Source organism: Caballeronia glathei (genome assembly GCF_000698595.1).
GTDB classification, from domain to species: Bacteria; Pseudomonadota; Gammaproteobacteria; order Burkholderiales; family Burkholderiaceae; genus Caballeronia; species Caballeronia glathei.
The window spans coordinates 1-112,812 of record NZ_JFHC01000003.1 but is presented as its reverse complement, the minus strand read 5'-3'; the positions used below and the strand labels follow the sequence as shown (position 1 = coordinate 112,812).

109 protein-coding genes and 1 pseudogene (1 of these 110 only partly in view) are annotated in these 112,812 nt (G+C 65.2%); 51 read left to right on the top strand and 59 right to left on the bottom strand.

From position 1 onward, the window contains the following. Positions 1–504: the 5' portion of a hypothetical protein gene (locus BG61_RS03680; protein ID WP_035941576.1), read on the bottom strand. The gene continues 342 nt to the left of window position 1, outside the view; only the first 504 of its 846 coding nucleotides appear in the window; it begins with the start codon at positions 502–504; the stop codon falls past the left edge of the window. 294 nt (positions 505–798) lie between these two features. Between BG61_RS03680 and BG61_RS03675 the strand changes: the two genes are divergently transcribed. The 4 genes from BG61_RS03675 (at position 799) to BG61_RS03660 (ending at position 5,083) form a co-directional block, all read left to right on the top strand. Beyond that, positions 799–2,784: an alkaline phosphatase family protein gene (locus BG61_RS03675; protein WP_051672242.1), complete on the top strand. Its 1,986-nt coding sequence runs from the start codon at positions 799–801 to the stop codon at positions 2,782–2,784. A gap of 117 nt (positions 2,785–2,901) precedes the next feature. Then, entirely contained in the window at positions 2,902–4,155 is a 1,254-nt protein-coding gene (locus tag BG61_RS03670; protein WP_035935093.1) for a cytochrome-c peroxidase, read from the top strand. 47 nt (positions 4,156–4,202) lie between these two features. Continuing rightward, complete coding sequence (locus tag BG61_RS03665; protein ID WP_035935442.1) at positions 4,203–4,805, top strand: hypothetical protein; 603 nt, start codon at positions 4,203–4,205, stop codon at positions 4,803–4,805. Positions 4,806–4,894: 89 nt separating this feature from the next. After that, positions 4,895–5,083: a hypothetical protein gene (locus BG61_RS03660; protein WP_129572195.1), complete on the top strand. Its 189-nt coding sequence runs from the start codon at positions 4,895–4,897 to the stop codon at positions 5,081–5,083. A gap of 6 nt (positions 5,084–5,089) precedes the next feature. Here BG61_RS03660 and glcC read toward each other — a convergent pair whose 3' ends face one another. After that, entirely contained in the window at positions 5,090–5,857 is a 768-nt protein-coding gene (glcC, locus tag BG61_RS03655; protein ID WP_035935090.1) for a transcriptional regulator GlcC, read from the bottom strand. Between the two features lie 234 nt (positions 5,858–6,091). Between glcC and glcD the strand changes: the two genes are divergently transcribed. From glcD to glcF, 3 genes are read left to right on the top strand one after another with little or no spacing between them, the layout of a single operon-like run. Then, positions 6,092–7,591: a glycolate oxidase subunit GlcD gene (gene glcD, locus BG61_RS03650; RefSeq protein ID WP_035935087.1), complete on the top strand. Its 1,500-nt coding sequence runs from the start codon at positions 6,092–6,094 to the stop codon at positions 7,589–7,591. Continuing rightward, positions 7,591–8,658, top strand: a complete 1,068-nt coding sequence (glcE, locus tag BG61_RS03645; protein ID WP_035935083.1) for a glycolate oxidase subunit GlcE — start codon at positions 7,591–7,593, stop codon at positions 8,656–8,658. Before glcD ends, glcE begins: the two co-directional genes overlap by 1 nt. A gap of 13 nt (positions 8,659–8,671) precedes the next feature. Further along, complete coding sequence (glcF, locus tag BG61_RS03640; RefSeq protein ID WP_035935080.1) at positions 8,672–9,889, top strand: glycolate oxidase subunit GlcF; 1,218 nt, start codon at positions 8,672–8,674, stop codon at positions 9,887–9,889. A gap of 58 nt (positions 9,890–9,947) precedes the next feature. On the opposite strand, the gene BG61_RS03635 is transcribed toward glcF, so the two are convergent. After that, positions 9,948–10,754 (bottom strand): SDR family NAD(P)-dependent oxidoreductase, encoded by an 807-nt coding sequence (locus BG61_RS03635; RefSeq protein ID WP_035935077.1) that lies wholly within the window; start codon positions 10,752–10,754, stop codon positions 9,948–9,950. A gap of 130 nt (positions 10,755–10,884) precedes the next feature. On the opposite strand from BG61_RS03635, the gene BG61_RS03630 reads away from it, so the two are divergent. The 3 genes from BG61_RS03630 (at position 10,885) to BG61_RS44615 (ending at position 13,209) form a co-directional block, all read left to right on the top strand. Continuing rightward, complete coding sequence (locus BG61_RS03630; RefSeq protein ID WP_035935074.1) at positions 10,885–11,826, top strand: GlxA family transcriptional regulator; 942 nt, start codon at positions 10,885–10,887, stop codon at positions 11,824–11,826. 301 nt (positions 11,827–12,127) lie between these two features. After that, on the top strand, positions 12,128–12,637 hold the full coding sequence (locus BG61_RS03625; RefSeq protein ID WP_035935071.1) for an RNA polymerase sigma factor: 510 nt from the start codon (positions 12,128–12,130) through the stop codon (positions 12,635–12,637). Positions 12,638–13,077: 440 nt separating this feature from the next. Beyond that, positions 13,078–13,209 (top strand): hypothetical protein, encoded by a 132-nt coding sequence (locus tag BG61_RS44615; protein WP_267908541.1) that lies wholly within the window; start codon positions 13,078–13,080, stop codon positions 13,207–13,209. 47 nt (positions 13,210–13,256) lie between these two features. On the opposite strand, the gene BG61_RS03620 is transcribed toward BG61_RS44615, so the two are convergent. Continuing rightward, positions 13,257–15,029 carry an EAL domain-containing protein gene (locus tag BG61_RS03620; protein WP_035935066.1) on the bottom strand — a complete coding sequence of 591 codons (1,773 nt, stop codon included), beginning with the start codon at positions 15,027–15,029 and terminating at the stop codon, positions 13,257–13,259. A gap of 295 nt (positions 15,030–15,324) precedes the next feature. Between BG61_RS03620 and BG61_RS03615 the strand changes: the two genes are divergently transcribed. Next, positions 15,325–16,842 carry an esterase-like activity of phytase family protein gene (locus BG61_RS03615; protein WP_051672240.1) on the top strand — a complete coding sequence of 506 codons (1,518 nt, stop codon included), beginning with the start codon at positions 15,325–15,327 and terminating at the stop codon, positions 16,840–16,842. Between the two features lie 740 nt (positions 16,843–17,582). Next, positions 17,583–18,323 (top strand): RadC family protein, encoded by a 741-nt coding sequence (gene radC / locus BG61_RS03610; RefSeq protein WP_035935063.1) that lies wholly within the window; start codon positions 17,583–17,585, stop codon positions 18,321–18,323. A gap of 226 nt (positions 18,324–18,549) precedes the next feature. Here the strand turns inward: radC and BG61_RS41730 are convergent, their stop codons facing one another. Then, entirely contained in the window at positions 18,550–18,777 is a 228-nt protein-coding gene (locus BG61_RS41730) for a hypothetical protein (protein WP_152565217.1), read from the bottom strand. Positions 18,778–19,015: 238 nt separating this feature from the next. On the opposite strand from BG61_RS41730, the gene BG61_RS41725 reads away from it, so the two are divergent. Together BG61_RS41725 and BG61_RS03605 are read left to right on the top strand one after the other, a co-directional pair. Beyond that, the gene (locus tag BG61_RS41725; RefSeq protein ID WP_129572194.1) at positions 19,016–19,414 is read left to right on the top strand and encodes a hypothetical protein; all 399 of its coding nucleotides are present in this window, start codon (positions 19,016–19,018) and stop codon (positions 19,412–19,414) included. A gap of 3 nt (positions 19,415–19,417) precedes the next feature. Beyond that, positions 19,418–22,594: a phasin family protein gene (locus BG61_RS03605; protein ID WP_129572193.1), complete on the top strand. Its 3,177-nt coding sequence runs from the start codon at positions 19,418–19,420 to the stop codon at positions 22,592–22,594. 211 nt (positions 22,595–22,805) lie between these two features. Here BG61_RS03605 and BG61_RS42685 read toward each other — a convergent pair whose 3' ends face one another. Genes BG61_RS42685 through BG61_RS03595 form a run of 3 tightly spaced genes read right to left on the bottom strand, consistent with a single transcriptional unit; the run spans position 22,806 to position 25,186 of the window. Continuing rightward, positions 22,806–23,141: a hypothetical protein gene (locus BG61_RS42685; RefSeq protein WP_161783655.1), complete on the bottom strand. Its 336-nt coding sequence runs from the start codon at positions 23,139–23,141 to the stop codon at positions 22,806–22,808. Positions 23,142–23,148: 7 nt separating this feature from the next. Beyond that, entirely contained in the window at positions 23,149–23,952 is an 804-nt protein-coding gene (gene phnX / locus BG61_RS03600; protein ID WP_035935060.1) for a phosphonoacetaldehyde hydrolase, read from the bottom strand. A gap of 31 nt (positions 23,953–23,983) precedes the next feature. Beyond that, positions 23,984–25,186: a 2-aminoethylphosphonate--pyruvate transaminase gene (locus tag BG61_RS03595; RefSeq protein ID WP_035935058.1), complete on the bottom strand. Its 1,203-nt coding sequence runs from the start codon at positions 25,184–25,186 to the stop codon at positions 23,984–23,986. 114 nt (positions 25,187–25,300) lie between these two features. Here BG61_RS03595 and BG61_RS03590 point away from each other — a divergent pair, with 114 nt between their 5' ends. Next, on the top strand, positions 25,301–26,170 hold the full coding sequence (locus tag BG61_RS03590) for a LysR substrate-binding domain-containing protein (protein ID WP_035935055.1): 870 nt from the start codon (positions 25,301–25,303) through the stop codon (positions 26,168–26,170). 128 nt (positions 26,171–26,298) lie between these two features. Here the strand turns inward: BG61_RS03590 and BG61_RS03585 are convergent, their stop codons facing one another. Beyond that, a complete protein-coding gene (locus BG61_RS03585; protein WP_035935052.1) occupies positions 26,299–26,679 on the bottom strand; it encodes a DUF6697 family protein in 381 nt (126 codons plus the stop codon). Between the two features lie 269 nt (positions 26,680–26,948). Between BG61_RS03585 and BG61_RS03580 the strand changes: the two genes are divergently transcribed. Both BG61_RS03580 and BG61_RS03575 read left to right on the top strand, forming a co-directional pair. Continuing rightward, positions 26,949–28,304, top strand: coding sequence for a tetratricopeptide repeat protein (locus BG61_RS03580; protein WP_051672239.1), 1,356 nt, complete (start codon positions 26,949–26,951; stop codon positions 28,302–28,304). A 197-nt stretch (positions 28,305–28,501) separates the two neighbouring features. After that, entirely contained in the window at positions 28,502–30,901 is a 2,400-nt protein-coding gene (locus BG61_RS03575) for a penicillin acylase family protein (protein WP_232256325.1), read from the top strand. 100 nt (positions 30,902–31,001) lie between these two features. On the opposite strand, the gene BG61_RS03570 is transcribed toward BG61_RS03575, so the two are convergent. Beyond that, positions 31,002–32,156, bottom strand: coding sequence for a porin (locus tag BG61_RS03570; RefSeq protein WP_035935046.1), 1,155 nt, complete (start codon positions 32,154–32,156; stop codon positions 31,002–31,004). A 163-nt stretch (positions 32,157–32,319) separates the two neighbouring features. On the opposite strand from BG61_RS03570, the gene BG61_RS42680 reads away from it, so the two are divergent. Beyond that, positions 32,320–32,490, top strand: a complete 171-nt coding sequence (locus BG61_RS42680) for a hypothetical protein (protein ID WP_161783654.1) — start codon at positions 32,320–32,322, stop codon at positions 32,488–32,490. Positions 32,491–32,602: 112 nt separating this feature from the next. Here BG61_RS42680 and BG61_RS41720 read toward each other — a convergent pair whose 3' ends face one another. The 3 genes from BG61_RS41720 to BG61_RS03555 all read right to left on the bottom strand — a co-directional run bounded on the left by BG61_RS41720 (position 32,603) and on the right by BG61_RS03555 (position 34,309). Continuing rightward, positions 32,603–33,019: a hypothetical protein gene (locus BG61_RS41720; protein ID WP_129572192.1), complete on the bottom strand. Its 417-nt coding sequence runs from the start codon at positions 33,017–33,019 to the stop codon at positions 32,603–32,605. A gap of 231 nt (positions 33,020–33,250) precedes the next feature. After that, the gene (locus tag BG61_RS03560) at positions 33,251–33,697 is read right to left on the bottom strand and encodes a response regulator transcription factor (RefSeq protein WP_306434222.1); all 447 of its coding nucleotides are present in this window, start codon (positions 33,695–33,697) and stop codon (positions 33,251–33,253) included. 168 nt (positions 33,698–33,865) lie between these two features. Further along, positions 33,866–34,309, bottom strand: a complete 444-nt coding sequence (locus BG61_RS03555; RefSeq protein WP_035935041.1) for a YjjA family protein — start codon at positions 34,307–34,309, stop codon at positions 33,866–33,868. 184 nt (positions 34,310–34,493) lie between these two features. Here BG61_RS03555 and BG61_RS03550 point away from each other — a divergent pair, with 184 nt between their 5' ends. Further along, positions 34,494–35,105 (top strand): histidine phosphatase family protein, encoded by a 612-nt coding sequence (locus tag BG61_RS03550; protein WP_035935037.1) that lies wholly within the window; start codon positions 34,494–34,496, stop codon positions 35,103–35,105. A 19-nt stretch (positions 35,106–35,124) separates the two neighbouring features. On the opposite strand, the gene BG61_RS03545 is transcribed toward BG61_RS03550, so the two are convergent. The 5 genes from BG61_RS03545 to BG61_RS03525 form a co-directional block, all read right to left on the bottom strand. Further along, positions 35,125–35,430 (bottom strand): hypothetical protein, encoded by a 306-nt coding sequence (locus BG61_RS03545; RefSeq protein WP_035935034.1) that lies wholly within the window; start codon positions 35,428–35,430, stop codon positions 35,125–35,127. A gap of 137 nt (positions 35,431–35,567) precedes the next feature. Next, on the bottom strand, positions 35,568–35,816 hold the full coding sequence (locus tag BG61_RS03540) for a hypothetical protein (RefSeq protein WP_035935031.1): 249 nt from the start codon (positions 35,814–35,816) through the stop codon (positions 35,568–35,570). Between the two features lie 94 nt (positions 35,817–35,910). Next, positions 35,911–36,189, bottom strand: a complete 279-nt coding sequence (locus BG61_RS03535; RefSeq protein WP_035941575.1) for a hypothetical protein — start codon at positions 36,187–36,189, stop codon at positions 35,911–35,913. A gap of 90 nt (positions 36,190–36,279) precedes the next feature. Next, entirely contained in the window at positions 36,280–37,482 is a 1,203-nt protein-coding gene (locus BG61_RS03530; protein WP_035935025.1) for an amino acid aminotransferase, read from the bottom strand. A 152-nt stretch (positions 37,483–37,634) separates the two neighbouring features. Continuing rightward, positions 37,635–39,020, bottom strand: coding sequence for an amino acid permease (locus BG61_RS03525; protein ID WP_035935023.1), 1,386 nt, complete (start codon positions 39,018–39,020; stop codon positions 37,635–37,637). 401 nt (positions 39,021–39,421) lie between these two features. Here BG61_RS03525 and BG61_RS03520 point away from each other — a divergent pair, with 401 nt between their 5' ends. Then, positions 39,422–39,895 carry an Lrp/AsnC family transcriptional regulator gene (locus BG61_RS03520; protein ID WP_035935021.1) on the top strand — a complete coding sequence of 158 codons (474 nt, stop codon included), beginning with the start codon at positions 39,422–39,424 and terminating at the stop codon, positions 39,893–39,895. Between the two features lie 48 nt (positions 39,896–39,943). Here the strand turns inward: BG61_RS03520 and aroQ are convergent, their stop codons facing one another. The 6 genes from aroQ to BG61_RS03490 all read right to left on the bottom strand — a co-directional run bounded on the left by aroQ (position 39,944) and on the right by BG61_RS03490 (position 46,333). Beyond that, a complete protein-coding gene (gene aroQ / locus BG61_RS03515; RefSeq protein WP_035935018.1) occupies positions 39,944–40,381 on the bottom strand; it encodes a type II 3-dehydroquinate dehydratase in 438 nt (145 codons plus the stop codon). Between the two features lie 41 nt (positions 40,382–40,422). Further along, positions 40,423–41,475 carry a Gfo/Idh/MocA family protein gene (locus tag BG61_RS03510; RefSeq protein WP_035935015.1) on the bottom strand — a complete coding sequence of 351 codons (1,053 nt, stop codon included), beginning with the start codon at positions 41,473–41,475 and terminating at the stop codon, positions 40,423–40,425. A 168-nt stretch (positions 41,476–41,643) separates the two neighbouring features. After that, positions 41,644–43,074 carry an MFS transporter gene (locus BG61_RS03505; RefSeq protein WP_035935010.1) on the bottom strand — a complete coding sequence of 477 codons (1,431 nt, stop codon included), beginning with the start codon at positions 43,072–43,074 and terminating at the stop codon, positions 41,644–41,646. A 907-nt stretch (positions 43,075–43,981) separates the two neighbouring features. Beyond that, entirely contained in the window at positions 43,982–45,400 is a 1,419-nt protein-coding gene (locus BG61_RS03500) for an aldehyde dehydrogenase family protein (protein WP_232256315.1), read from the bottom strand. Positions 45,401–45,458: 58 nt separating this feature from the next. Further along, entirely contained in the window at positions 45,459–46,004 is a 546-nt protein-coding gene (locus BG61_RS03495; protein WP_035935432.1) for an NAD(P)H-dependent oxidoreductase, read from the bottom strand. 11 nt (positions 46,005–46,015) lie between these two features. Then, positions 46,016–46,333: a DUF4148 domain-containing protein gene (locus BG61_RS03490; protein WP_035935005.1), complete on the bottom strand. Its 318-nt coding sequence runs from the start codon at positions 46,331–46,333 to the stop codon at positions 46,016–46,018. Positions 46,334–46,654: 321 nt separating this feature from the next. Here BG61_RS03490 and BG61_RS03485 point away from each other — a divergent pair, with 321 nt between their 5' ends. From BG61_RS03485 to BG61_RS03455, 7 genes are all read left to right on the top strand, one after another. Continuing rightward, complete coding sequence (locus BG61_RS03485; protein ID WP_035935002.1) at positions 46,655–47,506, top strand: LysR family transcriptional regulator; 852 nt, start codon at positions 46,655–46,657, stop codon at positions 47,504–47,506. A gap of 639 nt (positions 47,507–48,145) precedes the next feature. After that, positions 48,146–48,601 carry a (2Fe-2S)-binding protein gene (locus tag BG61_RS03480; protein WP_035935428.1) on the top strand — a complete coding sequence of 152 codons (456 nt, stop codon included), beginning with the start codon at positions 48,146–48,148 and terminating at the stop codon, positions 48,599–48,601. A gap of 171 nt (positions 48,602–48,772) precedes the next feature. Then, a complete protein-coding gene (locus BG61_RS03475) occupies positions 48,773–50,023 on the top strand; it encodes a cytochrome c (RefSeq protein ID WP_370818081.1) in 1,251 nt (416 codons plus the stop codon). 61 nt (positions 50,024–50,084) lie between these two features. Further along, the gene (locus BG61_RS03470) at positions 50,085–52,355 is read left to right on the top strand and encodes a xanthine dehydrogenase family protein molybdopterin-binding subunit (RefSeq protein WP_081867967.1); all 2,271 of its coding nucleotides are present in this window, start codon (positions 50,085–50,087) and stop codon (positions 52,353–52,355) included. 85 nt (positions 52,356–52,440) lie between these two features. Further along, entirely contained in the window at positions 52,441–53,253 is an 813-nt protein-coding gene (locus tag BG61_RS03465; protein ID WP_035934997.1) for a type 1 glutamine amidotransferase domain-containing protein, read from the top strand. Positions 53,254–53,310: 57 nt separating this feature from the next. Beyond that, positions 53,311–53,607, top strand: a complete 297-nt coding sequence (locus tag BG61_RS03460) for a muconolactone Delta-isomerase (protein ID WP_035934993.1) — start codon at positions 53,311–53,313, stop codon at positions 53,605–53,607. Positions 53,608–53,663: 56 nt separating this feature from the next. Continuing rightward, entirely contained in the window at positions 53,664–55,076 is a 1,413-nt protein-coding gene (locus BG61_RS03455) for an MFS transporter (protein WP_206540580.1), read from the top strand. Positions 55,077–55,207: 131 nt separating this feature from the next. Here the strand turns inward: BG61_RS03455 and BG61_RS03450 are convergent, their stop codons facing one another. Both BG61_RS03450 and BG61_RS03440 read right to left on the bottom strand, forming a co-directional pair. Further along, entirely contained in the window at positions 55,208–57,484 is a 2,277-nt protein-coding gene (locus BG61_RS03450) for a TonB-dependent receptor (RefSeq protein ID WP_232256313.1), read from the bottom strand. A 697-nt stretch (positions 57,485–58,181) separates the two neighbouring features. Continuing rightward, entirely contained in the window at positions 58,182–58,493 is a 312-nt protein-coding gene (locus BG61_RS03440) for a hypothetical protein (protein WP_035934991.1), read from the bottom strand. Between the two features lie 486 nt (positions 58,494–58,979). Here BG61_RS03440 and BG61_RS03435 point away from each other — a divergent pair, with 486 nt between their 5' ends. The 3 genes from BG61_RS03435 to BG61_RS03425 all read left to right on the top strand — a co-directional run bounded on the left by BG61_RS03435 (position 58,980) and on the right by BG61_RS03425 (position 62,257). Next, on the top strand, positions 58,980–59,816 hold the full coding sequence (locus tag BG61_RS03435; RefSeq protein WP_035934989.1) for an FTR1 family iron permease: 837 nt from the start codon (positions 58,980–58,982) through the stop codon (positions 59,814–59,816). 309 nt (positions 59,817–60,125) lie between these two features. Then, complete coding sequence (gene yghU / locus BG61_RS03430) at positions 60,126–61,001, top strand: glutathione-dependent disulfide-bond oxidoreductase (RefSeq protein ID WP_035934988.1); 876 nt, start codon at positions 60,126–60,128, stop codon at positions 60,999–61,001. Between the two features lie 335 nt (positions 61,002–61,336). Continuing rightward, positions 61,337–62,257: an AEC family transporter gene (locus BG61_RS03425; protein WP_035934987.1), complete on the top strand. Its 921-nt coding sequence runs from the start codon at positions 61,337–61,339 to the stop codon at positions 62,255–62,257. Positions 62,258–62,290: 33 nt separating this feature from the next. Here the strand turns inward: BG61_RS03425 and BG61_RS03420 are convergent, their stop codons facing one another. Then, complete coding sequence (locus tag BG61_RS03420; RefSeq protein ID WP_035934985.1) at positions 62,291–62,923, bottom strand: CGNR zinc finger domain-containing protein; 633 nt, start codon at positions 62,921–62,923, stop codon at positions 62,291–62,293. A gap of 168 nt (positions 62,924–63,091) precedes the next feature. On the opposite strand from BG61_RS03420, the gene BG61_RS03415 reads away from it, so the two are divergent. The 3 genes from BG61_RS03415 (at position 63,092) to BG61_RS03405 (ending at position 65,687) form a co-directional block, all read left to right on the top strand. After that, the gene (locus tag BG61_RS03415; RefSeq protein ID WP_035934983.1) at positions 63,092–63,787 is read left to right on the top strand and encodes an alpha/beta fold hydrolase; all 696 of its coding nucleotides are present in this window, start codon (positions 63,092–63,094) and stop codon (positions 63,785–63,787) included. A 114-nt stretch (positions 63,788–63,901) separates the two neighbouring features. After that, positions 63,902–64,873 (top strand): zinc-binding alcohol dehydrogenase family protein, encoded by a 972-nt coding sequence (locus BG61_RS03410; protein ID WP_035934980.1) that lies wholly within the window; start codon positions 63,902–63,904, stop codon positions 64,871–64,873. A 43-nt stretch (positions 64,874–64,916) separates the two neighbouring features. Continuing rightward, entirely contained in the window at positions 64,917–65,687 is a 771-nt protein-coding gene (locus BG61_RS03405) for an SDR family oxidoreductase (RefSeq protein WP_035934978.1), read from the top strand. Between the two features lie 143 nt (positions 65,688–65,830). Here BG61_RS03405 and BG61_RS03400 read toward each other — a convergent pair whose 3' ends face one another. Together BG61_RS03400 and BG61_RS03395 are read right to left on the bottom strand one after the other, a co-directional pair. After that, positions 65,831–66,226 (bottom strand): ester cyclase, encoded by a 396-nt coding sequence (locus tag BG61_RS03400; protein WP_035935416.1) that lies wholly within the window; start codon positions 66,224–66,226, stop codon positions 65,831–65,833. A gap of 121 nt (positions 66,227–66,347) precedes the next feature. Beyond that, positions 66,348–67,946, bottom strand: a complete 1,599-nt coding sequence (locus tag BG61_RS03395) for an MFS transporter (protein ID WP_081867973.1) — start codon at positions 67,944–67,946, stop codon at positions 66,348–66,350. Between the two features lie 133 nt (positions 67,947–68,079). On the opposite strand from BG61_RS03395, the gene BG61_RS03390 reads away from it, so the two are divergent. Further along, entirely contained in the window at positions 68,080–68,955 is an 876-nt protein-coding gene (locus BG61_RS03390) for a LysR family transcriptional regulator (RefSeq protein WP_035934976.1), read from the top strand. Positions 68,956–69,003: 48 nt separating this feature from the next. Here BG61_RS03390 and BG61_RS03385 read toward each other — a convergent pair whose 3' ends face one another. Beyond that, positions 69,004–70,233 (bottom strand): polysaccharide pyruvyl transferase family protein, encoded by a 1,230-nt coding sequence (locus tag BG61_RS03385; RefSeq protein ID WP_051672236.1) that lies wholly within the window; start codon positions 70,231–70,233, stop codon positions 69,004–69,006. Between the two features lie 169 nt (positions 70,234–70,402). Here BG61_RS03385 and BG61_RS03380 point away from each other — a divergent pair, with 169 nt between their 5' ends. Continuing rightward, entirely contained in the window at positions 70,403–70,624 is a 222-nt protein-coding gene (locus tag BG61_RS03380) for a hypothetical protein (RefSeq protein WP_035934974.1), read from the top strand. A gap of 179 nt (positions 70,625–70,803) precedes the next feature. Beyond that, positions 70,804–71,169, top strand: a complete 366-nt coding sequence (locus tag BG61_RS03375) for a hypothetical protein (protein ID WP_035934971.1) — start codon at positions 70,804–70,806, stop codon at positions 71,167–71,169. Between the two features lie 702 nt (positions 71,170–71,871). Here the strand turns inward: BG61_RS03375 and BG61_RS03370 are convergent. Beyond that, complete coding sequence (locus BG61_RS03370) at positions 71,872–72,468, bottom strand: phospholipase effector Tle1 domain-containing protein (RefSeq protein WP_051672235.1); 597 nt, start codon at positions 72,466–72,468, stop codon at positions 71,872–71,874. On the opposite strand from BG61_RS03370, the gene BG61_RS03365 reads away from it, so the two are divergent. Next, complete coding sequence (locus BG61_RS03365) at positions 72,461–73,729, top strand: PQQ-dependent sugar dehydrogenase (protein ID WP_232256312.1); 1,269 nt, start codon at positions 72,461–72,463, stop codon at positions 73,727–73,729. The genes BG61_RS03370 and BG61_RS03365 overlap by 8 nt on opposite strands. Next, positions 73,726–74,061 carry a c-type cytochrome gene (locus BG61_RS03360; protein ID WP_370818080.1) on the top strand — a complete coding sequence of 112 codons (336 nt, stop codon included), beginning with the start codon at positions 73,726–73,728 and terminating at the stop codon, positions 74,059–74,061. Before BG61_RS03365 ends, BG61_RS03360 begins: the two co-directional genes overlap by 4 nt. A gap of 427 nt (positions 74,062–74,488) precedes the next feature. Here BG61_RS03360 and BG61_RS03355 read toward each other — a convergent pair. Next, positions 74,489–75,644 (bottom strand): annotated as a pseudogene (locus BG61_RS03355) (PDDEXK nuclease domain-containing protein). A 199-nt stretch (positions 75,645–75,843) separates the two neighbouring features. Here BG61_RS03355 and BG61_RS03350 point away from each other — a divergent pair. Further along, positions 75,844–76,164: a hypothetical protein gene (locus BG61_RS03350; RefSeq protein WP_035934968.1), complete on the top strand. Its 321-nt coding sequence runs from the start codon at positions 75,844–75,846 to the stop codon at positions 76,162–76,164. A gap of 36 nt (positions 76,165–76,200) precedes the next feature. On the opposite strand, the gene BG61_RS43190 is transcribed toward BG61_RS03350, so the two are convergent. After that, positions 76,201–76,461, bottom strand: a complete 261-nt coding sequence (locus BG61_RS43190) for a hypothetical protein (RefSeq protein ID WP_035934965.1) — start codon at positions 76,459–76,461, stop codon at positions 76,201–76,203. 528 nt (positions 76,462–76,989) lie between these two features. Here BG61_RS43190 and modA point away from each other — a divergent pair. The 5 genes from modA to BG61_RS03320 all read left to right on the top strand — a co-directional run bounded on the left by modA (position 76,990) and on the right by BG61_RS03320 (position 80,839). Beyond that, positions 76,990–77,745 (top strand): molybdate ABC transporter substrate-binding protein, encoded by a 756-nt coding sequence (modA, locus tag BG61_RS03340; RefSeq protein WP_035934962.1) that lies wholly within the window; start codon positions 76,990–76,992, stop codon positions 77,743–77,745. A 16-nt stretch (positions 77,746–77,761) separates the two neighbouring features. Continuing rightward, positions 77,762–78,442, top strand: a complete 681-nt coding sequence (gene modB / locus BG61_RS03335; protein WP_035934960.1) for a molybdate ABC transporter permease subunit — start codon at positions 77,762–77,764, stop codon at positions 78,440–78,442. Between the two features lie 4 nt (positions 78,443–78,446). After that, complete coding sequence (gene modC / locus BG61_RS03330) at positions 78,447–79,610, top strand: molybdenum ABC transporter ATP-binding protein (protein WP_035934957.1); 1,164 nt, start codon at positions 78,447–78,449, stop codon at positions 79,608–79,610. Between the two features lie 317 nt (positions 79,611–79,927). Continuing rightward, complete coding sequence (locus tag BG61_RS03325; RefSeq protein WP_035934954.1) at positions 79,928–80,299, top strand: hypothetical protein; 372 nt, start codon at positions 79,928–79,930, stop codon at positions 80,297–80,299. A 27-nt stretch (positions 80,300–80,326) separates the two neighbouring features. Next, the gene (locus tag BG61_RS03320) at positions 80,327–80,839 is read left to right on the top strand and encodes a glycine zipper family protein (protein WP_035934951.1); all 513 of its coding nucleotides are present in this window, start codon (positions 80,327–80,329) and stop codon (positions 80,837–80,839) included. A gap of 199 nt (positions 80,840–81,038) precedes the next feature. Here BG61_RS03320 and BG61_RS03315 read toward each other — a convergent pair whose 3' ends face one another. From BG61_RS03315 to BG61_RS03280, 8 genes are all read right to left on the bottom strand, one after another. Next, positions 81,039–81,815: a lipoyl protein ligase domain-containing protein gene (locus tag BG61_RS03315; RefSeq protein ID WP_035935403.1), complete on the bottom strand. Its 777-nt coding sequence runs from the start codon at positions 81,813–81,815 to the stop codon at positions 81,039–81,041. 98 nt (positions 81,816–81,913) lie between these two features. Further along, positions 81,914–82,690, bottom strand: coding sequence for an SDR family NAD(P)-dependent oxidoreductase (locus BG61_RS03310; protein ID WP_035934948.1), 777 nt, complete (start codon positions 82,688–82,690; stop codon positions 81,914–81,916). Between the two features lie 53 nt (positions 82,691–82,743). After that, a complete protein-coding gene (locus tag BG61_RS03305; RefSeq protein ID WP_035934945.1) occupies positions 82,744–83,097 on the bottom strand; it encodes a carboxymuconolactone decarboxylase family protein in 354 nt (117 codons plus the stop codon). Between the two features lie 107 nt (positions 83,098–83,204). Continuing rightward, the gene (locus BG61_RS03300; RefSeq protein WP_035934942.1) at positions 83,205–84,317 is read right to left on the bottom strand and encodes an acetoin dehydrogenase dihydrolipoyllysine-residue acetyltransferase subunit; all 1,113 of its coding nucleotides are present in this window, start codon (positions 84,315–84,317) and stop codon (positions 83,205–83,207) included. After that, positions 84,317–85,333 carry an alpha-ketoacid dehydrogenase subunit beta gene (locus tag BG61_RS03295; protein WP_035934939.1) on the bottom strand — a complete coding sequence of 339 codons (1,017 nt, stop codon included), beginning with the start codon at positions 85,331–85,333 and terminating at the stop codon, positions 84,317–84,319. Before BG61_RS03295 ends, BG61_RS03300 begins: the two co-directional genes overlap by 1 nt. Before the next feature lie 42 nt (positions 85,334–85,375). Further along, the gene (locus BG61_RS03290; protein ID WP_035934936.1) at positions 85,376–86,380 is read right to left on the bottom strand and encodes a thiamine pyrophosphate-dependent dehydrogenase E1 component subunit alpha; all 1,005 of its coding nucleotides are present in this window, start codon (positions 86,378–86,380) and stop codon (positions 85,376–85,378) included. A gap of 44 nt (positions 86,381–86,424) precedes the next feature. Beyond that, on the bottom strand, positions 86,425–87,501 hold the full coding sequence (locus BG61_RS03285) for an ATP-NAD kinase family protein (protein ID WP_035934934.1): 1,077 nt from the start codon (positions 87,499–87,501) through the stop codon (positions 86,425–86,427). 222 nt (positions 87,502–87,723) lie between these two features. Next, on the bottom strand, positions 87,724–89,796 hold the full coding sequence (locus BG61_RS03280; protein WP_035934925.1) for a sigma-54-dependent Fis family transcriptional regulator: 2,073 nt from the start codon (positions 89,794–89,796) through the stop codon (positions 87,724–87,726). A 365-nt stretch (positions 89,797–90,161) separates the two neighbouring features. Between BG61_RS03280 and BG61_RS03275 the strand changes: the two genes are divergently transcribed. After that, entirely contained in the window at positions 90,162–90,392 is a 231-nt protein-coding gene (locus BG61_RS03275) for a hypothetical protein (RefSeq protein ID WP_035935400.1), read from the top strand. Positions 90,393–90,416: 24 nt separating this feature from the next. Here BG61_RS03275 and BG61_RS03270 read toward each other — a convergent pair whose 3' ends face one another. From BG61_RS03270 to BG61_RS03255, 4 genes are all read right to left on the bottom strand, one after another. After that, positions 90,417–91,184, bottom strand: coding sequence for an SDR family oxidoreductase (locus tag BG61_RS03270; RefSeq protein WP_035934924.1), 768 nt, complete (start codon positions 91,182–91,184; stop codon positions 90,417–90,419). A gap of 179 nt (positions 91,185–91,363) precedes the next feature. Further along, complete coding sequence (locus tag BG61_RS03265; protein ID WP_035934923.1) at positions 91,364–93,352, bottom strand: TRAP transporter large permease; 1,989 nt, start codon at positions 93,350–93,352, stop codon at positions 91,364–91,366. Beyond that, on the bottom strand, positions 93,349–93,981 hold the full coding sequence (locus BG61_RS03260; protein WP_035934922.1) for a TRAP transporter small permease subunit: 633 nt from the start codon (positions 93,979–93,981) through the stop codon (positions 93,349–93,351). The genes BG61_RS03265 and BG61_RS03260 overlap by 4 nt, the downstream gene beginning before the upstream one ends. 52 nt (positions 93,982–94,033) lie before the next feature. Further along, positions 94,034–95,173 carry a TRAP transporter substrate-binding protein gene (locus tag BG61_RS03255; RefSeq protein WP_035934921.1) on the bottom strand — a complete coding sequence of 380 codons (1,140 nt, stop codon included), beginning with the start codon at positions 95,171–95,173 and terminating at the stop codon, positions 94,034–94,036. A gap of 440 nt (positions 95,174–95,613) precedes the next feature. Between BG61_RS03255 and BG61_RS03250 the strand changes: the two genes are divergently transcribed. Beyond that, entirely contained in the window at positions 95,614–97,698 is a 2,085-nt protein-coding gene (locus BG61_RS03250; protein WP_035934914.1) for a putative bifunctional diguanylate cyclase/phosphodiesterase, read from the top strand. A gap of 70 nt (positions 97,699–97,768) precedes the next feature. On the opposite strand, the gene BG61_RS03245 is transcribed toward BG61_RS03250, so the two are convergent. From BG61_RS03245 to phnG, 9 genes are all read right to left on the bottom strand, one after another. Further along, positions 97,769–98,212: a hypothetical protein gene (locus BG61_RS03245; protein ID WP_035934911.1), complete on the bottom strand. Its 444-nt coding sequence runs from the start codon at positions 98,210–98,212 to the stop codon at positions 97,769–97,771. Positions 98,213–98,568: 356 nt separating this feature from the next. Beyond that, positions 98,569–98,817 carry a hypothetical protein gene (locus BG61_RS03240; protein WP_035934909.1) on the bottom strand — a complete coding sequence of 83 codons (249 nt, stop codon included), beginning with the start codon at positions 98,815–98,817 and terminating at the stop codon, positions 98,569–98,571. Between the two features lie 158 nt (positions 98,818–98,975). Next, positions 98,976–100,109, bottom strand: a complete 1,134-nt coding sequence (locus BG61_RS03235; RefSeq protein ID WP_035934901.1) for an alpha-D-ribose 1-methylphosphonate 5-triphosphate diphosphatase — start codon at positions 100,107–100,109, stop codon at positions 98,976–98,978. Next, the gene (gene phnL, locus BG61_RS03230; protein ID WP_035934900.1) at positions 100,103–100,888 is read right to left on the bottom strand and encodes a phosphonate C-P lyase system protein PhnL; all 786 of its coding nucleotides are present in this window, start codon (positions 100,886–100,888) and stop codon (positions 100,103–100,105) included. The genes BG61_RS03235 and phnL overlap by 7 nt, the downstream gene beginning before the upstream one ends. 9 nt (positions 100,889–100,897) lie before the next feature. Continuing rightward, the gene (gene phnK / locus BG61_RS03225; RefSeq protein ID WP_035934898.1) at positions 100,898–101,686 is read right to left on the bottom strand and encodes a phosphonate C-P lyase system protein PhnK; all 789 of its coding nucleotides are present in this window, start codon (positions 101,684–101,686) and stop codon (positions 100,898–100,900) included. Continuing rightward, positions 101,683–102,576: an alpha-D-ribose 1-methylphosphonate 5-phosphate C-P-lyase PhnJ gene (locus tag BG61_RS03220; protein WP_035934896.1), complete on the bottom strand. Its 894-nt coding sequence runs from the start codon at positions 102,574–102,576 to the stop codon at positions 101,683–101,685. The genes phnK and BG61_RS03220 overlap by 4 nt, the downstream gene beginning before the upstream one ends. Continuing rightward, the gene (locus tag BG61_RS03215; RefSeq protein WP_081867965.1) at positions 102,563–103,702 is read right to left on the bottom strand and encodes a carbon-phosphorus lyase complex subunit; all 1,140 of its coding nucleotides are present in this window, start codon (positions 103,700–103,702) and stop codon (positions 102,563–102,565) included. Before BG61_RS03215 ends, BG61_RS03220 begins: the two co-directional genes overlap by 14 nt. Continuing rightward, positions 103,702–104,355: a phosphonate C-P lyase system protein PhnH gene (gene phnH / locus BG61_RS03210; RefSeq protein WP_035934888.1), complete on the bottom strand. Its 654-nt coding sequence runs from the start codon at positions 104,353–104,355 to the stop codon at positions 103,702–103,704. The genes BG61_RS03215 and phnH overlap by 1 nt, the downstream gene beginning before the upstream one ends. Next, on the bottom strand, positions 104,355–104,846 hold the full coding sequence (gene phnG / locus BG61_RS03205; protein WP_035934886.1) for a phosphonate C-P lyase system protein PhnG: 492 nt from the start codon (positions 104,844–104,846) through the stop codon (positions 104,355–104,357). The genes phnH and phnG overlap by 1 nt, the downstream gene beginning before the upstream one ends. 222 nt (positions 104,847–105,068) lie before the next feature. On the opposite strand from phnG, the gene phnF reads away from it, so the two are divergent. From phnF to phnN, 3 genes are read left to right on the top strand one after another with little or no spacing between them, the layout of a single operon-like run. After that, on the top strand, positions 105,069–105,827 hold the full coding sequence (gene phnF, locus BG61_RS03200; RefSeq protein ID WP_035934884.1) for a phosphonate metabolism transcriptional regulator PhnF: 759 nt from the start codon (positions 105,069–105,071) through the stop codon (positions 105,825–105,827). Continuing rightward, on the top strand, positions 105,824–106,570 hold the full coding sequence (locus BG61_RS03195) for a DUF1045 domain-containing protein (RefSeq protein WP_035934882.1): 747 nt from the start codon (positions 105,824–105,826) through the stop codon (positions 106,568–106,570). The genes phnF and BG61_RS03195 overlap by 4 nt, the downstream gene beginning before the upstream one ends. Further along, a complete protein-coding gene (phnN, locus tag BG61_RS03190) occupies positions 106,567–107,124 on the top strand; it encodes a phosphonate metabolism protein/1,5-bisphosphokinase (PRPP-forming) PhnN (RefSeq protein WP_035934880.1) in 558 nt (185 codons plus the stop codon). The genes BG61_RS03195 and phnN overlap by 4 nt, the downstream gene beginning before the upstream one ends. Before the next feature lie 33 nt (positions 107,125–107,157). Here phnN and phnE read toward each other — a convergent pair whose 3' ends face one another. From phnE to BG61_RS03170, 4 genes are all read right to left on the bottom strand, one after another. Further along, positions 107,158–107,988, bottom strand: a complete 831-nt coding sequence (gene phnE, locus BG61_RS03185; RefSeq protein WP_035934867.1) for a phosphonate ABC transporter, permease protein PhnE — start codon at positions 107,986–107,988, stop codon at positions 107,158–107,160. Then, positions 107,988–108,959, bottom strand: a complete 972-nt coding sequence (gene phnD, locus BG61_RS03180) for a phosphonate ABC transporter substrate-binding protein (RefSeq protein WP_035934864.1) — start codon at positions 108,957–108,959, stop codon at positions 107,988–107,990. Before phnD ends, phnE begins: the two co-directional genes overlap by 1 nt. A gap of 59 nt (positions 108,960–109,018) precedes the next feature. Beyond that, a complete protein-coding gene (phnC, locus tag BG61_RS03175; protein WP_035934862.1) occupies positions 109,019–109,921 on the bottom strand; it encodes a phosphonate ABC transporter ATP-binding protein in 903 nt (300 codons plus the stop codon). Positions 109,922–110,134: 213 nt separating this feature from the next. Beyond that, complete coding sequence (locus tag BG61_RS03170) at positions 110,135–110,515, bottom strand: winged helix-turn-helix transcriptional regulator (RefSeq protein ID WP_035934860.1); 381 nt, start codon at positions 110,513–110,515, stop codon at positions 110,135–110,137. Between the two features lie 79 nt (positions 110,516–110,594). On the opposite strand from BG61_RS03170, the gene BG61_RS03165 reads away from it, so the two are divergent. Both BG61_RS03165 and BG61_RS03160 read left to right on the top strand, forming a co-directional pair. After that, positions 110,595–110,912 carry a DMT family transporter gene (locus BG61_RS03165; protein WP_035934859.1) on the top strand — a complete coding sequence of 106 codons (318 nt, stop codon included), beginning with the start codon at positions 110,595–110,597 and terminating at the stop codon, positions 110,910–110,912. 146 nt (positions 110,913–111,058) lie between these two features. Beyond that, positions 111,059–111,763: a glutathione S-transferase N-terminal domain-containing protein gene (locus BG61_RS03160; RefSeq protein WP_035934856.1), complete on the top strand. Its 705-nt coding sequence runs from the start codon at positions 111,059–111,061 to the stop codon at positions 111,761–111,763. Between the two features lie 643 nt (positions 111,764–112,406). Here BG61_RS03160 and BG61_RS03150 read toward each other — a convergent pair. Continuing rightward, positions 112,407–112,812, bottom strand: a 406-nt coding sequence (locus BG61_RS03150) for a sigma-70 family RNA polymerase sigma factor (protein ID WP_035941572.1), incomplete at its 5' end; no start/stop codon positions are given.

Here is a 112,812-nt window from a genome sequence, read left to right as displayed (position 1 = left end):
CGCCACCATCACGTAGGTCGACTTCGTCAGTGCATTCGCGATTGCCGGATTCGGCGTGCCGAGTCCGCCGGCCACCGCTTCGCACGTCTCGACGATACCCGGCAACAGCACCGGCGTCGCCGAAGGAATGTTGCCGAGCGTGATCCCGAAGTTCGGCGTGCCGCTGACGCTCATCACGCCGTCATTGGCCGCATCCGCGGTGAGCGTGGCATAGCTCGCGCCGCCGACCGCCATCGTGCCCGTCATGGATGAAGGCGGGAACGTGAGCGTTGCCTGCGTGCCGGTCAGGCCCCCATCGAGATAGCGAAACGCGGTGAACGACTGCGTCTGCGTGACCGCTGCCGGCGCGCTTGCGCCAGCGGGCGCCGATGCAGGCGCGCCCGCAGCCGGTGCCGATGCGCCCGTGGGCGCAGGCGTGTTGTTGTCGTTATCGCCGCCACAGGCCGCCAATGAAAGAACCGTGACGAGCGCAGCCACCGCGCACGCTGATTTCTTGAGCCGCATTTTTCTTTTCCTTTTTTTTTTGCCCTCTGAGGCGTCACGCGATGCGAGCCATCGACTTCGGGCATGACATGTAGAAGTGGGAACGCGGCGGAGTGTATGCGGCCTTTATGACGCGAAGACTTCAACTAGAAGTCATTTGCAATACAGGGAAGCCAATTCTTTCAGCAATCGAAAGGAACGGTACATGAAACTTTAATCATGCATGTCAACAATGCGCCAGCCTTGTGTAAAGCGGCTCGTTGCACTTCGCCGAAGCACGCGGTTCCCGATCAAGAATAAAAAGGAGCTAAAAATATGAATCCCCGGTACGAACCCGCGCAGCCAAGGCTGCGCGCCATTGCCATCTCGGCGTCCACGCTCTTCGTGATGGCCGTCGTGCCTGCCCTGCTCACCGCTTGCGGCGGCGACAGCGACAACGGCGGCACGCCCGCGGCCAGCGTCAAGGTCCAGGGCACGGTAGCCGGCAAGTATGCGAACGTCACGGTGTGCAGCGACGCCAACAACAACGGCGTGTGCGATGGCGGCGAAGCCACCGCCAAGACCGATGCGAACGGCAACTTCACGCTTACGGCGACAGCGGCGAACCTGCCGACCGTCGCCGTGATCGCTGCGAACACGCCCTACGTCGACGCGCAGACGGGCGCCGCGAAAACCACCACGCAGGCGGTCGTGTTCCGCGCGCCCGCTGCATCGAACACGGTGCTGAGCCCGCTCACGACCGAAGTCGTGCGCGAGATGGAAGCGGCCAACATCGACCAGCCGACTGCCGCCGCGAAGATCGCCGGACGCATCGGCGTGAGCGCGGACCAGGTGCTCGGCGACTTCACGACGGTCGCCGACGCCACGGCGAAGCAGGCGCTCGTCACCGAGGCCAACATCGATGCGAACGGCTTTGCCCTCGCCTCGACGATGGTCGCGCGCGGCGACGTGCTGCCCTCGACGGGCAAGCCGATGACGCTGCAGCAGGCCGAGCAGGCCGCGTTCAACCTGGAGGGCGTGCCGCGCTTCGACAACCTCTTCGTGATCATCCTCGAGAACCACACGAACAGCGCGATCGACGGCTCGCCGCTCGCACCGAAGATCACGGCGCTGCTGGATTCCGGCAACCGTGCGACGAACTACTACTCGACGGGCCAGCCGTCGGAGCCGAACTACCTCGCGCTCGGCTCGGCCGACGACTGGGGCATCACCGACGACTCCGCATGGTGGTGCATGCCCACCGGCAATACGCGCGATACGCCAACCGACCCGTTGCCGAAAGGCGCGAGCGCATGCAACAACGCGACGGTCCACAACATCAAGAACGGCCGCTCGATGTTCTCGGCGATGAAGAAGGCGGGCATGACGTGGGCCGTCTACAACGAGTCGATGAACCCGGGCCAGGACGTGCGCGCCGACGGCGTCGCCGATGCCACGATCATCGCCACCGACAACCTGAATCCGTCGCTGCAACTGCCGTTCCCGGGCGGTCTCTACAAGACCAAGCACAACAACTCGATGGCCTTCGACGACGTGCGCAACGACGGCGAGTTCTTCAAGGAAAACCGCACGATGGGCGGCGGCCAGTGGGACGCGGCCATCCTCGCCAGTCCGAAGCGCCCGGCCGACTGGGACGTCGATCAGCTCGGCACCGACCTGAAGACCGGTAACGTCGCGACCCTGAACTACCTGATCCCCGACCAGTGCGACGACATGCACAGCATCTCGGTCAAGGACACGACCGGCACCACGGTGGCAAGCGATTGCGCGGGCAACCCGATCATCACGCGCGGCGACAACTACACCGACTACCTCGTCAAGAAGATCCAGGCTTCTCCGCTCTGGCACAACACGAGCAAGCGCGTCGGCATCGTGATCACCTTCGACGAAGGCAACGGCAACTATCTGGGCGCGGCGTCGTGCTGCGGCTGGAATGCCAACGGTACGTCGGTGAACGGCCAGCTCGGTGAAACGGCGACGGTCACCCAGCCCATCGTGAACTACAACAAGGGCAACAAGGGCAACGGTCCGATCATTTTCGGCGTGTTGACGAACCAGCCGAACGCGCCGGTCGGCATCAAGGACGCGGACGACTACAGCCACTTCTCGTTCGTGCGCACGATGCAGGACATGTTCGGCCTCGCCGACCCGGGCATCCCGACGAGCTACATGAACCGCTCGAAGTACACGCAGGCTTTTATCGCCGCCAATCTGGTTTCGCTGCCCGAGTTTCAGGGCAGCTTCAATCCGCACTATGACGCGGTGCGGCCGATGGCTTCGGTGTTCGCGCTGGCGAAGTAACGCCATGGGCGGGACGCGGCGCGCCGTGCACACGGGGCGCCGCGCCCCGCTTGGAGACTTGCACGGGCGCACGGCCGGCATGCCGGCCGTGCGCTCTTCACCCATCTGGAATTCAACATGCACTCAGGCTTGATTGCGGCTCTCGCCGCGACGCTGCTGGTCGCGGCGTGCGGCGGCGGCAACGACAACGGGCAGGCCGCATCGGCGCCCGCCGCGTCCGCCCCCGCGCCCGCATCGGGTACGGCGCCAACGCTCAGCCTCGCCGCTCAGGTCGGCGAAAAGATGTTCTTCGACAAGACGCTGTCCGGCTCCGGCAAGCTTGCGTGCGCTTCGTGCCACAGCCCCGATTTCGCGTACGGGCCGCCCAACAATCTGGTGGTTCAGCTTGGCGGCCTCGACAACAACTCGCCGGGCGTGCGCACGGTGCCGTCGCTGCGCTACAAGGAATTCACGCCGCCCTACTCCGACCTGCTCGACAATCCCGACGGCGTGACGCCTCCGGGCCCCGGCGGCGGCTATACGTGGGACGGCCGTGCCGCCACGCTCGCCAGCCAGGCGCCGATTCCGCTCCTCACCTCGTACGAGATGGCGAACTCCGGGCCGGCCGCGGTCGTGAACGCGCTGAAAGCGGGCCCGTATGCGGCGCTCTTCAAGCAGGCGTTCGGCACCGACGCACTGAACGACACTGACAAGGCGTTCAACTTCGCGCTGTCGGCGTTGCAGAGCTACCAGCAGGAAGATCCCGACTTTCACCCGTACACCAGCAAGTTCGACCTGCTGCGCACCAATCGCGGCAACTACATGACCGCGCAGGAATTGCGCGGGCTCGCCGTGTTCAACGACGAGAACAAGGGCAACTGCATCGCGTGCCACCTGAGCGGCAATGCGCAGGGCGGCAGCGTCGCGCCGTTCACCGACTACTCGTTCGAAGCCGTCGCGCCGCCGCGCAATCCCGCGATCCCGGCCAATGCCGATCCGGCCCACTTCGACATGGGCCTGTGCCAGGCGACGGAAACCGGGCACTCGCCCGCCACGACGCCGCAGTACTGCGGCATGTACAAGACGCCCACGCTGCGCAACGCCGCGACGCGCCAGGTGTTTTTCCATAACGGCGCGTTCCGCACGTTGCGCGACGTCGTCGAGTTCTACAACAAGCGCGATACCAACCCGGAGCTCTTCTATTCGAAAGCGGCGGACAACAGCGTCAATATCTACGACGACCTGCCCGCCCCGTACCGCAGCAATGTCGACATGACCGTGCCGGTTGTGCATACGCGAGGCGCCGCGCCGGCGATGAGCGAGCAGGACGTCGACGATCTGGTCGCGTTCCTCGGCACGCTGACCGACGGATTCCAGCCGCCGCAGAAATGACCGCGGCGAAGAGCCGTACCCGACTTACCCAGGACCAGAACCGAAACATGAAAAGACTCACTGGATGCGTGATCGCATGCGCGCTCGCCGGATGCGGCGCGCACGAGGAAGCGAACCGCGAAAACCTCACCGCCGCCGTGTCGCAGTTTCTCGATGCGCATGGCGACATGTGCGTGGGCAAGGTCAACTGGCCCATCGACATCACGAAGGAAGAGGCGCAGGCGCACACGCCCAACTCGATGCAGTTGCCCGCGCTGAAGAAGGTCGGGCTCGTCGAGCAGAAGCAGGTCTCCGATACGACGATGCGCTTCTCCCTCACCGACGAAGGCAGGAAGTACTACCTGCACAAGCCGATGCCGAGCGTCGCGTCGGACGGCACGATGCGCATGCACGAAGGCGATCTCTGCTACGGCAAGCTGCATGTCGACAAGGTGATCGGATGGGAGCCGGTGCGCACGGAGAACGGCGCGCAACGCACGGTGGTGACGTATACGTACACGATCGATGCAGCGCCGTGGACGCGCAACCCGGACGTGCAGCAGATGTTCCCCGTCGTGGCGATGGTGGTGAAGAGCGGCGGCGTGCTGCAGCTGAAGCAGGTCGTCGTTCTGACCAAGGATGGCTGGAAGGGACAAGTCGGAACGGGCTGAGTTCGAAGCGAAGGCTTCGCTCGATGAGACGCCGCCCTGCTGAAGCGGCGTCGAAAGCGAAATCGAAGGCGGAATTGAAAGGAAGCGCGATGCAGAACGACCTTACCCAGTTCGAGCTGAACTGGCTTCTCGAACTCGCCATCAACGGCAGTTCCGCCGTGCCGCGCTTCATCGCCGCACGTCTGCGTGATCTGGGATATGCGGAGCAGGTGTTCGCCGAGACGCACGCCAACCGGCGGGGCCGCGAGCGCCTGCTGGCTGCGTCGCCCGGCAACTGAGCGCCGTCACTCCCACCCTTGCAGGCGCAGCGTGGCCCGCACGAGCCGCTGCTCCTCCTGCTCGATCTCACTGAGTCCTTCACGAACGCTGCGGATATGCGCGCTCGCCGCCTTGCGCGCCTGCTCCGGCAGCCTGCCGGTGATCGCGTTATAAAGGCGCGCGTGCTGACGGTCGATCTGGCGCTTCTGCGGCTGCCGGTGATAGAGGTTGTTCACCGACGCGAACACCGAACTCAGCATCAGATCCGTGAGCGAGCCGAGCGTATGGACCAGCACGGGGTTGTGCGACGCTTCGCAGATCGCGAGATGAAACGCGTGGTCGAGCCGCGCGTGGTCCGCGGCGCTGGTTTCCTTGTCGTGCGCGGCGAGCATCTCGTCGTAGCGCCGGGTGATGAGCACGAAATCGGCGGGCGTGCCGCGCAGCGCCGCGAGCCGCGCGGACTCCGCCTCGAGCATCTCCCGCACTTCCAGCAAGTCATAGAGCGTGCGCGGCTGCGATCCGAGCAGATGCATCATCGGCGAAGGCGCCGGCTGCGCGGTCAGATTGGCCACGAACGATCCCTTGCCGTGCTGCGTCTCGATGATGCCGCGCGCGCGCAGGAGCTTCAGTCCTTCGCGAAGCGCCGTTCTGGAGACGCCGAGCTTGTCGGTCAGACGGCGCTCCGAAGGCAGCGTCTGGCCCGACTTCAGCACGCCGTCGACGATCAGCCGCTCGATGCGCTCGGCAACCACGTCTGCTATCTGCCGGCTGGCGCCGGTTTCGGCGGAAATCATCGTCTTTTCCTACTGGTATGACCACTCTTCGATGATACCACGCTGGCCGACCGGCATTCGTGCCAAAGCCAGTCCACAGGCTGGTTGCGAGAAAAACGCAGGCGAGCGCCCCGATCAAGAACTGGTACGACCACTGTTGATCGACCTCGACAGTGGAGGCCATTGACGCAAGAATCAGCGCGAGACACCCGGAAGCGCGGCGCCCCTGCGCCTGCGAATCCACAGGAGACTACGATGAGCTTTCAATACGACGAGCGCCTCGACGGCCCGCTCCCCACCCATGACAAGGCCGCGCTCGTCGCGGAACTCGGCGCGCTGCTGCCCGACCTGCAGCTTCTGCACGCAACTGAAGACCTTCGTCCGTTCGAGTGCGACGGCCTCTCGGCGTATCGCACGACGCCGATGATGGTCGCGCTGCCCGGGCGCGTCGAGCAGGTGCAGGCGCTGCTGAAATTCGCTACGGCGCGCAATGTGCCGGTCGTCGCGCGCGGCGCGGGCACAGGCCTGTCCGGCGGCGCGATGCCGCTCGAAAAGGGCATCCTGCTCGTGATGGCGCGCTTTAACCGCATTCTCGACATCGACCCGGAAGCAGGCACGGCCCGCGTGCAGCCCGGCGTGCGCAATCTCGCGATCTCGCAGGCCGCCGCGCCGCACGGCCTCTACTACGCACCCGATCCGTCGTCGCAGATCGCCTGCTCGATCGGCGGCAACGTGGCGGAGAACGCGGGCGGCGTCCATTGCCTGAAATACGGCCTCACCGTGCACAACATCCTGAAGGTCGAAATCCTGACGATCGACGGCGAGCGTCTGACGCTCGGCTCCGAAGCGCTCGACTCCCCCGGCTTCGACCTGCTCGCCCTTTTTACCGGATCGGAGGGCATGCTCGGGATCGTCGTCGAAGTGACGGTGAAGCTATTGACCCGACCGCAGAGCGCCAAGGTGCTGCTCGCCAGCTTCGACGACATCGGGAAGGCGGGCGACGCCGTCGCACAGATCATTGGCGCGGGCGTGATCCCGGGCGGGCTCGAAATGATGGACAACCTCTCGATTCGCGCGGCCGAGGACTTCATCAAGGCGGGCTATCCGGTCGATGCCGAGGCGATCCTGCTGTGCGAACTGGACGGCGCGGAGTCGGATGTGCGCGAGGACTGCGACCGCGTGGGCGCCCTGTTGCGCACAGCCGGCGCGACGGACATCCGCATCGCGCAGGACGAAGCCGAGCGGCAGCGCTTCTGGGCGGGCCGCAAGAACGCGTTCCCCGCGGTCGGGCGCATCTCGCCCGACTACTACTGCATGGACGGCACCATTCCGCGGCGCGAACTCGCGCGCGTGCTGAAGGGCATCGCGGAGCTGTCGGCCGAGTACGGCCTGCGCGTCGCGAACGTGTTCCATGCGGGCGACGGCAACATGCATCCGCTGATCCTCTTCGATGCCAACGCGCCCGGCGAGCTCGACCGCGCCGAGGCGCTCGGCGCGCGCATCCTCGAACTGTGCGTCGCCGTGGGCGGCAGCATCACCGGCGAGCACGGCGTGGGGCGCGAGAAGATCAACCAGATGTGCGCGCAGTTCAACAGCGACGAAATCACGCTCTTTCACGCGCTGAAGGCAGCCTTCGACCCGGCGCGCCTCCTCAACCCGGGCAAGAACATCCCGACGCTGCACCGCTGCGCCGAATTCGGCTCGATGCACGTCCATCACGGCGCACTGCCGTTTCCGGAACTGGAGCGCTTCTGATGCGACGCGAATTCGATTCGATGGACGACAGCGAGCGGCTCGTCGCCCAGGTTCAGCGCTCGCTCGCGAGCCGCACGCCGCTGCGCATCCGCGGCGGGGACAGCAAGGCGTTTCTCGGCCGCGCGGTGGACGGCGAGGAACTCGATACGCGCGGCCATCGGGGCATCGTCAGCTACGACCCGACCGAGCTCGTCGTGACGGCGCGCGCGGGAACGCCCGTCGCCGAACTGAACGCGCTGCTCGACGACGCCGGCCAGATGCTGCCGTGCGAGCCGCCCGCGTTCGGGACCGCCGCGACCGTTGGCGGCGCCGTCGCCAGCGGCCTGTCGGGCCCGCGCCGGCCGTGGTCCGGCTCGGTGCGCGATTTCGTGCTCGGCTGCCGCGTCATCACGGGGCAGGGAAAGCATCTGCGCTTCGGCGGCGAGGTGATGAAGAACGTGGCGGGCTACGACATGTCCCGGCTGCTCGCGGGCAGTTTCGGCTGCCTGGGCGTGTTGACGGAAGTGTCGCTCAAGGTCCTGCCGAAGCCTCGCGAACGCCGCAGCCTGTCGCTCGAACTCAACGCCGCCGAAGCGCTGCGCGAGCTTTCCGCGTGGCGCCGCGCCGCGCTGCCGGTGAGCGGCGCATGCCATGTCGACGGCACGCTGCACGTGCGGCTCGAAGGCGGCGCGGGATCGGTTGCGTCGGCGGTCGATCGCATCGGCGGTGCCGGACTCGACACGGGCTTCTGGGAGTCGCTGCGCGAACAGCGCCTGCCGTTCTTCGACGATCCGCGGGCGCTCTGGCGTCTGTCGGTGCCGAACAATACGCCGCTCGAAGCGCTGCCGGGCGCGGTGCTGAGCGACTGGGCAGGCGCGCAGCGCTGGCTCAAGAGCGATGCGCCCGCCGCAACGATCCGGCAGATCGCGCAGTCGGCGGGCGGTCACGCGACGTGCTTCACGCCGCTTGCCGCGAGCGAGCCGTTTCATGCGCTCGCCGCGCCGCTCTTGCGCTTTCATCGCCAGTTGAAACAGCAACTCGACCCGCACGGGATCTTCAACCCGGGGCGCATGTACGCCGACCTTTGACGCGACCGACATCATGCAGACGAACCTTAGCGAACACGCCCGAACGCTGCCCCGCGCCGACGAAGCGGAGAGCATCCTGCGCTCCTGCGTGCACTGCGGCTTTTGCAACGCGACCTGCCCGACGTATCAGATTCTCGGCAACGAGCTGGACGGTCCGCGCGGCCGCATCTATCTGATCAAGCAACTGCTGGAAGGCGAACCCGTCACGGCGAAGACGCAACTGCATCTCGACCGCTGCCTCACCTGCCGCAACTGCGAAACGACATGCCCGTCGGGCGTCACGTATCACGCGCTGCTCGACATCGGCCGGGCGGAACTGGAACGGCGGGTCGAGCGCCCGGCCTCCGAACGGCTGCTGCGCGAGGGCTTGAGGCGCGTGATTCCTCACCCGGCCGTCTTCGACGCACTGCTGAAAACGGGCCGCGCCGTGAGTCCATTCCTGCCCGACGCGATCAGGCGCAAGATCCCGAAGCGCGCGATCGCGCCGAAAGCGCGGCCCGCGCCGCGGCACGCCCGGCGCGTGCTGATGCTCGAAGGCTGCGTGCAGCCGTCGCTGTCGCCGAACACGAACGCGGCCGCCGCGCGCGTGCTCGACAGGCTGGGCATCAGCGTGTCGGGCGCACCGCAGGCCGGATGCTGCGGCGCCACCGACTATCACCTGAATGCCCAGGAAGCGGGCCTCGCGCGGGCGCGCCGCAACATCGACGCGTGGTGGCCCGCCGTGGAAGCGGGCGCCGAAGCGATCGTGCAGACCGCGAGCGGCTGCGGCGCCTTCGTGAAGGAGTACGGCCACCTGCTGCGCGACGATCCCGCCTACGCCGCCCGCGCCGAGCGGATCAGCGCAATGACGCGCGATCTGGTCGAGGTGCTCGCCGCCGAGCCGCTCGATGCGTTGCGCGCGGCTGCGGGCCGGCGGATCGCCTTTCACTGCCCCTGCACGCTGCAGCACGCGCAGAAACTCGGCGGCGCGGTGGAAGGCGTCCTTCAGCGGCTAGGCTTCGACCTCACGTCCGTCCCCGACGCGCATCTGTGCTGCGGCTCGGCCGGCACCTATTCGATCACGCAGCCCGCGCTCGCCGAATCGCTGCGCAAGAACAAGCTCGATGCGCTGGAAAGCGGACGCCCGGAAGTCATCGCGACGGCGAACATCGGATGCCAGACGCATCTCGACGGCGCGGGCCGCACCGCCGTGCGTCACTGGATCGAGCTCGTCGAGGAAGCGCTGCCGTAACGCAGCGCGGGCGGCTTGCGTTTCCGCGAACCGCCCGCGCGTTGCCCGCCGTCGCTCTTTACGCGTGTCCGACGCTGAAGCGCGCAGCCGGCCTGCTGTGCGACAGGTTGGGCTTGAGCGCCGTGCGCGCGGTTTCGTACGCGTCCCAGTCGGCTGCATCGGGCAGGGACGGAATCGTGATGGTCTCGCCCATGTCGAAGCCCGCGAGCGCGGCATCGACCATGTCGTCGGCCGACATCACGATGCTCTGCGGCAGGTTGTCCGCCGGATGGCCGGCGATGTCCCAGAACTCGGTGCGCGTCGCGCCCGGAAGCACAGCCTGCACGCGCACGCCCTTGTCGCCGAGCTCGTGTTGCAGCGAGCGCGTGAACGCAAGCACGAACGCCTTCGTGCCGCCATACACGCCGTTGAGGATCTCCGGCGCCACCGCCGCGATCGACGAGACGTTGATGATCGCCCCCTTCCCGCGCGCGACGAAGCCCGGCGCGACCGCCTGCGTGAGCCGCGTAAGCGCCACCACGTTGAGCTGGATCATCGACGCCATCCTGGCGGGGTCCGACTGCAGCAGCGGCGCCGCCGCGCCGACACCGGCGTTGTTGACCAGCATCGTGATGCGCGGATCGTCGCGCAGGATCGCTTCGACACGGCCGATGCCGGCGTCGGCGTCGAGGTCGGCGGGCACGATCTCGACCGCGCGGCCGGTTTCGCTCGTGATACGCGCGGCGAGCTGCTCGAGGCGCTCGCGGTTGCGGGCGACGAGCACGAGATCGTAGCCGCGGCGCGCGAGACGGTCGGCGTAAAGGGCGCCGATACCCGACGAGGCGCCGGTCACGACCGCCACGCCCTGTTGCGATGAATTCGACATGTTGATTCTCCTGGATGGTCTCTTGAGGTCCGGCACGATGCCGGGATGCTTGAGACGGAGAATAGGTTCATACTATGATGTCTTCAATGTCATAGATGCCACTTTTTAGGACATCGCAGGAGAAATCGCCATGCTGCGCGTCGGAATCATCCTTTACCCCGGTTTTCAGGTGATGAACCTGGCCGTGACGACCGTGTTCGAATTCGCCAATCTCACGACGGATGAACCGCTCTACGAGGTCGCGCTGCTCTCCGAGCACGGCGGGCCGGTGGCGACTTCATCGGGGTTCGCCGTGCTCACGCAGCCGTTCGACGACAGCCGCTTCGACACGATTCTGGTCGTCGGCGACAACTTCGTCGAGCCGGCGCCGCCCGCGGTCATCGCGTTTCTGAGGGAAGCGGGGACGACCGCGCGCCGCATCGGCGCGACCTGCACGGGCGCGTTCCAGCTGGCCGAGGCGGGCCTTCTCGACGGCCGCCGCGCGACCACGCACTGGTTTCACGCAGCGGCGCTGCAGCGCACGCACCCGCGCCTGAAGCTCGATGAAGACCGGATCTTCATCGTCGACGGGCCGGTGTGGACGTCGGCCGGCATGACCGCGTGCATCGATCTCGCGCTGGCCCTCGTGGAACACGACACGAGCGCGGAAATCGCGCGGCGCGTCGCAAGAAAGCTGGTGGTCTATCACCGGCGCTCGGGCGGCCAGTCGCAGTTTTCCGCGCTGCTCGACCTGGAACCGAAGTCCGACCGCATCCAGACCGCGCTGACCTATGCGCAGCAGCATCTGAAGACGGATTTGTCGGTCGAGGACCTGGCGAAGGCGGCCCATCTGAGCCCGCGGCAGTTCAGCCGCGCGTTTCGCGAGGAAACCGGCCAGACGCCGGCGAAGGCGATCGAGCATCTGCGCGTCGAGGCCGCGCGGCTGATGCTGGAGTCGGGGCGGCATGGCGTCGACGTGGTCGCGCGCGATACGGGTTTCGGCGATCGCGAACGCATGCGGCGTGCGTTCCTGCGCGCGTTCGGCCAGCCGCCGCAGGCGATACAGCGCATGGTGCAGGGCAGCGGCGCCTGAGCGGCATGTCTGCCCGTCGCAGACAGTATGGCCTTCGGCAGTTTCGCACTTCTGCATGACACCCGCGTGACGCGCAAGCCATTCATCTGACGTTCACATTTGACGAACGGTCGTTTCCCAAATGCGGTTGGACAGCACCCGCATGTCGCGCCTACGCTCTTTTTAGTGCCTCAGCCTGGGGCAATCGTCTGATCGACGAACCGCAGGGCCGCTGAAAGCAGTTCATGCTGGAAACCGCGGCCGTCCTTCTCCAACCCCTCTCATTTCCGAAGCACGAAATCGCGCTAGGAGGTCGGCGTCGATGATTTGCGATTTACCCACGGTCCTTCCCGAATTGCTGCCGCGTCTCTGGACCTTCGCCATGCGCCTGTCCGACGACCGGCACGTCGCGAACGATCTGGTCGAGCGCGCCTGCGCTTTCGGCCTGAAGGAATCGCGCAGGACGCAATCCTGCGGCTCCGCGCTTTGCAGGATGTACTCCTCGATTTATTCGATGTGGGCCGCGGCCTCCGGCAAGTCCGCGGCTTTTGCGGACCCGGCGCGCGAGCGCGGCAAGCATGCCGCGACGCACACGCCGGCCGGGTGCGCCGCCATGACGACCGCGGATCGCATCATCGCGGCGGTGAGCGCGCTGCCGCATGCCGAGCGCGTCGTGTTCCTGCTCGTCGCGGTGGAAGGGCTCAGCATCGACGAAGCCGCACAGATACTCGATATCCCTCCGCATGCGGTGTCGCGCCGCCTGTACGAGGGACGGCTCGCCATCGGCAACCAGATGCTCGACGAGTGTCCGCCCGCCGCGGCCTCGCGTTGAAACGTTTGCGGGATAGCTGCGGACCCACGCTGCAGAGACTCGCGCGGCGGCGCCTCTTTCGTGCGCCTCTGACGCATCCCTCCGTCGCGTCCGCCGACCCGAATCGACCCGAATCGCGCGCCCGTCACACGCCCATCACACGCCCGGCGAGCTAACAATTTCTTCATGCTCCTTCTATGGCTTTGCAGATGGCTTCACCGCAGCATGAACCCACGCGATCGGATTCCGGCACTGCAATCATGCAGGACGTCTCCGATCGTCGTGGCGGACGGCCGCTGGCCGTCCGTGTCTTCAGGCCACAGTGGAGCAGGCCAATGATATTGCTGCGAATGGTAACGACATGCGCCTGCGCGCTTCTGGTAACCCATGCCTGGGCTCAGGACCACGCATCGCCGCCCAACGACAGCCCGCAAGGCACGCAGGACGTAGGCGGCGCCACGATGACGCGAAGCGACGCAGGACCGCCGCCAGGCCTCACGCGGCAGCAGGTCCAGCAGGAACTCATCGGCGCGCGGCAATCGGGCGGGCCGCGCGACCCGATGGAGCGGCTCTATCGCGGCGGCAGCCGCTGAACGAGGGAGCGCTCGCGCTGCGCGCTGGACGCTGCACGGCGCACCCGTTACCGGGCATTCTGGAAGTCGCGGAAATCGAGCGTGACGAAGCCGCTCGCCTCGTTTTTCGCGCGGCCTTTCGCGATCGCGGCGACCGTGCTCACGTGCGCACTGCCGTGCGCCGTCCCCGGCGCGACGCGCACGGCGCCCGCTGAAAGCCGCACGAAGCCGAAGAAGGTCCTTCTCGCGAGGCGGTCTTCTCCGTGGATGCCGCCCGCAACGCGGTCTTCGGCCGAGTAGAAGCGCTGCGCCAGTTCGTCGAAGCCGCTGATCGCGCGCTGCACGCGAGCCTGCCAGTCGTCGCTCTGAAACAGGATGAGGAAATCGTCGCCGCCGATGTGGCCGAGAAAGTCGCGCGTCGGCTCGCAGATCGACGCGAGCGTCGCGGCCGTCGCCTTCAGCACTTCGTCGCCCTGCCAGTAGCCGTAGCGGTCGTTGAAGGGCTTGAAGTTGTCGAGGTCCACATAGCACGCCACGAACTCCGAACCATGCGCAACGAGCCGGTCGATATGCGAATTCAGCGGCACGTTGCCCGGCAGAAAAGTCAGCGGGTTGGCGTAGCGCGCCGCCTCCACGCGCACTTCGGTGACGGCGCGCACCAGGCTTTCGCCCGTGGCGAGGCCGACGTAGCGGCCCTGATCGGTGATGATGAAGCCGTCGGACAGATAGCGCTGCTCGTCGTTCGTGAGAAGGCGCGCCACCTGTTCGAGCGTCGCGCCGCGCTCGACCACGAGCGGCGTCTGGTTGGCGAACTGCATGCAAGGCCGCTTGCCGAACACCTCGCGATGGTACGGCAGCGCGTACTGGTCCATGAACGCGCGGCGGTTGATGAGCCCGAGCGGCCGGCCGTCGTCGACGACCGCGAGCGCGTGCAGCGAAGGCGCCTGATTGAAGAGCTTCACCACGTCGTCGTTGCGCGAGCGCATGGTCAGCGCGGGCGCATGCACGAGCATGCGGTCGAGCACGACGGCGCCCGATTCGCCCGGCACGTCGGCACGCGTGCGCGCCGGATACACGGCGATCTGCTCCGAGCGCAGCGTGCGCGCGACCACGTCCGGCAGCCGGTCGGCGAGCGACACGCCGGGACGCCCGAGCAGATAGCCCTGCGCGCACGCAATGCCGAGATCGCGCACGATCTCGAGGTCCGCCTCCCGCTCGATGCCTTCCGCGATCAGGAGCGCGCCGCTCGCGTTCGCGAACGACACCATCGCCTTGACCGCTTCGAACTTGAGCGGATCGCGGGCGATGTCGTTGACGAAGAAGCGGTCGATCTTCACGTAGTGCGGCGCGAGCCGCACCCAGAGGTTCATCGACGCATAGGCGCTGCCGTAGTCGTCGAGCGCGAAATGCGAGCCGCTCTCGCGCAACGCGCGCACGGTCGCGCCGAAGCGCTCGGCGTCCGCAATCGTGCTCTGTTCCGTCAGCTCGACGACGAGACGCTGCGGCTCGATGCCGTTCGTGCGCGCGAAATCGCCGAGTCCGCCGGTCGCGGCTACGAACGATTCGATCCCCGCCGCGCTGTAGTTGATGAAAAGCAGGCCGTGGTTGTCGTGCTGACCGAACGCGTCGATGCAGACGCGGCCCGCCGCCTCTTCGAGCTGCGCCGTGCTGCTTTCGCGGGCGGCCTGCCGGAACAGCGCCGCGGGCGACTCCTGCGGCGTATTGGCGGGGCCGCGTATCAATCCTTCATAGCCGATGATCTCGCCGTCGGAGAAGCGCACGATCGGCTGAAAGACCGCGCTGAGCGCATCTGATGCAATGAGTTGTCGAATGCTTAGCAAGGGCGTGCCGTTTGAGTTTTGACGGGCTGGCGCGTCAGGTAACGGCCGCTGCGGCCCGGACTTTAATGAATTTTTCGTGACGCGCTGCCCTGCGACGGTGCGCCGCCTTAATCAAAGGGCTCGCAGCCGTCATTAACCCGACATGTGCGGCTAAGAAGATGCTGTCGGAAATGCTCATGCAGGCAGCGCGCTTTCACCGCCTTTCGCCTGTCCGCCTGTCCGCCTGTCCGCCTGCACCGTGCGGCGCCGTCCGCGCCGTCCTGAACCGCCGTACCATCCAGAGGAAACGTCCACCGTGTCCCGATCCCGCGTATTCGCACTGAGCGCCGCCGCAGCCGCCGCCGCGCTTTTCGCCATGTCGTCCGCGCATGCCACCGTCGATCTGATTGCGATCGGTCAGCTGAGCGGCACGTCGCTCGACCGCTCGAAGGAAACCGCCGGCAAGCTGGAAAACGGCGCGCCGGGCAACCTGCTGGGCGGTCTCGGATCGGGCATGGCCTACGCGGGATGCCACACGTTCCTCGCAGTTCCGGACCGCGGCCCGAACGCCATCGCCTATAACGCGGCCATCGACGACACGGCCTCCTACATCAACCGCTTCCAGACGCTGCGCCTGCGCCTCGAAGCAAGCCGCCCCGGTGCGGCGCTGCCCTACACGCTCACGCCGAAGCTGCTCGACACGACGCTGCTCCATACGTCGGACCGCCTCGTGTACGGAACCGGCCAGGCGGCCGGCGTGCCGGACGGCGCGCCGAAGCTCAACCGCGAAAACCACACCTCCTATTTCACGGGCCGCTCGGACAACTTCGATCCGGCGCATTCGTCGACCTATGCGCGCGACGCACGCTTCGATCCGGAGAGCATTCGCGTCTCCAGCGACGGCGACAGCGTCTTCATTTCGGATGAATACGGCCCGTACGTCTACCGGTTCGATCGCAAGAGCGGCCGCAGAATCGACGTACTGAAGGTGCCCGACACGTTCGCCGTGACGAAGCTCTCGCCCATCGGCGACGACGAGATCAGCGAGAACACCATGGGCCGCGTCGCGAACAAGGGCATGGAGGGTCTCGCCATCTCGCCCGACGGCAAGACGCTCTTCGGCGCGATGCAAAGCCCGCTCATTCAGGACGGCGGCGGCGACGGCGCCTTCACGCGCATCCTGAAGATCGACGTGACGAGCGGCAAGACGACGCAATACGCCTACCCGCTCACCAACATCGGCACGGCGGCGAAGCCGAAATACCCGACCATCAGCGACGTGGTCGCCGTCAACGATCATGAACTGCTCGTCGACGAGCGCGACGGCAAGGGTCTCGGCGACGATTCGACGGCGGCGTTCAAGAAGGTGTTCCATATCGACCTCGCCGGCGCGCAGGACGTGAGCCAGGCGAGCAGCGAGAGCGGGCTCGCGCCGTATGCCGTGAAGAAGGCGCTGCTCGTCGACGTCGTCGCGGCGCTGAACGCGCACGGCATCGCCTCGAACGACATTCCCGCGAAGCTCGAAAGTCTCGCGTTCGGTCCGGACGTGACGATCGGCGGCGTCAGGAAGCACACGCTATTCATCGCGAACGACAACGACTTCCTCGGCACGATCACCGACACGAACCACCCGGGCGGGATCGCCAACCCGAACCAGTTCTTCGTGTTCTCCGTCGATGCCGCGGACCTGCCGGCGTACGTCGCGCAACGCCTGCCGGGCAGCGGCTCGGACAACGGTTCGCATGGGCGCGGCAAGGACCATGACGACGACGCCGTCTGCGGCCCCGGCCGGGACGGCGATGACGACGGCGGCGGCCACCATCACAACGACTGAGCGGCGCGCTCTTTACCGCAAGGGTGAAGGCTTATCCACAGGTTCTGTGCATAACTCTGTGGAAAAATCACACCCCGTGATAAACCGCCCCGCTGTACAAAGCGCTCCGGGCGGCGTGTGGGGAAAATCCCGTCCCCCACCTGCCCTCAACCATCCATTCCCCTACGTTTCCCCGCACGCTGCGATGCGGGAAACCTTCGTCCCCCTACAGCGGGGCCGTCCTACATATTAGACACGTGTCCTGTCGGAGATTCAAGCTAACGGCGTCCCTTAACGGCGACTTACAGGGCAAGTGTCTTGTCCAAACCCCGACGCGTAACCTGTTCGTGTTGCGCCGCACACGGCCTGGGTGACGCCAGGCATATTCCCCCACGGCCTGCGCCTCAGCGCGTTCGCGACGACTCCGGGGGTGATAGGGACGCCCCTCCAGGCTCGCGCTGCGGTCACGGTCACGACACATTGCCACCCATCTTTCCCGGGCGCGCTAAACGCTGGCCCGGGCGATGCGCTAAAATTCGCCCGCTGCCGATTTGTCCGGCAGTCAGGTTTGGAAGCCTGTGTTGTCAAACCCGCACACCTGCGCAAGCAGGTGCTGCGCTGCTTCTGCACGTCTATGGGCGGGCCGTGGCAGGGGTGCCGCGAGGCTCGCCGGTTTTGGTTTGACGCCGGTCTTCCAACCTTGTCACTGTGCCCGCTCACCCCTCCCGCGTCGCGTGACGGGCGTTGGACAGGGGCACCAGGTGAGCCAATTCAAAACCAACGCGGCCACGCATGCGGCAGCCGTGCCGAAACGTTTCCTTCACGCGCCGCCGACGACGCGAGGGCGAAAACAAGACCGCCCGCACGAACGTCTGGTCAATGTCGGCTCAGCCTCGTTATCCGATGCCGAGCTGTTCTCACTCTTCCTCCAGCCAGGTCCGCCAGGCTCAAGTGCCATCGATCTCGCACACGATCTCCTGGCGCAGTTCGGCACGCTGCGCGGTGTCTTCGACGCACCTATCGCGGAGTTGTGCACGTTACGCGGCATCGCGCCGGTGCGGGCCGCTCAACTGCATGCGGTCGCAGAACTATGCGTGAGCGCACTCGCTGAAAAAACCCGTGAGCGGACGCTGCTCGACGCACCAAATGTGGTGGGGGATTATTTAAAGTTCTTCCTCGGCACCCGGCGCTACGAGGTGTTCGTCTGCCTTTATCTCGACGCGCGGAATCAGTTGCTGCTTGCCGAAGAAGCTGCGCGCGGCTCGGTCACACGCGTGGCCGTCTATCCGCGAGAGATCGTAAGGCGTGCCATCGCGTTAAATGCGGCCGGGTTGATCGTCGCGCACAATCACCCCTCGGGGAGCGTGGCCCCGAGCGCAAACGACCGAAAACTCACGCAGACGCTGCAGGACGCACTGACCCTGATCGACGTCGAACTGCTCGATCACTTCGTTGTCGCCTCGAATGAAGTATTTTCATTCGCCCGCCAGGGCTGGCTCTAACGGCCCACACCGTATGCTTTAAGTGCATCGACGCACGGACTAGCACGGCTACATCAGCCGAGGTCAAGCGGTGACGGCGCACCGCCATTACCCAAGCCGCCGCACCGCCCCATCCAAACCGCCCAGTTCGACGCCCGAACGCGTGAGCGATTGAAGAAATTCAGATTTCTCTGAGTGCCGAGCGCCGTCGATGTGCGGCAGCGCGACGGTAATATTACAAGTCACTTTACATCCGAGGACTTCCGAGCGTGAGATCAAAAGCACTGGCGGTTGCAGCGTTGACCTGCGCACTATTTTTTATCGCTGCGCTTTCTGGGGAGGCGGTTTTTCTTGGTCTGTTTCTAACGGCAGTTGGAACCATATCCATATTCACATTCATATTCGCTTGTCTACCACAATTCGGACCGCTAAGGAGTTTCATACCTTTAGCTGTCTGCTCTTTGGTTTTGAGCATTTATTAACGTTTGCAAATTGCGAACTTCACTGAAGGTTGCGTGATGAGCACTATTCGAGAAAGCTTGAAATTGTGGGGCCGCGCCTTCTGGATTGTGCTACGAGGAAGGCCGTCAGAGATAGGCCAGCGTAGGCACCTCGTACTGTTTATGGCAGTGACTTGGAGCCTAGGTACTCCATTTATTACATACTTTCTTGCAGCCCCTTATCAGGGTGTAGTTCCTTCCGAAACGCAATTCATGAAAGCGTATGGGGTTGTAAAGTTTGAAACCATTAAGGTCGGCTTAAAAGACGTAGGCGTCGCCACTTTTGTTACTAAAGACGAACGAGCCTATCAACTAGAAGACCTTCCCGCGAGGATACCTCAACTTAAAGAACTGAAAAACGAACAGGGAATCACCCCGGAGATTTATGTTGAAGGCTTTCGGTTGCTTGACGGTGCTGGGCGATTTTGGATTGCCTACGCGGCAACGCGTGATGGACGGGTATTGCTGGGTCGAGAACTGCAAAGCGAAAAATTACAAGCATTAGGGACCCCGTTTGGAAAAGTTCTTTTATGGCTGTACATCACCGTGTCCCCATGCTGGCTAATTTCCTTTTTTACCGTTCGCAAGGTGCGAACTTCACTAGGAGCCTGAGAGTTGAATACTTTAACAATAAATGATGCACTAGATATCAACGAGCCCAGTGTCCGCACTGCCATGCCAATCGTTCCTTTCGGTCCTGTCACAACGGCTCAAGGCGCGACGATGATGTGGGAGTTTCTGGTCGGCGGTTCGGTGGGCGTCACTGACGCAATGAGTACCGCACAGCAGGCGGCGAAAGCAAAGAACCCAATAGAGACATTTAGTTTGTCATCTGCGGTCGCGGCAAACATAGCCGGATTCGGCGCGAGCAGTACGTCGATGTTTCAGAAGCTAGGCAGTAATTCGTCTCAAGCGGGTGAATTGGCGGCGAAGGCCGCAAAGGGCAGTGCATTTCTTGCTCTCGCTGCGTCGGCAGGGTCCATTTATGCGACTGTTACTTTGCCCCCGGAGCAGGGCGGCGGCTTTAGCAAAGTTGACAACGGGAAATTTGCGGCCCTTGGAAGCGGTGCGCTTGCGGTCGGTGCCTTTTTCGCGCCAGAAGCGGCCGTTATCCTCGGTGCGCTTGCTATCGGCCTGACGGGGTACTCGTTGATATCGCCGACAGCAAGTAACACGGATGTGGCAGCGTTTCTGACAAACGTTAAGGGCGTAGTACAGGACTACTACCACCAGCTTTCCGCGAGCGACCAAGCGTCATTTAGCACGTCCATGAAAGGCGCGATGCAGAGCACTTTAGAGGGTGGCTTCTTAGTCCCGAAACTGAACGCCGATGGTTTGATTATGGGTTACGGCGTCGAAAGGGTGCTGAGTACGTTCAATTATCCTGACGGCAGCACGTTCTACACCTTCGCCGACGGTTCATCCCTCGTCCGTAATTCGCTCTCGACCGGGGAAAGCCTGGAAAGTGCTTCGGCGGGTCGCCATGATGTATGGAAGTTGTGGAATCCCACACAACCCAACTCACGCGTCGTCATATACGGAGACGGCACCTATTCCAACAAGCTTTGGGACGCAGAGGGTCATCTCGTTACACAGACAAACATCACTGGCTCGAACGGCACTTTCAAAATCAACGCGGATAGTAGCGATGGCCGATATAGTTTAATTACCGTGACCGGTGAGCGGAATTCGATTGCCGCAGGTTGGAACACCGACGTCCATTTGACGGGCGATTACAACACACTCGCTTCCGATCATTGGAATAACATCATAGTCGATCACATGGCGACTATTTATGGTGTCGTTCAACATGTCATCGGAAGATCGGGCGCCGTCATCGAAATGTACGGTAACGCTACATTCGATTTTGTTTCTAACAGTGGATCGATGGCTATTATACGCGGTGTGTCAAGGACTGCTGTCGTCAACGGCCGCGGTAATATGATCAAGTTCTATTGCGACTATGGCACTATTGAGTCATCAGGCAATCGTATATTGATGAACAAGGGCGCCGGTTTAACTCTTCATGGCATCGACAATGAAATTAATCCGTCCGCGCAATCGAGGGTTTCAATATGGGAAACCGGCAACCACGTGAATTTCAACTCGTCGGACAGTTTAGTCCAGATCGAAACAGAAAACCTAAAAACGTTCTTCCATGGGAGCGGCGGTAACATCGAATTCCGCAAGACCGGGCAGGAAATTGAATCATCGGGAAATAACATAAAAAATTGGCTCAGTGGGTATTCTCAAAAGATTACCGGCGACGGCAATATAATTGTGCCGAACTGGCGATCCGAAACCATCCTGCACGGAAATAACAATACGATCGACGCAACCGGACGCCCGTCGCATTTGTTTGTGTCGCTGAAATTGACCGCGCCGAATTCTTCGGTTACGGTCAAAGGCGATGGCATCACGATTGATGCGCTCGCGTCAGGTCAGAATATTTCCTTGCACGGCAACGGCGATTGGGTCACGTCGAACGGCAATACACTGAACATGTTGGCTGATGGTTTGCTGGTTAATGTTACTGGTGACGCCAATACCATCAATGCGCGAGGAAGCTCGGCGACTAACCTGCATGGAACAGACAATACCGTCAATCCCCAAAACAATAGCGGCGCCCTTGTGAGTGTGCATCAAAATGGAGCGTCGGCGACGATCAACGGCAAGGGCGCCACGGTTGGGATAAACGCGAACGACACAACGATTCATGCAAACGGCGATATTATTCGCTTTTCAAAATCAGGTTTGAAGGCAAACGTTACAGGCGATTCGAACGTCATCCTTGCGGAACACACGACGTTGCATCTGGCAGGCGCGAACAACACGGTTGGCGGTAAAGGCAATGTCATCTACGCCGCGCCGCACTCAACCGTGTTCGTGGACAGTCCCGACACGATAGTCAACGGGTCAAATCTGACCATCGTGATCGGCAAAGGTGTAAAGGGCTCCAGTATCACAATCAACGGCGACCATAACGAGCATATGACCGAAGGCAATTGGCCGACGGAAGTTTGGCACTTGACGGTCTACTCGAATGGAGACTACAACTACTTCGGACGCATCGGAGTTGGAGCCCTCAAAATCACTGGAAATGCGCACAGCCAATCCCACCTGCACCATACGGGCGACACCAACTATGGTGCGATCGGCGCTCCTCTGCTAATTTTCCCTTCCTATACGCCGCCGCAAACTAGTGAGATTTCCTTACCAACTTGGGGTGGGGCGATCTACAATTACTCTCAAGTCTACAATCCGATCAATACCCTGCCTGCTAACTTTGGCTCTGGTTGGGCTACCGTTACGGTTGGCGCTGCCTACCCCGAAGGTACGCTCGACCCGTACCCTTGGGGCTCGACGACTTACTACTATCCGCCCGGGGAAACGAAGCCCTCATATTCAATCGAAGGCCCACGTTCACTGGAAGTTACCACGCAAAAGGAGAGTGTCGAAATTGCTCAGAACTCAAGCGACGCGCTACAAAATACCGGCTTACGGTTGGCGTATTCGGATGTGCTAGAGGGAGAAGGCGAGCAGCAGGCTAAACTTGCTTTCGGACGGCTTATGGACAATCTCGCAAAGAAAGCGGAGCCAGTGGAAGGAAGAGGCGAACCGGTTCCTGAACAGGCCGTGGAAGCGTCGTTGAAGGATCTTTCGGAAGGTCCGCGCAGCGTCGAAAGCGAGAGTGCCGCAAAAGGTGTCGAGTCCGCGACTGGGGCAACCGCCCCGAACGTCGATCTAGCTGCGTTAGACCAGTTGCGGCAGATCGATACATCACAGCACTAAGCAAGCGCCCCGCGCTTCGGCGGGGCTGCCTGGTGCGACGCTCCCCAAAAAAGAGGCCTGCACGAGGCGGGCCAAAACGCCTTCGCACCCTGAGAGATCAACCCCGAGAACAAATGACTTTAAAACGGAAACCCGGCCTGCGCTTTAGTTACCACGCGTGGTGCATCGGATCGGGCTTGTATAAATCACACCCTATGATTTTCGGTCCGCCCTATTCCCTCCATTCGGCGATCACAATTTCGCCGCCATCCATGTATCCGCCCTGCTCATCGAATTCGAGTTTGACCTCTCTGAGCAACGTTTCGCCGCTCAAGTGCTGCTGTATCTCACTGGTCAAACGGACTGTGGCTTGACGGTCAGCGCTGAAGCGACCACCATCACAACGACTGAGCGATGTCTTATCCACAGTTTCTGTTCGCAAGTCTGTGGATATCACAAGGGTTGAGCGCGCAATCCCTTGATTGGAAAGCGCTTGCGCCGCGTGCTCGATACGCGGCAGCGCCGCGTGCTCGATACGCGGCAGCGCCGCGCACCTGCTACGCGGCACCCAGGCCTCACGGCCGCTCGCCTCGCGCGAGCCGTCCCTCGATGTCGTACACGACGGGCAGCAGATCCGCGACGCTGTCCACCACGTAGTGCGCACCCGCGGCCGTCAGCCGTTTCGCGGCGGCCGCGCGGCGACGCATGAACTCGCCGGGCGGCAACGCCTTCATGTCCTCCTCGGTCATGCCGAACGCGTTGCCGCTCACCGCGACTCCCACGGCCCACGTCCCGCCGTTGATGCCTTCCTCGATGCCGACCTCGGTATCGTCCACCTTGATCGCGTCCTTCGCGCGCCACACGCCCAGTTGCGGCAGGCTCCGGTAGATCATGTACGGCGACGGCCGTCCCTCGGGCGTGTCGCCCGTGCAGACGATGCTGTCCGGCGCGAACCCCTGCCGCGCGGCGCCCGGCACGATCTCGTCGATGATCTCGCGCGTATAGCCCGTCGTCGTGCCGATGCGGATGTCGTCGGCACGCAGCGCACTCACCACGTCCGATACGCCCGGAATCACCTGGCTGTAGCTCGCCGCGACCCTGATGTTCTTCGGCACGAACACGTCGTACACGGCGTCGATGTCCGCCTCGTTCGGCGCACGTCCGTACTTCGCGGTCCATGCCGCCCCGACGCGCGGCAGCGCCATCAGCGCCGCGATGTGCGGGCGCTTCGCAATGCCCATCGGCCCGCGCGCCTCGTCAATGGTGATCGACACGCCGAACTCCTCGAACGTCTCGACGAACGCGCCCATCGGCGCAAGCGAGCCGTAATCGACCACCGTGCCCGCCCAGTCGAAAATCACTGCCTTCACGTGTTTCATGTGCATCGTCCTCAAAGTGTGGGGTGTCGGTTCAGGCCATCGCCGCGAGCGCGCCGCGCTCCCGGAGCGCCGCATCCGATGGCGCCGCGCAATCGACGCCCATCGCACCGAGCGCATGCGCGCACGCCTTCGCCACGCGCTGCATGACGCTCGCATCCACCTGCCCGATGCAGCCGATACGAAAGCTGTCCACCACGGTCAGCTTGCCCGGATAGATGATGAAGCCCTGCTCTTTCATCAGCGCGTAGAAGCGCTCGAATCGAAACGCCGGATGCGCCGGCGCGAAGAACGTGACGATGACAGGCGACCTCCAGCGCTCGCCGAGCAGCGGCTCGAAGCCGAGCGCCTGCATCTCGCTCACCAGCACGTCGCGATTGCGCGCATAGCGAGCGAGCCGCCCGCGCGGGCCGCCTTCGAGCGCATGGAGCCGCAGCGCCTCGATGAACGCGGCGACGGCGTGCGTCGGCGGCGTGAAGCGCCACTGGCCCGTGCGGTTCATCGCGTCCCATTGATCGTGCAGATCGAGGCTCAGCGAATGGCTGCGGCCCTTCGCGTCGCGAAGCGCGTCACGGCGCGCGATCACGAAGCCGAAGCCCGGCACGCCCTCGATGCACTTGTTCGCCGACGACACGAACGCCTCGCAGCGGATCTCGCGCACGTCGAGCGGCACGGCGCCGAAAGCGCTCATCGAATCGATCAGCAGCTTGCGGCCGTGCTTCGCCGTCGCGGCGGCGATCTCGCCGATCGGGTTGAGAATTCCGGAACTCGTTTCGCAATGCACGACGACGACGTGCGTGATCGTGTGATCGACGGCAAGCATGCGTTCGACTTCGCTGCCGCGCGGGGGCAGGTAATCGCCCTTGTCGAGCACCGTGTGCCTGCGGCCGAGATAGCGGAGCGTCGTCGCGATGCGCTTGCCGTATGCGCCGTTCGCGAGGACGAGCGCGTGGCCGTCGCGGGGAACCAGCGAGCCGAGCATCGCCTCGACGCAGTAGCTGCCGCTGCCCTGAAGCGGCACGCAGTCGTAGTCGCCCGCGACGTCGCCCGCAATGTCGAGCAGTGCGCGCCGAAGCTGCGCGGTCATCTCGCGGAACTCGGCATCCCACGATCCCCAGTCGCGCAGCATGGCCTCTTTCGTCGACCGCGCCGTGGTGAGCGGCCCCGGCGTCAGCAGATACGGCTCCCCTGCTGCGGGAGCGGCGCACCGCGCTGCCAGGACAACGGCGTCTTCCATGTCTGCACCCCTCTTCGCGACGTTTCGATGTCTGAACAGTACAGAAGCGCGTCGCATTGGTAAAATCGATATAAGCGATCTGCCTATCAGCAAAACTTATTCGTCGAGGCGAACATGCAGTACGCGCAATTGCGGGCGTTTCATGCGGTCGCGGAACAGGGCGGCTTTTCGAAGGCGGCACAGGCGCTGTCGCTCACGCAGCCCGCCGTCTCCGACCACGTGCGGCGGCTCGAACAGGAATTCGGCGTGCGGCTTTTCGAGCGCAGCGCACGCGGCGTCGAGCCGACCGAACTCGGCCGGCGGCTCCTTAACGTCACACGGCAGATGCTCGGTTGCGAGCGCGAAGCGCGGCAGTTGCTCGATTCGGCGAGCGGTCTCGAATCCGGCACGCTGTCGCTCGTCGCGGACGCGCCCGACCTCGCCATCAAGCTGATCGGCGCGTTTCGCAGGCGTCACCCGGGCATTGTCGTGACGCTGTCGATTGCCAATGCGGCGGTGTGCATGCAGCGCGTGCTGTCGAGCGCGGTCGACGCCGCCGTGACCGCGGCGCCCCAGGTCCACAGCCGGCTCGCATCGCGCGTGCTGCGGCGCGACCCGCTCGTCGCGATGGTGCCGGCGGGCAGCCCGGTCGCGAAGAAGCGCAAGCTCACGTATGCGCAGCTCGTGCGTCAGCCGATGATCTTTCGCGAACCGCAGTCCGTCACGCAGCAATTGCTCGAACTCGAACTCGTGCGGCAGTCGTTGCAGGTGGAACCGGTGATGTATGTCGAAGGACGCGAAGCGCTTGAAGAAGCGGTCGCGCAGGGGATGGGCGTCGGCGTGATCGCGCGCGCCGAGTTCAACGAATCGCGGCGGATCAGAACGCTCGCGTTGCAGGATTGCCAGGTTGAAATGATCGAGTCGCTCACGCGCCTTGCCGACCGGCCCGCATCGAATCTTCTGGAGGCGCTCTTCGCGGTCGATCCCGACAGCCGCGCGCCCTGACAGCGGGCGGGCTCCGGTGAACATCGGATGAACCGTCAAGGCGATCCTGCTTTCCCGTCGCGCTTGCGCGCGAGTCGAAACGCAGGGTCACCAACGGCTCATCCGGCATCCACCGGAGCCCCGGACATCTAGCAGCGCCTCAGCTTGATGACGCGCGAAATCTGCCCGGTCGTGAAGCTCGTGTGGCGCGCATACGGCGCGCAGTCGGCGGGCGCCGTCATGGATTCCGCCGCGGCAAAGCTTCCGACATACCGGAAGCGGTCCGTCTCGCGCTTGATGAAGACGGGAATCGCCTCGGCCTGCTTCGCAAGCGTGCGGCCGGCGGCGCGCGCTGCGGCGCCGCTGTTGCAGAGAATCACCTCGGGCGCGAGCGGGTTCAGATCGGGCCGCAGGCAGGCGGCGACGACCCTGCCGTTTTTCGTGGGCAGAAACGCCTGCTTGTTGCCGCCGCAGACGACATGAATCTGTTCGCGGGTGTAGTCCTTGCCAATCTCAAACGCTTCAAACACGATGAATCTCCGAAAAACGACGCAGCATCAAGCTGCGTAACGCGTGCAACAGGGGTGGCAGAGAGAATATCGAAAGCCATCTAAAGCCCGCGCAAATTTAACGGGGCGCGCAGTAAAGGACGCGTATCTCGCGCGGGAATAGATCGACGGGCCGAAGCGTTGTTTTGATCGCCATGCCTGCTACGCCCGCCAAGCCAGATACGGGACGCGGCTGTAATCCGTGCAGGCTTTCGTTCACCGTCCGTCTCTTCGAGCAAAAGGAACCAGACATGCAGCACGATGCTCAGGGCCTCGTCATCACCGTCGACTCGCACCGGGAAGCCGCCCATGCCTACGACCATGCCATCGACGGCTACACGCGCTTTCGCGCCGACACCGCCGCGCGGGTGAACGCACTGCTCGCCGCCAATCCGGAATTCGGCATGGCGCATGTGCTCAAGGGCTACTTCGCGATGGCCGCGCTCAACGGCGCGCTCGTGCCGCAGGCGCGCGAGGCGCTCGCCAGTGCGAGGCGCCATGTCGCCCGTGCGACGCATCGCGAACAGGCTCATGCCGAGGCGCTCGCGCACTGGATCGAGGGCGATCTCGAGCACGCGATCAGCACGTGGGAGCAGATTCTGGAATCGCATCCGCGCGACCTGCTCGCCTTTCGCCTGCATCACGGCAACTCATTCGCGATCGGCCGTCCGGAACGCATGCTGAGTGCCGCCGAACACATCCTGCCGCACTGGTGCGCGGACGTGCCGGGCTACTTCGCGATCCTGGCCTGCCGCGCGTTCGCGCACGAGGAATGCGGCCAGTACCTGGCGGCCGAAGCCGCCGGACGCGCCGCCCTCGCGCTCGAACCCGGCGACCTCTGGGCGACGCATGCCGTGACCCACGTGATGGAGATGCAGGGCCGCCGCAGCGAAGGCATCGCGTTTCTGGAAGGGCTCGAGCCGCACTGGGACGCAGCCAACAACCTGAAGCATCATCTGTGGTGGCATCGCGCGCTGTTCCACCTCGAGCGGCGCGAGTTCGACACCGTGCTCGATCTCTACGACCGCCGCTTTCGCGATCTTTCCTCGCCGCTCGTGACGGCCATGCCGGACCTCTACAACGACGTTCTCAACGCCACGTCGATGCTGTTTCGTCTCGAATTGCGCGGCGTGCCGGCGGGCGGGCGCTGGACGGAACTCGCGGACAAGGCGGAGGCGCGTATCGGCGACTGCCTTGCCACGTTCACGCTGCCGCACTGGATGATGGCACTCACCGGCGCCGGCCGCTGGGACGCGGCGCAGCGCCTGCTCGACGCGGTGCGCGATGCCGCCCGCAACACCCGCAATGGCCATGGACAGATCCTGCGCGATGCGGCGGCACCCGCCTGCGAAGCCGTGCTTGCGCACCGCCGCGGCGACCACGCCGCCGCCGTCGCCGCGATGCGCCCGGCGCTCGGCCTCCTGCAGCACCTGGGCGGCAGCCACGCGCAGCGCGACGTGCTGGAGCAGCTCTTCGTCGATTCCGCGATGAGAGCCGGTCTCGACGACGACGTGCGGCTCGTGCTCGAGCGCGTGGCCGGGCGCCATCCGGTGCCGCCCGAGCGTCGCATCGGCTATGCCGAGGCCGCGCGCCGCGTCGTGCACTGAGCCACTGAGCATGGGCTGGCGGGCGGCGTGGACATGAACGGCAACGGATGCGAAGCCGGCGAGCCCGGCCTCGTGCTATCTTCACACGCCGCCCGGCCGCACCCGACTGGCGCGTCGGGACGGCGGGCATCACGTCCATGACCGGGATGAATCGTCCGAGCCTCTCCTTAAGAAAGCGGTGCTTCGCCTGGCTGGCGATGCTGTTTTGCGCGCTCGTCGCGGTCCTCGCGATCGCGGGGATTGCCGCATGGATCACGCTGCGCGCGAGCCTGCCGCAGCTCGACGGCACGCGCGAGGCGCCGGGCCTCTCCGCACCCGTGACGATCGAACGCGACGCGCTCGGCGTGCCGACGCTCTACGGCCGCGCCCGCGACGACGTCGCCTACGGCACGGGCTTCGTGCACGCGCAGGATCGCTTCTTCCAGATGGACCTGCTGCGCCGCGTCGCGGCGGGCGAGATGGCGGCGCTGATTGGTCCGGCGGCGGTCGAGCTCGACCGGCGCGACCGCCCGCACCGGTTTCGCGAACGCGCCCGGCAGCAATTCGACGCACTGCCGCCCGATGACCGGCGCCTGATCGAGCGCTACACGGCGGGCGTGAACGACGGCCTCGCATCGCTCGCCTCGCGTCCGTTCGAATACTGGGTGCTGCGCACGCAGCCCGTGGCGTGGCGGCCGGAAGACACGCTGCTCGTCGTCTATGCGATGTACTTCGACCTGCAGTCGTTCGAGGTGCAGCGCATCCTGTCGCGCGCCGCATTGCACGAGCGCGTGAGCGCCGACCTGCTCTCGTTCCTGCTGCCGGTCACGAGTCACTGGGACGCGCCGTTCGACACCGCGTCGCCCGCGCCTGTCGCTCCCGCCACGCTGCCCGCGACGCGTCCCGGCTGGCTCGCTGCGAAAACGCCCGCAGGCGCCGCCGTCTCCGACTCCGGCGCGTACGCGGGCAATTCGATGATCGGCAGCAACGCCTGGGCCGTCGACGGCGCGCACAGCGCGCATGGCGGCGCGATCCTCGCGAACGACATGCATCTCGGGCTGTCGCTGCCGAACATCTGGTACCGCGTGTCGCTCGCGTGGCCCGCGCCGGACGCGAGCGAGCGCCGCGTCACGGGCGTCAGCCTGCCGGGCGCGCCGCTCGTGATCGCCGGCAGCAACGGCCGGATCGCATGGGGCTTCACCAACAGCTACGGCCGTTTCATCGACCTCGTCCGCCTGCACACCGATCCCGCCGATCCGGCACGCTATCGCATCAGCGGCGGCGTCAGCGGCGGCGGCTGGGAACGCGCCATCGTTCGTCACGAACGCATCGAGGTGAAGGGCGGCGAGCCGCTCGACCTGCCGGTCTACGACACCCGCTGGGGCCCGGAGATCGTCTCGGGCGCGAATGCGTATGCGCTGCGCTGGGTCGCGCACGATCGCGAGGCCGTGAACCTGAACCTGCGCAAGCTCGAGGACAGCGCGAGTGTCGCCGACGCGCTCCGCGTCGCGCAGACGAGCGGCATTCCCACGCAGAACTTCACGGTGGCCGATGCGCACGGCACCATCGGCTGGACGCTCGCCGGGCCGCTTCCGCGGCGCGACAACGGCGCGGCTGCCGGCGCGCCCGGGGATTTGCCTTTCGATTCGGCCACTTATCACGGCTGGAGCGGCTATCTGCCGCCGTCCGCGTATCCGTCGCGCATCGACCCGCCGCTCGGGCGCCTGTGGAGCGCGAACAACCGCACGCTGCCGCCCGCCGAGGCCGCCATTGCAGGCGATGCCGGCGCGGACCTCGGCGCGCGCGCATCGCAGGTCCGCGACGATCTGCTCGCGATCCCGCGCGCGAGCGAACGCGACATGCTCGCGATCCAGACCGACGACCGCGCGCCGTGGATCGAAAGCTGGCGCGGCGTCGCCCTCGCCGCGCTCGACGCCGACGCATTGAAGGACCATCCGCAACGCGCCGAATTCAGGCGGATCGTCGCCGCATGGAACGGCCGCGCCGACGCCGATTCGGCCGGCTACCGCCTTTTGCGCGCCTTCTACTTCTCGCTCTACGACGCGTGGTTCGGCCCGCTCGACGCGGACCTCGCGGCGGCCGGTCCGAAGCTCGGGTTTCGTGCCGCGAGTTCGCGTTACGGCGCCGTGATGGAAACGCTCGCGGGCCAGCACGCATGGGTGCCGGAGCGTTTCGCGGACTGGCGCGCGTTCATGCTCGATCGCATCGACCACGCGATCGGCCAGTTGCCGAAAGGAACGAAGCTCGCGGACGCGCGCTGGGGCGAGCGCAACCGCGCCGCGATCGAGCATCCGTTCGCGAGGATCGTGCCGCCGTGGCTGCCGTGGCTGCGCGGGTGGCTTGGCGCGCCGCGCGAGCCGCTGCCCGGCGACATCAACATGCCGCGCGTGCAGGCTCCCGCGTTCGGCGCGTCCGAGCGGATGGCGGTCTCGCCGGGGCGCGAGGCGGAGGGCCTCTTCGAGATGCCCGGCGGACAGTCGGGGCATCCGCTGTCGCCGTATTTTCTTGCGGGGCACGAGGCCTGGGCGCGCGGCGACGCCACGCCGTTTTTGCCCGGCGCCGCCGAGCATCGGCTCGAACTGGTGACGCGGCACTGAGCGTGGCGGATGCTGCCGCCGCGCCCGGCACGCTCCTGCCCTCGCAAAAACAAACGCGCCGCCCGAGGGCGGCGCGTTTCGTCGTGACGGCGTTCTACGCTCAGAAGCGGTGACGCACGCCGATGGCCGCGGCCACCTGATTGCCCGTCGACGACGGCGACAGCGAGTTGATCGCCGCGACATTCGCACCGAACGAGCCGAGTTCGCCCGACGCGTGCTGATACGCGCCTTCGACGTACACGTCCGTGCGCTTGCTCAGCGCGTAGTCGGCCTGCAGCGTCGCGGTGTGCCACTTCGGGTCGCCCGTGCCGTTGCTGCCCGACACCTTGCCGTCGGTGAACGTGTACGCGGCGGCGAGGCTCAGCGCCGGCGTCAGCGCATATCGGCCGTTGATTTCATAGTTGTCCATGTGCAGGTTGGTGCCGCCCAGACCCGCGAGCACTGTGCCGCCTACGTTGATGCTCTGCAGGCCATCGAGCTGCGTATGCGTGTAGAGCAGGCCGACCGTCGCGGGGCCGTACGCATAGTTCGCGCCCACACCGTACGTGCGCTGCAGCGTCGAGGCGATATTCGCGTCGCCGTTGCCGAATGCCACCGCGCCGTTCAGGTTGCTGTTGCTGCCCGAGTTGTTCAGCTGGAGGTAGGCGGCAGCCACATTCAACGGGCCGTTGGAATACGATCCGCCCACGCTCCACGCGCGGTTGTCCGAGAACTGGCCAGCCGCATTGCTGAAGCCGTACAAGCCGTTGAACTGGAAGCCGGCGTAATTCGCGCTCGTGTACTTCACGGAGTTCTTGACCGAGAAGGTGTTGTCGAGATTGTCGTTGTCGAACGGGTGCGCGGCGAGGTTATTGCCATAGCCATAGCCCGCAGCCGAAATCGGCGCGAGACTATCGACCATCGAATCATATTGACGGCCGAGGGTCAGCTGACCATATTGGTCGCTTTTCAATCCGACAAAAGCTTGACGATTGAAAATCGAATTGCTTTCGGTGAACTGGCCGTTATTCAGATTAAAACCGCTTTCCAACGTAAAAATCGCATGCAGGCCGCCACCGAGGTCTTCATTACCCTTGAGGCCGAAATACGTATTCGATACCGAGCCGCTTGCCTGCTGAAAGTTACTATGCCCGAGCTGATTATTCGAGTAGACGAGGCCGGCATCGAGAGTACCGTACAGCGTCACGCTGCTCTGCGCGTGTGCGGTCACGGCAACCGCGCCGAGCATCGAGGCGGCCAAAAACGTCCTTTTCATACTAGTTCTCCGACTGTAAGGAAAAACAACAACCTGAATCATCGAGTTCACCGATAACGGTAAAACGCGCGAAACGGATCACGCAAATGCGAAGGACAGTCTACGAGTCGGGACTTCCCGGATGACACGACGTTTGGCGCAATAATGTTTTCCTCAGTGCGCAATGAACTTTGAAATTGCGCTCGCGCTTGAATATTCAGGGTTTTTCACGCCGCCATTGGCCGGCGAATTAAAAACAAACCAAATCCGGGTGTGGCGATTTTGCGACGCCGCAACCCGATTGGCATTGGCTGGCGTTATTAAAATTGGATTGAAAAGTATCAATAAGAAATAAACGCCGAGCCTTTCAGCGGCATTTTCTATTTGTCATTAGACTGTAAATGCTTACGGCCGCCGAAGGCAATGCGTTTCCCGGATACAGCTTGAAAGCCGGGCCCCGCGCATGCCTAGACATGCAGATCGATCAGCCCGGTGCTCGTGCCGGATTTGAGCAGCAGCTCGGCGAGCGCTGCGGTCGCCCCTTGCAGCGCCGCCTCGATCACCGTCACCTCGCCTTGCAGCGAGGTCACCACAGGGCTCACGCCGCCATCGTGCGCGGCTGACGCCGACGCCCTCGCTATCTCGAGGCGCAACGCCGCCAGTTGCTTCTGAAGCCGCTCGATCATCGCCTTGAGTTGCTGGACCGGGCCGGACGGTGCGTCCCGTTGTGCGGAAGCGGACGCGGAAGCCGTAGCGGTCGAGGCTGCGTTGCCCGCGGCGGCCCTGGTGTCGTCGCCGGTACCGCGCGCCGCGCCGCCGCTTGCCGGAGATGTGGCTGTCGGGGTGGATGCGCCGGAGGCCGGTACGTCGCTTTGCACTTTCATCGAATAGTTGGTCCGCAACTGGCGAGGGATATCGTGTCTATCGGCAGCCGTGCGGATTTCTTGAAGCGGGTATCGCCGGGCCTCTTCAGCGTGGCCGAAGCGGCAATGCAGACGCTCGGAGAGCGGGTCGACGGTCTTCGGACTGAGCGATCGAGCAAGGCTACGTCAGACACGAAACCGTGCGTCGCGAGGACGCGTGAACCCGCAGCGGCGTCGCGACGAAGAGACGTGTCAGGCGACGGTCGAGCCTGCCGTCCCGAGGACGAGTTCGATCCGGTGGAGGATCGCCGCGATATCGAGCGGCTTCGTGAACATGTCGAGCGCGCCGTTGGAGATCACTTGTGACTTGAGCGCGTCGTTGGGAAAGGCGGTAATGAAGATGATGGGAAGAACGCGGCTTTGCTCGATCAGACGAAGCTGCATGTCCGGGCCCGAGATGCCCGGCATCTGAACGTCCGAGATCAGGCACGCGGTGGCGTCGATCTGGCCCGAGTGGAGAAACGCTTCTGCAGACTCGAAGACCTGCGGCTGCCAGCCCATGGAGCGGACAAGATTGGCGATCGACGTGCGAACGGCATGGTCATCATCGACGATTGAAACGATCGGAGAGTTCAGCAAACGACGGTCCTCGGTGGTTCCTCGAACGAGCAGGGATGCGAACGGTTGTGCCGCCCGCACCCCGCAGTGGAGATTACCGGCACGCGGCGCTTCAGCAAATCATACGTGCGTATGGGCGCGCGGCTGGTCAAAGGCTCGGCAAAAGCGGACAGCTCAAATCAAGGCCGCCTCATGCGCGATATGGCCCCGCGAATCTCGCGCACGACATCCGCATTTCGCGCGTCGATCTCACAGCATCGACTTGCCTTGCGCGAGAATCGTGTCGCAGACCTGCTTCGTCACCTGCTCCTTGAGGCCGGCGGCGCTCAGGTCCACCTTCTTGCCGTCGCTGCTGTTCAGCAGTCCCTTCGCGCCGTCCGTGTAGCCGCTGTCGCTCGAGGGCGAGCCGGAGATCTTGCTCATCAGCGAGTCCTTCACCGACGTCGCGCTGCCGCCGCCGAGGTAGTTGTTCTTGATGCAGTATTCCAGTACGCCCGCCACGTTGCCGAGGCTGCCCGAGCTCAGCGACTGTCCCGACAGCGCGCTGCCCAGGGTGCCGAGGCTGCCGGCTGTCCCGCCGCTCGTGCCCCCGCCCTTGAGCAGGTCCCCGAGTTGGGCATGCGCCGCCGTAGCAGGCAGCAGCGCGGCGATCAACAACCCTGAAGCAATGGCGCGGCACGTGCGTGTTTTCATGCTCGAATCCCTCATATGATGGTCCGGAAGCACTCTCCAATATAGTGCCTTTTCGGGACTTGACCGCTCGCGTCGGCGCCTTCGTTGCCGGCACGATTCGCGTGGCGGTCGTAGAATCAATTGCTCGCGAAGTCCGCGCACACGAAGTTCTCGCCCCTTCACGCCTTCACGTGAGAATCCGCCGATGAACACAACGACCAACGGAACACCTGCCGACCCGCCCGAACTCTGGCTGATCCGCCACGGGGAAACGGAATGGAGCCGCTCGGGCCAGCACACGGGCCGCACCGACATCCCGCTGACCGAACGCGGACGAGAGCAGGCCCGCGCGCTCGCCGCGGTGCTCGCGGCAGCGCGGTTCGATCGCGTGCTGTCGAGCCCGATGTCGCGGGCGATCGAAACCTGCCGTCTTGCCGGGCTCGGCGAACATGCGCAGCAGGAACCGGACCTGCGCGAGTGGGACTACGGCATCTATGAAGGGCGCAAGACGAAGGAGATTCGCGACGACGTGCCCGACTGGTCCGTCTGGACGTCCCCGATACCTGAAGGCGAGAGCGTCGGGCAGATCCAGGCGCGGGCGCTATCGCTGATCGAGCGGCTGCTCGGCTCGCCCGGACGCATTGCGCTTTTTTCTCATGCGCATTTTCTGCGGGTTTTCGCGGGGTGCTGGATCGGTGAGTCGGCGGCGCTCGGGGCGCATTTCTATCTCGACACCGCGACGATCAGCGTGCTCGGCTTCGAGCGCGAGAACCGCGTGGTGCGCCAGTGGAACGTAAGGCATCCCGACGTCAAGTGAAACGCCGGGCGGCGTGTGCTCAGACTCGCCCGCCCGGCTGCGCAGCACCGCCCGACGCGAGCAGCGCCTTCAGGTCGCTGCGTTCGCTGAAGCTCGGCATGGCGAGCCAGCCGACGAATTCGTCGTGCCAGTTGCCCCACGCGTTCTCGTCGAAGTCGAACGCCTCGTCCATCCGGCCGCCGTCGCGCAGATAGGCGCCCACCACACGCTTGCCGTCCCAGTACGCAACGGCCACGTCGGTCAGATCGGCGGTGGTGCCCGCGGGCAGGTCGCGAAGCAGCATTGCGACGTGTGCCTTGAACGATGCGAATTCGCTGGACTTCATCACGTGCTCCGCGCATTGGAAACAGGTTCGTAAAAGCATGCACCGGCTCCCCCGACCCGTCAATTCGCTGCCGAACGAAGCGGGTGGCGCGCTCGCGGGTATGCATCTTGCGCTGGCCTGCCGTGCCGCACGCGGCTTCAGCCGAAGCCGCCCTTATTCAGGTCCTTCTCGAACTCGACCGTCCATGCGGTGCCGTGTCCGATGCGGTATTCCTTTTCCTTCAGGGTCGACTTGCGCACGACCGTGACGTGGCCGCGCAGCGGATAGACGTCGTCGACGATATCGGTCGTATCGGTCTCCTGCAGCAGAAAATCGCCCTCTGCCAGGCGATGACGCTCCAGGATGGCAAGGAAATCGGCTTTTTCGTCCGGCGCGATCACTGACATTTGATGTCCCTCCAAAGCACACGCTCGACGCTTTCAAGTTAGCACAAGCGTCGAGAGGTTGCCGCAGGTGTGAAGCGGCGCGCACGGGAGAGGGTCAAGGCTGCGCGGGCTTTGTCAGTGGCTTTTGCGGCGGCACGCTTTCCGCGCTGCCGCGGCTGCCGGGCGGCTGCCCCGGGACACGTCCCGGGCTGCCGCCCTGGCGCGCGGCTTCCTCATCAGGCGTGTTGTATTTCCTGAACGTGCTTTGCGCCGGAGGCTGATTGATGGCCTGCGCCTGCAGCAGCTTTTTCGTGCGCTCGTCGAGCCCGGCGTTGCTCGGGCCGGCCAGCCAGCCGGCGCAGATCAACGCGAGCATCAGTGCGGGTCTGATCATCGGCGTCTCCTTCGCGCAGCGCGGTGTTCCCTGCTGACAGCTTACGCCATCGGAACACCGCCGCGCACATCACGACGCCGCGGCGACCACTCAGGCCTTGGCGGCGAGCACCGTGGCGATCGCGTCGGCCACGGTCGCGACGTTCTTGTCGTTCAGGCCCGCGACGCACATGCGGCCCGAGCGCAGCAGATACACGCCGTGCTCCTCGCGCAGGCGATCCACCTGCGTGGCCGTCAGCCCCGTGTACGTGAACATGCCGCGCTGCCGCACGTAGCGTGTGAGCGCCTCGCCGTGGACGTGTTCGCGCAGGCCGTCGTGAATCGCGACGCGCATCCGCGCGATGCGCTGGCACATCGCGGCAAGCTCCTTCTGCCAGGAGAGATTCAGCTCCGGCGTGTTCAGCACGCGCGTGACGATCTTCGCGCCGTGCGTCGGCGGATTGCTGTAGTTCGAACGCACCGAGCCGGTCAGCTGGCCGAGCACGCGCTCGGCTTCGACCGCGCTCTCGCAGATCACGTGCAGGCCGCCGCAGCGCTCGCCGTACAGCGAGAAATTCTTCGAGAACGAGTTCGCCACGAACGCGGGCACGCCGCGGCGGGCCAGTTCACGCACGGCGAAGGCATCGTCGTCGAGACCGGCTCCGAAGCCCTGATAGGCCATGTCGACGAACGGCAGCAGCTCGCGCTTTTCCAACACCGTGATCAGCTGTTCCCACTGCGCGCGGTCCAGATCGACGCCGGTCGGGTTATGGCAGCACGCGTGCAGCAGGACGATGCTGCGGGCGGGCAAGGCATCGATGGCGGCGAGCATCGCGTCGAATTTCAGGCCGCCGGTCGCTTCGTCATAGTACGGATACGTGTTCACGGCGAAACCCGCGCGCTCGAAGATGAAGCGGTGGTTCTCCCAGGTCGGATCGCTGACCCATACCTGCGACTGCGGGAAATAACGCTTGATGAAATCGGCGCCGACCTTCAGGGCGCCCGAGCCGCCGAGTGTCTGCAAGGTGGCGATGCGACCCTCCGCACGCGCCGGGCTCGCGGCGCCGAACACGAGGTGCTGGACGGCGTCGCGGTAGTGCGCGAAGCCGGCCATCGGCAGATAGGGCTTCGGGCCGGCGTCGGTCAGGATCGTCTCTTCGGCTTCGCGCACGGCCTGCATGACCGGCAGGCGGCCGTCGTCGTCGAAATAGATCCCGATGCTCAGATTCACCTTGTTCTGGCGCGGATCTTTCTGGAAATCCTCGTTCAGCGTAAGGATCGGGTCGCCGGGGTAGGCATCGATATGTTCGAACATGGTGAGTATCAGTCGGGACGGGAGAGCTGGCGGCAGCGGCCGGTCATGCCGGCGCGGCCGTCGAAAAAAGGCGCCGCGCGTCGCTTCCTGAAAGACGACGCATGGCGCCCGCTTGTGCTATCGGTTACCGGCAACGGCTTCGCGTGCCGGGCTCAACGCGTGGAAACGCCCGCGCGCAGTGCGGATGCGGCATTCCGCTGCCTGAAATGGTAGCTGATTCCGAGCAGCACGAGCCACACCGGGATCAGGTACACGGAAATCTGCAGGCCCGGGGTAAGGTACATGATCACGAGAATGCCTGCCAGAAACGCGAGGCACAGGTAGTTGGTGAACGGGTAGCCGAGGCTGCGGAACGAAGTCGTTTCGCCGGCCTGGCGCTTGTCGCGGCGGAACTTCAGGTGAATGATGCTGATCATTGCCCAGTTGATGATGAGCGCCGACACCACGAGCCCCATCAGCAGCTCGAACGCCTTGCCGGGCATGAAGTAGTTGATCAGCACGCAGGCGGCCGTCGCGAGGGCGGAGACGCCGAGCGCCGCGAGTGGAATGCCGCGCCGGTTGACCTTGAGCAGCGCGCGCGGCGCATTGCCCTGCTTCGCGAGGCCGTACAGCATGCGGCTGTTGCAGTACACGCCGCTGTTGTACACGGAGAGCGCCGCCGTCAGCACGACGATGTTGAGCACGTGCGCCACGACGTTGCTGTTCATCGCGTGGAAGATCAGCACGAACGGGCTGCCGCCGGTGACGACCTTTTCCCACGGGTAGAGCGACAGCAGCACGCCCAGTGCGCCCACGTAGAAAATCAGGATACGGTAGATCACCTGATTGGTGGCGCGCGGAATGCTCTTCGACGGATCGTCGGCTTCGGCCGCGGTGATGCCCACCAGTTCCAGGCCGCCGAACGAGAACATGATCACCGCCATCGCCATGACGAGGCCGTTCATGCCGTTCGGGAAGAAGCCCCCGCGTTGCCAGAGATTGGTGACGCTCGCCTCGGGACCGGCCGTGCCGGAGAACAGCAGATAGCCGCCGAAGCCGATCATGCCGACGATCGCGAGCACCTTGACGATGGCGAACCAGAATTCCATCTCGCCGTAGGACTTCACGCTCGTCAGGTTGATCGCGTTGATGAGCACGAAGAACGTCAGCGCGGAGACCCAGGTCGGAATCGCCGGATACCAGTATTGAACGTAGATGCCGACCGCCGACAGTTCCGCCATGCTGACGAGGATATACAGCACCCAGTAGTTCCAGCCCGACATGTAGCCCGCGAAGTGTCCGCAATATTTGTTAGCGAAATGGCTGAACGAGCCGGCGACGGGTTCGTCGACGACCATTTCGCCCAGCTGACGCATGATGAGGAACGCGATCGCGCCGGCGATCGCGTAGCCGAGCAGCACCGAGGGGCCGGCCATCTTGATCGTCTGCGCAATGCCGAGAAAGAGGCCCGTGCCGATCGCGCCGCCGAGCGCTATCAGCTGGATGTGCCGGTTCTTGAGCCCGCGCTGGAGCTCCTGGTTTCCGTTGTCTGCAAGCATGCCTTCTGGTGTCTCCCTATTTATGGTGAAAACGGGTCGCGAGTGCCGGCGCTCGTGGCGCTTCAGGCCGGGGCTTCGAGTGACGAAGCCGCTTTTCCGATCCTGCACTCGATGATCGCGACGAATGAGCCCGGGCAACGTCTTCGGGACGCCCGCACGCGCCGTGATTTCGTGGGGGCGGTGGTCGGTGAAATGGCCGCACGGCGCATTTCAGTCGTGCTCGCCGGGGTTCCGCGCGCTTTCCGAAGCGGCCTGCATGCGATGTCGCGCAGTGCCGGCCTGCTCGTTGAAACGGGACCCAGTTTATATTTTGGGAGACGAAATAGGATTTCGTCTAGGCCAGTGGCAAACCCTAGCTAATGCACTAGGATTTCTCTTATTCGCCTCTTAAGGAAATAAAAGTGCAAAATCCCGCCTTCGACCGCATCGACCTCCGGATTCTCGCTGTGCTGCAGGAGCACGGGCGCGTCTCCAATCTGGAACTGGCGGAAGCGATCAAGCTGTCGCCCGCGCAAACGCTGCGGCGGCATCGGCGGCTGGAGGAAATGGGGGTCATCAAGCGCTACGAGACGCGGCTCGACGCCGAAAGCCTCGGCTTCGGCGTCGTGGCATTCATCCAGGTGACGATGGAGCGCGGACACGTGCGCGACCTGCTCAAGTTCCAGGAACTGGTCGCGAAGATGGGGCAGATACAGGAATGCTTTTCGGTGACGGGCGATATCGACTATGTGCTGAAGGTCGTCGCCCGCGACCTGAAAGGGCTCTCGCAATTTCTGCTCGACACGCTGATGCGCATGCCGGGCGTGAGCCGCGTGCAGTCGATCGTGTGCCTCGACGAAATCAAGGGCACGACCGCGATGCCGCTGGAGGCGTGAGCCGCCGCCTTGCCGTATCCGCGCGGAAACGGCGAGGCGGCGCGCAGGTCACTTGATCGCGGACACCGCGGCGCGCAGGCCGAGCAGGTAGCTGTCGACGCCGAAGCCGCAAATCTGGCCCCTGACGATCTCGGCGAACACCGACTTGTGGCGGAACTCCTCGCGCGCGTGGATGTTCGACATGTGGATCTCGACCACCGGCACCGTAAGGATCGCGAGCGCGTCGCGAATGCCGTAGCTGTAGTGCGTCCAGGCGCCGGCGTTGATGAGCACGGCGTCGACCTTGTCGGTGAACGCCTGGTGAATGCGCTCGCACATGTCGCCTTCGCCGTTGGTCTGATAGCTCTGAACCTCGGCACCGAGTTCCTTGCCGAGCGACTTCAGCTGGGCGTCGATCTCGTCGAGCGTGATCGTGCCGTACTGCGCGGGATCGCGCTTGCCGAACATGTTGTGGTTGATGCCATGCAGCATCAGGATGTTTTTCATGAGTGTTCCTCTGGTTGAACGGATGACCGGGAGCGACGAAATCAGGCGGGCGTCGTATCGACGATCGAGCCGCTTTTCGCCGCCTCGGCGATGGCCTCGGTGATGCGCAGGTTCTGCAGGCCGTCCCGCGCGCTCACGATGGGTTCGGCTTCGCCCCGCACGACGCGGCCGAAGTGCTCGATCTGGTGCGCGAGCGGGTCGTCGCGCGTCATGTCGGCGACGCTCTCGTAGAACGGCTTCCACCACGAGCGGTCCTCGGCACGCGCGTACGTCTTCAGGCGCATGGTCGGAATCGAAAGCGAGCCGGACGTGCCGGCGATCACGTAGCAATCCTCGTCGGGGTACGTGGAATACGCCTTGTTCTCCTGCGACGTCTGCTCCCAGCTGCGCGGACAGGCCGCGGTGTCCGACAGCATGAAGCTGCCGAGCGCGCCGTTAGCGAAGCGCAGGTTGATCGAGACGGTGTCCTCCACCGGAAAGCCGCGCGTCGCATGCGACGCGAACGCCTGCACCGCGACGATGTCGCCGCACAGCATGCGCAGATTGTGCACCTCGTGAATCATGTTGAGCAGGATCGGACCCGCGCCAAGTTCGCGGCGCCAGGGCGCGTCGGCGAAATATTCGTCGGGCTTGAAGAATACCGCACTGCCCATCACCGCGACGAGCTTGCCGAGGCGCCCCTCGTCGATCAGCTGCCTCGCCCGCGCCATGATCGGGCTGTGCGCGCGGTGATGGCCGATCAGGATCTTCGCGCCGGCCCGCCCGGCTTCCTTCACGAGCGTCTCGGCTTCGCGCACGGTCGGCGCGACCGGCTTTTCCAGCAGCATCGGGACGCCGGCCGCGATGCACGTCAGTGCGTGCTCGACGTGCAGCTGGTTCGGCGTCGCGAGAATCACGCCGTCGGGGCGGTCCTTCTCGAAGAGCTCGCCGAGCGTTTTGTAGAGCGGCACGCCCGCCTGGGCGGCGACGGCTTCGGCGGCCGGCGCCGGGTCGACGATCGCCGACAGCGTGCAGGTCGCACTGCGCTGAGTGACGTCCATGTGGGCGCGGCCGATATAGCCGGCGCCCGCGACTGCAATCCGGGTCTTGTCCATGCGAAATGTGTCCGGGTGGAGGAAGCGATGTATCGAAGCGATGTCTGGATCGGCGCCACGAAGCCGCCCGCGATGCGGGCTTGCGCGGCGCGGGAGGGCGGCGCCAGTGCCGGAACCGGCGCCGCCGCGTGAGAAGTGGGGGGCCCGCCTGGCGCGGCGCCCCGTTCGTTACGCGGATGCCTTGGCGACGCGCCGGCTGTCGGCGAAGCTCTGCGCGCGCAGCCTCTCGTACTCGTCCTTGGCGACGGGAACCGCGTCCGGCTCACCGAGCTTGCTGAGCGGAATCCGGTACGGCTCGCGGGCGCTCCAGGCCGCGACCGCCGCGATGATCGTCACGGCGAAGGTGATCGCGCCGACCGTGAGCGGGATGTTGGTCGATCCCGGCGGCGCCACGATGGCAAAGAGCGCGGGGAGGAGCGCGGTGATCGTCGTGCCGACGTTCTGCGAGATCGCCATCGCGGAAACCCGGGCGCGCGTCGGGAACAGCTCGGGGTAGAAGCTCGGGAAGATCGCGTTGTAGCCCTGGTAGACGATGCCCCACATCAGGAGCGACATGACGATCGCGAGCGCCAGATTGTGGATGCTGATCGCATAGAGGTAGCCGAACGCGAGCAGGCCCGACGCGAGCGCGCCGACGATCACCGGCGGCTTGCGGCCGATCTTGTCGGACAGGTTGCCGACCATCGGAATGACGATCACCGCCAGGATGTTGCCGAGCACCGGGATCCACAGGTAGACGCTCTTGTGAAAGCCGATGCCGTACGCCGCCTGGACCGCGTAGGCCGCGCCGAAGATCGTCGCGACGACCGGAATCACGTTCATCAGCGCCATGCAGACGACGCGGATCATGTCCTTCCAGCAGAACTTGAAGGCCTCGACGATCGGCGACTTCGGCAGTTCGCCCTTTTCGTCTTCCTTGGCGAACGCAGGCGTTTCGTCCACTTCGCGGCGGATGATGTAGCCCGCGACGAGCACGAACGCGGACAGCAGGAACGGAATGCGCCAGCCCCACGAGTTGAATGCGTCGTCCGGCATGTAGTAAGCGAGCGGCAGGAACACCGCGGCGGCCAGGATCTGCCCCGCCTGCACGCCCTGCAGCGTGAAGCTCGCAAAGTAGCCGCGCCGGCCGAATGGCGCGTGTTCGAGAATCATCGAACTGGCGCCCGAAATCTCGCCCGCCACCGCGAAGCCCTGCACGAGACGCAGAATGACGAGCAGCGCGGGGGCGAGCATGCCCACCTGGCTATAGGTCGGCAACAGGCCGACGGCCATCGTCGAGAAGCCCATCAGGAACATGCACAGCACGAGCACCGTCTTGCGGCCGTGGGTATCGCCCCAGTGACCGAGGACAAAAGCGCCGATCGGGCGCGCGACATAGCCGACGCCGTACGTCGCGAGCGACGCGACAATGGCGACCTTCGGATTGCCCGACGGAAAGAAGAGCTGCGGAAAGATCAGTGCGGCGGCCTGGGCGTAGATGAAGAAGTCGTAGTACTCGAGCGCCGAGCCGATCCAGCCGCTCGCGGTCGCCTTCTTTGTCTGCTTTCTGTGCTCGCCTTCGGCGCCGTGCCCGGCCGGTGATAGCGGTTTCGTTTCCATGACGTCTCCTGATCCTGAACTTGGCCGTCGGCACAGTTTCTGTGACTGCTGCCGACTCACTGACTTCGTCTGGATGCCCGGCGGGCATCCGCCCTTACTTCGGTGCTGCAACACCTTCGGATAGCCTGACCGCGAACGCGCGCCGGACGAAGCCACGCACGCCCCACCCCTGCATCGGGGTGGTCAGGCAAGTGAACGGGTCGTTCATTCCGCTCACGAAGCAGTTTCAGAGTCGCGCCGCTGTTGAACTGGAAACCAGCCGCCACCCATGATCGCCCTTGAACCCTGACCTTACGATGAGGCAAAACCCCATTACGGGACTCGCCGGGGCCGATCGTCGACAACAGGTGCAATTCGCGGTCCCGCGGCGCGTCGTGCAGGGAGAGGTCTGGGGGAAAGGGGACGCTGACATGACTTCCGACCCGGCCGGCGGAAGTTCCGGCAGGTTTCATCCGTCTCCTGATTGCTCTTGTTCTTGTGGTCCATCCCGGCGCGGCGCAACGTTTGACGCTAAATTACTATGCATCTCGCAAAACTTAATGACGCCAGATGGAAAATCAGAATGTCCTCGCAGCGAATAATCGCGAGGCTTGGTCCGGGTGGTGCTATTCGGTGGTTGTTTGAAAACGAATGCTGAACGGATTCGGAGAGATCGGTTGGCGTTTCGGGCAATAGCCGGCCCCGGCGGCAATTACGCCTTGGATTTATCCGGAGTTTCCGGGATGGGTTGCTTTAACCGGGCGTCTGACGTAGTCAAAGACGCCCCGGCCCGCGCTTGAAGGCGTTACGCGCGGACCGGCGAGACGCATAAATCGAAGTTCTTTTAAATCAAATACTTAAAAAATCGTGTAAATAAATCGGGTTCAGCAGTTGGCATTTGAAAACGCGAATCCAAGAATGGCCAGGCCTATAAGCGGATGATGACCGACTTGAGCTGCGTGTAATGGCCGAGCGCTTCGACGCCCTGCTCCCTGCCGTAGCCGCTGCTTTTGTAACCACCCGTGGGGGTTTGCACGAACCCGCCGCCGTATTCGTTCACCACGATCCGGCCGGCCTCCAGTTGAGCCGCTACACGGTGAACACGCCCGATATCGCGACTCCAGATCCCCGCCGACAACCCAAACACGGAGTCATTGGCGATGCGCACGGCATCCGCCTCGTCGCGAAACCGGATGACGCTCAGTACCGGCCCGAAGACCTCTTCCCGGGCGATCTGCATGTCGTTCGTGACACCGGCGTAGACCGTGGGCTCGATGAACCAGCCGTCGCCGAACGCGGGACCGCTCGCAACCTTGCCGCCTGTCGCCGGTGTCAGGCCGTCGCGCCTCGCGATCTCGAAGAACGCCTGGATCTTCTCGTACTGTGCGCGGGTCGTGATCGCTCCGTAGGAGGCTTCGTCTTCCGGGCCGAAGCGCAACGCGGCGACGTACGCGAGCAGCTTTTCCACGAACCGGTCGTAAATCCTCTCCTCTACGAGCAGGCGGGTGCCGGCCGCGCACCACTGACCGCTGTTCCAGGTGAAGGCGGTCGTGGAGCCTTCCGCGGCGGCGTCCAGATCCGCGTCGGCGAATACGATGTTGGCCGATTTCCCGCCCAGCTCGAGCGTCAGGGGCAGAATGCGCTCGGCGGCGAGCTTGCCGAGTTCCTGCCCCGCACGGACGCTGCCTGTAAACGAAATCTTCCGCACCGCGGGATTGCTGACCATTGCAGGTCCGACGACAGGACCCACGCCCAACACCACGTTCAGCACGCCCGCGGGCAATCCCGCCTCCTCTGCGAGCTTCCCGAACTCCACCAGCGATCCGGACGTGAACTCCGACGGCTTGGCGACAATGGTGTTGCCCGTCGCGAGCGCCGGTGCGATTGCGCGCGCGGCCTGATGCAGCGGAGCGTTCCACGGAAGAATGATGCCCACCACGCCGAACGGATCACGACGGGTATAGACGTGGTAGTCCGGTCCGACATTGATCACGTCACCATCCATCGTGTTGACGATGCCGCCGTAGAACTCCAGGTATTGCGCCGTCAGGTCGATCAGTTGCGCCATCTCGCGGCCGGGCTTGCCGGTTTCCGCGCGTTCGATGTCGCCGAGGCGCAGCGCGCTGTTTCTCACCGAACGCGCAATGTCCACCAGGATGCGTCCGCGCCCGGAAGGACGCATGTCCCGCCACGCGGGCAGCGCCGCAGCCGCTGCCGCGACGGCCATGTCGACGTCCTGCGGCCCGCTGCTCGCGACTTCCTTTTGCTTCCGGTTCGTTCGCGGGTCCACCTTGTCGATGTACTCGCCGGTCGACGGTTCAACCGATCGTCCGCCGATGTAATTCATGACTCTTTCCATGCTTCAAACTCCAGACGCTGATGCTGATGAAGGGCAGACGGACCGGCTATGCGACTTCGCACGGTGCACGAACGTGCCCGAGATAGTCGTTCGCGCTGCGGCTCAGTTGATCCGCCGGAATCACGTGATTCGCGCCCTGCAACGCGAAAACGGGCAAGTAGTGCGCGCCGACAAGACGAACCGTCTGTTCGAACGGACGAAGCAGTTCGTCCAGCGTGTGTCCGAGACGGCCATCCGTCTGATAAGCGGCTTCAGGGCTGCCGGTCGAGACGACCAGCCCGATTTCCTTGTGCGCCAGCCGGTCGCCGCCCGGGCCGTATGCCCAGCCGTAAGTGAGGACGTCGTCGAGCCATTTTTTCAGCAGTGGCGGTGAGCTGTACCAGTACACAGGAAACTGCAGAAAGATCCGCTCATGGCTTTCGAGGAGCGCCTGCTCCGCAGCCACATCGATATTCCAGTCGGGATACAGCTGATAAAGGTCCCGAATCGTGACCGGACCCGATGCTTCCTCGAGCCTCGTTCGCCACGCCGCGTTGATCTGCGACCCGGCAAGATTCGGATGGGCGAGGATGACGAGCGTTTTCTGGCTCATGATGTTCTCGCTCACTGACCGAAGTAGATGCTGTCGCGCCCGACGGGCGCAGTCGCCGTACGGCGGCCGCTTTGTACGCGACTCGTGTCGGCCCCGCCCACATCCGACGCTTCGATCCCTGCGGCCATCACGCCGCGCTTTTCCGCCGCACGCAGCTGCGCCGTCGGATAAGTCGTGTCCGGGGCGTCGAATAGCCCGTCCTTGCGGGCCTGGGCGAGTTCAGCCCGGACCTGCGCCCGGGTCATTCCAATGGGCTCGCCGTCTGCGAAAGCGGCGCCGGATGCGAGCGTGCCGGCGGCGACGATGGCTGCGATCATGATGCGTTTCATGTCAGGCTCCTTGACAGACAAGAAGGGACCCGACGCTCCGGTGTCTGCGGAAGACCTGCCTTCGCGCGCCGGTGCGTCGATCCGTTGCAGCCATTCTTGTCCGCCGCACCCGCCCTGCCTATTCCCCAAACATGCGGGCTCCAGGTGCAGCAATGCGCAAGGCATCGTGCGCCGGTCGATTCGAGAACGGCGTGGCTCGTGTCTATCGTCGGTGGCGTGCGGAAAAATATATGATCGGAGTCGGTCCGGCTGCCTTCCAATATCCCGTCCAGTTACCGCATCTCGAGATCCCGGCGATCGAAAGAGCAAAGGAGAGAGTTCATGTTCGACTGGGAGGATCTACGCTACTTCGTGGCGTTCAGTCAGGAGCAATCGCTTGCCAAAGCGGCACGGCAATTGAAGGTCGATCATGCGACTGTCGCGCGCAGAATTGCTTCGCTCGAACAGTCGCTCGAACTCAAGCTGGTCGACCGCCGCCCGCGTGCCTACGTCCTCACCGCAGATGGCGAACGCATCGCGGAACGCGGCAAGCGCATGCAGGCAGAGTCGTTCGCCGTCGAGCGGATGTCGATTGCCGGGCAGGAGGTCGTTTCCGGCGAGGTGGTGATCAGCGCGCCGCCTTCGATGGCAAACAGCGTCATTGCGCCGAATCTCGACAAGCTGCGCGCGCAGCATCCCGCGATCCGCATAAGGCTTGTCGCGGAGACGCGCAATGTGTCGCTGATACGCCGGGAAGCGGATATCGCCGTGCGCCTGAGCCGGCCGACCGAAGCGGACCTCGTCGCGCGCAAGATTGCGGTCGTGCCGTTCGCGCTGTATGCGTCGCCGGCGTATCTGGCCTCGCATGCGCCCGAAGCCTACGAATTCATCGCATACGACGACAGCATGGACGGGTCGGCCCAGCAGGTATGGCTGGACGCGCAGGCCGCTTCGCGCCCGATCGTGCTCTGCAGCAACAGCCTCGACGTGCAGTTGTCGGCGGCGCGAGCCGGTGTCGGCATTGCTGCGCTGCCCTACTTTCTCGGCGACTGGGACGAGGAACTGACCGTGGTCGAAAGCACGGGCGCACCGCTCACCCGTGACGTATGGCTTTCCATTCATAACGATCTGCGGCACGCGCCTGCGATCCGAAGCGTCATGCAATTCATCGCCGACTGCTTTCCCGGTCACTAGCCGCGTGATGTCCCGATCCTGAAATCGAACGTTCGGACGGTGAACATCGCCCTGACGATGTTCGACTGCCGAACCCCGACGAAACGTCAAAGTCGCTTCTCAACGCTCCGGCGGCCATCAACCGATGTACGACCTCGCGTTCCCGATGGCTGGTCGATCCGGAAACCTTCGAGTCGCCCCCGCTGCACTCGCATTCGGACGAGTTGCATCACATCCACCGCGACCGGCTCGCATCAGCCTCGGTTGAAACACGTATGGAAGTGCCGTCAACGGGCATCTAGATTGATACTCAATGACATGGATCACCACCTGACCTTGAGAAGCCTCTCTCCCGCGCCTGGTAGAGAAGACGTGGATCTCATTCGACGGCGAACCAGCGTCCGTTCTGAAACCCAGCACGTGTCCGTGACAAAAATCCCTTGTCCCTGAAGACCGGCAGTACGAGGATGAGGGTTTCAATCAGAAACACTAACTTCCAGTCTGACCAATCATCCGCGCCAGCTTCCACGAACGTTGAACAAGTACCCCGGCGTGATGTCCTGGTCGACGTTCGCTTCGCATGCGGCGGTGCGCGCTACGTCGTGGTTTGATCCGCATCGCGTGCTTCACGCTGTTGACTGCCGGGAGAAATCTTTTCGCATGCAAACGATTAACATCAACGGCGAGGACCACACGGTCGACGCGCCGCCTGACATGCCGCTGCTGTGGGTGTTGCGCGACAGGGTCGGTTTGATGGGAACGAAGTTCGGCTGCGGCATTGCGCAATGCGGCGCCTGCACGGTGCATCTCGACGGCGTGCCGGTACGCTCGTGCGTGATGCCGATGGCCGCTATCGGCGCCCGCAAGGTGACCACGATCGAAGCGATCGGAACAACGCCGGCAGGCAGGAAAGTGCAGAAGGCGTGGCTCGATATCGACGTCGTGCAATGCGGCTATTGTCAGTCCGGACAGATCATGTCCGCTGCGGCGCTGATCGCCGCCAATCCGAATCCGAGCGATGCCGATATCGACGCGGCGATGGCAGGCAACATCTGCCGCTGCGGCACCTATCTACGGATTCGGGCGGCGATCAAGAAGGCCGCTCAGGAGCGTTGAAATGGTGCGGCGTCCCGTCGAAGTGGCATGGTCCGTGCAGGCGCATGAACGGTCTTCGGTGCGGAGCCTCAACGGCTTGCGCCGGCGCCCGCCACGCGACGAGAGGTACGCCCGATGGATTGAAGGGACGCGACCATGAGCACTCACGGCCCTTGCATGACGAGGTGGCGGATGTATATCGCGGCCATGACGGCAACGCTGCCGATTTGCGTGTATGGAGCCGACGGCGCCGCAGCCGACCTGATTGCCCGCGGCGCCTACCTGGCGAAGGCAGGAGACTGTGTCGCGTGCCACTCGTCACCCGGCGGCAAGCCGTTCGCTGGCGGACTGCCGATGACCACGCCGATGGGCAGGATCTTCACCACGAACATCACACCCGATCCCGAGACGGGAATCGGACGTTACACGCAGGCCGAATTCCTTCGCGCGGTGCGCGAGGGCATTGCAAGGGATGGCCGCAATCTCTACCCCGCCATGCCCTATCCCTCGTATGCGAAGGTCAGCGACGACGACATGCGCGCGCTATATGCGTACTTCATTCAAGGCGTCGCGCCGGTCAGGCAGGCGAATCGGGCATCTGAAATTCCCTGGCCCATGAACATGCGCTGGCCGCTGAAACTGTGGAACCTGGTCTTTCTGGACAAGGCCGTGTATCAGCCGAAGAAAGCGCGCGACGCGGTGTGGAACCGCGGCGCCTATCTCGTGCAGGGACTTGGACACTGCGGCGCATGTCACACGCCGCGCAGTCCCACTTTGAACGAGAAGGCGCTGGACGAAAGCGGCCACGCATTCCTGAGCGGAGCGGCACTGGAAGGCTGGTTCGCGTCGAACCTGGCGGGCGATCACAACACTGGCCTCGGGCGCTGGAGCGTGGAGGACGTGCATGGGTTCCTGAAGACGGGCGCGAATGCGCATGCGACCGCGTTCGGATCGATGACCGATGTGATCAATCACAGCACGCAATACATGAGCGACGCGGACCTGAACGCAATGGCGGTGTATCTGAAATCGCTGCCGCCGGCGCGCAGCGACGATGGACCTCCCTACGCGTTCAATCCGAAAACGACGGTGGCGATGTTGACGAGGCCGGCAGGCAACCGCGGCGCGATTCTGTACACGACCTACTGCCTGCATTGCCACGGTGCCGATGGGCGGGGTGCGGCGCCGTATCTGGCACCGCTCGCCGGCAATCCGAACCTGCTGGAAAAGGACGCGAGCTCGCTTGTCAACGTGGTGCTGAACGGCAGCGGCCAACTCGTGATCGACGGTATGCCGGCGCCTTACCCGATGCCCGCGTATCGCACCGTGCTGAACGACCAGGAAATCGCCGACGTGCTGACCTTCACCCGCCAGAGCTGGAGCAACAACCAGGGCCCGGTCGCGGTGACCGATGTGCGGAAAATGCGCGACACCGGGCAGTGAGGCAAGAAACGGCCCTGTGCTTCATGCACAGCCGCACCACGACACTTCTGAGGGCCCGCATATGTCCCGCCAGCATCCGGTAGCGACCCATGATGATCGTGGCGTCGCGAGCGCATCGGCGTTTCCGTGCGATCGCGCGGCCAATGCCGTCATTGCGGTGCCGCCTGATTCGACGTCACGGCGAAATTTTCTGCGGATCATCGCCGGCGGCGGAGGTGGCTTGCTGCTCGGCGTGGCGCTTCCGATGCTGGCGCCGGCCAACGAGATCGTCGCCGACAACTCGACGGACGGCGATTTCGCGCCCGACGCATTCATCCGTATCGCGCCCTCGGGCCAGGTCACGTTCGTCATGCCTCGCGTGGAAATGGGCCAGGGAACGTATACGTCGATTTCGATGCTGATCGCCGAGGAACTCGAGATATCCCTCGCCGATGTGCGGCTGGAACACGCACCCGCAGACGACGTCCTGTATCGCGATCCGGTCATCGGCAGTCAGATTACCGGGGCGTCGGCATCGATACGCGGCGCGTGGCTGCCCATGCGCAAGGCGGGCGCGACATGCCGCACGCTTCTGGTCAATGCCGCTGCGCAATCATGGAATGTCGATCCGTCCACCTGCAAGGCAGAGAACGGCACGGTAACGCACCCGCCAACGGGCCGGAGGACGACGTACGGCGACCTGTCGGGTCGGGCAGCCACACTGCCAATTCCGCAGAAAGTGACGCTCAAGGACCCGCATGACTTCAGGCTGGTGGGCACGCCGGTGAAGCGGCTCGACTCGCCGGACAAGGTTGCAGGACGCGCTGTCTTCGGTATCGACGTCGCGGTTCCGGGCATGCTGATCGCGACGGTGGCGGCAAGTCCGGTGGTCGGCGGCAAGCTTCGCGCAGTGGATGACCGACGCGCGCGACAGATCACGGGGGTGCGGCAGATTGTGAGCATCGACAACGCGGTGGCCGTCGTCGCGGACGACATGTGGGCTGCGAAGCGCGGGCTCTCCGCATTGAAGCTGGAATGGGACGAAGGCGAGAACGCAGGGTTTTCCAATGCGACATTGATCGCACGAATGGAACAGGCAGCGGCGAGCAACGGTGTGATCGCGCAGAAGATCGGCGATGCGTCGGCCGCACTCCGCGGGAACGGCAAGCATATCGAGGCGCGCTATGAGCTGCCTTTCCTCGCGCACGCGACGATGGAGCCGATGAACTGCACGGTGCATGTCACGCCCGATTCGTGCGATGTCTGGGTCGGTACGCAGGTGCCCGCCCGCGCGCAGGAAACCGCGGCCGCGATCACGGGATTGCCGAAGGAGAAGGTGAAGGTTCACGGCCAGTATCTCGGAGGCGGCTTCGGCCGCCGGCTGGAAGTGGACTACGTGACGCAATCGGTGAGCTTCGCCAGGCAGGTACAAGGTCCGGTGAAATTCATCTGGACACGAGAAGAGGACATTCAGCACGACATCCCCCGCACGTATTACCTGAACCGGCTGGAAGCCGTACTGGATGCGCGCGGCATGCCGCTCGCGTGGACGCACAAGGTGACCGGTGCGGCCGTCATGGCGCGCTATCTGCCGAGCACGTTCAAGAACGGTGTCGACCCGGACGCCGTGAACGGCGCCACCAATCTCCTGTATGCGATCCCGAACGTGCAAATCAATTACGTGCGCGTCGAGACACCCATGCCGATCGGCAAATGGCGCGGTGTGGGACCGACGCACAACGTCTTCGTCGTCGAGAGTTTCATCGACGAACTCGCCAATACGGCACAGAAAGATCCCTACGAATATCGCCGCTCGCTGCTCGCGAATCAGCCTCGCGCGAATACGGTGCTCGAACTCGCCGCCCAGAAAGCCGGCTGGGACCAGCCGCTCAAGGCAGGACGCGCAGGCGTGCGCGCGGGACGCGGCATATCGGTTCAGTTTGCGTTTGCCTCCTACCTGTCACAGGTGGCGGAAGTCGAGGTCGACGAAAACGGTGAAGTGAGAATCAGGCGCGTGGTCTGCGCGGTCGATTGCGGACATGTCGTGAATCCCGACATCGTGCGTGCGCAAATCGAGAGCGGCGTGATCTTCGGGTGCTCGGCCGTGCTGTGGGGCAAGATCACCTTCAGGAACGGACGCATCGAACAGGGAAACTTCAACGACTATCGCGTGATGCGGATCAATGAAGCCCCCGCTATCGAGGTGCATATCGTGAGGAGCGCCGAGCCGCCGGGAGGCATCGGAGAAGCAGCAACATCGGCATTGTTCCCGGCCGTGGGGAACGCGGTCGCGGCGGCGACCGGCAAGCGCATCCGCAAACTGCCAATCGACCCCGCGCTGATCAAGGCGTAGCGCCGGCAGCAGACATTGCAAGCGGGCGCGCGTCTGGTTCTGGTGCGCCCATCATCTCGAAGCCTCAACCATCGTGGAGAGCAGAATGAACACCAAGGGAAAGATCCTCGTCGTCGGTTCCAGCGCCGACATGTTCGAGTTGAAGGACGGGCGAAAGGAACCGATGGGCTACTATCTCAACGAGCTTGCCATTCCTTCCCAGGCGGCCGTCGACGCCGGTTACGAGGTCGTTCTTGCGACGCCGAACGGCAAGCAGCCCGCAGTCGACCAGCATTCGGTCGTGGCCGACCACTTCGGCGGCAGCGAGGAGGCGTTGCAGAAGGCACTCGATTTCGTCGCCACGAACGCCGGCATGCGCAATCCGCGTTCGATCCGTTCCGTCATCGATGAAGGTCTCGATAACTATGCGGGCGTGTTCGTGCCCGGCGGTCATCCGCCGATGGTCGACCTCATGCAGGACCCCGACCTGGGCGAAGTTCTGCGGCATTTCCATGCCACATCCAAGCCGACTGCGCTGCTCTGCCATGGCCCGATCGCCGTCACGGCGGCGATGCCGAAGGCCAGGGAATTCCGGCAGGCGCTCGTGAACGACGATATGGCAGCCGCGAGACGTGCGGCCGAGGGCTGGCAGTACGCCGGCTATCGCATGACCATCTTCTCGAATGACGAAGAACAGTATGTCGAGGAGAACATCATGGGCGGCAGCAAGGTGCCGTTCTACGTTGTCACCGCACTGGAGATCGCCGGTGGCAAGGTCGAGACCAAAGGCGTCTTCGAAGCCTACGTGGTTGAGGATCGCGAACTCATCACGGGCCAGAATCCGCCGTCCGACCATGGCATCGCGGACGTGTTCGTGAAGGCACTCGATCGTCACGTGGCTGCAAAAGCCGCCCGTTGACGTATCAGCACGACATGTCCGCGCTCGGCGTCGCGCCTACTTGTTTCGGAGGCATCCATGCTCTTTCACGTTCAGATCACCGTTCGCGTTCCACCCGAAGCGGACATGGAGAAAATCAGGGCGCTGAGTGCGGAAGAAGTCGAGCAAGCCAAGGCGCTTCAGCGCGCGGGGAAATGGCTGCATGTCTGGCGCATCGCCGGAAAGTGGGCAAACATCAGCATCTTCAACGTGGACAGTACCGACGAGCTTCATGGAATCCTCAGCTCGCTCCCGCTTTTCCCCTATATGGACATCGAGGTCACCGCGCTTTGCCGTCATCCGGCATCGATCGACGACCCGCAACAGGCGCCTTGATACCGGCGCCTGACGACAGCAGAGAGGCGCGGTAACTGCCCGGCCGATCAAGCCGCATGGCGTTTTTGCGGCCAGTGCGGGCTTGCGCATTGTTGCATCGACGGTCCGCACATTTGGGGAATGGGCGCGCGGCGGGCGATGGGCAAGAATGGGGCACCGGATCGACGTACCGGGACGCGGAGAAAGTTCTGCCGCTGACCGGGTCGCCCAGTCCCTTCTTACCCACCCCGGAGGACGCCATGTCCGATACGCTTGTCGCGCAGCCGGATCGCGCGCCCGCATCCTTCACCGCCGACATGTTCCGCGCCGCGTGGACTGTCACAGCCGTGTTCATGCTGTCCAACTCCCCGACTCCGCTGTATGTGGTCTGGCAGCGCGCGCTCGGATTTTCGTCGGGAACGCTGACCGTCATCTTTGCGCTGTACATCGCCGGACTGCTTGGCACATTGCTCGTCGCCGGACAGCTGTCCGACCGCCTCGGCCGCAAGGCGGTCTTGCTGCCGGGCCTCTTCGCAGCACTGGTCGCCTGCGCGCTTTTCGCGACTGCATCGTCCATCGCGATGCTTGCCGTCGCCCGCCTGCTGACCGGAATCGCGGTGGGTGTCATGGTGTCCGCGGGCATGGCGTCGGTAGGCGACCTTGGCGGAACGCGACGGCGTCGGCAGGCGGCACTGCTTGCGTCGGTGGCCATGGTGCTCGGCGCTGGCCTCGGCCCGCTGCTGGCCGGAGGTATCGCGCAAACCCTCGCGCATCCCGTGCGGCCCGTGTTCGCCGTCGAATTTCTCGTCTTGCTGAGCGCGTTCGTCCTCACCATGCGGCTGCCGTTGACACGGCCGGCCGAAGCGGCGCACGCCGGTGCACGCCTGCGTCTGCCGTCAGTTCCGCAAGAATATCGGCGCCACGTCTTATCCGGCATTGCCGTGTTCGGGCCCGGCATCACTGCCACATCGTTCGTGCTGGCGCTGGGACCGTCGCTCCTCGCGCGTCTGCTCGAAGTCCGCAGCCCGCTGCTCGCAGGCGGGATGGCCTGCGCGATGTTCGTGACGGCCACAGGCGTGCAGTTTGCTGTACGCCTGTGGCCGGTACGGGCGATATTCGCCGCGGGCTCCACTGCGACCGTCCTCGCGATGGGCGCCCTGTGGCTTGCGGTGCATGCGTCGTCGGCCCCCGTACTGGTGGTGGCCGCCTTGCTCGCGGGTGCGGGCCAGGGTCTGGGCCAGCTGGGCGGCCTGACGCTCATCAGCCTGCATGTGCCCGACACCCGCAGAGCCGAGGCCAATGCGGTCATGAACATGGGCGGCTATCTGCCGGCGGGACTGCTGGCGGTGTCGGCCGGCTATGCAATCGACTTTCTCGGCCTGTCGACCGGCACGGCGATGTTCGCGGCGGTTCTCGCCCTCAGTGCGCTCGTGTTCGGCGGTGCTGTCCTTCGCGCTGAGTCACCGCGCGGCGCGACTGCGACGTCATGAGCCTCGATTGGCCAGCACCGTAAGCGCGGCAACTTCAGACTGCGCCTGATCCGGCAGCGTGTACGGATCGGAAGACGCAGTCTGTCGACCGTCGCCAGAGGCATCGAAATGCCTCGGCGCGAGACACCGGATCAGAAGTTCGCGTGAATATTCACGAACGCACTCAGGGATTCGCCTACGAACGCACCGGCCGCATTGGCTGCGACGAAGTAGCGCCGGTCGGTGAGATTGTGCACGTTCAGGTCGATGCCCCAGCGCGGCGCGTCATAGCCGAAGGCCGCGTTCGCGATCACGTACGACGGGATCGAGTTGACGTTGGTGATGTCGCTATACGTCTTCGCCACATAGTTGACGCCCGCGCCAACGTGAAATCCCGGGATGCCGTCGATCGAGAAATCGTATGTCGTCCAGAGATTGGCGATATACGCCGGCGCGCCCTGCGGATGATGACCCTCCGACGTGATGCCTTGCGGATTGTCGGTGATGACCGCATCCTGCGCCGTGAAGTTCGCGATCACGTGCCACTGGTTCGTTAGGCTTGCATCGATCGATGCTTCGGCTCCTTTCGTCCTTTGACTGTCGAAGACGACAGACTCGGCGCCATTGATGGTCGTCAGCGCGGCAACGTTGTCGCGGGTCACGTCGAAGAGCGCGGTGTTGATGATGAACTTGTCGTCGAACAGGCCGAACTTGATGCCGGCTTCATATTGCAGCGCGGATTCCGGTGCGCCGATTCCGTTCTGCGTGTTCTCCGAATTGAAGTTCGCGAAATGGCTCTTCGAGATGCCGAAGTAAGGCGTGAGCCAGGGCAGCACCTTGTAAAGCGCACCGATGTTCCAGCTCACGGGTGCGTCGTTGCGCGTGTCGGTCACGCCGGCGAGCAAGGGTTGCCCGTCGGTGCCGAAGCGGCCGGGCACCGAAATCGACGGCGTAAGCGACGTGTCCCACCAGTCTTGCCGGATGCCTGCGCGCAGCTTGAACTTGTCGGTGACGTCGATCTGATCGGTTGCGTAGAGACTGTAGTAGTTCGCGACCAGATGATCGTTGTCGCACGAATGCTTCGCGTCGCACAGGAACGTCAGCCCGGCCACGCTCGTTTCGGGCGGCACCGGTGCGAACGCATCCGGAATGTTGGGCAGGTCGGCGGTGGCCCGCTCCGTATCGATCAGCAGATGCTGGTATTCGAAGCCTGTCACCAAGGTATGCCCGACGCTGCCGGTCGCAAATTTCCAGACCGGTTCGAGCTGGTAGTCGAAGCTGTTGTCGCTGTCGTCCTGTTCTCTGAGCTGGCGTCCGACCACCTCTCCGTCGCTGACCATGGTGCTGGTGCTGTCGCCGTTTGTCAGCACGTCGAGCGAGCGGTGCAGATATGAGAAGCGGTTGTTGATCGTCAGCACGTCGCTCACCTTCCACTTGTCCGAAAGCGTCGGGCGAACGTAGGTTTCTTTGGCGAACGCGAACGGGGTCGAGAACTTGGCATCGCGCGAGACGTCGCCGAGCGGCGAACCGTTGAAGTAGATGATCCCGTACGAATCGGGCGTTTCGTGCGTGTCGCGCAGATCGAGCGAGAAGTCGATCGTATGCTTGCCAAGTTCCCATTGCAGCGACGGCCTGATCTCTGAGTCGCGGCTGCTCAGGTCGCGAAATCCGTCGGAGCGCGCGAACGTTGCGTCGACACGATAGTTCAGTCCGGCGATGCCGGTCGGCCCGGTGATGTAGTCGCTGTTGGTGACCGTGCCGAACGATCCCGCCTGCACGCTGCCGCCATAGTGGAAATCCGGCGACGGCTCGTAGTGAACGATATTGATCGTGCCTCCCGGCGGGCCGCTGCCGAACAGCGCCGATCCCGGCCCCTCGAGAATCTCGATCCGCTCGACACCGTTGAGCGAGTGCGAAATGCCGCTCAGTTCGTCGCCGTCGGAAAAGCCGTCCTCGTAGATCTGCGCGTTCAGCCCGCGGATCAGGAAGTGATCGTAATAGCCCTTCGAGTCCTGGCCGCCCTGATTGACGCCGCTCGCGTTCGTGATGGCGTCGCGCAGCATCGTGCCGCCTTGCTCGGAAACCAGCTGGCGCGGGATGACCTGAACGCTGGCAGGCAAATCCTCCAGCTTCGTTCCGGTCTTGCTGGCCGCGACGCGCTGTTGCGGGTCGTTGACCCGATCGCTTTCAACGAGCGGCCCGTATCCTGTCGGAACGGTGCCCTCGACGCGAATCGCGGGCAACGTCGCGTCGGCCATGGCCGGATTCGATGATCCGGGCGCGGCCGGCGGTTGTTGATCCTGCGACTGCGCCCAGCCGGCCTGCGCGAACGCGAGTCCCGTGCACATCGCGGCCACGCGCACTTCCAGGCCGATCCGCCTCGTCGCAAGCGCGGCCAACGCCGCCTTGCGCATTCTCCTTACATACATCGCTCATCCCCTTTCGAACAGACTTCGGTTGCACCGTCTTGCATCGACGTTGCTTCTGGTGTCCTTCGCTTGGGCGTTCTTGAGGGATGTCGCTTCGTGGTCTTTCTGCTCGACCCCAACGCCAAATCGAAGGCATGCATCCGCCATGCGCGCAAAGACGCGTGGCGGGTGAAAGCTCGTTGTGGGGATGTGATCGAATGCGATCGCTGCATCGGCGATCGCGGTCAGATTTGCGCGCGCAAGGACCTCGGTTGCGTCGCACCGACATGTGAACGAAGAAGGTGCTTAATTTATTCCGCCGCGGCGCGAATAATTATCGCGGGGCTGTGTCTGGTGGCAACGTCGGGTCGATTCGCATGCGAGCGAAAGGCAACGGCCTTTACGCCGGTGCTTTCGCGTCAGTTACGGAATATTGACGTAGAGGCAATGAAGCAAGCCTGCGCTGTCCATGCGTTCATTGGCTCCGCTCAAGAGCGTGCGCGTTTCGACGTCGAAGGGTTTCATCCGGGAGCGCCCGCCGAGCGAGGAAGACGGACATCGACCGAGCCGTCCACGCACGCAGTTGACCAGACGATCGGCGATGCACATCGCGCGCACGCCGATGCGGCTGCGTGCGCGCGAACGCCCGACACACTAGAAGGGAGAACACGAACGCTTTCGTTGCGATCAGGAGCGAGGTCGCATGCGCAAACGCTGCTCAACGACCCGCGGATGCCAGCCGGATTCGCGCCGCGCATCGCTCGAACGTCGCGGCGAGTTCGACCAGCGTGGCACCGTCGGCGCCCGACAGGAGAATGCAATCGTCCACGAGCGCCGACAGGGACGCGAGTTGCTGGTCCACCGCATAGCGGCTGCCATCCGGCCGATGGTTCCACAGCTGATGCGACGGCTGCGGATTCGGCTGGGGCAGATAGACCGCGACGCAGGCGGGTTCCGCGCCCATCGGAGGCAGCAACTCGATCTCGACCGGCTCGAGCAGGCCGCCGTTTGCCTGCGCGGTGATCGTCATAGGGCCTCTTGTGCAAGTGGATACGCAATCCACCATCTTTCGGACGAAGACTTAGACCATCCTTAGACGGCCTGGAAGCGGCCGCCCAGCGAACGCTAAGCGGATGCTAAGGCTTGTCGGGAACCATCGCGTGGTTCGGCACGGGGGCGCGAGACTCGAGATCGCGTCACGCGATGCAGCCGCCACAAGCCGAATCGTCTGATCCGTCGGCCAGTAATCGAACGTTCGGACCTTCTTGGGCCAGGCGCGTCGGTGTACGTGGGGTGGCACTCGACTTCCCTCAATGATGCGACTCTGCTGCCGTCTGCGGCAACTCCCCTGAAGGCCGGAAAAAATTTAGAAGACAATGCGAGTCAATCCTATTCTTATTGACGTGCAGATGCGGACGCAGTAGTCCTGCCCGGCATCGGCTCACGTGCGCCGTCTCCTGCCTCCCGTGCCGTGCACGTCGCCCCAACACCATCGCCTTCAACCTGGAGTTCCCGCATGCTGTCGACTGCCATCATCGTGTTTCGCGAAGTCCTCGAAGCCGCCCTCGTCATCTCGATCGTGATGGCGGCGACCAAAGGCGTGCCGCGGCGCGGCTTCTGGGTGTCGAGCGGACTGCTCGCCGGCATCGTCGGCGCGACGCTCGTTGCCGTGTTCGCCGACGCCATCGGCACGCTTGCATCCGGCATGGGTCAGGAAGTGTTCAATGCGTCGATCATGTTCCTCGCCGTCGCGATGCTCACCTGGCACAGCGTATGGATGAGCAAGCACGGGCGGGAAATGGCGATGCATCTGAATTCCGTCGGCAGGGCCGTTGCAAGTGGGGCCAAGCCGTTGACGGGTCTGGCGATCGTGGTCGCGGTGGCCGTGCTGCGCGAAGGCTCGGAGACGGTGCTCTTCCTCTACGGCATCGCCGCGGGTGACCCGGGGCAGATGTCGCAGATGGTTGTCGGCGGTGTCATCGGCATGCTGGGCGGCATCGGGCTGGGCGCCTGCATGTATTTCGGCCTCTTGCAGATTCCCGTCAAGCGCCTTTTCAGCGTGACGAACTGGCTGATCATGCTGCTCTCGGCCGGCATGGCAAGCCAGTGTGCCGGCTATCTGCTGTCCGCCGGGCTCGTGCCCGCGCTGGGCGAGCAAGTCTGGGATACCTCGTGGCTGCTCGACGAAACCAGTATCGTCGGGAAGATGCTGCATACGCTGGTCGGGTATACGGCCCGGCCGGCTGGCATCCAGCTCATCGTGTATGTGGCGACGCTGACATGCACCGCCGCGTTGAACCGCTGGATCGGACAACCTGCCGCCGGAGCGGCGCAGCCGAAGCAGTCCGCGTAGTCCAATCCGCGCCGCGTTCGGTATCGCATCGGCTGCCGGCCGCCTCTGCGCAAGGACGCTGCTCGCGCTCGGCCGCCGGACGAACGGGCGGATTGCATTCGCACAGGAAACCGTCGCCGCGCAAGACAGCGCCCGCGCTAGTGGGCACGATGGCGCCGCAGGAGGCGTGCGCGGCGTCGAATCGATCTCTTTCTTACATCTGCATCACGATCAGGACCGACTTTGTCGGCACCGGGTACGGCCAGCGTGTTTCGCGCCTATTTGCTAAGCTCGCGCGAATCGCATGATCGAACACAAGGAGCGTGAAGCATGAGCGATTCGCACGAGTACGTACCGCCGAAGGTCTGGACGTGGAGCAAGGAAAACGGCGGCCATTTTGCAAACATCAACCGCCCGATCTCCGGCCCTACTCACGAAAAGGCGCTGCCGGTCGGCCGTCATCCGCTGCAGCTCTATTCGCTCGCCACGCCGAACGGCGTGAAGATCACGGTGATGCTGGAGGAACTGCTCGCACTGGGTCACCGGGGCGCCGAATACGACGCGTGGCTCATCAGAATCAGAGATGGCGAGCAGTTCGGCAGCGGCTTTGTCGAAGCAAACCCGAATTCGAAGATTCCGGCGCTGGTGGATCGCAGCGGGGACGCGCCGATACGTGTCTTCGAATCCGGTGCGATCCTGCTGTATCTCGCCGAAAAATTCGGCGCGCTGTTGCCGACGAACGCCAGCGCGCGCGCCGAGTGCCTGTCGTGGCTGTTCTGGCAGATGGGTAGCGCGCCGTATCTGGGCGGCGGCTTCGGGCATTTTTACGCCTATGCGCCGACCAAGATGGAATATCCGATCGACCGGTTCACGATGGAGGTCAAGCGCCAGCTCGACGTGCTCGACAAGCGGCTCGCTGACAACGCCTACGTGGCCGGGAATGAATACACCATTGCCGATATCGCGATCTGGCCTTGGTACGGCGGACTGGTCAAGGGCTGGCTCTACGAGTCGGCCGAGTTTCTCTCCGTGCAGGACTACAAGCACGTGCGGCGATGGGCCGACGCCATCGGCGAGCGTCCCGCCGTGCAGCGCGGCCGCATGGTCAACCGGGTCTCTGGGGAGGCGTCCAGTCAGTTGCACGAGCGCCACGACGCCGCCGACTTCGAGACCCACACGCAGGACAAGCTGGCGGCACAGGAATAAGGCGTTGCTCACGGCTGTCAGCCGCCGTGTTCCGAGGTAGCGCGCCGTAAGCTTCGACCTCACGGGGCCGAGCAAGGGCTATATTGCGCGCACGTTCTCTCTGCACGAAGGTCGATCCGCAACGCCTTCGTGCGGCGCATTTCATTGGGCCGTGCGCCGTGTCGAACGGTCCAGTCGACGCAATCCGGAGCTATCGCAGGTTTCCGGCTTGCTGTCGATCGCGCAGTCCAACATCGTGAAGGACAGGAATTTGGCGTGAACGCAGGACACCGGTGGCGGAACGAGTAAGCTCCAACAGCTGATACCGGCTGGTCTGTTTGCTACGGAGCCCGACCATGCATATCGCCAGTCTGATATTGCCGATTTTCGCCATCATCCTGAGCGGCTATGCGGCGGGCGCCCTGGGCTATCTGCCGCGCACGCTCGCCGGCCCGCTGATGCAGTTCGCCTATTTCGTCGCAATGCCGGCGCTGGTTTTCCTGACCGTTGCCGAAGAGCCGCTCGGCGCGCTGCTGGAGTGGCGCTTTATTGCGGCATTCGGCGGAGGCTCGCTGCTCTGCTTTGCCGCCGTGTTTCTCGCGGCACGCATTGGCTGGCGCGCAAGGTTGGGAACGAGCGCGATGCTGGCCGCCGTGGCCTCGATGACCAACACCGGCTTCGTCGCGCTCCCCATCCTGCGAGCGCTGCACGGTCAGCAGGGCATTCTCGCCGCAGCGGTCGCGACGGTGTTCGTCGGCGCGATCATGTTCCCCGCGCTCGTCGTTCTGCTCGAAATCGACCAGCGCACCGATTCGCGCAAGACACGCGCAACCGCACTTGCCAGACAAATCGGCACCAATCCCGTCATTCTTGCCACGCTCCTGGCTCTGCTCTGGTCGATCCTTGGATTCAGGTTGCCCGCGCCTGTTGCGACCTGCCTCGGCATACTCGGAGAAGCACTGACGCCATGCGCGCTGTTCGCCATCGGCCTTGATCTGTCGATCAGCGAATTGCGCGGTCATATGAGCCGTTACGCGCTGCTGACCGTGCTCAAACTGGTGGTGATGCCGATGGTCGTGTATGGACTGTGCATCGCCGTCGGACTGAACCACACCTTCACCATCGCAGCGGTGATCTGCGCCGCGGTGCCGACGGCCAAGAGCGCGTATGTGCTCGCGAGCGAATACGACGTCGAAAAGTCATTGGCGGGTGCCGCCATTTCAATGACGACGCTGTTTTCAATCGTGACCCTGCTGGCCTGGCTTTACTGGCTGTGAACGGCCCGGCGCGATGACGCTGCCGACATCACATCAGCCGTTTGCCTGCTCCCTGAGCCGCTTGCGGTGAGCCGCAACCTTCGCGCGGTTGCCGCAGATCGCCATGCTGCACCACCGGCGGACGTGGCCCCGCGTGTGATCAGCGAACATCAACGTGCATCCGGGTCCTTCGCACGCTTTTACGTGCGTGAAGTCCTCCTCACAGACGACTCTGGCCAGCGCTTCGGCTATCGGCATCAGCAACGACGCTGCTGACTGCCAGCGCCGATTCGCGCGCAGTTCGAATGGGGTCACGCCACCCGGCGCACCGGCGACGATTTCAGCATGCTGCTCATCCCGCTCGAGCAGCTGATTCAGGGGTTCGAGCGCCCGCACGTCTCTGGCGGTCAGCGGCCGGCCTTTCCTCTTGCGGACAAATCCTCTGAACCATTCGCGCAGCTCGCGCGCCCGCGCCGCCGCTTCGTCAAGCTCGGCAGGCGTCGACCGCACCCGCACGTCTTCGATCGCGCCGGAGGGCACAAGCCCGGCCTGGTCGAGCCACGCCAGCAGGCCCTCGCCATCGCTGATCCAGTCGACCGGCTCGTCCACCGGCGTCGCAACCGAGTTCAGGAAATCGAGCCCGGGCGCGTCGGCAAGGAATATCGCGGGTATCTGACGGTAGTCCATCTCTTGTGAAAAATGTGAAGTGACGGTGACGAAATCGTAACCACATAGAACGCACTTGACAAGTTACACCCTCCATTAGTAACCTCTATTAACGCGTTAGGCAGGTTACATAGAGCGCCCGCTGATCCGCGTCCGAAGCAGTAGCCACTTCATTCAAAGGAGCGACCAATGGAGACAGACAACGTGAGCGCGGTGCTTGTGCACGGTGCGTGGGCAGACGGCTCGAGCTGGAGCAAGGTCATCGAACGTTTGAAGGAACATGGCATTCGTGCGGTCGCGGCGCCGTTGCCGCTCACCTCGTTGCAGGAAGACGTGGCGGCGCTGGATAGAACGCTCGAACGAATCGACGGTCCGGTCGTCCTCGCCGGGCACGCGTATGCCGGCGCGGTGATCAGCTCGACACGCGCGGAGAACGTGGAGGCGCTGGTGTACGTGGCCGCGCTTGCGCCGGACGAAGGCGAAACCGTGGGCGACGTGTTCTATCGCGGTGAAGCACACCCGCAGGCGCCGAAGCTGGCGCCGGACCGCCACGGCCTGATCTGGCTGCCTGAAGAGGCATTCGCGGATGCGTTCGCACCGCAGGCGGCGCCGCACGAGTTGGCGGTGCTCGGCGCGGTTCAACGGCCCATTTCGGTTTCATGCATCGGCGAACCGGTCGGGCGTCCGCTCTGGAAGGATCGTCCGAGCTGGTTCCTGATCGCCGGGCAGGACCGGATGATCAGCAGCGACACGCAGCATTTCATGGCACAGCGCATGAACGCGCGCGTGCATTCATACCCGGCCGATCACACGCCGATCGTCACGTCTCCCGACACCGTGACAAAGGTGATCGTCGAAGCGGCCCGTTCGATTCCGGCTCGTTAGAAAGCGGGCGAGGCCGCGGAGCGCCGCGGCCGTGAGCAAGTTTCCTGTTCGCTGGCATGCGCATGCATTGTCGGCATTGACAACCGTATGTGTTCAAACTGAAGGAGAGAGATCATGCGTGCAATCGTTCTCGACAAATTCGGCGGCGTGGATAGCCTCGTGTACACGGAGTTGCCTGAACCCGAACCGCTGGCGGGCCACGTGGTCATCGAAATCAAGGCATTCGGCATCAATCATGCCGAGATGCACATGCGCCGCGGAGAGTGGGCCGAAGCGGCCAGAGTGAGCGGCATCGAATGTGTGGGTGTGGTGAAGTCGTGTCCCGGCGGCGAATTCCCGGTCGGAGCGAAAGTCGCCGCGCTGATGGGCGGCCTCGGGCGCACGATCAACGGCAGCTATGCCGAATACACACGGGCGCCCGTGTCCAACGTGGCGCTGATCGAAGCATCGCTGCCGTGGGCCGAGCTCGCGGCCATTCCGGAAACCTATGCAACCGCGTGGACGTGTCTGTTCCGCAACCTCGAACTGACATCGGGGCAGACGCTCGTGATCCGGGGTGCGACCTCGTCGTTTGGACAGGCGGCGGTGAAGCTCGCCGTCAACGCCGGCGCCACGGTCATCGCGACCACGCGCAGCGCATCGCGTTTTTCGATGCTGGAAAGCCTGGGCGCCACGCGTGTCGAAATCGAAGGCCCCGATCTGTCGAAGCGCATCGCCGAGGCGAAGCAGATCGACGCCGTGCTCGACCTCGTCGGCAACAGCACGATTCTGGATTCGCTTGCCATGTTGCGGCGCGGCGGCCGCGCCTGTCTTGCGGGCTGGCTCGGCGGCCTTGATCCCATCGCGGATTTCAACCCTCTTCTCCAGATGGCGAGCGGCGTCTACCTGACGTTCTTCGGCAGTTTCGTATTCGGTACGCCGGGCTTTCCGCTTGCCGACGTGCCGCTTCGAAAGATCGCCGAAGACGTTGCCGCGGGGCGGCTCGACGCGAAACCGGCCCGCGTGTTCGGCTTCGACGACATTCACGAGGCGCATCGCGTGATGGAAGCCAACCAGGCCGGCGGCAAGATGGTCGTCGTCCACTGAATCGATACACAGTCACTCCATACACGAGTCAAGGAGAAGGAAGATGTCCAGCAAAGTAGCCATCGTCACGGGCGCGAGCCAGGGGATCGGCCGTTCGACCGCCATCAGGCTGGCGCGGGATTTTGCCTCGGTCGTACTCGTTGCGCGCAACCGCGAGAACCTCGACCAGACCGCCGCCGACGTGACCAGGGCCGGTGCCACGCCTCTTGCAATCGACCTGGACCTGTCCGAGGCCGACGCCGCGCAACACGTGGTCGATCAGACGCTTTCGACGTTCGGCCGGATCGATGCGTTGCTCAACATCGCGGGCGCCGTGCCGCAAATCGACCTGTTCGACATGACCGACGAACAATGGGAACGCGGCCTCGCGCTCAAGCTTCACGGCGCGCGGCGATTGACGGTGGCGGCATGGCCGTCCCTGAAGAAAACGTCAGGATCGGTCGTGCTGATGTCGGGTAATTCGGCGCTGTTTCCGAAGGCACCGTACGCGGCCGTGGGCACGATCAACGCCGCAATCGTGGCGCTGGCGAAGGCGTTCTCGGACCGCGGCATCGCAGACGGCGTACAGGTGAACAGTGTGCTGCCGGGCCCCGTGATGACGGGTCGGCGGCAATCCTATCTGGACCATTGGGCGCCGCTGCACAACATGAGCGTGGAAGAAGCGACGGCGAAGTTTCCGCTCGAAGCGGGGATCGCGCGGTACGGCACGCCCGAGGAGATTGCCGAGTTGATGGCGTTCCTCGTGTCGCCCGAGGCGCATTGGATGACGGGATCGACGTTGAGGATGGACGGCGGAGAAGTCAAGTCGATCTGACGGACCGCCGGCCGGAAGCGACACGCCCCCGTGTGTTTCGCGTGATCGCTTCCGGCCGAATCGTCTTCGCCGGGCGACGAGCCTTCGTTGTGGTCCGAAAGGTCCGTGCGTCACGCTTCACGGCGGGCAAGCGCGCCTGGAATTCATTGCGCTGGAAGCTGAGCTTCGATGGCCGCCTTGTCGATGACTGACCAGACCTGCTCGATCTTGTTTCCCCGGAATTTGTAGAACACGTTCTCCGTAAAGGAGACTTTTTTCCCGTTCACAGCGAGGCCGAGGAATTTGCCGCTCGGCGTACAGGCGAACGCCAGCCGGCTCGCTATGTAAGGTGAATCGGAAACCAGAAGCTGAATGTCGAAGTAAAGGTCCGGAATTTCCCGAAAGTCCCGCTCCAGCATCTCGCGATAACCCGACAAGCCAATCCGCTGGCCGTTGTAGTGCACGTCGTCGTCGACGAACTGTCCCAGCTTCGGCCAGTCCTGCATGTTCAGGCACGCGATGTAGTTCCGGTAGATGCCGGGGAGGTCGGTGTCGGTCACGACGATTCTCCTTCCACGAGGCCCCTGCTGCAAAGCCGGGCGGTTGAAAACCACACCCGAGAATAGCATCCCGGATCGAATCGGTTTCCTCGTCGTGCAGCCCGAATCACCGCACCCGTGTCTACGTTGAAACCGCGCGCTGGACGCCCGATTCCCGCCGCCGGCCCGCCAGCATCCACACCGACCCCGCGATGACGACCGCCCCAGCCCCTGCCACGCAGAGCGCAGATGCGAAGCCGCTTGCGAAACTAGCACGCGCCGCGCCATCGAGCACGGCCCGCGCGGCGGCGGGCAGATGCGCGCTCGCATCCGCAAGATCGCCCGCGAGCACGCGCGACAGGAAGCTCGCGTCCAGATTTGCCCGCAGCGCGGGCATGCCGCCCAGGTGCGCGTCGAGCGCCGCATGCGTGCGCGCCGCGAGCACGGCGCCGAGCACGCCCACCGACGTGACGATGGCGGTGAACCGTGTCGTCGTGCTGATGCCGGAGGCCATGCCGGTGCGGCTCGCCGGCACGCAGGCCATGATCGCCTTTTGCGTGTCGCCGTTGAGCACGCCCGCCCCGCAGCCGGTGACGATCATGCCGAGCGCGATCAGCCCGTAGCGCGCGTCGCTCGCAACGAACGCCGTCAGCAGATTGCCCGCGCCGATCAGGACCAGCCCGAGCGTGAGCAGCGCGACGCTCGACAGGCGCTTCGACAGCGCCGCGCCAACGTACGGCCCGACGATCATCGCGATCGCGAACGGCAGCATGCCGACGCCCGCATGGACGGCCGAGAAGCCAAACGCGTTCTGCAGGTAGAGCGGCAGGAACGTCATCATCACCTGCGCACACGCGGCATAGCCGAACATCGCCAGCACGGCGGCGACGAAGCGCGGCTGGCGGAAAAGCTGGAGATCGATCATCGGGTGGGCGCGCAGCCGCTCGACCTGCACGAAGCCGATCAGCAGCACCGCGCAGCCCGCGATCCGGCCCTGCGTCTTCCAGCTCGCCCAGCCGTCCGCCTGCGCGCCGATCAGCGCCCAGATGCCGAGCGCGAGCGCGATGCCGAACAGCGCGCTGCCGGCGACATCGACGGGACCGGCGTCGGGGTTGCGGGACTCGCGGATCGCGCGCAGCGCGCACCACGCGAGCACGGCGCACACCGGCAGGTTCAGCAGGAAGATCCAGCGCCAGCCGAACCACTGCGTGATTGCACCGCCGACGAGCGGCGCCACGGTGGTCGCGAGCCCCATGCAGGTTCCCCACACTGCCCAGGCGCGGGCGCGTTCGGCGCCCTCGTGGAACGTGTTGGCGATTACGGCGAGCGCCGAGGTAAGCAGCATCGCCGCGCCCACGCCCTTGACCGCCCGGGCGATGTCGAGCGCCACCGCCGACGGCGCGATCCCGCATCCGAGCGACGCGACGAAGAACACCGCGAGCCCCGCGAGCAGCATCTTCTTGCGCCCGAAGCGGTCCGCCAGCGCCCCGGCGGGCAACAGGCAGGACGCGAAGGCGACCATGTACGCGCTCACCACCCACTCGACTTCCGCGAACCCCGCGTGGAACGAGCGCGCGATGGAAGGCAGCGAGACGGCGACGACGTTGGTGTCGAGCACGATCAGCGCGCAGGCCGCCGACGCAGTGGCGAGCACGAAGCGCGCCGCAGCGCGGCTCGATGCGGCGGGCGGCGCCGTGGCGGCGGAAGCGGGCACCGGGTTCTCCTCGGAGGTCTGGGACATGGCGGCGAACAGGAGATAGAGACAGGGATAGGGATGAATCGGGCGTCCAATCGGGGTCACCCGATACTAACTTTCTCCCTGTTTCGAGTCATTGCCATAGAATCGCAAGATAATTAACGAATTTTGAAATTCCATGCGCGCCGTCGAACTTCGCCACATCCGCTGTTTCGTCAGCGTGGCCCGGCATCTGCATTTCGCGCGCGCGGCGGAGGAACTCGGCATCGCCCCGCCCGCGCTCACCAAGCAGATCCAGGAAGCCGAGCGCCTGCTCGGCGTGCGCCTCTTTCATCGCACGAAGCGCTCCGTCGCGCTCAGCGCCGCCGGCGAGGCGTATCTCGCCGAGGCGCTCGCCGCGCTCGATCACCTCGCTCGCGGCGCCGAACTCGCGGAACTGGCGGAGCGCGGCGAACTTGGCCGGATCGCGGTGGGATACGTCGGCTCGGCGGTCTTCTCCGGCGTGCTGCAGAACACGGTGCGCGGCTTTCGCGCGATCCACCCGCGGATCGAGGTCGGCATTCGCGAGGTGGTGATGAGCGAGGTGGGCGCGATGCTCGACGACGGCCGGATCGACGTGGCCTACGTCCGTCCGCCGATCCGGCTTCCCGAAGGCGTTCAGGTGAGGACCGTGCATCGCGACACGTTCATTCTGGCGCTGCCGGCGGATTCGCCGCTCGCCGTGGCGCAGGCCGTGTCGCCCGCCCAGTTGCGCGACGAGTCGTTCGTGCTGCCGGAGCAGGAATACGGCACGCAGGAAGTGGCGCGGCGCGGGCGTTTCACGCCGAAGGTCGCGGCGCGGCCGGGCACGCTGGCGGCGGTCGTCGCGCGCGTTTCGCTCGGTGGCGAAGTCGCGGTCGTGCCGCACTCGGTCGCCGGCTGCGTCGTGCTGCCGGGCGTCGAGTACCGGCCGATCGCGGGCAAGCCGATTCTCTCGGAAGTGGCGCTGGCGTTCCGGCGCTTCGAGCGCGCGCCAGCCGTGCGGGCGTTCCTGCAGCACGCGACGAATGAGTGAAACAAGGCGCGTGGGGCACGTGCGGCACGTGCAACACGTGCGCCCCGATCACGGCAGGGCGAGCGCCGCGCGGATCGGCGCGAATCCACGGCGGTAGCGGATCACGAGTTCACGCGCCGTGCGCCGAAGCCGGGCGGGGTCCGCGGCGAGCGCATGGGCGATGCCGTCGGCGATGTCGTCGACATCGACCGCCGCCGGACTCACGGCGTCGTCCCAGGTGGCCGCGAACGCGGCCTGCTTGGCGGGCTGCGCGGCGGGCGCCGAATGCCGCAGATTCACGCGCGGCAGCGCGAACGCCATCGCGACGATCCGGCCGTGCAGGCTGCTTCCCAGATAAAGGCGGCTCGCCGCGATCAGCGCGCAGATGTCCCACACGTTCAGCGAGCGGAATAACTTCACCGGCGCCGCATGCATGCGGCCCGCGGTGCGCTCGTAGCACGCAACGTCGTCATGCCACGGCGCCGCGCCCGCCCGAAAGAACACCACGCCGAGCCCGCCGCGCTTCGCATACCGGTCCAGTTGCGCGGCGATTTGCCCGAGCGTGGCGTCGTCGCCGAAATCGGCGCTGAACTGCACCGCGATATATCCCCGGGGGAACGCTCGGGACAACGCGAGCAACTCGCCCCGCTGCGCGTGCTGGCGGATGTGCGCGCCGAACAGGTCCGCGACCATCACGGCAGGGTCGGGAAAGAGCCGCGCCGCAATGCCCGCCGACTCGAGCTGCGATTGCGTGCGCGCATCGCGCACGCTGATGTCGTCGGCGGCGCCGAGCTTCGCCAGCACTTCGGCGCGCAGTGCCGGCGCGCACGCATCGAGACCGGCGCCGCCGACTGCGTCGTAGATCACGCTCGCGGCATGCGGAAACATGTCCCGCGACACCGCGTAGGGCGCGAGCGCCGCGTGCCCCAGTGCGGCGCGCGCCCACGCCAAGCGCTCCCCGGGCGATGTGGCGAAGCGCGCGATGGTCTGCTGCGCCTCGTCTGGCGTGAGAAGCATGACCGCTGCCTCCCAGGCGTCACAGGTCAGCACCTCGCCGCCCACGTGCACGAGGTTGACCGCACGCTCGCGCAAGCGCGCCGCGAGCGGCGCGAGCGCTTCCACGCGATGTCCGCCCCAGGCGCGCAGGTCGCGCGCGGCCAGTCCGGCGAAGATGAAATCGCCGTGTCCGAAGAGGCGCGCGGCCACGTGCGGAAACAGCAGGTCGCCGAAGTTGTGGCGATCGAACGCGCCGAAGAGAATGGTCGGATTGTCCGGCGATCTGGCGTGAGTCACAAGCATGCGCCCCGAAAGCGAAAGATCTCGCAAAAGGATACGTCCGCGCGCATTCTCCCTGCCGGGCGAGCGGCCAGCGGACAGCGCGGAATAACAAGTGCGCCCGCGGCGCATCGCGTGCAGGCCGGCAATTTGCTCGACATGCTAGGATTTTCGCGAATCCACGGAGACGAGCATGCGATTCGACTACAAGACGTTTCACATCGACTGCCGCGCACGGCACGACGAAGACGGACGCTACTACGCCCGCGCCACGATCACCGAGGCGCCGCCAGCGGGACGCGCACACGGCGAGACGCACGATTCCGGCGAACTCGATGCCTTCCCGAACGAATCCGACGCGCTTCATTGCGCCCGTGCGTGGGCGCTCGAATGGTGCGACGAGATCATCACGTAGCGGCCATCCGGGCGACTTGACGCGACGCATGATACCGCCCGCACCAAGCGATGCAGTCTGACCGCGCCGCCCGCGCTTTTGGCGGAAAACGGCAGGTACCGCATTGCAAAATGATCTGATATTGTTTTCGTGAAGGAAACGATATCCGGGCTACATCAATCGTCTTCGTGAGTGCCGCCATGAATGATGCACGTCACCGCCTTACTCCGCGCGACCGCGTGGAACTGCTCTGCTGGCTGACCTGCGGCAGCCTCGGAAACTACTACCTGAACGAATCGTGGCCGACGCCCGCCTTCTACGTGCAGGCGTCGCGCAAGTGGCTCGAGAGGCATCAGCGGCACGCGGACTGGCTTTCCGTCGCGAAGCTGTCGGCGATCGCGGACGGACTCGCGAGACAGAACGCGGGACACGTGAACGCGGACTGGGCGCTCGACGCAGTCGAAGAGATTCTCGAAAGCGACGACCTGAACTACGAATCGGCACTCGTTGCGCGCGTGTTCGATGACTGCAGGCGCGCGCTGGCCGACAAGCGTCTCGCCGACTGAGAAGCGCTCGCATCGACAGCCTTCTCCGTGGGCCGCTTCCGTCTGCCCGAAGCTTCGGCATCTGCGATTGGCATGCAGGCGACCTGCGCGGCCGCCCGCCGTGCGCACGACCGGATGGACGAAAACGCCCGGGCCCATTCTCTTCGCGCGCGAGATCGCGGCTATTCGCGAATTGCAGCCTTTACGGACGCAATCAATTGCACGGCGCATAAAACCGGGCGGCAATTAACGGCTCGTATCGAAGCGCGAAATCCGGAACGCTCCGGAGCGCGAATGGCGATTATTGAAGAAGCGAATGAAGTGCTCCGATCGGGGACACGAATGCGCAATCGGACATATTCTGTATGAAGGCGCGCGGTCGCGTTCATGCGCCGGGAGAGCCAGAAATCTTCGCGATCTAAAACAACCGGTCACGGATACGGATTCGCTATCTCATGTGCCTTGCGGCCGGCGAGTATGCCTCGCCGGTCCGCCATGCGAATGCTTCCGCATTCATTAGCGATCCATTACGTTCGTACGCTAACGCACGCATTCCGATTGAACCCTGCGGCGATAGCGACTACGCTGTTAAGCCGGCGACGCCATTCAATTGATGCCTAGCGATTATCGCGGTGTCGCCGGTGGCGCGGCTCGGCGCGCTGCCCGAGCGCGTGGCGGCCTGAATGCCGCTCAGGCGCGGCGGGCCGCCACGCGCCCGGCGCTTCAGCTGACCCAGACGCGGTTCGCGCCCAGTTGCTCGGAGAGCGCCGCGGGCAGGTACTGCGGGGTCACGGCGACGCGCTGGCCCGTTTGCGGATCGATGCCCATCCGGCGCGCGATCGAGACATGGGCGCCGATGTCGGCGGGGAAGCGGATCGGCCCGCGCGGTCCGCGCGGACGCACCGAGAACGGAATCTGCGCCCACGGCTCGTGGCTGACACCGAAGAAGTCGGGCTTGAACGCCCACGGCTGGGGCTTCAGCTGCAGCCCGATCGCGGGATCGGCGAGGCGCCCGAGCATCCACTCGCACGCGATGTCGGACAGTCCCGATTCCGTGACCGGGTAGCCGCCGCCGACATCCGCATGCGCGCCCGCAAAGAGCACTTGCGTGATGCCGTCGCGGGCGTCCCAGAAGGTCGGCGTGAAGTCGGTGCGCTGTTCGTCGAGGCTGATCGCGTGGATGCCGAACTGGACCTTCTTGTTGAGCGCGGTGTCCGCGAAGCGGAACACGTCGATGTCCTTGTTCTCGTCGTCCAGATAGATCGGGATGCCGAGCGCGCCGACGGTGTCCCACACGCCGATCGCCTTGATCGTGTCCACGTCGACGGTTTCGCCCGGCTGCAGTTCGCCGAACGCGAAGGTCTGCCTCTCGCCCGCTCATGCGGCGCAGGACAATGTCAGCACGCTGTCGAATTTCAAGGAAACGGGCAACAAGACGCCCGCCGAGACCGTGCCGCAGACCGGCCAGCGCGCCGACGCGCTGCGCGAGAACCTGAAGGCGATCAAGCTGCCGCCCGGCTTCAAGATCGAGCTCTATGCGGTCGTGCCGGATGCGCGCCACATGGCGATCGAACCGTCGACGGGCGTCGTGTTCGTCGGAACCCGCAAGACGCGCGTCTGGCAGGTGACGGACCGCACGAAGCGGCGCGTCGCGGACGACGTCGTCTCGTTCGCGAGTTCCGTGACGTTCAAGGTGCCGAACGGCGTGTGCTTCTCGCCGGACGGCGTGCTGTACATCGTCGAGCAAAATCGCGTGCTCGCGTTCCCGGCCGCGCAGTTCTTCGGCGAAGGCGGTCCGGACGTGGCGGCGGCCGTCGTCGTGCCGCAGGGCAAGCTGATTCCGGCGGAGTTCGAGAGCTTCAACCACGGCGCGCGCGCGTGCCGGATCGGACCGGACAAGAAGCTCTACATCGCGCTCGGCCAGCCGTGGAACGTACCGCCGAAGGCCAAGCTGGGCGCACTCGACACGAACGGCCTCGCGGGCATCATCCGCATCGATCAGGACGGCAAGAACCGCGAAGTCTATGCACACGGCGTGCGCAACTCGGTCGGCCTCGACTTCAATCCGAAGGACAAGACGCTGTGGTTCACCGACAACCAGGTCGACGGCATGGGCGACGACACGCCGCCCGGCGAACTCGACCGCGCGACGAAGGCCGGCGAGAACTTCGGCTTCCCGTGGTACGGCGGCGGCAAGGTGCGCACGGCCGACTACAAGGACGCCACGCCGCCCGCCAACGTCGTGTTCCCGCAGGTCGAATTCGCGCCGCACGCGGCGGACCTCGGCATGTCGTTCTACACGGGCAAGATGTTCCCGGCGAAGTATCAGGGCGGCATCTTCGTGGCGGAGCACGGTTCGTGGAACCGCACGAAGCCGATCGGCGCGCGCCTCATGTACGTCACCGTCAAGGACGACGGCACGGCGGGCGAAACCGAGGTCTTCGCGGAAGGCTGGCTCACGTCGACCGGCGAATACATGGGCCGCCCGGTCGACGTGCAGCAGTTGCAGGACGGCTCGCTGCTCGTCTCCGACGACTACGCCGGCGCGATCTACCGCATTTCGTACGCGGGCGGCAAATGACGCAGCCAACGATGCGGCCCCTTAAGTGGCATCGCGTGGCGATGGCGGCGCTCGCCGCCGCGTGCGTCACGAGCACGTCGTTCGCCGCCGATGTCAAGACCGGGCGCGCCAAGGCGGTGCAGTGTCAGGCGTGCCACGGCATGGACGGCCTTGCCAAGGTGCCGGAAGCGCCCAATCTCGCCGGACAGAACGAGGACTACCTCGTCAAGGCGCTGAAGGACTTCCGCTCCGGGGCGCGGCAGAACGAAATGATGTCGGTGGTCGCGAAGCCGCTCAGCGACGCCGACATCGCGAATCTCGCCGCGTTCTATCACAGTCTCGGGCCGAAGTAGCCGGCGGGCGGAGCCGCGGGGCGCGCCTGCGCGTGCCCCGCGGCACGCGCTGATGTAATCGAAACGCATGGAACGCATAAAACGCGAAATACCGCATTTAGGGGTTGACGAAAACTCTTAAGGGTTTATACTTACCCCTGTCTCCTCCATGTCTCAACCGATATGGATTACGCCCGCTCAACGAGAGCGGGCTTTTTTTTGCCCGTCGGTTCTGGCCATTCCTCGCCCGCGCGCCGGCAAAAAAATTGGCGATGCCCCCGCCGCATCACCTATCCTGTAAGCGTGGTCCGTGTCAGGCATGTGACCGCAAACGGGGTGAAGGCTGAGCTGGCCGGAAGGTACGCCGCCTGTTTTCGCCCCGCCTCCGACTTGAAGCCCGCTCGCGCGGGCTTTTTGTTTTTCGTCGTGCGCCAACGCCTGCCTGGCCTCACTCGTCCGAGCCCCTGCGCTTCCTTTCCACTTCCTCGCGCGACCGTTCGAGTTCTTCGGCGATCAGGTGCTCGTCGGGGAGCACGGTCTGATATTCGGCGGCGAGAATCTTGTTCGGCAGATTGTCCAGCGCGTAGCGGGCCTCGGCGCTGCCCTTCGCGGCGCACAGAATCAGCCCGACCGGCGGATTCTCGCCGGGCTTCATCCAGTGCTCGCGCGCATAGTTCAGATAGAGGTGCATCTGCCCGGCGTCGGCGTAACTGAATTTGCCGACTTTCAGATCAATGATGACGAGGCACTTCAGCCGTCGATGGAAAAACACGAGGTCGACGCGAAACCACGTGTCGTCGATGCGCAGCCGCCGCTGCCGGCCGATGAACGCGAAGTCGTCGCCGAGTTCGAGCAGGAAGTCCGCGAGGCGGTGGATGAGGGCATCCTCCAGATCGGACTCGGAGTATTCGTCCTTGATATTCAGGAATTCCAGCACGAACGGGTCCCTGATCGCTTCCTCGGGGGTGATCGTGTCGCCGGGGGTGCGTTCGGACGCCTTCGCGAGCAGCGCCGCCTTGTTGCGCGACAGCGCGAGGCGCTCATAGAGCTGGCTGTTCACCTGGCGGTCGAGCTGACGGACCGACCAGCCTTCGCGCAGCGCTTCGCTTTCGTAAAAGCCGCGCGGCGGCGCTTTTCACGGAAAGCAGCCGGACGTAGGCCGACCAGGGCAGCGCAAAGCGCGCCGCGAGCGCCGTGAGGGCGGGCTCGGCGGCAGGCATCGCCGACGCCGATTTTCCAGACGCCGTCTGGACATTCGCGACGTTCGCGTCGTGAGGCAATTTTCCAGACGCTGTCTGGAAAATCTGCCCGGGCGGCCATTGGAGATAGAACGCCCGCATGTTGGCAAGATTCGCCCGGCCGAATCCACGGCCGAATCGCCGTGTCAGATCGGTTGCGAGCCTCGCGACGAGCGCGTCGCCGTAACCGGCCCGCTCGCTGCCCGCCTGCTCGAACTCGACGATGCGCCGCCCGATCTCCCAGTACGACGCGGTCATGATCGCGTTGACGTTGCGCGCCGCCGCACGCCGGGCGCTTTCGAGCACATCGACGATTCCCGCACGGATGCCGTCGTATTCGCTCGCAGAAATTGCACGCTTCGTCATTCGTCTCCCGTTCTCCCTCGTCTGGTGGCGTCCCGGTCCGGTCGCGGCGCGCCCGCCGGACGCCCGGCCGCGATCGAATGTTAGCGGAATCGGCCATGCGGCGGCCCTCTCCGTTTCGACACGGCCGCCTCGCCGATTCATATGAAATGAAGGAACGGCAAATGCTGCGAGGTTGGCGCACCGTTCCTCAGGAGGGGATATGGAGATCGAATCGACCCAGTGGTTCCCGCTCGACCAGTACGCGCCCGTTCGGGACGGCTGGTACGAAGTGCAGCTCGTGAGCGGCGGGACTGCGTTCTCGAAGTACATCGAAGGCGCCTGGACGGAAAAACCCGCGCTCGTCTTCACGCACTGGCGCGGGCTGAGCGCAGATCCGAAAGACGCCGGCGATCAGGAAAACATCGACGCCGAAGCGGCCGCCGCGCAAGGCGTGCGCGCCGTCTGGAACGCGTTTTTCCCGGGGCTGGAAGGCAACGACAAGGACAAGGCGCGCGGCGGCGCCTACCGCAAGGGCGCCTGACGAAAGGGGCACGGCTCGCATGCCCGGATGCCGCTCTTACCGCCCGGCGCAGAGCTGCCGGTAGACGCAAGCCGCATCCGGCATGCACGAGGCGAGCGCGGCGTCGAGGCGCTCGGACTCGGCGGCCTTCGACGGAACGTGCACGCGGTGCATCGCGGATGCGTCGGTGTCGAGGATCGCCTGCGAGACCGTCGCGCGGCTCAGTTCGTCGTCGGCGGACATCGGCAGCGCGAACGCGATCGTGCAGGTCGCCGCGAGGGCAATGGCGATCGATGTCAGCCAGGTGATGATGTACATGACCCATACCTCGAAAGTAGTTGCAACCGCGATGCCCTGTCGAAGCGCAAGCCGCCGGAAAGCGGCGCGCCGATTGGTCGTGTTTGGGTGTGGAATGTTTGCGCCGCTCGTGAGCGGCGGACTTCATGCGGTAGCGCCCGCCGTGGTACGGCTGCGCGCGAAATGCCGGCAAGCGAACCCGGCCGGGTGATGACGGGCTCGCTGGATAAAACGGATAACGCTGTGCCTGATGCTCAGGTTAGGCCCGCGATCCGGTTCCGACAGCCCTACTGACGTAGGGTCTTGAAGGAGGGGTCGCGCCTCGTGCGAGCACCTGAGTTCACGTAAAGCAGATGCATTAAATCCCACTGGAAGCGCCAGCCCCCGCGCTTCCATGTGCGGCACCTTCCGGCAAGGCGGCAAGAACCCTCGTCCCTATGCGACAAGGCATGCCCGTTCATCCCACGCGTCATATATTCGGCTATATTACGATGCTCGATTGAACGCCCAGTTGCCGTTTCATTCCATGTCAAGTCCGAGGAGGCTTTCGTGAAGTTTCGATTTTTCCGTCTTTTGCTGTCGATTGCGGCTGGTTTCGCGGCGGGTTCCGCGTTCGCCGGCGAGGTGCAGGTCGCGGTGGCCGCCAACTTCACGGCACCGGTGCAAGTGATCGCGGCGGACTTCGAGAAGGACACGGGCAACAAGGTCGTCGCTTCGTACGGGGCGACCGGCCAGTTCTACGCACAGATCAAGAACGGCGCGCCGTTCGAGGTGTTCCTCTCCGCCGACGACACCACCCCCGCCAAGCTCGAATCCGAGGGCATGACCGTGCCCGGCAGCCGCTTCACGTATGCGATCGGCGCGCTCGCGCTCTGGTCGGCGAAAGACGGCTACGTCGATGCGAACGGCGACGTCCTGAAGAAAAACGAGTTCAGGCATCTCGCCATCGCCAATCCGAAGACGGCCCCGTACGGCCTCGCCGCGACGCAGGCGCTCGACAAGCTCGGCCTCGCGCAGGCGGTCGCGCCGAAGATCGTCGAAGGGCAGAACATCTCGCAGACGCAGCAGTTCATCGCAACGGGCAATGCCGAGCTCGGCTTCGTGGCGCTGTCGCAGATCTACAAGAACGGCAAGATCACGAGCGGCTCGGCGTGGATGGTGCCGGAGTCGCTGCACGAGCCGATCAAGCAGGACGCGGTGATCCTCACGAAGGGCAAGGACAATGCCGCCGCGAAGGCGTTCGTCGAGTATCTGAAGGGACCGAAGGCCGCGGCGGTCATCAAGTCGTTCGGCTACACCCTGTAACGAATCCGCGATCGCGATGCCGCTGAACCAAGCCGACTTCGAAGCCATCTGGCTCACCATCCAGCTGGCGTCGCTCACGACGGTCCTGCTGCTGATCATCGGCACGCCGATCGCCTGGTGGCTCGCGCGCACGCGCTCGCGGCTCAAGGGACCGGTCGGCGCCGTCGTCGCGCTGCCGCTCGTCCTGCCGCCGACCGTCATCGGCTTCTATCTGCTCGTCCTGATGGGCCCGAACGGCTACGTCGGCCAGTTGACGCAGGGCCTCGGCTGGGGCCTGCTGCCGTTCACGTTCGCGGGGCTCGTCGTCGGCTCGGTGCTGTATTCGATGCCGTTCGTCGTGCAACCGCTGCAAAACGCCTTCGAGGCGATCGGCTCGCGGCCCCTCGAAGCCGCCGCCACCTTGCGCGCCGGCCCGTGGGACTGCTTCTTCTCCGTTGTCCTGCCGCTCGCGCGCCCGGGCGTCGTGACGGCCGCCATTCTCGGCTTCGCGCACACGGTCGGCGAATTCGGCGTCGTGCTGATGATCGGCGGCAACATACCGGGCGCGACGCGGGTCGTCTCGGTGCAGATCTACGACCACGTGGAGGCGCTCGAATACCCGCAGGCGCACTGGCTCGCAGGCGGGATGGTGGTTTTCTCGTTCATCGTGCTGCTGCTTCTCTACTCGACCCGCCCCACATCCGACTCGCTGCGCTGAAAACATGCCCGAAGCCCCCGCCCCGACCGTCCCGCATCCGAACACGCCCGAGCGCGCGTCGAACGTCCGCGCCGCTGCCGCACCGGGAGGCATCGAGGCGCGCTTTCGCGTGGAACACGAAGGCTTCTCGCTCGACGTCGATCTCGATCTTCCCGGCCGCGGCGTCACGGCGATCTTCGGCCATTCCGGCTCCGGCAAGACCACCGTGCTGCGCTGCGTCGCCGGGCTGGCGCGGCCGAGCGAAGGGCGCCTCAGCGTCAACGGCGAAGTCTGGCTCGATACCGCGAAGGGCATCTTCATGCCGACGCACCAGCGGCCGCTCGGGTACGTCTTTCAGGAGGCAAGCCTCTTCGCGCATTTGAGCGTCGCGCGCAATCTGCGCTACGGGCTGAACCGCATCGCGCCCGCGGCGCGCAAGGTCGATCTCGCGCACGCGGCGGGGCTGCTCGGCATCGGCCACCTGCTCGAGCGCATGCCGGCGGGACTCTCGGGCGGCGAGCGGCAGCGGGTGGCGATCGCCCGCGCGCTGCTCACGAGCCCGCGGCTCCTGCTGCTCGACGAACCGCTCGCCTCCCTCGACCTGAAGCGCAAGCAGGAGATCCTGCCGTACCTGGAGCGGCTTCACGACGAACTCGACATCCCCGTGCTGTACGTGAGCCATGCGCCTGAGGAAGTGGCACGGCTCGCGGATCATCTCGTGCTGCTCGAAAGCGGCCGGGCGGTCGCGAGCGGCCCGATCGCCGATACGCTCGCCCGCCTCGACCTGCCCTCGGCCATGGCCGACGACGCGTCGGTCGTCATTCAGGGCGTCGTAGCCGGTTTCGACCCCGGCTACGAGCTGCTGACGCTGAATCTGCCCGGCAGCGGCGCGTCGCTCAGGGTCGTGCACACGGCGGTGGCGTCTGGCCGCGCGATGCGCATCGTCGTGAGGGCGCGCGACGTGAGTCTCGCGCTCGCCGCGCAGGAGTCGAGCAGCGTGCTCAACGTGCTGCCGGCAACGGTGGCCGGAATCACCGGCGCGGCGAGCCCCTCGCAAGTGATGGTGCGGCTCGATATCGACGGCACGCCGCTTCTGTCGCGCATCACGCGCTATTCCTGCGACCACCTGAAGCTTGCCGTCGGCACGCGGGTGTGGGCGCAGGTCAAGGCGGTGTCGCTCCTCGCGTAACCGTGCTCCGCGCACGGCGGGACACGACGGTTTGTCCGCGCCGACGCCGTCCTGTCATGGACAAAATGGCCGCTCCGAAGCGCGCCTGAGCGCTGTTTTTGCACGATTCGCCACCCCGCCGCCATCGCGAACGAGCACGTCCGGGCGACCCGCGAACCACGCCGCACGACGCGTAACGCGGCGAAAAATAATCCCCTGCCGCTGTAATTGAATTTCGCACACAAGTGGCATAGCGTTCAATAAGTGCCGCCGGTCGGCGCGGGCAGGTTCCGCGACCGCTTCAGATCGACGGCGGGAATGTCCAACCAGGAGATGTCGTGAAGCGCGTGAAGAATTGCGTCACGCTGTCGGTGCTCGCTCTCGCCTGCGCATGCGGGCCGGCGGTCGCCGGCGGGCATGTCGGTGTGTTTATCGGCGGGGGGTTTCCTTACTACTATCCGTACGGCCCGGCTCCGTACGCGCCGTATCCGTACGCACCTTATCCGTACTATTCCTATCCGCCGGCCGTGGCCGTGCCCGCCGCGCCGCAGGCCTACATCGAGCAGGGGCAAGCGCAGGCGTCGCCCGCGCGCGAGCGGCCGAGCGGCTACTGGTACTACTGCGATGAATCGAAGGCCTACTACCCCTATGTGAAGCAGTGCGCGGGCAACTGGCGTCAGGTGGCGCCCCGGCCCGAGCCGTCCAACTGACGCGAAAGCAGAAGAGTCAAAAGCAATATGATCCATTCAAGGCTTGTTCTCCTCGCCGCGCTGAGCTGCCTGAGCGCGTGCGCCGTTGTGCCGACGGGGCCGACCGTCATGGCGCTCCCCGGCACCGGAAAAACCTTCGACCAGTTTCGCGCCGACGACGGCGCCTGCCGGCAGTTCGCCTTCCAGCAGGCAGGCGGGGTGTCGGCCAATCAGGCGTCGACGGCGAGCGCGCTCGGCAGCGCCGCGGTGGGCACCGCGCTCGGTGCCGCGGCGGGCGCAGCGTTCAACGGCGGCACCGGTGCCGCCGTGGGCGCGGGCGCGGGCCTCCTGGCCGGCAGCGTGGTCGGCCTGGGCGCCGCGCAAGGCTCGGGCTACGAGGTGCAGCGGCGCTACGACTACGCGTATATCCAGTGCATGTACGCGGCCGGTGACCGCGTTCCGGTGAGCGGCCGGATGTCGGTGGCGCCGGGGCCTTCGCACTACGCGCCGCCGCCGCCTCCGCCTCCTCCGGGCCTGCCGCCACCGCCGCCGCCGGGTTGACAGCGGGCGTGCCCTGACTCACCGGTCCTGAACGACACGAATGCCGCGCGGGTAGCCAAAGCGAGCGGGAAGATCCGCCCGGCACGCGACCCGCGCCAAAGCGTCAACACTGCGAGCGATGCACGCGCCGGGCGAAGCCGGCGCGAATGACCGAGCGGCAGCCGCTGCGCAACGACCCGGACGGAAAACCCGCGTCCGATCAGAAATCGCCCGACCCGGGCGTCGGCGGTGCAGCCGCAACCGCGGCGCGCAGCGCCTCGTCCACGCGCTCCGGCAGGCCGGCGCGGACGGTCGTGCCCTGCCGCGCCAGCGCCTGCGCGACGCTCACCACCTTGTCCGCCTCGTAGTGCCTCCCGCTGCCGAGCATGGCTTCGAAATCGTTGGCGCGACGGTTGATCTCGACCGGATCGGCATCGACGAGCAACACCGCGTGCGCCAGCACCACGTACAGGGCACTCGATGCACCGGCGGCCTGCGCAGGCATCTGCCCGTCCGGCACGCGGCGCCAGTACTGCGCGGTGCCCGCGATCTTGCGCGGATCGTCGGCGGCGCCCCATGCCAGATTGAAGCGGCCGTCGCAAAACGACCCCTCCACTGCCTGCCAGTGCGTCTGTACGTCCACCGAGCGCAGCGCTTCGGCAAGGATCTCGCACAGGTGCAGGTAGACGGCATCGGCGAGCGTGCCTATCGCGCCGCGCACCGGATAGGCGAGACTGAGGTTGAGGATGCCCGGCCCCTGCGGCACGAGCCCGCCGCCCGACAGACGCAGCCAGACCGGACAGCCGCGCCGCGCGAATTCGGCGCGGGCGGCGTCGAGGGTCGCGTGCCGCTGATAGCTGCGCGGCACCACCAGCGACACCGGCGCCTGCCACAGATGGGCCACCGGACCGCCCGAAGCGGCCTGCGCGAGCAGGGCCTCCTCGGCGTCGAGAGGATTGGCGGCGGCGGTATCGAAATCGACGAAATGAAAGGGCATGGGCAAACGTAAGGAGCCGGCCGCCGCCGCGCCGCCGATACGAGGCAGCGGCACAGCGGCATGGCATTGGTACGGCCGCAGTTGCGGCGCCCGGCGGCTCAGTGGAACGTAAAACCGCCGTCGACGTTGACCGATTGGCCGGTCACGTTGTCCATGGTAGCGAAGAACAGCGCCATGCGGCCCATGTCCTCGGGTGTCTGCGCGCGGCCCTGGGGAATCAGCGTGAGCTGGTGGCGCGCCCACGAGTCCTCGACCGACTCGCCTTCCGTTTTCCACTCGTCCGCGAGCCGGTCCCACATGTAGGTGCGCACGATGCCCGGGCAAATCGCGTTGACCGTGATGCCGTCGCGCGCCACTTCCTTCGCGAGCGCATTGGTGAAGCCGACCACCGCGAACTTCGACGCGCTGTAGTGCGCGAGATTCGGAAAGCCTTCCTTGCCCGCGATCGACGCGACGTTGATGATCCGGCCCCGGCCTTTCGCCTTCATGTGCGCGAGCGCGGCCTTGCAGCCGAGAAACGTGCCCTTCGCGTTGACGTTCATGACGAAGTCCCAGTCCTGCTCGCTCAGTTCTTCGACCGGCCGGATGGTGATCACGCCCGCGCAGTTGACGAGGATGTCGAGTCCGCCCAGCTGGCCGAGCGCCTGGGCGACCATGTCGGCGTGCGCTTCGGCGCGCGTCACGTCGACCTTCAGCGTGCTGGCGCGGCGCCCGAGCGCCTGTATTTCCTTCGCCGTCTCGCGCATCGGCTCTTCCAGCAGGTCTGCGATCAGGATGTCCGCGCCGGCCCGCGCCAGCGTGAGCGCGATGCCGCGCCCGATGCCGCGGGCGCCGCCGGTGATGACGGCCACCTGGCCGCTCAGGGGTTCGTTCATGTTCGTCTCCGGTTGATCCGATGTTCTTTCAATCGACGCAAGGATCGCTCGCGCTACTGGCTGAGCGCATCGAAGTAGGCGAGCGCCTTCGACGCGTACATCGCGCCGGGCCCGCCGCCCATCTCGACGCTGACGCCCAGCACGTCGGCCAGCTGCGCCCGCGTCGCCTGATGGCGCAGCGCCTGCGACGTGTGGAACAGCACGCAGTCGTCGCAGCCCTTGTTGACCGCCAGTGCCACGGCGACCAGTTCCTTGAATGCGGCGGGCAGCGCGCCCTCCTGCGCGGCCGCCTTCATCACTGCCTGAAAGCCGCTCATCACGGGCGGCTGCGCCTGTCCGAACGCGGCGAACTGCTGGTTGATGCGGCCGAGCCGGCTCTTGAGATCGGTGCTCGTTTCAGTGCTCATATCGCGGGAATTGCCTGAAGTGGGTGGAAGACGCGCGCCGCCGTCTGCTGCACGTGGGCAACGGATGGCAGATGACGGCGACGCGCGTGCAGGAAAGGGCTCGGCGATTACCCGCTCACATGCTGCTTGAGCAGGCTGTTGACGTCGTTCGCCTTCTCCATCTGGCTCATGTGACCGGCGTCGTCGAAGACCTTGACGGTCGCGCCCGCCGGCGCGTTGCCCGCGTGCGCGGCGGGAATGATGCGGTCCTGCGCGCCCCAGATCACGAGCACCCGCTTGCCGCTTTCCGCAAGCCTGCGCCCGGGCAGCTCTCCTTGCCGGCCGCCCGCGAACAGGCCGCCGCCGAGTGCGCCGAGCGCGTCGCTCACGCCGTCGAGCCGCTTGTACTTCAGCAGGTCCTCGAGCATCTGGCGGCTCACGAGCCCCGGGTCCGCGAAAAGCAGTTCCACCACCGGCTTGAGATCGCGCCGCGACTGCGCGCTGACGAAGCCCTCCGTATAGGCGTTGTTCACCTCCTCGCCGAGTCCCGCCGGCGAGATGAGCGCCACCGACGACACCCGCCCGGGCGCATCGACCGCCATCTGCGCGGCCACGCCGCCGCCCATCGAGTGGCCGACCACGTGAGCCGCACCGATCTCGAGCGCATCCATGAACTTCACGACGAACTGCGCGAGATCCGCGAGCGTCGTGCCCGGCAGGCGCGGCGAGGACTGCCCGTGCGCGGGCAGATCGAGCGCGACGACCTTGTGGCGCTCGGCGAGCGCGTCGAGGTTGAAGAGCCAGTTGTCGAGATCGCCGCCGAAGCCGTGAATGAACAGCACCGTCTCGCCGCCCTCGCCCCGGCTCGCGTAGCGCACGCGAATGCCGTCGACCTCGACGAAGTGATACGCCGCCGCGGCTTCGTCGTCGCCGCTGGCGTCGTCGACGGGCGTTTCGTACCCGGAGATGTAGGCGTCGATGTCGGCGTCGCTGACTTCGGCCGGCGCGAGCACGCCGAGCAGCGCCTTGACCGGCAGCACGTCGCCGGGCGCCGCCACCTTGCGCCGCAGCGTGCCGGCGTCCGGCGCCTCCACCGCGTTGGCGATCTTGTCGGTTTCGACATCGAGAATCGGCAGGCCGACGGAAATCTGCGCGCCTTCGTCGACAAGCCACGCGTTCACCGTGCCTTCCTTCATCGACAGTCCCCACTTCGGCATGACGATCGGAGTGATCTCGGACATTAGTGCTTGCCTCCCTTCATGGTCTTGCGGGCCGCATCGGCGATCTGCGCGGCGCTCGGGATATACAGGTCCTCGAGCGTGGGCGAGAACGGCACCGGCGTGTGCGGCGGCGCGACCATCTCGATGGCCGCCTTGAGCGCGCCGAAAGCCTGCTGTGCGACCTGGGCCGAGATGTCGGTCGCGATGTTGCAGCGCGGGCTCGCCTCGTCCACCACGACGAGCCGGCCGGTGTTCTCGACGGTTTCGAGCACCGTATCCATGTCGAGCGGCGAGAGCGTGCGCAGGTCCACCACTTCCGCTTCGATGCCTTCCTTCGCGAGCGTCGCCGCGGCTTCGAGCGCCCGGTGCACCATCAGCCCGTAGGTGACGATCGACACGTCCTTGCCGTCGCGCACGATATTGGCCTCGCCGAACGGAATCGCGTACGAGTTCTCGGGCACTTCGCCTTCGAAGCCGTAGAGGTTCTTGTGCTCGCAGAAGATGACCGGGTCGTTGTCGCGGATCGCCTGGATCAGCAGGCCCTTGGTGTCGTAGGGCGTGGACGGGCACACCACCTTGAGGCCCGGAATGTGCGTGAAGAGCGGCGTGAGCATCTGGCTGTGCTGGGCGGCGGCGCGAAAGCCCGCGCCCACCATCGCGCGGATCACGACGGGCGTTTCCGCCTTGCCGCCGAACATGTAGCGGAACTTGGCGGCCTGATTGAAGATCTGGTCGAAGCACACGCCCATGAAGTCGATGAACATGAGCTCGGCGATCGGCCTCATGCCGCAGGCGGCGGCGCCGATCGCCGCGCCCACGTAAGCGGATTCGGAAAGCGGCGTGTCCAGCAGGCGGTCGCCGTGCTTGGCGTAGAGTCCCTTCGTCACGCCGAGCACGCCGCCCCATGCGTCCTTTTCCCCATCGGCGCCGGCGCCGCCGACGATGTCTTCGCCGAGCATGATCACGCTCGGGTCACGGGTCATTTCCTGGTCGATGGCTTCGTTGATCGCCATCTTCATGCTCAATTTGCGGGCCATGATTCGTCTCCTGTTCGTATGTGATCCGTGCGGGTCCGGGGGTCAGTAGCTGACGTAGACGTCGGTGAGCAGGTCGGACGCGCTCGGCAGCGGCGCATCCTTCGCTTCCTGCACCGCACGGTCGATCAGCGCGGCGACTTCGCGGTCGATCGCGTCCAGCTCGGCCCGGGAGATCACGTCGGCCTGTGTCACCGTCTGCGCGAACTTCTTCAGGCAGTCCTTGTTCGAGCGGATGTCGTCGAGTTCGCCGGCCGCGCGATAGGTCTGGGCGTCGCCTTCGAAGTGGCCGTAGAAGCGGATCATCTTGCATTCGAGCAGCGCCGGGCCGCCGCCTTCGCGCGCACGCCGGATCACCTCGCCCGCCGCTTCGTGCACGGCGAAGAAGTCGGTGCCGTCCACCGTCACGCCCGGAATGCCGAAGCCGGCCGCGCGGTCGACGTAGCTGTCCACCGCCGTGCCGTACTCGCGCGACGTCGATTCGGCGTAGCCGTTGTTCTCGATGACGAAGATCACCGGCAGGTTCCACACGGCAGCCAGGTTCAGGCTTTCGAGGAACGTGCCCTGGTTCGACGCGCCGTCGCCCGCGAACGTGATGCCCACTTCGCCCTTGCCGCGGAACTTGGCCGCGAGCGCGGCGCCGCAGATGAGCGGCGCGCCCGCGCCGAGAATGCCGTTCGCGCCCATCATTCCCTTCGACAGATCCGCGATGTGCATCGAGCCTCCCTTGCCGTTGCACGAGCCGCCCTTCCTGCCGTAGATCTCCTTCATCATCGCGACCGGATCGACGCCCTTGGCGATGCAGTGGCCGTGTCCGCGATGGGTGCTCGCGATGCGGTCGCCGTCGTTCAGGTGATGCATGATGCCGACCCCGGCGGCTTCCTCGCCCGCGTACAGATGCACGAAGCCCGGAATGTCGCCGCGGCCGAAGTCCACGTGCAGGCGCTCCTCGAAATCGCGGATCGTGCGCATCTTGCGGTAGACGCTGAGCAATTCGTCCTTCCCTAGCGGCAGCGCGCCCGGGTTTTGCTGCGTTGAGCCGACTGTCATCTCTGTCTCCTTCTCGGTTGGTGGGCCAAACTCGTTGAATACATTCAGGACCGGACCGGCATCGGCATCGGCATGCCGTGACGCATCAGTCCGGCGCGTGCCGCGTAGCGCATGCAGGCGGCGACATCCAGGCTGTGAAAGGCGCCTTCGCGCAGCGTGACGGTCACTTCGTCGCCGGGGGCGAAGGCCAGTTCGCGCTCCCCGTCGAGCGCGACGATGCCGGCGCGCTGGCGCACGCGCTGCGGCACGCCGTCGGACAGGCGGCGCCAGCCGTCTATCGGCACCGAGCACATCAGGCCGGGCGCGATCGGCGCGCACAGTTCGAACTCGCCGCAGCCCGGCGCGGCGAGTTCCACGGCGAGGCCGCCGGATTCGTGGCGCCCCACCGGCTCCAGCAGCCCGGCGATGGCCGACAGGCCGATCGCCTGCGGATCGGCGTAGGAAACGTAGACGGCGGCGAGCGTGTCGGTTTTCCACAGCGCCCGCGCGCCGATGAAGTGTTCGTGCGAGATCACCGCATCGACGAGCGCGATGTCGCTGCGCACGCCGCCGCGCGCGTCGCGGATTTCGATGTCGAGCCGCTTGTTGCGCACGAGCGCGTCGGCGGCGGGAATGCGCCCCGCCGCATAGAGCCCGGCCGCCAGTCCGGCGATGGTCGGCTCGCGCATCTCGGGAAATGCGTTGTTGGTGCCGGTGGACAGGCCTGCAACGGGCACCGCGCCGCATTCGCGCACGACCGCGCGATGCGTGCCGTCGCCGCCGAGCACGATGATCGCGGCCACGCCCGCCTCGCGCATCATGTGCGCGGCGCGAAAGCTGTCGTCCACGCGTGCGGTCACGGGCATGTCGAGATAGTCGACGGCGGCGAGCGCGGCGTCCGGGCCCTGGCGCCGCGACAGGTGCCGCTCGAGCATGACCTTGAGCCCTTCGCGGTCCGGCATCATCAGCACCCGCCCGATGCCGCACGCCGCGAGCGCGGACAGGAGCCGCAGCACGATGCTCACGCGCTCGGCCAGTTGCAGGCCGCTCGCGTTGGCGACCACGCGGCGGATGTCGCGGGCGGAAATCGGATTGGCGATGATGCCGACGAGCGGCGTCCTCGGCGGCGCGGGGTTGCGCATGCCTGTCTCCTGTATCGTTGTTGCGGCAATACAAGGCAAGCGCTATGCCAATCCGGCAGACGCGAAAGCACGGCCGGACGCCGAGGGATAACCCCGAGAAAACAGGCGAAAAATGCGGGAAAGTGCCGTTGTTCGCGGCGTGCAATGACTGCCGCTGTGACAGGTGTCACAGCGGCAGGTGTCTCGGGGTGAACAGGCGTATCGCGGTGAGGGACGAGGCGCTCAGCGTTCCGACGCGTCGCGCTGGTTCGGCGAGCGGATGCCATAGCGCGCCATGCGCCGGTAGAGCGTCATGCGGCTCACGCCGATCTGGCGCGCCACCGCGCTCAGGTTCCAGCTCGCCGCGCGCAGGTACTGCATCAGCAGCATGCCTTCGGGCGGCAGGAGATGCGGATCGAAGTCGGCCGCAAACGCGCCGTGGCCGCCTTCGCTCGCGCCGATGGACAGCACCGCCGGCATGGCCTCCTGCGCTGCCGTATCGCGCCCGGGCGGCAGCGCGGACAGGCCCTCCGGAAGATCGTCCACCTCGATGTGCCCGTCCGTGCAGACCGCGCGCGCGTAACGCAGCACGTTGCACAGCTCGCGCAGGTTGCCGGGCCAGCGGTGCCGGTGCAGCCGCTCGCGCGCCGCCGGGGAGAGCGTGATCGCGCGCTCGCTGCCGCGCGGGGCGCGCGTGTCGCCGACTTCGAGGAGCTTTTCGATCAGCCAGTCGAGGTCGGTGCGCTCGCGCAGCGGCGGCAGCACGAAGCGCGCGCCGTTCAGGCGGTAGTACAGGTCCTCGCGAAAACCTCCGCTGCTCGCGAGTTCGTCGAGTGGATGGTGTGTCGCCGAAATCACGCGCACGTCCACCGAAACCGGCCGCGACGCACCGATCGACAGCACCTCGCCCTCGGCCAGCACGCGCAGCAGGCGCGACTGCAGTTCGCGCGGCATGTCGCCGATTTCGTCGAGAAAAAGCGTGCCGCCGTCGGCTTCCTGAATCAGCCCGCGCTTTGCCCGCGACCCGGCTCCGGAAAAACTGTTGGGCAGATGGCCGAACAGTTCGCTTTCGATCAGCGTCTCCGGAATCGCCGCGCAATTCACCGCGACGAACGGACCGTTGCGGCGCTCGCTCGCCTGATGCAGCGCCTTGGCGAAATACTCCTTGCCGGTGCCGGTCTCGCCGGTCACGAGCAGGTTGATCGGCGAATCGACGAGCTTGGATGCCCGCTCCAGCTGCCGCTCGAGCGTGGCGTCTCCGCCGCACAGCGCGGCGAGCGCGGGCGGCACCTTGACCGTGCGCTGCGCTTCGCCTGCGGCGCTCGCGCGCGCGTCGGGACGCCAGCACGGCGCGGGCGGCATCACGCTCAGGTAGAGCAGCGCGCCGCTCTTCGCGAGCGCGACCGCGCGCAGCTCGCTCGGGCGCGAATAGACGAAACGGCCGAGTTCCGCGAGCCGCGCGTCGAACAACGACTCGAAAGCCGTGCCGATCAGCGGCGCGAGCGGCTCGCCGGGGGCCCCGGGCACGCCGAGTTCCGCCGCCAGCATTTCGTGCGCGCGCCGGTTGTGCCCGACGATGCGCCCGAGCGAATCCAGCGCGACGAGATAGTCGGGATTGACATCGACGAATTCCGGCGACGCATTGAGCTTCAGAATCCAGTCCTGCCGGTGCGTGCGCAGGAAGTTTGCGTTCTCGATGTGGCTCGCGTAAATCCTCACCAGCTGCAGCGCGAGGCTCTGGCTGTCGCGCGCCTGGGGCGAAGTGAGCGCGGAGATGTCGAGAATGGCGGTGAGCGCGCCGTGCGAGTCGAAAAGCGGTGCTGCGGTGCAGGTAAGCGGAATGTGGGTGGCGTCGAAATGATCGACCTGATGCACGGTCAGCGCCTGGCCCGTGGCGAGCGCCGTGCCCACCGCGCAGGTGCCGGCGCCGCTTTCGCTCCACTCCGCCCCCAGATAGAGGCCCGCGCGGCGCAGGCTGGCGTCGGTGCTGGCGTTGCCGAGATAGTCGACGGTCACGCCGAGCGCGTCGGTAAGCAGCACGACGTAGCCCATGCCCGCGACCTGCCCGTACAGCGTCTGCAGGCCGTGGCGGGCGATGCGCGCGAAGTCGTCGATGCGCTGCTGGTGCTCGCGCAGCCGCGTCTGCGGCAGGATGCGCGCCTCCTGCATGCGCGCGGGGTCGAGGCCGTACTGGTGCACGCAGCGCCGCCACGACGACTGGATGATCGCCTCGTGCGTGCGCGCCGCGATGACCGGCTGGCCGCGGGTGGTCGCCTCCACGACTGCGTCGATGTGCTTGCGTTGCCGCATGTCCATCGTGCTCTCCTTGGTGTCTCCTGGCCGGGTCCGGCGCGCGCGGAGCGCGGCCGGCGCACGCGGCGGGCGCCTGCTGGGTGCGCCTCGGAACCGCGTGTTCGTTCTCGTGCCCGATTCCCGGAACCGGACTCCTACTGTATCCGACAGCGCGGTTATTGGGCAAACCGGGCGACCGCACGGCGCGCATCCGGTGCCACATCATGCGGGAAGCGCCGCGTGGCGCGATGCGGGAAGCGCGCGAACGCCGTTGCGGCGCGCGCTCGCACGAATGCGCGTGCGGTTGCGCACCCGCATTGCGCCCTTCCGCAAGCGCCTTTGCTAGACTGAAGACCCGAAGCGCGTTGCCGGAAACGCAGGAGACAACGATGACCAAGATCGCCTTCGAAGACTTTGAGCGGCGGGTCCTTCAGCACCATCTGATCAAGGGGAACGTCTATGAGAACGGGGCCGCGCTGGTCGAACGGGCCAACGCGTGGATCGCGGAGCGCGGCATCGACGTGCTGAACGTGGAAAGCCTCTCCACCTTCGGCGCCGGCGACGATACGAGCGTCAGCCACTGGTATTCCGGCATCCGCGTCTGGTACCGGACCGAATAGCGCGCCCCGGCGCGGCCCGGCCGCTCAGCCTCGCCCGACGAAAGGCATTTTCGTCGCCATGACGGTATGAAACAGCACGTTGGCGTTGAGCGGCAGGTTCGCCATGTACAGCACCGACTGGCCGACCACGCTCACGTCGATCATCGGTTCCGACGCAATCTCGCCGTTCGCCTGCGGCACACCCTTCTCCATGCGCTGCGAAAGCTCGGTGCGCGCGTTGCCGACATCGATCTGGCCCACGGCGATGTCGTATTTGCGTCCGTCGAGCGAGGCGGACTTGGTCAGTCCGCCCACCGCGTGCTTGGTCGCCGTGTACGCGATCGAATTGGGGCGCGGCGCGCTCGCCGAAATCGAGCCGTTGTTGATGATGCGACCGCCCATCGGCGTCTGCGAGCGCATCACGCGAAAGGCGCTCTGGATGCAATAGAACATGCCGTTCAGGTTGATGTCGACGACGCCCTTCCACTGCTCCACCGACCATTCCTCGAACGGACCCGGCGGGTTGCCCACGCCCGCATTGTTGAAGAGCAGATCGAGCCGGCCGAAGCGCGCCGTCACCGCCGCGAAAAGGTTCGCGACCGAGCGCGGGTCCGATACGTCGGTCGGAACCGGGTAGGCGCGCGCGCCCGCGCCCGATTCGCTCGCCACCGCTTCGAGCGGTGCGGACCGGCGGCCGGCGAGCGCCACTGACCAGCCGTCGCCGAGCAGGGCGAGAGCGGCCGCACGTCCAATGCCCCTGCCCGCCCCGGTGACGATTGCGATGCGTTCGGTCTGGCCGGTTTTCTCTGACATGATTGCGTTCTCCTTTCGTATGAATGGGTGTCTCAATCGCGACGATAGCAATAATGCGCGCGGGCGAGTGCGAAACGACGCACGGAGGGGCTCGGCGGGATGGTGCGGCGCAGAACGATCCGCGCGGGCATTCGGGACGGATCATGCCGCCACGTGCGGGGAAACGGCACGCGGCGCCACTATTTGTAGAGCGTGGCGGGCAGCCACAGCCCGATGCCGGGGAACAGGTAGAGCAGCACGACGGCGAAGATCTGGATCGCCATGAACGGAATCATCCCCGCGAAGATCTGGTTGAGCGTCACGTGCTTCGGGGCGACGCCCTTCAGGTAGAACGCGGCCATCGCGACCGGCGGCGACAGGAATGCCGTCTGAAGATTGAGCGCGACGAGCAGCCCGAAGAACAGCGGGTCGATATTGAAGTGTGCGAGCAGCGGAATGAAGATCGGCATGAAGATCACGATGATCTCCGTCCATTCGAGCGGCCAGCCGAGCAGGAAGATGATCACCTGCGACAGGATCATGAATTGCAGCGGAGTGAGTTCCATCGACAGCACCCAGCGCTCGATCAGCGCCTGTCCGCCGAGCAGCGCGAACGCGGCCGAAAAGATCGACGCGCCGACGAAGAGCCAGCACACCATCGCGGTCGTCTTGGCGGTGAGGAACACGGACTCCTTCAGCACCGTGAAATTCATCTGCCGGTACAGCACCGCGAGCACGGCGCCGCCGAGCGCGCCGACGGCCGCGGCCTCGGTCGGTGTTGCGAGGCCGAAGACGATCGAGCCGAGCACGGCGAGGATCAGCGTCGCGAGCGGGAAGAACGAAGTGAGCAGCATCTTGAAGACTTCGAGCCGCGCGAAGTCGAGCCACGCATAGAAGCCGACGAGCAGCACGGCGGCGATGCCGATCGCAATCCAGAACCCGGGTTGCGGCGCGTTCGGCGTGCCGCCGGCGAGCGCAGCGGGTGCGGCGGGCGTAGCGGGCGTAGCGGGCGTAGCGGGCGTAGCGGGCGTAGCGGGCGCGGCCGCGCCGCTCGCGGCGGGCGGCGCGCCTGGAGGCGGCGCGAGCGTGTCCGGCACGGCGTCGGGCGCGGGCGTAGCGAGAACCGCGCCGGGTTCGTCGGGCGGCGCCTGAAGGCTGTCGGTTCCGGCGACCGGCGCTTCCTCGACGAAACCTCCCGTGGTCATCTCAGCCGGCCCGCCGATGCCCGCGACGGGCGTCGGCAGCACGGCTGCCCGGTAGCCCAGAACGGCCACGCCGATCACCAGCACGACCGGCATCAGCGCGACGGCGAGCTGCCCGATGAGCGTGCGCTTCGGCGCCGGAACCGTCTGGCCGCCGCGCAACGCGCCGATCAGGCCCCCGAGCGCGCGCGCACGGCGTGCGCCGCCCGTCTGCTTCGCATACGCGGGCAGCGGCACCTCGCGTTCAGCGTCGCTCAGAGGCGGCGCCAGGTCGGGCCGCAGCTTCGCGAGAATGATCGTGTAGACGATATAGAGCCCCGCGAGCATGAGCCCCGGAAAGAACGCCCCGGCATAGAGCTGCACCACCGAAACGCCCGCCGTCGCGCCGTACACGATCAGCAGCACCGACGGCGGAATCAGGATGCCGAGGCAGCCGCCCGCGGTAATCACGCCCGCCGAAAGCCGCACGCCGTAGCCTGCCTTCAGCATCGCCGGGAAGGCGAGCAGCCCCATCAGCGTGACCACCGCGCCCACGATGCCCGTCGCGGTCGCGAACACCGCGCACGTCACGAGCGTCGCGACGGCGAGGGAGCCCGGAATGCGGGCGAGCGCGAGATGCAGGCTCCGGAAGAGCTTCGCGATCAGGTTCGAGCGCTCGATCAGGTATCCCATGAAGACGAAGAGCGGAATCGATATCAGCACGTCGTTGGTCATCACGCCGTACGCGCGCTGCACCATGAGGTCGAGCGTCTGCTGGACGGCGGTCGCCGGATTCGCGCTTCGATAGGCGAGCCACGCGAAGATCACGCCCATGCCCATCAGCGTGAACGCGGTCGGAAAGCCGAGCATGATGCCGATCACGATCAGCGCGAGCATCAGGAGGCCCAGGTGCTCGCTGGTGATCGCGGACGGAGACGGCATCACGTAGACGATGCCGATCAGCACGAGCGCCATCAGGGAGAGGCCGAACCATGCTTCCTTTCTCATGGCGCGCTCCGCCCGGTTTTGCTTCCCGTGACGAGCGGATCGAGCCGCTCGATGTCCTCGTCGCTCACGCTCACCGACTGCTTGAGCTTCTCGACGTCCACTTCCTCGACGTCGCCCGCGCGCAGCGGCCAGCTGCCGCGGCGCAGGCAGATCACGCAGCGCACGATCTCGGCTGCGCCCTGCAGGAGCAGAAACGCGCCCGCAACCGGCAGGAACGCCTTGAACGGATAGATCGGCGGGCCGTCGGCGGCGATCGACGAATGCTCGTTCTGCGCGAGCGAGTCCTGGAAGAAGTCGATGCCCGCCCACACGAGCGCGACCGTCCCCGGAATGAAGAAGACGATATAGAGCACGAGATCGATCGACGCCTGCACGCGCGGCGAGAAGAAGCCGTACAGCACGTCGCCGCGCACGTGACCGTTCTTCGACAGCGTATAGGCGCCCGCCATCATGAAGAGCGTGCCGTACATCATGTTCGCCGCGTCGAACACCCACGCGTGCGGCGTGCCGAGCGCGTAGCGCGAGAAGACCTCATAGGTGATCATCAGCGTGAGCGTGACGATCAGCCACGCGAAGGCCTGACCGGCGAACGTGCTGATCGCATCGACGCGCAGCAGCAGTTTTTGCATGGCGTGGCCTCGTTGAACGCGGCTCCCGGGCAGTAACGCGGCGCGCGCCGGCTCAGGTCTTCTTGGTGAAATAGCGTGCGGCGGCGATCCGGTAGTCGACGTTCGTGTCGCTCTGCCAGCGGGTCGTGCGTTCCGCGAAGGCGCGCATCGAATCGTTGACCTTCTTGAACATCGGATTTTCCTTTTCCTTGCGCGCGACGATCTCGTCCCAGATCCTGAGCTGATCCTGCAGCACCGCATTGGGCGTGGCGTAGAACTTCACGCCCTGCTGCTGCAGGGCCTGGTAGTCCTTCGAGTAGCGGTCGATCGCCTTCCACGACATGTCCTGCGACGACGCTTCCACGGCATTGCCGATGATCGCCTTCAGGTGCGGCGGCAAGCCGTCGAATTTCTGCTTGTTGAACAGCACCTCGAAGGTCTCCGAGCACTGATGGAAGCTGCGCAGCATGCACACCTTGGAGACGTCGGGGAAGCCCAGCTGGCGGTCGGAGCTGGCGTTGTTGAATTCGGCCGCGTCGAGCAGGCCGCGGTCCAGCGCAGGAACGATCTCGCCGCCGGGCAGCGCGTTCACCGCCGCGCCCATGCCGCTGAAGATGTCGATTGAAAGCCCGACGGTGCGGAACTTGAGGCCCTTGAAGTCTTCGGGCTTCGTGACGGGTTTCTTGAACCAGCCGAGCGGCTGCGTGGGCATCGGACCATACAGGTACGACACGACATTCAGGTTGAGGCTGCGGTAGATCTCCGCCAGCAGCTCCTTGCCGCCGCCGTACTTGTGCCAGGCAAGCAGCATGTTGGCATCCATGCCCCAGGCGGGGCCGGAGCCCCACAGCGCGATCGCCGAATTCTTGCCGTACCAGTACGCGCACACGCCGTGACCGCCGTCGAGCGTGCCCTTGCTGACCGCGTCGATCAGATCGAACGCCTTGACCACCGCACCCGCCGGCAGGACCTCGATCTTCAGGTCACCGCCCGTCATCGTGTTCACCTTGCTGGCGAAGTCGCCGGCGTACTCGTGGAAGATGTCCTTTTGCGGCCAGGTGCTCTGCCAGCGCATGACGATCGGACCCTGCGCCTTGACGATCGCGGGGAACCCCAGCGTCGCAGCGCCCGCCGCCCCCGCCGCGGCTGTCGCTGTGGCGCGCCGCAAAAATTTTCGGCGCAACGATTGGGTTTTTCTTTCCGGCTTTGTCATGGCGGTCTCCCCGAGCTTCGCTGATAAAACGAACGTACAGACGCAAACCGTTTTTTGCATTCTAGGCATGCGATTTTGTAGTGACAATGAAAGGTTAACCATTAGATTTTGAAATCTACGTGCCCGGTGTTTCAGGAAAAAGCGTGCCAGCCGGCATGAGGCGTTGAAAATGCGCAGCCGCAAACGTGTGCGTGGCACAAGACGTTCGCGAGCGCGCCTGAAAGCACCGGTGATCGCCGCAGGATGTGAAATCGCGGCCGACGGCATCGCGCACCCGCGAATCGCCGCTCGCGGATCGCGCGCTGAAGTTGCGCGCTAAAGTCGCGCGCGAACGCGGTCGTTATAAGAGGCGTACCGACGCCTCCTTCGCCGCGCGGCAGTGGCACGCGGTCCGGGCAATCCGGGCGGGGCGGAAACGGAAATCTTCAAAGGAATACCCGATGTTTGCGAGTAGCTATAACAGTTTGCTCGTCCTGTTCTCGCTACTCGTGGCGATTCTGGCGTCGTACACCGCGCTCGACATGGCAGGCCGCATTTCCACCGCAAAGGGCCGGGCGGCGCACTGGTGGCTCGCGGGCGGAGCTTGTGCGATGGGCACCGGCATCTGGTCGATGCACTTCATCGGCATGCTCGCGTTCAGCCTGCCGATTCCGCTCGGCTACGACCCCGCGATAACCGCGCTCTCGCTCCTGCTCGCGATCGCCTCGTCGGCGTTCGCGCTGTGGCTCGTGTGCCAGGAAAGCCTGCCGTGGACCCGGATCGCCTGGGGAGCGGTGCTGCTCGGCGCGGGTGTCGCAGGCATGCACTACACCGGCATGGCGGCGATGCGCATGTCGCCCTCGATCGTCTACGTTCCGTCGCTCTTCGCGCTGTCCGTCGCGATCGCGATGCTTGCGTCGGGCGCGGCGCTCTGGATCGCATTTCGCCTGCGCCGCCATTCGCCCCTCGTCAGACCATTGCGCGCGGCCGCCGCGCTCGTGATGGGCGCCGCCATCGTCGGCATGCACTACACGGGCATGGCCGCGGCGCAGTTTCCGGTGGGCAGCGTCTGCGGCGCGGCGCGCAGCGGCGTGAACGCCGGATGGCTCGCGCTCGTGATCATCGTCGTCACGCTCGCCGTGCTCGCCATCGCGCTGATCGTCTCGGTGCTCGACCTGCGCCTGGAAGCGCGCACGTCCGTGCTCGCAGTGTCGCTTGCCGAGGCGAATCAGGAGCTCACCTACCTCGCGCTGCACGACAACCTCACCAAGCTTCCGAACCGCATGCTGCTCACGGACCGGCTCGACCGGGCGCTGCATGGCGCGGACCGGAACAACGGACGCTTCGCCGTGATGTTCATGGACCTCGACGGCTTCAAGACGGTCAACGACGCCTACGGCCATCACATCGGCGACCTGCTGCTCGTGGAGGTCGCCCGGCGCATCGAGTCGAGCGTGCGGCAGGAGGACACGATCGCCCGCGTGGGCGGCGACGAATTCGTGCTGCTCGCGCGAGTCGGCGAACCGGCGGACGCGGCAACGCTCGCCGACAAGGTGCTCACCGTCATTCGCGAACCGTTTCAGGTGGCCGGGCGCACGCTGCGCGTGTCGACGAGCATCGGCGTGGCGATGTATCCCGGCGACGGCATCGATCAGCACGACCTGCTCACCAACGCAGACGCCGCGATGTATCACGCGAAGGCGCTCGGCCGCAACGTCTACTGCTTCTTCGAGACGTCGATGAACGCCAACGTGCACGAGCAGTTGCAGCTTGTGCAGGACCTGCGGCTCGCGCTCGAACGAAACGAGCTGATCCTGCAATACCAGCCGAAGCTCGCCGCGCCCAGCGGTCCGATGCTCGGCGTGGAGGCGCTCGTGCGCTGGGCGCATCCGGCACGCGGGCTCATTGCGCCCGACCAGTTCATCCCGCTCGCGGAAAAGACGGGCCTGATCGTGCCGATCGGCGCGTGGGTGCTCGACGAGGCCTGCCGGCAGATGCGCGTATGGCACGACGCGGGCCGCCGCGACTGGTCTGTCGCCGTCAACCTGTCCGCGCTGCAGTTCGGCCATGCGAGCCTGCTGCAGATGGTGCGCGACACGCTGGCACGCCACGCGCTGGAGCCGGGCTGCCTGACGCTGGAAGTGACCGAGTCCACGGCGATGCGCAATGCCGACGCGAGCCTGCGCATTCTCCAGCAACTGAGCGACATGGGCGTGCGCATTTCCATCGACGATTTCGGCACCGGCTATTCGAGCCTGCTCTACCTGAAGCGGCTGCCGGCGAGCGAGCTGAAGATCGATCGCGGGTTCATCCGCGATCTCGCGCGCGACACGGAGGACGCCGCGATCGTGTCGGCGATCGTCGCGCTCGGTGAAACGCTCAATCTGAACATCGTCGCGGAAGGCGTCGAGACGGCAGCGCAGCAGGAATTCCTGACGCGTCTTGGCTGCGACTCGCTGCAAGGGTTCCTGCTCGGGCGCCCGATGTCGCCGGACGATCTCGTCGAGGCACTGTCACAGGACGGGATGTTCAACCGCGCCGCATGAAAGTGACGGACCCGGTCGTGCTTCGATGGGGTCCGATCCGGCGATCCAACGCTCCGGCGCCCCGGGCGCCTCAGTGTCCGCCGCAGAAGACGGCGGTCAGAAGCATCGGCACGACCTGATGCACCACCGCGTCGCTGCCCGCTTCCCGCACGCGCGCCTCCACCGTTTCCGACGCGCCCGTCACGACGACACCGTACGACGAGTTCTTGACGGGCTTGCCGCTGCCTTCCTTGAACATCGCATCGCCGTGCTCATAGCCGAGCACCGCGTAGACGCGAAAGCCGAAAGCCGTGAGGTTGCTGCCGCGAGTCGGCCGAAACGCGTTGACCGAGTTCGCTTCGACACGCATCGGCGTCGATTCGATGTAGCGATAGTTGACGAGGGGGGCAATGAAGCCGTGGGCGTTCGACTTGCAATCGAGTTGCGGGTCGAGCGCATGGGCGTGGCAGAGCGCGGGCGCAAGACAGGCGCCTGCGGTGAGCGCGGTCAGCGAGCTTAGGAAACCGTGTTTCATGGCGGCAGCGTAGGCAATTCCTGACGGTACCAGACGTCACGAACGGAGCAATTAACGCGCCAGACACCGGTGCATCGGATGTCGTGTGGTACGAGGCGTTCGTTCCCGAAGCGGACTGCTGGATTGCGCTGCTGGCAAGCAACCCGCGCGTTCCGCGTGGGAGTCTACAGAGTGCTGGCTTCCCGCGCCAGCGTCTGTACGCGACGCCTCAGTCCCCTTTCTCCTGATAGGGACGGCTGGTGATCCGTCAAGCCGGTAGGACGAGCGGTGTGAAAAAATCCGCTGTGCGCGTGAAGAAAATTCCCGCTCTCTGATTCTGCGGCGCAGCATGCGCACTACGTGCGCGCCATGCACCACTATGCCGCAAGCCGATAGCCGTTCATGCACGGACGCGCACGGGTGGCGGGAAACACGCACCAGCATCCGTCGTCGTGGCGAAAGAAGAAGATCGCGCGAGAACCGCTCGAAGCCGACGCTTCGACATGCACGTAGGGCCTCTTTTCGGAGCCCAGCCTGCCGAACCGGACCACGCGGATGCGCATTGCCGCGCTGGGCGCGAGCCATTTCTCGACGAGGAAATGCAATGAGTGCGCAGAGGTGTCCATGTCCGTCTCCTTCAGTCTTCGCCCCGCTCATGCTGCTTGCATGTTTCGAAGGGCTTGATAAAAGAGTAGGACCGGTTATCGATCAATGATAGTTAATGTTTTTCATGCTCACGATAACCGGCGCGTTATGGATTCGCCTGGTGTGTGACTCGGCCTGGTCAGCCGACGCGCAAGCCCGCGCGATAGGTCGCACGCGGCACCGGCAGGCCATCGGCCGATGCCACACGGACCAGGTCGGCGCGAAGTCCTGGCGCAATGGCGCCGCGATCGTCGAGGCCCGCCGCCCGCGCGGGCGCCGACGAGACGGTGGCGATCGCGCGCGGCAGCGTCCAGTCCGCCTTGCGCACGAGGTCGAACGCCGCGATCAGCAGGCTCGACGGCACGTAGTCTGACGACAGGATGTCGAGCAAACCCGCCTGCGCGAGTTCCAGCGCCGACACGTTGCCCGAATGCGAGCCGCCGCGCACCACGTTCGGCGCGCCCATGATCGTCGCGATGTTCAGGCGCCGCGAGGCCTGTGCGGCCACGAGCGTCGTCGGGAATTCGGCGAGCACGATGCCGTCGCGCGCGGCTTCCTCCACGTGCTCGACGAGCGTGTCGTCATGGCTTGCGAGCGACATGCCGAGCGAGCGGCAGCGCTCGACGATATCGCGCCGGTGCGCGTGCGCGTAGCGGCGCTGGTCTTCGGCGAGTTCCTCGAGCGCCGTGCGGGCGCGCTCGTCGGTCCACTTGCCGTGACGTTCCTGATAGCGGCGCCATTGCACCGGATCGTGCCACTGGCGCTGGCCCGGCGTGTGGTCCATGACCGACGCGAGGCGCAAAAGCGGATGCGAACTCAGCGAATCGAAAATCTCGACGACGTCGGCCGTCGCGACCTCGCAGCGCAGGTGCAGGAAGTGATCGGCGCGCAGGAGCCCGCGGCGCGCAAAGTTTTCGATCGACTGCGCGCACTTCGTCTGGATCTCGCGCCCGCGCACGCCGACATCCGGCCGCGAGCCGATGCCGAGCGCATCGAATACGGTCGTGATGCCCGCGCATGCGACCTGCTGGTCGTGTACGAGAATGGCGGCCTCGTGATTCCACAGCACGCCCGGCCGCGGCGCGAGATGCTTCTCGATGTTGTCCGTATGCAGTTCGACCAGCCCCGGCAGCAGATAGTCGCCTTCCCAGTCCTCGGCCTGCGCCGCCGACGTCGTGCCGGGCGCCACCTCGTCGATGCGGCCGTCCGTCACGCGGACCACGCCGGTGAATTCCTCGTCGCGCGTCACGATGCGCGCATTCTTGATCAGCATGTCTGCAAGATTCCCGTGTTCGATGGAGATTGCTTCGTTAGTTCGTCCAGGCCGACGACGCGCGTCGCCACGCGCTCGCGCGTGTCCTCGTCGTGAAAGATGCCGACGATTGCCGCGCCCGCTTCGCGCGCCTCGACGATCAGGTCGGCGACCACGTCGCGATTCTCGGCGTCGAGCGACGCGGTCGGCTCGTCGAGAAGCAGGAGCGGCTGGCCCGCGATCAGCCCGCGCGCGATGTTCACGCGCTGCTGCTCGCCGCCCGAGAACGTGGCAGGCGCGAGCGCCCACAGGCGGCGCGGCACGTGAAGGCGTTCGAGCAGCGCGCTCGCCCGCGCCCGTGCGTCCTCTTCGCCGACGCCGCGCGAAACGAGCGGCTCGCTCACCAGATCGAGCGACGACACGCGCGGGATCGCGCGCAGGAACTGGCTCACGTAGCCCATCGTCGTCCGGCGCAAACGGATCACGTCGTGCGGCGAGGCATGCGTGAGCGAAACATGACGCGACTCGCGGCTGTCGTCGCGAATCGCGATCGTGCCGCCCGTCGCGAGATAGTTGCCGTAGATGCAGCGCAGGAACGTGCTCTTGCCCGCGCCCGATGCGCCGGACAGCACGACGCATTCGCCGCGCTCGACATCGAGCGACACGCCATGAAGCGCCGCGATGCGCGCCCCGCCCTGCTGGTGCAGCGTGAATGTCTTCGCGATGCCGCGTGCGCGCAGCATCAGTGCATCGCGGCGTGCGAACGCGAGTTCGTTGGAGAGATCGGCATTGGCATTCATCGTCTTACCTCAGACAGGCAGCACGGACGCAACCAGCGTCTGCGTGTAGGGATGTTGCGGGTCATCGAGCACCTGGTCGGTCAGGCCGCTCTCCACCACGCGCCCGTCCTTCATCACCATCAGGCGATGCGCGAGCAGCCGCGCGACGCCGATATCGTGCGTGACGATCAGCGCGGCGAGATGAAGCTTGCTCGTGAGCGTGCGCAGCAGGTCGAGCAGGCGCGCCTGCACGGACACGTCGAGGCCGGCGGTGGGCTCGTCCATGAAGACGAGGCGCGGTCCCGTCACGAGATTGCGCGCGATCTGCAGGCGCTGCTGCATGCCGCCGGAAAACGCGGAGGGAAGCTCGTCGATGCGCGCGGCGTCGAGTTCGACCCGCGCCATCCAGTCCGCTGCCGTTTCGCGCAGCCGCCCGTAGTGGCGCGCGCCGATCGCCATCAGCGGCTCGCCGATATTGGCCCCCGCCGACACGCCATGACGAAGCCCGTCGCGTGCGTTCTGATGAACGAAGCCCCATTCGGTGCGCGACAGCATGCGCCGCTGCGGCTCCGCCAGACCGATCAGGTCGAGCGTCGCGGCATCTCTCGTGCGATACGTGAGCGTGCCCCTGTTCGACGGCGTGCGCAGCGCGAGCGCGTTGAGCAGCGTGGATTTGCCGGAGCCCGATTCGCCGACGATGCACAGCACCTCGCCGGGATAGACGTCGAGGTCGATCTCGACGCAACCGCCGCGCCCGGCATACTGCTTCGAGAGTCCGCGTGCGCTCAGGAGCGGCGCGACGTGTGCCGATACCGTCATGCGGCCTCCTTCGCTGCGTCCCCGGGTGCATCCTGTGCAGCGCGGCGGCTGCTGCAGTAATCGCTGTCGGAGCACACGAACATGCGCGAGCCGGCGTCGTCGACGATCATCTCGTCGAGGAAGCTCTCGCGCGAGCCGCACAGCGCGCACTGATGCTCCCAGCGCTGCACGCTGAACGGATGGTCCTCGAAATCCAGGCTCTTCACTTTGGTGTACGGCGGGATCGCGTAGATGCGGCGCTCGCGGCCCGCGCCGAAAAGCTGCAACGCCGGGTTCATATGCATCTTCGGATTGTCGAATTTCGGAATCGGCGACGGCGAGGTCAGATAGCGGTCGTTGACGAGCACCGGGTAGTCGTAGGTCGTCGCGATGCTGCCGTGCTGCACGATATCCTCGTAGTATTTCACGTTGATGAGACCGTAGTCCGCGAGCGCGTGCAGTTTGCGGCACTCGGTCACGCGCGGTTCGAGCCGGTAGAGCGGCTCCGGCATCGGCACCTGATACACGAGTATCTGCGCTTCGGTGAGCGGCGTCTCGGGAATGCGGTGGCGCGTCTGCACGATCGACGCATCGGCGGTGCGTGTCGTGGTCGCGACGCCCGCCGTGCGCGCGAAGAAGCGGCGGATATTGACGGCGTTGGTGGTTTCGTCGGAGCCCTGGTCGATCACCTTCAGCGTGTCGCTGCGGCCGATGATCGCGGACGTCACCTGAAGGCCGCCCGTGCCCCAGCCATAGGGCAGCGGCATTTCGCGCGACGCGAACGGCACCTGATGGCCGGGCACGGCCACGGCCTTGAGCAGCGCGCGGCGGATCATGCGTTTTGTCTGCTCGTCGAGATACGCGAAGTTGTAGCCTTCGGCGAGTTCGGTTCCTGCTTCACGGGCGCTCATGCGCGACCTCCTGTTCTTCCTCTGCGGCCAGCGCAGGCGCGGGCCGTGACGCAACGCCGCCCGACGTTCGCAGACCGCGCAGCAATTCGAGCTCCGACTGGAAGTCCACATAATGCGGCAGTTTCAGATGCTGCACGAATCCGGACGCCTCCACGTTGTCGCTGTGATACAGCACGAATTCGGCGTCCTGCGTCGGCGATGCGATGGTTTCCCCCAGTTCCTGCGCGCGCAACGCGCGGTCCACCAGCGCCATTGCCATCGCCTTGCGCTCGGAATGGCCGAAGGCAAGGCCGTAGCCCTGTGTGAACGCTGGCGGCACCTCGCCGCTGCCGGCGAACTGGTTGATCATCTGGCACTCGGTCACCTCGATGTCGCCGATCTCGACCGCAAAGCCCAGTTCGTCGAGTTCGAGTTCGACCGCGACTTCCCCGTTGCGGATCTCGCCCGCGAACGGATGACTGTGCGCGTAGCCGCGCTGCGTCGCATAGCCGATGGACAGCAGGAAGCCCTCGTCGCCGCGGGCGAGATTCTGCAGCCGCGTCGCGCGATCGACGGGAAAGGTGAGCGGCTCGCGTGACAGGTCACCGGGTTCCGGGGCATCCGGGCGCGCCCTCTCCTGCTCGATCAGGCCTTCCCGGTCGAGCATCGCGAGCACGCGCGGCATCGGCTCCGCGTGTGTCGCCGGTGCGGTGTCTTCGTCACCTGCACCGGTGCCGCCTTCGGCGAGCAACGTGAAGTCGAGCAGGCGCTGCGTGTAGTCATACGTGCCGCCGAGCATCTGCCCGCCGGGAATGTCCTTGAACGCGGCGGAGATGCGGCGCTCGGCGTGCATGGCCTCCGTATCGATCGGCAGCGTGTAGCCGAAGCGCGGCAGCGTCGTGCGATACGCGCGCAGCAGGAAAATCGCTTCGACCAGATCGCCCGCGGCCTGCTTGATCGCCAGCGCAGCGAGTTCCTCGTCGTACACCGAGCCTTCGGTCATCACGCGCGCAACGGCGAGCCTCAGTTGCCCGCGAATCTGCGCGACGGTCAGCTCCGCCACCGCGCGATCGCCGCGGCGCTTTTCAGCAAGCAGGTCCCACGAACGCTCGATCGCGCGTTCCCCGCCTTTGACTGCGACGTACATTAGCTGTTCTCCACTCGGGTCGTGCGCGGCAGGCCGACAAGCGAGCCACCCGCGACGAAATAGCAGTCGATGCCGCACGGAAACCGCGAGGCGAGCGCAGCACGCTCGTCCCAGAACTTCCCCGGCAGCCCTGCGATGCCAACGGTCGACGCATCGCGAATACCGGGGCCCTGCCACGTGAGAGGCGCGCCGTCGGTCAGTGAATCGACCCGGATGAAAAGCGTCGCTGCGTTCTCGGGCGCTTCGGGTTCGCCGAGCGAAAACGCATCGAGCGGCGGCATCGACGCGGCGTCGTGCACGTAGGCGAACGTCGCCTGCGCGCAATCACGCGTCAACGTGGCGCCCGCATGAAAGCGCAATGCATCGGCGAGCGCGCGGTCGTCCCGCTGCACGAACACGGGGGTCGAGTAGTCGGCGAGCGCGAGCAGCGATGCGAACGCAGCAAGCGGGGCACCGTTCGCGTCGGCCTGGTAGCCGGGCAGCAGAGACTCGACGGATACGATGCGGCCAGGACGCGCGAGCGCATCGAGGAGCGCGCGAAAGACGCCCTGCGAATCGTGCACCGCGTCGCCAAAGCCCGGCATCAGCAAGGCCATGTCGATTTGCTCGCTGTGCGGGCCGTGAGCGGAATTGAAACGGTCGGCTGGCTGCATCAGTCCCCTCGCACCATCGTGAAGAATTCGACCTTCGTACGGGCCGCCTGCGCCTGTCTGTGCGCGCGGCGCTCGGCGATGCGCGCGGCGAGCGGCCGAAGCAGGCGTTCGTGCAGCGGCGCTTCGAGCGCCGGCACGTGCAGCATCGCGTCGATGAGCGCGGCGAGCTTCGCGCGCTCCTTGTCGCGGCCCATGTGCACGGCGACTCCCACCGGCGCGCTGCCGTCCGGCATGCGCAGCCTGAGCGTCGCGCGCGTTACGGTGACTTCGCCGGCATTGAAGGGATCGCCCGTGCCGCCGATGCGCCCTCGCACCATCGCGAGCCCGATTTCCGGAGCGCGCAGCCAGTCGAATGCAGGCGGCGACGCGGAACCGAGCGCCGCGTCGAGCGCTTCCCTGATGTGCTCGCGCGGCGTGCGCGCAAGCACCGCCATCCACTCTCGCCGAGCCATCCGCTCAGCCCGAACTGGCGGCTGCGGAGAAGAATTCATTCGCTTTCCTCGTCGTAAAAAGGCGCGGCGCCCGCGCCGCGGCCGGCAGGTCCAACACCGGATTTCCGGCGACCTATGCTACCAGTCGGTACATCTGGTCGTCTAGACGTATCGAGATGTGGATAATCACGATTACGATCATGCTCCGCTTTCATATTTCCATCATGAGCGGCGCACTATAATGTCCAGAACGCTATTGAAACCGACAGGAATGACAGCGACATGACATCGAACGAAAACGCGGCGCCGGGGCTCGCCGTGGAGCGCGGCGCGGGTGTCGCCGTCTGGCGGCAGATCGAGCAGATCCTCTCTGCGGAGATCGCGGCGCACGGCTTCGGCGACGAAGGGCGGCTGCCGAGCGAAGCAGAACTTGCGAAGCGCTTCGATGTGAATCGCCATACGGTTCGCCGCGCGATGCTGCGGCTCGCCGCGACGGGTCTCGTCAGCGTCGAGCAGGGTCGCGGCACGTTCGTGCAGCCGGGCGCGATCGATTACCAGATCGGCCGCCGCACGCGCTTTACCGAGAACCTGCGCCGCCAGAACCATGCGACGGCGGGGGCCATTCTTTCCGCCGAGAAGGTGAAGGCCGATCCGGTCGCCGCGAAGGCGCTCGGCATTCGCGTGGGGACGCTCGTCTATCAGATCGAGTCGCGCCATGATTCGGACGGCGTGCCCCTCACCTATGCGCGCAACTGGTATCCCGCGCTGCGCTTCGCGGACCTGCCCGCCGTGCTCGAATCCTCAGGCGGCATCTCCGCCGCCCTGGCCCAATTCGGCGTCGAGGACTACACGCGCAAATGGAGCCGCATCGGCAGCGTGCTTCCCAGCACCGACGTCGCGCGCCGCCTGCAGATCAACCGGCAGCAGCCGGTGCTGTGGGTCGAAAACGTCGATGTCGACGAAGCCGGCGTGCCGATCAAGTACGGCATCACGCACTTCGCCGCGGACCGCGTGCAACTCATGGTCGAGCACGACGCATGACCGGCTACGCGCAGCACACCGATTTCGCCCCGCAGGCGCGAATCGCGCTCTACTATGCGCCGCCGGCCGCGTCGGCATGGTGGGACGCCGGCTGTGAGTGGCTGGGCCGCGACCCCGAGCGCGCGCATTCCATCGATACGCCCCTGCCCGATCGCATCGTGGCCCTCGGCTCGAACGTGGAGGCGCTGACACGTGCGCCTCGCCGCTATGGATGGCACGGCACGCTCGTCGCGCCGTTTCATTGCGCGGAAGGTGTCAGGCCGCTCGACGTGCTGTCGGCTGCACGCGACTGGGCTCGCCACTTCGGGCGTTTCGACATGCCGGTCGGTGTCGCGGAAATAGGGCGCTTCGTTGCGCTGCGTCCGGCGAATACAGGCCACGACGACATCGTCCGCGAAATCGCCGCCAGCGCATTGCGCGCGATGGCGCCGCTGCGCGCGCGCCCTTCCCCGCAGCAGATCGAGAGCCGCATCGCGCCCGGCATGAGCGAGCGCCAGATCGGGCTGCTGCGCGAATGGGGCTATCCCTACGTGCTCGACGAGTTCCGCTTTCACATGACGCTGTCGGACTCGCTCGGCGAAGCCGCAGCCCGCACGGCCATCGCCTCGCATTGGACAGAGCGCATCGAAGCGCTCGGCCCCCTGCCCTTTCACGGCGCGTCGCTCTTCGTCGAGCCGCAGCCCGGCGCGCCATTCGCGCTCTGGCAGCGCCTTCCATTCGACACGGCACAGGACCCCGCATGACCACCGAAAACAGCGCACGGCTCATCTACGTGATGGGACCCTCGGGCGCGGGCAAGGACTCGCTGCTCGGCTTCGCGCGCGAACGCATCGGCGCAAGCGTGATGTTTTCGCATCGATACATCACGCGGGCAGTTTCCGAAGGCGAGAATCACATCGCACTGAGCAACGAGGAATTCGCTACGCGCCTTGCGAACGGGCTGTTTTCGCTGCACTGGGACAGCCTGGGGTTGCGCTATGGCATCGGCGTCGAGATCGACACCTGGCTCGCGCGGGGCATGTCCGTCGTGGTCAACGGCTCGCGCCAGCATGCGGGCACCGCTCACGCGCGCTATCCGCACGCGCGCTTCGTCCATATCGACGCCAGTCCCGCAGTGCTCGCGGCAAGGCTCGCGAGGCGCGGACGCGAGGACGCAAGGCAGATTGAAGCGCGGCTCGCGCGCCGTCCGGCACTCGCGTTGCCGTCAGCGGCGCAGTGCATCACCATCGACAACTCGGGCCTGCTCGCCGACGCGGGCCATCAATTGCTCGAGGCCATCGGACACGCGGCCCGCTGAACGCGCGGGCCGCGTGTTCCGGATCACGGCTTCTCAGATCACGCGCTCGCGCACCCATGCCGAACCGAGGTCGATCAGCGTCACGATCACAATGACCATCAGCATCACCGCGGCGGTCTGCGCATAGTTGAAGGAGCGGATTGCCTCGTAGATCACGACGCCGATCCCGCCCGCCCCCACCATGCCGACGACCATCGCGGAGCGCACGTTCGACTCGAAGCGATACAGCGCGAACGAGATCCACAGCGGCATGACCTGCGGCAACACGCCGTAGACGATTTCGTCGATGGTGCTTGCGCCGGTGGCCCGTACGCCTTCAGCCGGCCTCGCGTCGATCGCTTCCACGGCTTCGGCGAAAAGCTTGGCGAGCACGCCCGTGGTGTGGACCCAAAGCGCGAGTACGCCCGCGAAAGGACCGAGCCCCACGGCCACGATGAACAGCATCGCGAACACCATCTCGTTGATCGCCCGGCAGGCATCCATCACGCGGCGCACCGGCTGCGTGACCCAAAGAGGCGCAATGTTGCTCGCCGACAGCAGCCCGCACGGCACCGCGCACACCAGCGCAAGCGCCGTACCCCACACCGCGACGGCCAGCGTGACGATCATCTCGTGCACGTAGGCGCGCCACTCCGTGAAGTCCGGCGGGAAAAAGTCGCGCCCGAACTGTGCCATGTTGCCGGAATCGCGAATGAGGTCGAGGGGCCTCATGTCCGCACTCTGCCACGAGAGTCCGAGCACCGCGATCACGGCGATCCAGCCGAAGGTCGACGCCCAGCTGCGCTTCGGGTCGCCCGGTACGGACACGTGCTTCGCGGCGCGGCCGCTCGCCCCGTCGACCGGCGATGCGTTGACCGGACTCATTACTTGGCCGCCAGCTTGTCGAGCGCCGAGAGCTTCTGATCCAGCGCGGCGAGCTGCGCCTTCTTGTCGGCGTCCGAGATGTGCGCGTTGTTCTGCACCTGCTCCTTCTTCTGGAACAGCGACATCTGACGGATCGGCACGAGTTGCGCGTCCGACGACTGCGCAAAGCCCGAGTATCCTCCAAGCGCCGCCATCACGGCTTGCTCGTGAGGATCCTTCTCGCCGTAGTGGTCGAAGAAGTTGCGCAGCTTGTCCTTCGTCGCCTGCGGCAGATCGCGGCGCCAGACGAGCGGGTCGGAAGGGATCAGCGGCGATGTCCACAGCACGCGCACCTGTGCGTAGCGGTCGGCGTGATCGGCCTTGAGGTGATCGAGCATGTCGGTGTTGTTGGTCGCGACGTCCACCCGGTTGTTGATGACGGCGAGCAGGTTCGCTTCGTGGCTCGACGGCAGCACGCTCTTGAACGAGGTCCTCGTCGACACGCCGTTCTTCGCGAACAGGTAATACGACGGCACGAGCGTACCCGAAGTGGAGTTCGGATCTCCAAAGCCGAGATTGACATCGCTGCTGTTCTTCAGCACCTGATCGACGCTCTTCCACTTGCTGTTCACGTTCGTGATCAGCACCGAGTAATAGCCGCCCTGCCCGTTCTTGTACTTCATCTTGGCGAACACTTCGCCATTCGACCGGTCCACTGCCTCGATTGCCGAAGCATTGCCATAGAAGGCGAACTGCACCTTGTTGAAACGCATCGCTTCGATGATGCCCGCGTAGTCGGTGGCGAAGAACGTCTTCACGTCGAGGCCGGTCTGCTTGTTGAGATCGTCGATGAGCGGCTGCCAGCGCTCCTTGAGCGCCGACGACGAATCGGTCGAGATGATGCCGAAGTTGAGCGTTTCGGCGCGCACGGCCTGCGTCACGAAGCACGCGGCAAGCGCCGCGCCGGCCAGAAGGTAACGGGCTGATTTCATCGGTAAGTCCAGTGTTGAAGTGAAGATACGACGGCGCTCCTGCTCCGGCGCCATCAGGATCAGGAGCCGGCCGCCGGCGCTATCGAGGCGAAGGCGGCGGAGCGTGTCGAGGATTCGCTGGCGCGTGGTTGCACCTTGTCGGGACGCAGTGTGCCTTCCGGCGCGTCATCGCTCCCGGTCGCTTCCGCGTCCGCCAGCAGCTCGCTCGCGGCGGCGCCGTAGAGATCGCGCAACACGGCGGGCGTGAGATGTGCGGAGGGACCGTCGTACACGACGCGCCCATCGCGCAATGCGACCGTGCGCGAACAGTATTTCATCGCGATGTCGATCTGATGCAGGGACACTACGACGGTCAGGCCGTGGTCTTCGTTCAGCGACTGCAGCAGTTCCATTACGCGGCGCGACGACTCGGGATCGAGCGATGCGATCGGTTCGTCGGCAAGCACGATGCGCGCGCGCTGCACGAGTGCGCGCGCGAGCGCCGCACGTTGCTGCTGACCGCCGGAAAGCGTGCTGGCGCGTTCGTTCACGTGCTCGCCGATACCCATCGCCGCGAGCGACTGCATCGCAAGCGCCTGCTCCTCGCGGGGAAAGCGTCCGAACAGGCGCCGCCAGAGCGGCACGCGCGAAAGCGCGCCGATCAGCACGTTCGTGCGCACACTGAGGCGCCCGACGAGATTGAACTGCTGGAAAACGAACGCGACGTCGCGGCGGATCCGGCGCACCTCACGGACGACCTTGCCGTTCTGCTGAATCGGCCGGCCGAGCAGCGTCACATGCGACGGCTCCGGATCCGACGCGGTAAACCCCGCGATGTGACGCAGCAACGTGGACTTGCCCGAACCCGATGCCCCGATCAGCGCCACCATCTCGCCTTGAGGCACTTTCAGGTCGATGGAATCGAGCGCCTTGCGGCCGTTGCTGAACGTCTTCGACAGACGCTCAATGCGAATTGCATCCATAGGCTCCTCGAGATTGCATGGCAGATGCGATGAAACGTCCCGAAGATTCTAGAAATGCAACATGACGCGCCAGTGACGATGGCGAGACGTCTAGATGAATATATCAGTGTCGAGCAAGGTTCCAGCCCACGCTTAATGGGGTCGGGTTCTCGCGAGGTTTTCTGGCGGCAATGGGGAACGAACACGGGCCAGCGACGATTCTGGCAACTTTCGTTATCCCTGATCGAACTTTTCGCGCGCGTAGCGGAGGTGATCGTGATGCTGCTCCGCCCAGCGATCGAGCGCAATCAGCGCCTCGCTCAACGATCGCCCGAGCGGACTCAGATGATATTCGACATGCGGCGGCACCGTGAGATGGTCCGTCCTCACGACCAGTCCGTTTCGCTCGAGTTCGCGGAGTGTCTGGGTCAGCATCTTTTGCGAGACGCCTTCAATCCTTCTCAGCAAGTCATTGTTGCGTACCGGCCCGTCGACCAGCATCGGCACGATGAGCAGCGCCCACTTGCTCGATACCAGTTCCAGTGCGGTTCGTGAGGGACACGTCGCACTGAACACGTTGCCGGATGCGCGACCGGGTTTCCTGATCGAAGCCATAGGCACCTCCGGGTGCGTACTTGCCGTCGGGTAACTGTAGGGTCAAACTCGGGTCCATTCAATCTCCGGGGAGCGAATCGTGGCCTGGATCCTGTTGCTCGGCGCGGGTGCGATCGAGATCGGAATGGCGGTGGCATTGCGTTACGCAGACGGCTGGTCTCGACCCGTTCCGAGCATGATCGGCATCGTGCTGGCGCTCGCAAGCATCTTCCTGCTCACACACGCACTCAAGTCGCTGCCCGCGGGAACGGCGTACGCGGTGTGGACCGGAATCGGCGCGATCGGCGTGGCGGTAGTCGGTGTTCTCGCGTTCGGGGAGAGCACGGCTCCCCTGCGGCTCGTATGCATCGGGCTCGTCGTGACGGGCGTGGTGGGATTGCGCTTGCTCGACGCGTAAGTGCATCGTGCGCGTCGACGCCGTCGCGAAACGAGGCGCGAACGCCCGACCTCGGGCCAGTCGGGACAGGAATGACGGTAATGACTATATTTACGGCCTGACACACCGCATTCACGACACGCAGACATTCAACGAAGGTATCCACCATGACCGATCTGTCCGCCTTCCCCATTACGAGGAAGTGGCCCGCGCAGCACCCCGACCGTCTGCAACTCTATTCACTGCCGACGCCCAATGGCGTGAAAGTTTCCATCATGCTTGAGGAGAGCGGGTTGCCGTATGAACCGCATCTCGTGAGGTTCGACGCGAACGACCAGATGTCGCCGGAGTTTCTGTCCCTCAGTCCCAACAACAAGATTCCGGCGATCCTCGATCCGCACGGGCCGGACGGCAAACCGCTCGCCCTGTTCGAATCGGGTGCGATCCTGATGTATCTCGCCGACAAGACGGGCCAGTTCATGCCGCGCGACTCCGCGCGCCGCTACGAAACGATTCAGTGGCTGATGTTCCAGATGGGCGGCGTCGGCCCGATGTTCGGCCAAGTGGGTTTCTTCCACAAGTTCGCCGGCAAGGACTACGAGGACAAGCGCCCTCGCGACCGCTATGTCGGGGAGTCGAAACGACTTCTTGGTGTGCTCGATCAGCGTCTCGCTGGCCGCGACTGGATCATGGGCGATGACTACACAATCGCCGACATGGCGGTTTTTCCATGGGTGCGCAATCTGATTGGCTTCTATGAAGCGCGTGAACTCGTGGGGATCGAGCGCTTTCCGCATGTCACGCGCGTGCTCGACGTGTTCCTTGCGCGGCCCGCGGTCGTAAAGGGACTCGATATCCCGAACAGGAATTGACGACTTTCAGATTGGAATACTGGAAAGGAAATTGAAATATTTCTGGTTTCTGCGGCCGGTTCTTATCGGCACCTGACTGCTCCGCTTGAGCTTCGGTTGATACAGGTGAGGTGCGCAACAAAACGGTAAAACGTGCTTCGTTGCAAGCCTGATCGCAGCCGATATGTGCGCTAGCCCACATTCAGCGTTCGAGCGTATGCTAGGTTCGCGCTAAGGTGCCGAGCGCGATGTCTACACTCGCCTCGGCGTCGATCGCTTACCGTAGGTGGCGCAGATGAAATCGTTCCTCGACATATCGCCGGGCCGTCTCTGGCGAGCGGCTGGCTTCATTGCGATTCTTCTTTCCGCGAGTACGCAGGCGCAGTCCGCTTGTCCGAACTGGGTGGAGACGGCCTCGGGCAGCGTGTTCAACGTATCGGCGCTGATCGCGGACACTGGCTCACCGGAGTCGGCATTGGAGAAGGTTCGCACAGCCCTTTCGAAAGTGGATGCGGGCGGAGGATGCGCCGCATTCGGAAACACGCGCGCATGCGATGAAACCGTCACCCTCGCGCGAAAGGCAATCGGCGCACTGGAGGCGTGCACGGCTTCCGCGACGTCGAAAGCGCCGCGCCGTTGAATCACGGCGCGGCGTTTTTTCGGCTCAACGATCGAGGAACGGCCTGAGTTTGTCGGCGCGGCTCGGATGCATCAGTTTTCGCATTGCCTTGCTTTCGATCTGGCGAATGCGTTCACGAGTCACGTCGAACTGCTTGCCCAGTTCTTCGAGCGTGTAGTCCGACGCGGTGTCGATACCGAAACGCATGCGCAGCACCTTCGCCTCGCGGGGCGAGAGCGCGTCGAGCGCATCGTCGATCGCGGCGCGCATGTTGGCATGAACCGCAGCGTCCGCCGGCGACGCGGCCGTCGGGTCTTCGATCATGTCGCCGAGCGTGGCATCGGCGTCCTCGCCCACCGGCGTCTCGAGCGACACCGGTTGTTTCGCGATTTTCAGAATGCCGCGGATCTTCTCTTCCGGCATCTCCATGCGCTCGGCGAGCACGGCGGGA

Coding starts and splice junctions, on each gene's coding strand:
- BG61_RS03675 (WP_051672242.1), top strand. CDS start 799: ATGAATCCCCGGTACGAACCCGCGCAGCCAAGGCTGCGCGCCATTGCC.
- BG61_RS03670 (WP_035935093.1), top strand. CDS start 2,902: ATGCACTCAGGCTTGATTGCGGCTCTCGCCGCGACGCTGCTGGTCGCG.
- BG61_RS03665 (WP_035935442.1), top strand. CDS start 4,203: ATGAAAAGACTCACTGGATGCGTGATCGCATGCGCGCTCGCCGGATGC.
- BG61_RS03660 (WP_129572195.1), top strand. CDS start 4,895: ATGCAGAACGACCTTACCCAGTTCGAGCTGAACTGGCTTCTCGAACTC.
- glcC (WP_035935090.1), bottom strand. CDS start 5,857: ATGATTTCCGCCGAAACCGGCGCCAGCCGGCAGATAGCAGACGTGGTT.
- glcD (WP_035935087.1), top strand. CDS start 6,092: ATGAGCTTTCAATACGACGAGCGCCTCGACGGCCCGCTCCCCACCCAT.
- glcE (WP_035935083.1), top strand. CDS start 7,591: ATGCGACGCGAATTCGATTCGATGGACGACAGCGAGCGGCTCGTCGCC.
- glcF (WP_035935080.1), top strand. CDS start 8,672: ATGCAGACGAACCTTAGCGAACACGCCCGAACGCTGCCCCGCGCCGAC.
- BG61_RS03635 (WP_035935077.1), bottom strand. CDS start 10,754: ATGTCGAATTCATCGCAACAGGGCGTGGCGGTCGTGACCGGCGCCTCG.
- BG61_RS03630 (WP_035935074.1), top strand. CDS start 10,885: ATGCTGCGCGTCGGAATCATCCTTTACCCCGGTTTTCAGGTGATGAAC.
- BG61_RS03625 (WP_035935071.1), top strand. CDS start 12,128: ATGATTTGCGATTTACCCACGGTCCTTCCCGAATTGCTGCCGCGTCTC.
- BG61_RS44615 (WP_267908541.1), top strand. CDS start 13,078: ATGACGCGAAGCGACGCAGGACCGCCGCCAGGCCTCACGCGGCAGCAG.
- BG61_RS41730 (WP_152565217.1), bottom strand. CDS start 18,777: ATGCTCAAAACCAAAGAGCAGACAGCTAAAGGTATGAAACTCCTTAGC.
- BG61_RS41725 (WP_129572194.1), top strand. CDS start 19,016: ATGAAAGCGTATGGGGTTGTAAAGTTTGAAACCATTAAGGTCGGCTTA.
- phnX (WP_035935060.1), bottom strand. CDS start 23,952: ATGAAACACGTGAAGGCAGTGATTTTCGACTGGGCGGGCACGGTGGTC.
- BG61_RS03595 (WP_035935058.1), bottom strand. CDS start 25,186: ATGGAAGACGCCGTTGTCCTGGCAGCGCGGTGCGCCGCTCCCGCAGCA.
- BG61_RS03590 (WP_035935055.1), top strand. CDS start 25,301: ATGCAGTACGCGCAATTGCGGGCGTTTCATGCGGTCGCGGAACAGGGC.
- BG61_RS03580 (WP_051672239.1), top strand. CDS start 26,949: ATGCAGCACGATGCTCAGGGCCTCGTCATCACCGTCGACTCGCACCGG.
- BG61_RS03575 (WP_232256325.1), top strand. CDS start 28,502: ATGCTGTTTTGCGCGCTCGTCGCGGTCCTCGCGATCGCGGGGATTGCC.
- BG61_RS03570 (WP_035935046.1), bottom strand. CDS start 32,156: ATGAAAAGGACGTTTTTGGCCGCCTCGATGCTCGGCGCGGTTGCCGTG.
- BG61_RS42680 (WP_161783654.1), top strand. CDS start 32,320: ATGAACTTTGAAATTGCGCTCGCGCTTGAATATTCAGGGTTTTTCACG.
- BG61_RS41720 (WP_129572192.1), bottom strand. CDS start 33,019: ATGAAAGTGCAAAGCGACGTACCGGCCTCCGGCGCATCCACCCCGACA.
- BG61_RS03555 (WP_035935041.1), bottom strand. CDS start 34,309: ATGAAAACACGCACGTGCCGCGCCATTGCTTCAGGGTTGTTGATCGCC.
- BG61_RS03550 (WP_035935037.1), top strand. CDS start 34,494: ATGAACACAACGACCAACGGAACACCTGCCGACCCGCCCGAACTCTGG.
- BG61_RS03545 (WP_035935034.1), bottom strand. CDS start 35,430: ATGAAGTCCAGCGAATTCGCATCGTTCAAGGCACACGTCGCAATGCTG.
- BG61_RS03540 (WP_035935031.1), bottom strand. CDS start 35,816: ATGTCAGTGATCGCGCCGGACGAAAAAGCCGATTTCCTTGCCATCCTG.
- BG61_RS03535 (WP_035941575.1), bottom strand. CDS start 36,189: ATGATCAGACCCGCACTGATGCTCGCGTTGATCTGCGCCGGCTGGCTG.
- BG61_RS03530 (WP_035935025.1), bottom strand. CDS start 37,482: ATGTTCGAACATATCGATGCCTACCCCGGCGACCCGATCCTTACGCTG.
- BG61_RS03525 (WP_035935023.1), bottom strand. CDS start 39,020: ATGCTTGCAGACAACGGAAACCAGGAGCTCCAGCGCGGGCTCAAGAAC.
- aroQ (WP_035935018.1), bottom strand. CDS start 40,381: ATGAAAAACATCCTGATGCTGCATGGCATCAACCACAACATGTTCGGC.
- BG61_RS03510 (WP_035935015.1), bottom strand. CDS start 41,475: ATGGACAAGACCCGGATTGCAGTCGCGGGCGCCGGCTATATCGGCCGC.
- BG61_RS03505 (WP_035935010.1), bottom strand. CDS start 43,074: ATGGAAACGAAACCGCTATCACCGGCCGGGCACGGCGCCGAAGGCGAG.
- BG61_RS03500 (WP_232256315.1), bottom strand. CDS start 45,400: ATGAATTACATCGGCGGACGATCGGTTGAACCGTCGACCGGCGAGTAC.
- BG61_RS03495 (WP_035935432.1), bottom strand. CDS start 46,004: ATGAGCCAGAAAACGCTCGTCATCCTCGCCCATCCGAATCTTGCCGGG.
- BG61_RS03490 (WP_035935005.1), bottom strand. CDS start 46,333: ATGAAACGCATCATGATCGCAGCCATCGTCGCCGCCGGCACGCTCGCA.
- BG61_RS03485 (WP_035935002.1), top strand. CDS start 46,655: ATGTTCGACTGGGAGGATCTACGCTACTTCGTGGCGTTCAGTCAGGAG.
- BG61_RS03480 (WP_035935428.1), top strand. CDS start 48,146: ATGCAAACGATTAACATCAACGGCGAGGACCACACGGTCGACGCGCCG.
- BG61_RS03475 (WP_370818081.1), top strand. CDS start 48,773: ATGTATATCGCGGCCATGACGGCAACGCTGCCGATTTGCGTGTATGGA.
- BG61_RS03470 (WP_081867967.1), top strand. CDS start 50,085: ATGTCCCGCCAGCATCCGGTAGCGACCCATGATGATCGTGGCGTCGCG.
- BG61_RS03465 (WP_035934997.1), top strand. CDS start 52,441: ATGAACACCAAGGGAAAGATCCTCGTCGTCGGTTCCAGCGCCGACATG.
- BG61_RS03460 (WP_035934993.1), top strand. CDS start 53,311: ATGCTCTTTCACGTTCAGATCACCGTTCGCGTTCCACCCGAAGCGGAC.
- BG61_RS03455 (WP_206540580.1), top strand. CDS start 53,664: ATGGCGTTTTTGCGGCCAGTGCGGGCTTGCGCATTGTTGCATCGACGG.
- BG61_RS03450 (WP_232256313.1), bottom strand. CDS start 57,484: ATGTATGTAAGGAGAATGCGCAAGGCGGCGTTGGCCGCGCTTGCGACG.
- BG61_RS03440 (WP_035934991.1), bottom strand. CDS start 58,493: ATGACGATCACCGCGCAGGCAAACGGCGGCCTGCTCGAGCCGGTCGAG.
- BG61_RS03435 (WP_035934989.1), top strand. CDS start 58,980: ATGCTGTCGACTGCCATCATCGTGTTTCGCGAAGTCCTCGAAGCCGCC.
- yghU (WP_035934988.1), top strand. CDS start 60,126: ATGAGCGATTCGCACGAGTACGTACCGCCGAAGGTCTGGACGTGGAGC.
- BG61_RS03425 (WP_035934987.1), top strand. CDS start 61,337: ATGCATATCGCCAGTCTGATATTGCCGATTTTCGCCATCATCCTGAGC.
- BG61_RS03420 (WP_035934985.1), bottom strand. CDS start 62,923: ATGGACTACCGTCAGATACCCGCGATATTCCTTGCCGACGCGCCCGGG.
- BG61_RS03415 (WP_035934983.1), top strand. CDS start 63,092: ATGGAGACAGACAACGTGAGCGCGGTGCTTGTGCACGGTGCGTGGGCA.
- BG61_RS03410 (WP_035934980.1), top strand. CDS start 63,902: ATGCGTGCAATCGTTCTCGACAAATTCGGCGGCGTGGATAGCCTCGTG.
- BG61_RS03405 (WP_035934978.1), top strand. CDS start 64,917: ATGTCCAGCAAAGTAGCCATCGTCACGGGCGCGAGCCAGGGGATCGGC.
- BG61_RS03395 (WP_081867973.1), bottom strand. CDS start 67,946: ATGTCCCAGACCTCCGAGGAGAACCCGGTGCCCGCTTCCGCCGCCACG.
- BG61_RS03390 (WP_035934976.1), top strand. CDS start 68,080: ATGCGCGCCGTCGAACTTCGCCACATCCGCTGTTTCGTCAGCGTGGCC.
- BG61_RS03385 (WP_051672236.1), bottom strand. CDS start 70,233: ATGCTTGTGACTCACGCCAGATCGCCGGACAATCCGACCATTCTCTTC.
- BG61_RS03380 (WP_035934974.1), top strand. CDS start 70,403: ATGCGATTCGACTACAAGACGTTTCACATCGACTGCCGCGCACGGCAC.
- BG61_RS03375 (WP_035934971.1), top strand. CDS start 70,804: ATGAATGATGCACGTCACCGCCTTACTCCGCGCGACCGCGTGGAACTG.
- BG61_RS03360 (WP_370818080.1), top strand. CDS start 73,726: ATGACGCAGCCAACGATGCGGCCCCTTAAGTGGCATCGCGTGGCGATG.
- BG61_RS03350 (WP_035934968.1), top strand. CDS start 75,844: ATGGAGATCGAATCGACCCAGTGGTTCCCGCTCGACCAGTACGCGCCC.
- BG61_RS43190 (WP_035934965.1), bottom strand. CDS start 76,461: ATGTACATCATCACCTGGCTGACATCGATCGCCATTGCCCTCGCGGCG.
- modB (WP_035934960.1), top strand. CDS start 77,762: ATGCCGCTGAACCAAGCCGACTTCGAAGCCATCTGGCTCACCATCCAG.
- modC (WP_035934957.1), top strand. CDS start 78,447: ATGCCCGAAGCCCCCGCCCCGACCGTCCCGCATCCGAACACGCCCGAG.
- BG61_RS03320 (WP_035934951.1), top strand. CDS start 80,327: ATGATCCATTCAAGGCTTGTTCTCCTCGCCGCGCTGAGCTGCCTGAGC.
- BG61_RS03315 (WP_035935403.1), bottom strand. CDS start 81,815: ATGCCCTTTCATTTCGTCGATTTCGATACCGCCGCCGCCAATCCTCTC.
- BG61_RS03310 (WP_035934948.1), bottom strand. CDS start 82,690: ATGAACGAACCCCTGAGCGGCCAGGTGGCCGTCATCACCGGCGGCGCC.
- BG61_RS03305 (WP_035934945.1), bottom strand. CDS start 83,097: ATGAGCACTGAAACGAGCACCGATCTCAAGAGCCGGCTCGGCCGCATC.
- BG61_RS03300 (WP_035934942.1), bottom strand. CDS start 84,317: ATGTCCGAGATCACTCCGATCGTCATGCCGAAGTGGGGACTGTCGATG.
- BG61_RS03295 (WP_035934939.1), bottom strand. CDS start 85,333: ATGGCCCGCAAATTGAGCATGAAGATGGCGATCAACGAAGCCATCGAC.
- BG61_RS03290 (WP_035934936.1), bottom strand. CDS start 86,380: ATGACAGTCGGCTCAACGCAGCAAAACCCGGGCGCGCTGCCGCTAGGG.
- BG61_RS03285 (WP_035934934.1), bottom strand. CDS start 87,501: ATGCGCAACCCCGCGCCGCCGAGGACGCCGCTCGTCGGCATCATCGCC.
- BG61_RS03280 (WP_035934925.1), bottom strand. CDS start 89,796: ATGGACATGCGGCAACGCAAGCACATCGACGCAGTCGTGGAGGCGACC.
- BG61_RS03275 (WP_035935400.1), top strand. CDS start 90,162: ATGACCAAGATCGCCTTCGAAGACTTTGAGCGGCGGGTCCTTCAGCAC.
- BG61_RS03270 (WP_035934924.1), bottom strand. CDS start 91,184: ATGTCAGAGAAAACCGGCCAGACCGAACGCATCGCAATCGTCACCGGG.
- BG61_RS03265 (WP_035934923.1), bottom strand. CDS start 93,352: ATGAGAAAGGAAGCATGGTTCGGCCTCTCCCTGATGGCGCTCGTGCTG.
- BG61_RS03260 (WP_035934922.1), bottom strand. CDS start 93,981: ATGCAAAAACTGCTGCTGCGCGTCGATGCGATCAGCACGTTCGCCGGT.
- BG61_RS03255 (WP_035934921.1), bottom strand. CDS start 95,173: ATGACAAAGCCGGAAAGAAAAACCCAATCGTTGCGCCGAAAATTTTTG.
- BG61_RS03250 (WP_035934914.1), top strand. CDS start 95,614: ATGTTTGCGAGTAGCTATAACAGTTTGCTCGTCCTGTTCTCGCTACTC.
- BG61_RS03245 (WP_035934911.1), bottom strand. CDS start 98,212: ATGAAACACGGTTTCCTAAGCTCGCTGACCGCGCTCACCGCAGGCGCC.
- BG61_RS03240 (WP_035934909.1), bottom strand. CDS start 98,817: ATGGACACCTCTGCGCACTCATTGCATTTCCTCGTCGAGAAATGGCTC.
- BG61_RS03235 (WP_035934901.1), bottom strand. CDS start 100,109: ATGCTGATCAAGAATGCGCGCATCGTGACGCGCGACGAGGAATTCACC.
- phnL (WP_035934900.1), bottom strand. CDS start 100,888: ATGAATGCCAATGCCGATCTCTCCAACGAACTCGCGTTCGCACGCCGC.
- phnK (WP_035934898.1), bottom strand. CDS start 101,686: ATGACGGTATCGGCACACGTCGCGCCGCTCCTGAGCGCACGCGGACTC.
- BG61_RS03220 (WP_035934896.1), bottom strand. CDS start 102,576: ATGAGCGCCCGTGAAGCAGGAACCGAACTCGCCGAAGGCTACAACTTC.
- BG61_RS03215 (WP_081867965.1), bottom strand. CDS start 103,702: ATGTACGTCGCAGTCAAAGGCGGGGAACGCGCGATCGAGCGTTCGTGG.
- phnH (WP_035934888.1), bottom strand. CDS start 104,355: ATGCAGCCAGCCGACCGTTTCAATTCCGCTCACGGCCCGCACAGCGAG.
- phnG (WP_035934886.1), bottom strand. CDS start 104,846: ATGAATTCTTCTCCGCAGCCGCCAGTTCGGGCTGAGCGGATGGCTCGG.
- phnF (WP_035934884.1), top strand. CDS start 105,069: ATGACATCGAACGAAAACGCGGCGCCGGGGCTCGCCGTGGAGCGCGGC.
- BG61_RS03195 (WP_035934882.1), top strand. CDS start 105,824: ATGACCGGCTACGCGCAGCACACCGATTTCGCCCCGCAGGCGCGAATC.
- phnN (WP_035934880.1), top strand. CDS start 106,567: ATGACCACCGAAAACAGCGCACGGCTCATCTACGTGATGGGACCCTCG.
- phnE (WP_035934867.1), bottom strand. CDS start 107,988: ATGAGTCCGGTCAACGCATCGCCGGTCGACGGGGCGAGCGGCCGCGCC.
- phnD (WP_035934864.1), bottom strand. CDS start 108,959: ATGAAATCAGCCCGTTACCTTCTGGCCGGCGCGGCGCTTGCCGCGTGC.
- phnC (WP_035934862.1), bottom strand. CDS start 109,921: ATGGATGCAATTCGCATTGAGCGTCTGTCGAAGACGTTCAGCAACGGC.
- BG61_RS03170 (WP_035934860.1), bottom strand. CDS start 110,515: ATGGCTTCGATCAGGAAACCCGGTCGCGCATCCGGCAACGTGTTCAGT.
- BG61_RS03160 (WP_035934856.1), top strand. CDS start 111,059: ATGACCGATCTGTCCGCCTTCCCCATTACGAGGAAGTGGCCCGCGCAG.